Here is a 115,274-nt window from a genome sequence, read left to right on the forward strand (position 1 = left end):
CGTGAATGGTCGTCCAGTAAAGTCAGGGGATGGCATCTGCCTTCTTGCGTCGGGAAATGCCCTTTGAAATCCATCTGCCAAAGATTGTTGGGCGCCTCGTGTTCAAACCTCAGCTTTGCCTCTTGCTCCTTCGTAGTCGGCTGAATCAGCCCGTGCCGGTGCAGGACATTGGTAACGGTGCTGGGAGCAATCTGCTTTTTCAAGAGGCTGCTGATCGTGCGCCCACCCCATGCTGGATGGTCTTGTCTGAGCGCTATGACCTGCGCTTCCAGGGCCGGCGTGGTCAGCTTGGGGCTGGTAGCCGGTTTTCGGGATTTATCTTGCAGCCCTGAATGGCCGAGCGTCGCGTAGCGGTTAAGCCACTTGTAAGCCGTCTGCGGACTGATACCGAACCGTCGGCATAGTTCTCGTTTGTTGCTGCCGGGTTGCCCTGCTAAGGCAACAAACTCTTCTTTCAGGCTCATGGTATCTCTCGTGTCCCAGGGCATGATGGCTTTCCGGCGAAATTGGCTCGCCGAAAAGTGTCCACCATGTCCCCGCACACCCGTCAACCATGTGTCCGGTCCATACAGAAGAGCGCCAAAAGTAACCAAAAACGCTTTGCCCCACCACTCGGCACCTCGCTCAGGCTCGGTGTGCCCGCAATCCGACATTGATTTGGGGGGCCGCCGCCACGCGCCATCCATGGCGCAGGGCGGCTAAACCGGCATCCCTGCCGGTTTACCCCCCAAATCAATATCGGATTGCGGCCAGCGTGGTTTAACGGGGCGCTTGAGATCAAGATCAAGATCAAGATCAAGAGCGAGAGCGAGAGCGAGAGCGAGAGCGGCTCGCTTCGCATCGTGAATACGTTTGCGCGACTTGGACAGGGGGGGCAATCAGTCAGCGATCGACAATCGATTGCTGTGTGCAGCTTTACTGCCAGGCCGGATTCATGGTTGATGGTGGCAGCCACGGTCAAGACTGGCGGCACACAGCGTCAAGACATCTGCCGCTCGGAAGGGACTTAATAGCACCTGAGCGGAACAGAGCCTCCCGTCGGCTCTGCAGCGAGTTTTCTTTCACTTTTCCAGGCTGCGCCATGATCAATATTGAAACGCCTACCTATTATTCGGCGACCAAGAAATACAACCTCAGCTTCCCCACACTCGAGCAGGACGTGGAAGCGGATGTCGTGGTGATTGGCGGTGGTTTTTCGGGGATCAATACCGCACTCGAACTCGCCGAAAAAGGCATCACCAATATCGTGGTGCTGGAAGCCCGCTACCTGGGCTTCGGCGGCACGGGCCGCAACGGTGGCCAGATCATGGCGGGGATCGGCCACGACCTGGAGAAAATCAAGCAGCAGGTGGGCGAGCAAGGGCTGCGCGAGATCTTTGAAATCAGCGAGCTAGGTGCTGGCATCATCAAGGATCGCATCGCCAAGTACTCGATCGACGCAGACTTCTGCCACGGCTATGGCTATATGGGCTTCAACGCCCGCCAGGAAAAAACCCTGCGCGCCTGGGAGAAGGACTTCAAGTCGATCAATACCCAGGACGAAATCCGCTTTATGGCGGGGTCCGAGGTCAAGCAGATCATCGGTTCCGACGCTTACAGCAGCGCGCTGTTGCACATGGGCGGCGGGCATGTTCACTCACTGAATCTGTTGCTGGGCGAAGCCAAGGCGCTGGTCGGACACGGCGTGCGTATCTATGAACACAGCCCGGCCCTGGAAGTCAGCTATGGCGAGCGCATCACCGTGCGCACAGGCCGGGGCTCGGTGAAAGCCTCCAAATTGTTGTGGGCCTGCGACAGCTTCCTCAACAAACTGGAACCCGAGCTGCACAAGACCACCCTAAACACCTACGCCTTCCAGTTGATGACCGAACCGCTGTCGGACGAGATGATCCGCCGAATCAGCCCGATACGCGGCGCCTACAGCGACATTCGACCGGTGATCGACTACTACCGGGTCACCAACGAAAACCGCCTGCTGTTTGGTGCCGCCACGCCTTTTGTCGAGCACATTCCGCTGGACCTCAAAGCCTGGAACCGCAACCTGATGCTGAAGATTTTCCCGTACCTCAAGGACGTGAAAATCGACCTGGCGTGGGGCGGGCCGATGGCGACCGGGGCCAACTTGTTCCCGCAGATCGGCACGCTCAGCGGGCGCCCCAATGCCTTTTATGTGCAGGGCTACGCGGGCTTCGGGGTCACCCCGAGCCACATCATCTGCAAGGTATTGGCCGAAGGCATGAGCGAAGGCTCTTCGCGCTACGACCTGATCAGCTCGGTCAAGCATGCGCAGATTCTGGGCAAGGACCACATACGCCCGTTGCTGCTGACAGCCGGCAAAAGCCTTCATCAACTATCAGGCTATTTCAACGGTCGCCGTTGAGCCTGATGCCCGTCAGTCAAGGAGGAACACTGTAACTGTGGCAAGCGGACTTACTGTGGCGAACGGGCTTGTTGTGGCGAGCGGGCTTGCCCCGCGTTGGGGCGCGTAGCGGCCCTAAAACCAGTCTCCCGGTTCCACCAGGAGAAATGCGGCGGCCTTATTGGGGCTGCTTCGCAGCCCAACGCGGGGCAAGCCCGCTCGCCACAACAAGCTCGCTCGCCACAGGTGACTGTTTGCCCGTTCTATCTCTTGACTGGCATTAGCCGTTAAGCCCCCTTTTTCATTCACAGGAGAACCGCCATGCCCGTTACCACCCTCAAGAAAGATGTCCAACTGTCGGACCTGGATGCCTGGGGCACGGTTGCCGACCTGGGCTCCGAGATCCTCGAAGGTGAGGTCAAGGCCTTTGGCAAAATGACCTTCGGTGCCCCCACCGACCCCGTCAGCAGCGCCTATTTCGGCACCACCCAAGGCAAGTTCCGGATGACCTACCCGTTCGCCGAGCAAGCCACGGTGGTCACCGGCGAAGTGGTCTTGACCGACGAAAGCACCGGCCAGAGCACCCGCTACAAGGCCGGCGACAGCTGGTTCGTGACCAAGGGCACGCCGGTGCTGTGGGAGGTGGTGAGCGAGAGTTTTGTGAAGCACTATTTCGCGGTAGCCTGATCGCCCCCCTCTGCCGGCTTCGGCCGGCAGCGTTTCTTCCAACCAGGTGACCGACCATGCACGCCATCCCCGCTCAGGAAGTCGCCGGCCATTGCCTGAAGGCGTTCACTCAACTGGTGCCCGCCAGCCAGGCAGCGTTCTATTGCGTCGACCGCCAGTTGCAAGCGCATGATTTCAGGCTGCAAGGCATGAGCGGTGAGATGCATCGCGACTACCTCGACAACTACCGCCAATTCGACCCGTTGCAACCGCGCAATTGCCTGTCCAGCGGGCTGGCGGTGGTACCGCTGGTTTTCGCCATGGCCCGCCAGCCGCTACGTGACAGCCGCCGCTATCAAGACTTCCTGCAACGCTACGGCGTGGTCGATGTGGTGGAGATCGTCGCCCATCGCGCCGACCAGCCTCAGGCGGCTATCTCCTTGCTGCGCACGGCGGAGCAAGGGGTGTTCACCACCGACCAACTGACTCAGCTCAACGCCTTGCAGGCCTTGTTGCAAATGGCGGTGGCCAATATGCAACCCTGCGACGATGCACTGGCCGGGCTCACGCCCAAGGAGCGCCAGATTGCCTGGTTGTTGCGTCAGGGCGCGAGCAACAAGCAACTGGCCCTGGAGCTGGATGTCGGCCTGCCCACCATCAAGACCCACCTGATCCACCTGTTCCGCAAGACGGGCGTCAGCAGCCGTACCGAACTGGTCGCCGCGCTGTTTCTCTAAAACAGCCTCAACCCTTCGGTTGATAGGCGAGCCTCGCGCGCCACCCCATGATCCGGGTTGTTTATTCCATCAACCGGAGTCATGCAATGGCCACACTATCCAACTGGATCACCGTAGGCGCCCTCGCCGACGGTTTTGCCCCCGACGCATTTATCCTGCCCAACCTTGCCGACCTCAGCGGCAGGACCTTCACGCTGAACTTCGCCAACGGCTGGCAGATCGAACATCGTTTTGACACCGAGGCCCTGCACTGGAACGCCGCCGACGGTCATTCCAGCGGCTCGGCCGTGTACCGCGCCACGTCCGTGCGCCCCGGCCTGTATCTGGTCGATTTCATCAAGCACGAAGCCGCTCAGGCCTGGTCGATCAGCCTGGTGCTGGATACCACCACGTCGTCGTTCACCGCCGTGATCGGCCGCCTGCCGGACCGCGCGCAAACCGAAGAAGGTTTGTACAGTCGCGCCCTGGCCGGCAAGGCCCTGACCTCGGTTGAAGTGGAGTTCCTGCACGGCAGCCTGGATCAGCCCTGGCAGGCAGGCCTGTGCCCCCACGGGCCCACCCAGGAACTGACGGGCTTGCGCAACCTGTATCGCTATAGCCCCAGCGAAGTGTACGAACACGTCTATCTGAACGATCAGTTCTATGCCTGGCAGTGCCTCAAGGGCGTCGAGCAAGGCCTGTGCGATACCGACCGCTGCCACGCCTACAAGATTGCCGATCAACTGTACCTGTTCGTCTGGCGCGAAAAGATCATTCCGACCCTCGGCCTGGTGTTGATCGACCTGCAACAGCACCGCAGCGACGGCAAGATCTTCGGGTATGCCGGTGCGTCCTTCGACGCCCTGTCCAATTTCCCGGTCAGTTCCTACTGCCAGGTCCTGAACCGCACGGAGTATCCCGATGCCTGATCCACGTACCGTCGTCATCACCGGTGCCGGCACGGGCATCGGTGCCGCCTGCGCCCGCCTGTACGCCGCCGAAGGTGCCAACCTGGTGTTGATCGGCCGTCGGCGCGCGCTCCTGGAGCAGGTTGCGCAGACAACCGGAGGCCTGATCCTGGTGGGCGATGCCGCCTGCCCAGACACCTGGGAGGGGTTTATCGCGCAGATTCAAGCCCACTACGGTCGCCTCGATGTGCTGCTGGCCTGCGCCGGCGGGCATGGCCTGGGCAGCGCCACCGAGACCCGCCCGTCGAGTTGGGAAGCCGCGTTGCGCAGCAACCTGGACAGCGCGTTCTACAGCGCCCGGGCCTGCCTGCCGCTGCTGATCGCCAGTGCCGGCAACATCGTTCTCCTCGGCTCCCTCGCCTCGTTGGCCGCCGGCCCCGACGTGTGCGGCTACACCACCGCCAAGCACGCACTGCTCGGGCTCAATCGCTCCCTGGCCCGCGACTACGGGCCACGTGGGGTGCGCGTCAACGCGGTGTGCCCAGGCTGGGTCACCACACCGATGGCTGACGAAGAAATGCAGCCATTGATGAATTTCCATGGCGAAACACTGCAACAAGCCTACGCACGCGTATGTGCCGATGTGCCGTTGCGGCGCCCGGCCAGCGCAGAAGAAATCGCCAGGGTATGCCGCTTCCTGGCCGGCCCCGACGCCTCGATCATCACCGGTGCGAGCGTCGTCGCCGATGGCGGTTCGAGCATTGTCGATGTACCGACGCTGGCCTATGCCCGCCTGGAGCACACACATGCATGAAGCATTGGATTTCAGCGCAAAGACGGTACTGGTGACCGGTGGGGCGCAGGGTATCGGCCGCGCCATCGTCGAAGCGTTCGCCTGGCGTGGCGCGCGGGTGATGATCGCCGACCTGCGCGTCACGCAAGCCCAGGCGCTGGCCGCAGAGCTGACGGCACACGCGTGCCGAGTCGAGGCCACAGGCGTTGATATGGCCGATGCGGCAGCGGTGTTCGAGTTGGTTGGGGAGATAGAACGACGCTGGGGACGCCTGGATATCCTGGTGCACAACGCCGGCTACTTTCCGTTGACAGCGTTCGCGCAGATCACCCCGTCCATGCTGGAACGCACACTGGCAGTCAATCTTTCGGCGCTGTTCTGGTTGACTCAGGCAGCCCTGCCCATGTTTCAGCGCCAAGGGGGTGGCTGCGTGCTGGTCACTTCATCGGTCACCGGGCCAAGGGTCGCCTACCCAGGGCTCAGCCATTACGCAGCCTCAAAGGCCGGGGTGAATGGTTTCATTCGCAACGCCGCACTGGAACTGGCCACCTACCAGGTGCGCGTCAACGGTGTCGAGCCGGGGATGATCGCCACGCCGGCCATGGACAACCTTGGCGACGCGCAGGTCAACGCCGACATCACCGGCCGAGTCCCACTGGGACGGCTCGGCGCCCCTCAGGATATTGCCGGGGCCATGCTGTTCCTGGCGTCTGACCTGGCGGCTTACATCACCGGGCAAACCCTGGTGGTGGATGGGGGCTCTACGTTGCCTGAAGTGAAATGAAACAGCGTTTGCCGAACAACTCAAGGCAGTGATGAACGCCGACCAGTGGATCCAATAGCTTAAAAAATGATCGATAATCGCCCGATAAAAAGCGATTCAAGATTGACTCTCCATTCGAGCACTCATTTAATGGATCCATTAAATAAGAATAATCACTCGCCTGGAGAGTCGCCATGTACCCCAAGAACACTTGGTATGTTGCCTGCACCCCCGATGAAATCGCGCAAAAGCCGTTGGGTCGACAGATCTGCGGTGAAAAAATGGTGTTTTATCGTGGGCTGGAAGGCGCCGTCGTGGCGGTCGAGGACTTCTGCCCCCATCGCGGTGCGCCGCTCTCGCTGGGCTATGTGGAAAACGGCAATCTGGTCTGCGGCTACCACGGCCTGGTCATGGGCGGCGATGGCAAGACCGTGGAAATGCCCGGCCAGCGGGTGCGCGGCTTTCCCTGCAACAAGACGTTCGCCGCCGTCGAACGCTACGGCTTCATCTGGGTGTGGCCCGGCGATCAGGCCCAGGCCGATCCGGCACTGATCCATCATCTGGAATGGGCGGTGAGTGATGAATGGGCCTATGGCGGCGGGCTGTTCGATATCCAGTGCGACTACCGCCTGATGATCGACAACCTGATGGACCTGACCCACGAAACCTACGTCCACGCCTCCAGCATCGGCCAGAAGGAAATCGACGAAGCGCCACCTGTCACCACGGTCGAAGGCGACGAAGTGGTCACCGCGCGGCATATGGAAAACATCATGGCCCCGCCGTTCTGGCGCATGGCCCTGCGCGGCAATAACCTGGCCGATGACGTGCCGGTGGACCGCTGGCAGATCTGCCGCTTCACCCCACCCAGCCATGTGCTCATCGAAGTCGGCGTGGCCCACGCCGGCAAGGGCGGCTACCACGCCGCGCCCGAGCACAAGGCGGCAAGCATCGTGGTCGACTTCATCACCCCGCAAACCGAGACCTCCATCTGGTATTTCTGGGGCATGGCGCGCAACTTCAACCCCCACGATGAAGCACTGACCGCCAGTATTCGCGAAGGCCAGGGCAAGATTTTCAGCGAAGACCTGGAGATGCTTGAACGCCAGCAACAGAACCTGCTGGCCCACCCGACGCGCAACCTGCTCAAACTGAATATCGATGCCGGCGGCGTGCAGTCACGCAAGATCCTGGAGCGACTGATCGCCAGGGAACGCGCCCTCGAACCGCAACTGATCGCCACGACCACCGCCTGAACGGCACAACCCCTTGCGAGGACTGAAGATGATCGATGTGGTGGTGGTATCGCGCAACAACGAAGCCCAGGATATTTGCAGCTACGAACTGGCCAGCGTCGACGGCAAACCGCTGCCGGCCTTCAGTGCCGGCGCGCATATCGACGTGCACCTGCCGGATGGACAGGTGCGCCAGTATTCGCTGTGCAATCACCCTGAAGAACGCCATCGCTACCTGATCGGTGTGCTCAAGGACCCGGCTTCCCGGGGCGGCTCGCGCAGCCTGCACGAACAGGTGCACGAGGGCACACACCTGACCATCAGCGAACCACGCAACCTGTTTCCCCTGGCCCACGACGCGCGGCGCAGCCTGCTGTTTGCCGGTGGCATCGGCATCACCCCGATCCTGTGCATGGCCGAGCGCCTGGCTCACGCGGGTGCCGACTTCGAATTGCATTATTGTGCCCGCGCCGAAGACCGCGCGGCGTTTGTGCAGCGTCTGAAAACATCGCCATTTGCCGAGCGGGTGTTCCTGCATTTCGATGAGCAGCCCCACACGGCCTTGAATGCCGCCCAGGTACTGGCAGCGCCCGAAGCCAACGTCCACCTGTATGTGTGCGGCCCCGGCGGTTTTATGCAGCATGTGCTCGACAGCGCTCGGGCCCAGGGCTGGCAGGAGGCATGCCTGCACCGCGAATACTTCACCGCGGCGCCGGTGGACAGCAGCCTCGACGGGGGCTTTTCGGTGAAAGTCGCCAGCAGCGGCCAGGTCTTCGAAATCCCGGCCGACAAGACGGTGGTCCAGGTCCTGGAAAGCCACGGTATCGAGATTGCCGTGTCGTGCGAACAAGGCATTTGCGGCACCTGCCTGACCCGCGTGCTGGAAGGCATACCGGAACACCGCGACCTGTTCCTCACCGAGCAGGAACAGGCGTTGAATGATCAGTTCACGCCCTGCTGCTCACGCGCGAAGACCGCGCTGCTGGTGCTCGATATCTGACAGGTGTCACGACGCGGGCAAAATCACCTTCATGCGCGCGTCGGCGGTGGCCGAGCTGAAGATCTCGGCATAGCGCAAGGTCGCATTGGCGTGCTCGCGCATGATGGCTTCGGCCCGCGCGCCCTGGCGATTGACCAGGGCATCAAAGACCGAGTGGTGTTGCATGTGGGCATAGTTGAAGCGCCGGTATTCGCGGGCCATGTCCTCGCGATCCACCGCCAGCGCGGTCACCGACGCGAAAGGCAGGTGATCGTTGCGTGCCAGGGCGTCGGCGATCGCCGGGTTATGGCTGCCTTCGACGATGACGTGGTGAAAGCGCATGTTCAGGTCGTGATAGACCTCCAGGTCGTCTTCAGTCACGTAGCCCTTGTCGAACAGTTGGTCGCCTTCCACCAGGCAGCGCTCCAGTGTCGCGCGCGCCGCAGCAGATAAACCGCGCTCGGCGGTTTGACGCGCCGCCAGGCCCTCAAGCACGCCACGCACTTCGACGGCGCCGGCAATGTCGTCCGGGCTGACCGAACGGACCTGATACCCACGCCCGCCGAACGGCACCAGCAACCCTTCCTGTTCGAGGGTACGAAACGCCATGCGCACGGGCATGCGCGACACACCGAACCGCTGCGCCGTGGGAATCTCCATCAGGCGCTCCCCCGCCGCCAACTCCCCGCTGGCGATCATCTTGCGCAGTGCAACCAGCACCAATTGACCGGGTTTACTCATCCAGGCAACTTCCAGAAAACGTGAGTCGCCATAGTACCGCAAGCGCCCGGCGCCGTCAGACGAACGCCAGCGCTGCGCGCGCGCCGTCGATTGCCCCGAGGTGCTGCGCCAAACGCGACGGCAGGTAATCGAAAAAGAACCCGGCGCTTTGCAGCTTGGCGGCTCGCAATGGATCGTCTTCGGGCAGTGCCCTGGAGACCCGTGCGGCCCGCGCCCAGGCAAAGGCCAGCAGCGCCACGCCACATAACTGGAGAAAGTCCGGCGCGGCCCGATAGGGGTACTCGCTGTCATCCAGCGCTCGTTCACCGATGGCCTCGACCACACTCGCCAACGCGTCACACAGGCTGCCCAGTGCCTGGGCAAAACCGGCACACTCGCCGCACTCCCCGCCCTGCGCGGCTTCCGTGCGCAACTCGGCCAGCAGCAGGCCGAAGGCGCGGCCCTCATCCGCCAGCACCTTGCGCAGCAGCAGGTCATTGGCCTGGATCTCGTTGCTGCCCTCATAGATCATCGCGATGCGGCTGTCGCGCAGGGTTTGCTCGATGGCGAACTCGGTGACGTAGCCGTAACCGCCGAACACCTGCAGCGCATGGCTGGCCTGGCGAAAGCCCTGTTCGGTGAAAAACGCCTTGATGATCGGCGTCAGCAACGGCGCCAACTGGGCGGCCGACGAGTGCGGGTCATGCTCGGCCTGATCAAGCAGGTGCGCGGCCCAATAGCCAATCGCGCGCATCCCCTCGCTGGTGGCGCGCAACTCCAGCAACACGCGGCGCATGGCCGGGTGATAACGGATCGGATCAGCCGCCTGGGCCGCCACTTCTTCCGGCCTTGACGGCGCGCGCATCTGCACGCGTTCGGCGGCGTATTGCCGGGCGTTCTGCCAAGCGGCCTCGACATGCCCCAGGCCTTGCAGGCCCACATGCAGGCGCGCCGAGTTCATCATCACGAACATCGCCGCCAGGCCGCGATTGACGTCGCCGATCAGCCAGCCTTGGGCGGCGTCGAACACCAGGGAGCAGGTGGCACTGCCCTTGATGCCCATCTTGTGTTCGATGCCATCGCAGTGCACGCCATTGGCCTGGCCATCGTCCAGTTGCTTGGGCACCAGGAACAGCGAAATCCCTCGACTGCCCGGCGGCGCATCGGGCAGGCGCGCCAGCACCAGGTGCAGGATATTGGCCGTGAGGTCGTGCTCGCCGCCGGAGATAAACAGCTTGCTGCCGCTGAGGCGATAACTGCCATCTGCCTGGGGTTCAGCACGACAGCGCAGCAAGCCGACATCGCTGCCGGCCTGGGGCTCGGTCAGGCACATGGTGGGCAAGGCCTGGCCACTGACAATGTCGGGCAGGTAGCGCGCCTGCAACCACGGAGCAGCGTGGGCCTTGAGGCACAGGTAGGCGCCATGGGCGATCCCGGTGTACATGGCCCAGGCATGGTTGCTGGCGTAGAGCATCTCTTGCAGCGCCGCGTCGAGCAATTGCGGCAAGCCCTGCCCGCCCTGCTCCTCGGCACACGCCAGCGCCGGCCATCCGCCCTCGACATAGGCGCGATAGGCCGCGACGAAGCCGTCCGGGGTGCTGACCTGGCCCGCCTGCCAGCGGCAGCCCTGGCGATCACCGTGGCCGTTCAACGGCGCCAGCACGCCCTGGCTGAAGCGTGCCGCCTCCTCCAGCACTTGTACCGCCAGCGGCAGATCCAGGGCCGCGAACGCCGGGTTGCGCTGCCAGGTATCGGGCGCCTGCAACCAGTGTTCAAGGACAAATTGCATATCGCGCAGGGGCGCCTCATAGCTCCACATCGGGACACCTCATCGACAAAAAAAGAATCGCGCACTCAAGCGCGATAGGTAGGGTTCTCGATCAGCAACGCCATGCCCTGCCCGCCGCCCACACACGCCGAGGCAATCCCGTAGCGCAGGTTGTGCTGGCGCAGTTGCCGGGCCAGGGTCATCACCAGGCGCAGGCCGGTGGCGGCCAGTGGATGCCCCAGCGCAAGCGAGCCGCCCTGGACGTTGAGGCGGGTGCTGTCCAGCTCCAGTTCATGGGCCACCGCCAGTACTTGGGCGGCCTGGGCTTCGTTGATCTCGAAGCGGTCGATGTCGCCCAGGTTCAACCCGCTGCGTTGCAGCAACAGGCGGATCGCCGGTGCCGGGCCGATGCCCATGAACTCGGGGGCCACACCGACCACCGCGCTGGCCAGCAGCCGGGCCAGGGGCGGATGCGTACAGGCCGAGGCGCGCCCCACCAGCGCCGCCGCCGCGCCATCGACCACCGCGCAACTGTTGCCGGCGGTTTGCACGCCGTCTGGATGCACGGTGCGCAAGCGCGCCAGGGCCGCAAGGTCGGTGGGTCGTGGGTGGCTGTCGACGCTGACGGCACCGGCCCAGCGCGCGAGGCTGATGCCCCTGGGCTGGTACCCCTCAAGCTCGAACACCTGGTTGTCGACCGTGACGATTTCTTCCGCCCAGGCGCCGTCACGTTGCGCCTGCAAGGCACGCTGATGGCTGTCGCAGGCGTGACGGTCCACGGCCTCGCGGCTCAGGCCATAACGGCGCGCCAGGTTGTCGGCGGTGGCGATCATGTCCAGGCCCGGGGCCGGGTCGTACAGGGCCTCCCAGAGGAAATCCTTGAATTGCACCTCGCCACCGAGACGAAACCCATCCCGGTGGGTGTAGGCCGCAATCGGGTTGCGCGACATGGACTCACTGGCCACGCACAACGCCAGTTGCACCTCGTCGCGCAGTTGTTCAGCGGCCTGGCGCAACAGCTCGAAACCGGTGGCGCAGATGCGCTGCACCCCCAGTGCCGGGACCGCTTGCGCCACACCGCTGTACAAGCCGATATGCCGTGGCAGCAAGTAGGCATCGAAGCTGGCCTGGGCCATGGAGCCGGCCAGTACGCTGTCCACTGCCAAGGGGTCGATGCCGGCGCGGGCCAGCACTTCACGGCCGACCTTGATCCCAAGGTCGATGGGCGACACCTGGGACAGTGCTCCGCCCAGGTCCACCCATGGCGTGCGCACTGCCTCGAAAATCGCCACGTCGGCAAACGCCGAGTACTGCCCGACGCGGTTCAAGGCTGGCGCTCGGCGCGCAGGATCGACGCGTCTTCACCGCGATACAACGCCTCGACCTTGGCCGCGCGCCATTGCAGTACCGCACGCTGGTTGATCGAGCCTTTGTCGGTGATTTCCCCACGGTCGATGGACGCGGGCTCGTCGAGCAGGGCAATCCATTCCAGGCGACTGGCATTGCCGGTGGCCTCGCGGTTGAGGCGCTGCAGCCACTCGCCGAACCACTGGCGCACCGGCGCGCTGGCGAGCACTTCGGCGTCGCTGGCGGCCGCGTCCAGCCCCGCCAGCCGACGGCACTCGTAGAGCCGGGGGAATACCAGGGCGCCCAGGCATTCGCGGTCCGGCGCCGCAACCACCAGGTCCTGCACCAAGGGCGAGCCTTCGAGTACCGCGCGATTGCGCAACGGACCGACGCTGACAAACACCCCGGAGGACAGCTTGAAATCCTCGGCAATTCGCCCGTCGAACATCAGCCCCAGTTGCGGCTGATTCGGGTCGGCCAGCTTGATTGCATCCCCCGAGCAATAAAAACCCTGCTGGTCGAAGACCTCGGCGGTTTGCTGGGGGGCGCGCCAGTACCCCGGCATGATGTGCGGCCCGCGAAAGCGCCCTTCGAACTTGCCGTCCACCGGCACCAGGCGTACCTCGCAGCCCGGCGCGGGCAAACCGATATAACCGGCCATGGACAGTGGCCCGGTGGTGAAGGTGCAGGATGGTGCGGCTTCGGTCATGCCCAGCCCGGCCATCATGCGGATGCGTTCACCACAGTGCAGCTCGGCCACGCGGTCAAGGCGGTCCCAGACACTTTGCGAAAGGCCGGCGGCAGCGAAGAAAAACAGTTTCATGCGCGCAAAAAAACGCTCGCGCAACTCGGCGTCCTGTTCCAGGGCGTTGACCAGTTCTTCCCAACCCTTGGGCACCGTCAAATAGGCCGTGGGCGAAACCTCCTTGAGGTTGCGCAGGGTCTCAGCAAAGCCCTGGGCCGTGGGCTTGCCATCATCGAGGTAAAAGGTGCCGCCGTTGTAGAGCACAATGCCGACGTTGTGGCTGCCGCCGAACGTGTGGTTCCACGGCAGCCAGTCCACCAGCACTGGCGGTTCTTCGCCGAACACTGGAAAGGTCTGCAACAGCATTTGCTGGTTGGCACAGAGCATGCGCTGGGTGGTAATCACCGCCTTGGGCAATTTGGTCGAGCCCGAGGTGAACAGGAACTTGGCGATGCTGTCGGGGCCGGTGGCCTGGAACGCCGCGTCGGCTTCGGCGCCGCCCGGCGTTTGCAGCAGGCTGGCGAAGCTGACCTGAGTGCGTCCAGGCACATGGCCGCGCACGCTGATCAGCGGGGTCTCGGCCGGCAAGACGGCGTCGATGGCGCGCTGGTAAGCCGCCGCGTCGCTGACGAACACCAGCCCTGGCTGCAGCAAGCCACAGACATGGCGCAGCTTGGCGAAATCCTGGGACAGCAACGAATAGGCCGGCGATACCGGGCAGTAGGGAATACCGGCGTACATCGCGCCGAGCGCCACCTGCAAATGCTCGATGTCGTTGCCCGACAACAGTGCCAACGGTTTATCCGCCGAGAGCCCATAGTTCAACAGGCCCTGGGCAATCGCGCGCACGCTGTCGAGCATTTCCCGGTAGCTGACCCGGCGCCAATCAGCGCCGGCCTGGCGCGCCGCGATAAATGTCTGCTCGGGGCGCACTTGGGCCCAATGCACCAGGCGATCGAGCAGGCGCGCTGGCAACTCGGCCAGGGGCTCCAGGGAGCGCATATGCAGCACGCCGTGTTCTTCAGTGACCGCCACCGGTGCGTGGCCGATGGAGACCTCGCGGTAGCGCGGTGCGGGCTGGGGTTGCGGTCTGAATTCGGAACTCACAAGGGTGTCCTCCAGCAAGGCGGATCAAAGCCGCCTCGTTATTGTTATGTCGCGACGCCTGCTCAGATCGGGTAATGCCGCGGCCCGTTCTGCAAGGTCACCCAGCGCAATTGCGTGAAGTGCTCGATCGAGGCCTTGCCGCCAAAGCTGCCGTAGCCGCTGGATTTGACGCCACCGAACGGCATCTGCGCCTCGTCATGCACGGTCGGGCCGTTGATATGGCAAATGCCCGACTCGACCCGTTGCGCCAGGGCTAGTGCACGCCCGGTGTCACGGCTGAAGATCGCCGCCGAAAGGCCGAACTCGGAATCGTTGGCCAGGCGCAGCAAGGCTTCATCACCGTCACCGCGCAGCAGCACCGCCACCGGGCCGAAGGATTCTTCGCGGTACAAGCGCATGTGTTCGGTAACGCCATCGATCAGGGTCGGCTGCAGGATGCTGCCCTCCAGCTGACCGCCCGTCACCAGGCGTGCGCCCTTGGCCAGGGCATCGTCGATCAGCGCCTTGATGCGTGTGCCGGCGCTGGCGTCCACCAGCGAACCCAGTACCGAATCCGGCGCAGCGGGGTCACCTGCGCGCAGGGTCGCGACCTTGGCCGCCAGCTTGGCGGTGAACGCATCGGCGACCTTGGCATCGACAATCAGGCGTTCGGTGGACATGCAAATCTGGCCCTGGTTGAAATAAGCCCCAAAGGCCGCCGCCGCGACCGCAGCGTCGAGGTCGGCGTCGTCGAGCACCAGCAACGGCGCCTTGCCACCCAACTCCAGCAAGGCCGGCTTGAGGTGACGCGCCGAGAGCTCGCCGACAATCCGCCCCACATGGGTCGAGCCGGTAAAGTTGACCCGGCGCACGGCCGGGTTGGCGATCAGCCGCGCGACAATCGCCGCGGCATCCGCCGGGGCATTGCTGATGACGTTGACCACGCCGTCACCCAGGCCGGCATCCTGCAACACCTGGCCGATCAGGCGGTGCACCGCCGGGCTCAGCTCCGAGGCCTTGAGCACCACGGTATTGCCGCAGGCCAGCGGCATGGCGATGGCACGGGTGGCGAGGATCACCGGGGCATTCCACGGCGCAATGCCCAGCACCACGCCGCACGGCTGACGCAAGGCCATGGCGAAGCTGCCGGGCACATCGGAAGGGATCACCTCACCGGTGATCTGGGTGGTCATCGACGCGGCTTCGCGCAGCATGTTGGCCGCCAGGCGCACGTTGAAGCCATACCAGTTGGCCATGGCGCCGGTCTCGCCGGCGGCGGCAATGAATTCGGCGCTGCGCGCCTGCAATTGCTCGGCAGCCTTGAGCAAGCGTGTGCGGCGTTCGTTGGGCGCCAGCGCCGCCCACGCGGGGAACGCGGCGTGAGCGGCCGCTACGGCGGCATCGGCATCTTCCAGGGTCGCGGCGGCAACCCGCGAGACCACTTCACCGGTCACCGGGTTGCGGCGTTCGAAGGTTCGACCGTCACGGGCGGGGCACGCCTGGCCGCCGATCAACAGGGGCACGTCCAGCATGGTGATTCCTCTTTATTGTCTTTATCGGGAATACGTTCAAGCAGGGTACAACGGCGCGGCCAGGTGGCCGCGCCCTTCAGCGTTTATACGCCTGCAGGCCAGGCTTGATGCTCTTGTCGTCAAGGAACTGCTTCATGCCCTGCTCGCGGCCACCTTCGGTGTCGAGCAGGCGCGACTGATCGAGCTTGGCGTAGAGGTAATCCTCGTTCTGCTCCCAGGTCAGTTCGCGGCAGCGCTTGAAGCCATGCTTGGCGGCACGCAGCACCACCGGGTTTTTCTCCAGCAGGTTGCGCGCCAGCTCAATGGTCACTTCGCGCAGTTGGGCCAGGGGCACGCTTTCGTTGACCAGGCCCATTTCGGCGGCTTTCTGCCCGCCAAACGTCTTGCCGGTCATGATGTAGTACAGCGATTGGCGATGGCCCACGGTGTCGGCCATGGCTTTGCTCACCAGGTTGCCCGGCGGGATACCCCAGTTGATTTCCGAGAGGCCGAAAGTGGCTTCGTCGGCGCAGATCGCCAGGTCGCAGGCCACCAGTGGGCTGAAGCCGCCACCGAAGCACCAGCCATTGACCATGGCGATGGTGGGCTTGGCGTACATGCGCAGCAATTTCCATTGCCATTGCGAGGCTTCGCGGCGGATTTTCTCCTGGAGGATTTCCGGGCCGGCGTCCACCTCGCGAAAGTACTCCTTGAGGTCCATGCCAGCGGTCCAGGCTTCGCCGGCACCGGTCAACACCAGCACGCCGGCGGCAGGGTCCTGCTCGAGGGTTTCCAGCACGTCGATCATTTCCCGGTTCAGGGTCGGGCTCATGGCGTTGCGCTTTTCCGGACGATTGAGAATGACCCAGGCAATGCCTTCTTCGATCTCAACCTTGACGGTGGTCCAACGGCCTTCGTAATTGCTCATGGCGGTACGCTCTTGTTCTGGGTTTGAAGATGATTCGAAATTAAACCGCAAATATAGTTATGTCAATTAACTATTAATCCGCATAACCAATATTTTTCCGCTGTAAAACCTACGCTGTGCGGGCGTTATGAAAAGCCGGCATAGCCATGGCGCTCCAACCTCGGCAAACTAGATAGCCTTCTTAACCTCCACCTTCTGAGGATTGCACTGTTAATGGCCAAGCCTTCCAACCTCGCCGACGCCAGCCAGGCCCTGCCTGATCCCAACGAGGCACGCGTGCCAATGGATTCGGCCCTGGACGACCTGATCGGTTACGCCATGCGTCGCGCCCAGCTCAAGTTGTTCCAGAACCTGATTGGCCGTCTTTCCGACCACGACCTGCGCCCCGCCCAGTTCTCGGCCCTGGCGATCATCGAGCAGAACCCTGGCCTGATGCAGGCCGACCTGGCTCGCGCCCTGGCCATCGAGCCGCCCCAGGTGGTGCCGTTGCTGAACAAGCTGGAAAGCCGTGCGCTCGCGGTGCGAGTGCGTTGCAAGCCGGACAAGCGTTCCTACGGGATCTTCCTCAGCAAGACCGGCGAAACCCTGCTCAAGGAGCTCAAGGACATTGCCGCCCAGAGCGACCTCGACGCCACGGCCGCCCTCGACGGCCAGGAACGTGAAGAGCTGCTGCGCTTGCTGAAGAAGGTCTATCAGGACTGACCGGCTTACCAGAGCGCCACGGTGTAGAGCACCAGGAACCGGGTCTGGTTTTCATCGCGAAAGGCCGCGCCGCCTGGGAAGTCATTGCGGTAGATCGACTTGCGCGCCATCAACCCGACGTTCTTCAGCGGGCCGCTCTGGATCACGTAGCCCAGCTCCATCTGGAACTCGCGCTCCTTGCGATCCTCGGCGTTGAACGCTGCCAGTTCGATGTTGTCGCCACGCACATACCGCAGCCGGCTCTTCAGCCCAGGCAGGCCGGATGCCGCGAAGTCATAGTCGTAGATCGCTTGCCACGTGCGCTCCTTGGCATTGAGAAAGTCCGAACTCATGGTCAGCTCACTCATGCCCATCAGCTCGGTGCCGGAGATATAGGGCGTGGCCGTCTGCCCACTGGAATGCATGTAGCCCAGGCTGAATCGGTGACCGCCCAGGCGGTAGCCGAATAACGCCGAGAGGTTGCGGTTATCCACGTTGCCCGCCTTGGCGCTGCCGTCCTCGCGACTGAAGAAACTACGCAGGTCGCTGGTGAGCACGCCATCGCCCACGGGCAGATTGTGCAGCAGCGCCAGGGTGTCCTGCTGGTAGAGGTCCGCGATTTGCGAGTGATAGACGCGCAGGCTGAGGTCTTTGTTGACCTGGTAATCACCGCCCACGTACGCCAGGTGCGAGGTGGTGGCGGTGGGGTTGAAACGCCGGTTGGGCGAGGCGATGGTCATGGCCTGGTAGTCGGTGGAATCGCGCTTGTTGATGCGGTCGATGTAGCCGGTATTGAGGGTCAGGCCATCGATGTCCTTGGAGCTCAAGGTGGTGCCGCGAAAGGTTTGCGGCAACAGGCGCGAGGGGCTGGCAAAGGCGAACGGCAGGAAGATCGATACGTCGCCGGTCTTTACGGTGGTTTGTGCAAACCGCAACTTGGCGGTCGGTGCCAGGCGCGAGTATTCATCGGCGGCACGCTTGTCACTGGCCGACACCGGCAACAACTCGGTGCCGCTGCGGTCCGGCGACGAGTCGAGCTTGACCCCCATCAGACCGCGGACATCCAGGCCAAAACCCAGCGGGCCTGGGGTATATCCCGACTCCAGGTTGACGATAAATGCCTGGGCCCATTCCCGCGCGGCGGTCTTCGCACCGTCGTCCTTGTAGTCGCGGTCCAGGTAGTAATTGCGCAGGGTCAACGTGCCGTGGCTGTCGTCGACAAAGCCTGCCGCCCAAAGCGGGGTGGGCAGCACGCTCAAGGCCAGCAACGCCATGAGCAGGCACGCAGGGTTGTTCGGCACACGGGCGACGGCTACAGCGTCTTCCATAGGGAGTTCTGGCATGTTCGTTGTCCATTTTTTGTTGTTGTTTTTGGGGTGGCACAGGCTCGGCCCACTGGGCTTGGCGAACAAAGAATGGAAACAGCCGACGCTGCTCGTCAACTGCGAATGACCGATAATCGAACATTAATAAAGATATCTATTTTTAAGTCGAGCACAGATACGAACCACAACTACCTGTATTTAAAGTACTTATTTATTTATTTTGGCAATTTTCATCCGCCATTCATTTTTTAGTTATCTTTGTTATCTTAATCACCAGCAGCCATTCGTGCTTGCCACCACAACAAAAACAATGAGGTTTGCCCATGGACAGTCCATCGCGTCGTTCGACGCTGACTATCGCGTTGTGCTTTATCGTTGCGCTGATCGAGGGGTTCGATCTGCAGGCCGCCGGAACCGCTGCCGCAGGATTGCGCCAGAGTTTTGCCCTGGACCCGAAGATGCTCGGCTGGGTATTCAGCATCGGGATCATTGGCCTGCTGCCGGGGGCGTTCTTCGGTGGTTGGGTCGCTGACCGCATCGGGCGCAAGAAAATCCTGGTGATCGCCGTGCTGCTGTTCGGCCTGTTCTCCCTGAGCACTGCGTTTGTGGAAAGCTACCCGAACCTGCTGTTGGTGCGTTTTCTCACCGGCCTGGGGCTGGGCGCCGCGCTGCCCAACCTGATCGCGCTGTGCGCCGAAGCGGTCAGCGAACGCAACCGTGGTACCGCCATCAGCGTCATGTACTGCGGCGTACCGTTGGGGGGCGCATTGGCGGCCGTGGTGGCGATGTTTTCCAGTGAACACTGGCAGACCACCTTCATCATCGGCGGCCTGGCCCCCTTGCTCGCCGTGCCGTTGATGATCCTGTTGCTGCCTGAATCCACCGCCTTTCGCCAACAGCGCGACAACACCCCCGGCGCCCGCCCCTCCACCGGCCAGGCGCTGTTCGGCGAAGGTCGCGCCCGCACCACACTGGCCTTGTGGCTCAGCTACTTCTTCACCCTGACCGTGATGTACATGCTGCTGAACTGGCTGCCGTCGCTGTTGCTGGAGCAAGGTTTCAGCAAACCCCAGGCGGGCATTGTGCAGATGCTCTTCAATATCGGCGGCGCCCTGGGTTCGCTGCTCGGTGGCGTGCTGCTGGACCGGTGCAACGCCGTCAAAGTGGTGCTGTCCGTGTATGCCGGGTTGCTGGCGGCGTTGGCAGGGGTCGGGTTGTCGGTGGGCATCGTGCCCATGGCCATTGCCGGGTTTGCCGCCGGCCTGTTCGTCATGGCCGCGCAGTTGGTGCTGTACGCGTCGGCACCGCCCTCCTACCCCACCTCGGTGCGTGCCACCGGTGTCGGTGCAGCGGTGGCCGTCGGCCGCCTGGGTTCGGTAGCCGGGCCGCTGGCGGCCGGGCAACTGCTCGCCGCTGGCGCCGGCACCGCCGGGGTACTGCTGGCGACCTCCCCCGGCGTAGTGATCGCCGCACTGACCATCATCAGTGTGATGGTGCGTACGGCGCCACTGAACCTGCCCACCCCGGCAGCGGCCGGGCACACCAAGGCCTAGAACTTGTGCAGCCAGTTGAGCACCAGCTTGTTGCCCTGCGTACGGTTCTCAGCCTGCTGCTCGAAGTAAGCGTTCACCGATAGCACGTTCTCCTTGTTGAAGGCATAGACCAGGCCTGGGCCCACGGCCCAGACCTTCTCCCGACGCCCGCTCACGGCGTGCCCATCGACCTTGGTGTCGGTGATCTGCTTCAACCAGTAGCCGTTCACCCCCACGCTCAGTTGCTGGCTCAAGGCATATTGCAGCGTCAGGTTGGCATGCAACGCCTGGCCGGCCTGGGTATCGGAAACATCCCCAAAGCCGGCCTGCGGGTCATCATTCTTGCCATTCCACAGGTACATGAAACGCCCGCTCGCCGACCACTGCGGGTTGAACCAGTACGTCGCCGCGTAATACGGGTTGAATGACCAGAAATTGCTGCCGGGGTTGATCGAGCGCTTGCGGTCATAGGCCCCCACCGGCACCGAGATATCGGCTTCGACACGTTGGGTCAGCAGTGGGCTGCCATCGGCGCGGCTCAGGGTCGGCAGTTGCAGGAAGGGCCCCACAATCACATCACCAAAGCCAGCCCGCGAACTCAGCGCCGCATTGTTCAACCCATCGTCGACATCCACGTGGGCCAGGGAGGTGTTGATCAGGGTGAACCCCGGCATCGCACCATTGGCCAGGGGTTGGCCGAGGTAGATGATCTGGGTGGTAGGCGCCACCACCTCCAGGTCCTGCTTGGGCAATGCCAGCTTGTGGCCGTTGGCATCATTGAAGCGGCTGGCCCGGGAGTACGTCAGGTATTCCTCCAGGTACCAGCCCGGGCCGGCCGGCGCAGGTGAGCCGTCGTAGAAACTGGTGCTGCCCAGGTTGAGTCCGGGCAAATCGTAAGCGTGTGCAGTCGATGTCAGTGCGACAAAAGTCATGGCCGCAACCGCCCGCAAGATAGGCTTGAGCATCTTGTATGTCCTGTATTTTTGTTGTTGTTCAAGACCCCCGGCACGGTGGATCCGCACCGGGGTTTACCGCCGTTGCAACCTTTACACGTAGGTCGCCGCCAACCCACCATCCACCGGCAGGTTGACCCCGTTGACCCAGCGCGCAGCGTCCGAGCAGAGGAAGGCGATCACCGCGGCCACCTCATCGGCCAGGGCCGGGCGGGTCATGCGCTGGTTGTCCGCGGCCACCCGCTCCGGCCCGAGCATGCTGACGAAATCGCCGAGAATCGGGGTGAACACCGGCCCCGGCGCGACGCAGTTGATACGTACCGAGTGATCGCGAAACCAGCCTTGGGATTGCTGGAAGCTCCACACGATCAGCGCTTCCTTGAAGTACTGGTAACAGCTGGCCTGCTCCACCGGATTGGCCGCCAGCCACTGCTGCCCGGCCTCGAAGCTGTGCGTCGCGGCCAGGGCCTTGTGCAGTTCCAGGCGTTGCGGCCATTGCGCACCGAGGACCGAGGCGACATTGACGATGCTGCCGCCCGCCGGCATGCGTGGCAGCAGCGTTTGGGTGAGATGCCGCAACCCCAGGTAATTGACCTCGGCCACCGTTTGCACCGGCGCCGTACCGGGCACGCCGGCGATGTTGCACAGCCCATCGACGCGCGCCGGCAGGCGCGCCACCAGCGCATCGATGCTGGCCGGATCGCCCAGGTCGGCCTGGAAGAAGCCATCCAGGGTCAGTTGCGGTGCATGGCGATCGACACCGATCACCGTCGCCCCCTGGAAACGCGCGAGCCGTGCCAGCTCGGCGCCAATGCCGGAAGCGACACCGGTGACGATCAAGGTTTTGTTGTGCAGGTTCATGTTCAAGCCCTCTTGTTTTTGTATAGGCATGCGTGTTTCAACCCCATGGGCCGGGGCTCAGAAGGGATAGGTCGGCGGCGTATTTTTCACCGTGACCCATTGCCACTGGCTGTACTCGTCCCAGTCGGCCGGCCCGCCCACGCTGCCGCCATTGCCGGAGGCACCGCGCCCACCGAAAGGGTTGATGCATTCGTCGGCCACGGTCTGGTCGTTGATGTGCAGCAGGCCGCAGTCGAGCCGCTCGCCGATGGCCATGGCGCGCCCGACCGACGGCGAGATGATGGCCGCCGAGAGGCCGTACTCGGTGCGGTTGGCCAGTTCGATGGCCTCCTCGTCGGTGGTAAAACTGACGACCGTCGCCACCGGGCCGAAAATTTCATCCTCGAAGGCGCGCATGCCTGGACGCACACCACTGAGTACGGTGGGCTGGTAGAACAACCGGTCGTATTCGCCGCCCGCCTCCAACCGCGCGCCGGCCTGCAGGCTGTCGCTGACAATCTCGTGTACGCGCTGCAATTGCCGTTGGTTGATCAACGGACCAAGTGCGGCTTCACCTCGCGCGGCATTGCCCACGGTCAGCGCCCGGGCCTTGTCCACCAACTTGCGCGTGAGGCGTTCGGCGATGGATTCATGGGCGAGAATCAAGCCGGTCGCCATGCAGATCTGCCCCTGGTGCAGCCAGGCGCCCCAGGCTGCGTTGCTCGCGGCCAGGTCCAGATCAGCGTCTTCAAGAACGATCAGGGGGTTTTTGCCGCCCAGTTCCAGCGCGACCTTTTTCAGGTGCCGCCCGGCCACCTCGGCGACTTTGCGCCCGGCCGCCGTGGAACCGGTGAACGCGATCATCCGCACATTCGGGTCGCGACACAGCGCTTCACCCGCCGGCGCGGCACCGGGCAATACGTGCAACAGCCCCTTGGGCAAACCCGCCTCTTCAAACAGCCGGGCGATGATAAAACCACCGCTGACCGGCGTCTGTGGATCCGGCTTGAGCACCACCGCATTCCCCGCAGCCAGGGCCGGCGCCACCGAGCGCAGCGACAGCACCAGGGGGAAATTGAACGGTGAAATCACCCCGACCACGCCATGGGGCTGACGCCGGGCGTACGACAGGCGACCGGCCGCACTGGGCAGCACCAGCCCATGGGGTTGGGACAATAGCCCCGCCGCCTGATGCAGCAGCACAATGGCCTCGCGCACCTCGTGTTCGCCCTTGAACAGCGCGCCGCCGGTTTCCCGCGCGACGTACAGCGCCAGTTCGGCAAAGGCCTGCTGAGCCAGGTCCGCCGCCTTGCGAAACACCTCGGCGCGTTCCCGTGGGCCGAGGGCGGCCCAGGCCGGCTGCGCCAGGGCCGCACTCCGGCAAGCGATGGCGATATCGGCTGGGTTGGCCATGGCGCACTGCATCAACGGCTCGCCGGTGGCCGGTTCGATCACCGCGCTCACGGCTCCCGAAGCGGGTCTCCAATCGCCGTTGAACAGGCATTCGGACTCAAGGGCCCGCTGTAGAAAATGGGTGGTTTCAGACACTGACATGGCAACTCCCGGTTCTTGTAATTGTCATCGCCTGCACACGGTGCAAACGCCGCATCAAGCCTTGAGCAAAGGCTGTGCCGCTTGCACACCGCGGCGCTGACATAACGCGCCGAAGGCTCTGGACCAAGGGTTGCCACGCACGGCCCATGGACACCCCGCAGCGCGGCGGTAAAAACCAGGCCGCTGGCACTTGTTCAATTGATAAGGTTATGTTTAATAACTATCTTCGCAGTTGCTCATATCGTTCACTCGCTTTGCAGGGGCATAACAATGACTAATCCCCACAGCGCGCTGCCCGACGACCGGGTGGCCACCGCGTCTTACCATCCGAGGGGCGATAGCCGCCAACTCAGCGACAGCAGTTCACCGACGCCGGCGGAACTGACCGACTGCCTGTTCTTTTCTCCCGAAGACGGGCGGATCTGGCTCAACGATCAACGTATGTTGTTGCTGCACAGCTCGTCGTTTGGTGCCCTGCGCAGGGAGGTCATCGAGCGCCTGGGGCTGGAACAGGCGCGCGGCCTGTTCACCCGTGCCGGCTACGCGTCCGGTGCGCGGGATGCCCGGCTGATCCGCGAACGCTGGCCACAGGCGGATGCCGCTGCCGTGTTTCGCGCCGGCACACATCTGCACACCCTGGAAGGCATGACCAAGGTCGAGCCCCTGCACTTCAAGTTCGACGCCGACTCAGGCTTCTACGAAGGCGAATTTCTCTGGCACCACTCGTGCGAAGCCGACGAACATGTAGGTGCCTATGGCATCGGTCAGGATCCGGTGTGCTGGACAGAAACGGGCTATGCCATCGGTTTCGTCAGTGGCCTTTTTGGGCAAATGGTGATTTTCCGCGAAGTGGAGTGCCGCGGCATGGGCCACCGAAGTTGCCGGGTGATCGGCAAGACGGCCGAGCAATGGGGCGACGTCGAGCAGGACCTGCGCTACCTGAATGTGTCCCAGACCGTCAGCCGCCCCGCCGCCGCCCCTACGCTCGATAGCGCAATGGGCAACCGTGCCAGCGGCAGCCAGCCACCGCCGTTGGTGGGCGCCAGTGCCGCGTTCAATGCCGCGATGCAGGCCCTGCAGCGCGTCGCGCTGACGCCCGCCACCGTGCTGATCAGCGGTGAGTCAGGGGTGGGTAAGGAGATGTTCGCACGCCAGTTGCACCAGCTCAGCTGTCGCCGTGACAGCCCGTTCGTGGCGCTCAATTGCGCGGCCATCCCGGATAACCTGATCGAAGCCGAACTCTTCGGTGTCGAACGTGGGGCGTATACCGGCGCGACACACTCACGTCCCGGACGTTTCGAGCGAGCCCAGGGCGGGACACTGTTTCTGGATGAAATCACCAGCCTCAGCCTGACCGGGCAAAGCAAACTGCTGCGGGCCTTGCAGGAGCGCGAGATCGAACGGGTCGGCGGCGTGCGCGGCATCAAGGTGGATGTGCGGGTGGTCGCCGCTACCAACCTGGACCTGCGCAAAGCCGTCGCTGACGGCACGTTTCGCGAAGACCTGTTCTACCGGCTGAATGTCTACCCCATCGCCCTGCAGCCCCTGCGGGAACGCCGCGACGACATCCCGCTGTTGATCAACGCGTTCCTGACGCGCTTCTGCCAGGAATATGCGCGCACCCCCGTGGGCCTGACCATGCGCGCCCTGAAGGTGTTGCTGCGCTACGACTTCGCGGGCAATGTGCGCGAGCTGCAAAACCTGATCGAGCGCGGCCTGATCGCCAGTAACGAAGGCCAGGCCATCGACCTGGTGCACCTGTTTCGCAACGAACCAATGCCGGCCGATCCCTACGGCCTGGACGATCACGGCAGCCTGTCAAACACCGGGCAAGTGCCCCGCCCTGCACTGTTGGATACGCTTGGCCAACTGGAACAGGGGTTTTCCATCGAGGGCCTGGAATCGCGCCTGATCAATGAGGCGCTGCAACAGAACTCAGGCAACCTGGCCGCTGCGGCCAGGCTCGTGGGACTGAGCCGGGCGCAATTTGCCTACCGCCTGAAGAAACATCGGCGGCAGGCGCCTTGAATGGCAATTAGAGCTTTAAAAGCTTTACCCAATTAAGTATTTTGCAGGGATACCGGGCCGACAAGCGCCTGGTGCCCCTCTTTTTACTCGTGACAAGGACCTCCCGTGAGCGGACTGCGTGAACGTCAGAAAGCCGAACGCCGGCAAGCCATTAGCAAGGCGGCGATCGAACTGTTCGAGCGCCAGGGTTTCCAGAACACCACCATCGAACAGATCGCCAGCCAGGCCGGGGTGTCGCCGCCCACGGTGTTCAAGTACTTCGGCAACAAGCAGGAAATCATCCTGGAAATCCTGCACCACGCCGATCAACGCGCCATCACTGACACGCGCAGCCTGATCCGGGAAATAGAGGATCCGGTCGAGGCGCTGTGCTACCTGGAACGGCTGCTGACGGGTTATGCCTTGGAAGTCATGCACCCCAGCCTGTGGCGCGAACTGCTGCCATTGATCCTGTTCGGTGGCAGCAATGAACTGCCCGAAGGTTATCGGGCCATGAACGATGCGCTCAGGGCCGAAATCAGCGAGCTGCTGCGCGAACTGCAACGGGCCGGCAAGCTGCGCCCGCAACTCGATGTGGAGTTGGCCGCGTTCCTGCTGAACGACTATTCGCACCTGCAACTGTTCCGGCTGGTGAACCAGGAACACCCGGATATCGACGCGCACTCTACCCAGGTCCGGCGTATCACCGAGTTGCTGTTCTACGGAATGCAGGCCTGAAAGCTTTCAGGGTCGGGGCTCAGTAAAAGCGATAGCAACGAATCACCACCTGGTCGGCGCCCGGGTAATGCACCAGGCCGATAAAACTTGAACGGGTAAGCCAGTCCAGCCGCCCCTTGGGCACCTGGAACACCGGCGTGCAGGTGCAGCGGTACTCCGTCTCAGGAATCGGCCATTGGCCGTCGCGCTCCAACTGGCGCCCATACTCGGTCATGCTCAGCACCCCCAGGTTACGGATGTTGATCACCTCACCTTCGTCGGTCCTCAAGCTATAGCGGGCATCCAGTTGACCGACGCCATCCGGGCGCAAAAGAAAGCAATCTTCTCCGCCCACCAGGACCTGGCCGCTGATGCCGACCCCGTCGAAATCCCCGCCCACAATCGGGTAATTGCAGCGCAGGCCTTCAATGCTGTCGCCCAGCATCACACCCGGCCCTATCGCGACGCGAAGGGTCAGCACCCGCTGCAAGTTGGGGGCAATGTCCATCCGTTCAGTCATGGCAAGCTCCAAGCCCGGCGCGCACGCACCGGGCCACACTGATCAGCGGTTGCTCTTGATGGCGGTCCAGGTGCGGGTACGGATGCGTTCCACCGCAGCCGGGATCGGCTCCAGGGCGAACAGGGTCTTGCGCGCGGGCTCCGGCACATACATGTTGGGGTTGTTACGGATGCTGGCGTCCACCAGCGCGGTGGCGTCCTTGTTCGGGTTGGGATAGCCGATTTTGTTGCTGATGCGCGCAATCACGTCCGGGCGCAGGATGTAATTGATGAACACATGAGCCTCTGCAAGGTCGGGCGCGTTGGCCGGGATCATCATCACATCCGACCACATCGGCGCGCCTTCCCTCGGCAATGCCATTTCGACCTTGACGCCCTTGCCAGCGGCATCCGCCAATTGCTTGGCCAGCGCGACACCGCCGGACCAGCCCACGCCCACACAGATATCACCGTTGGCCAGGTCCATGCCGTAGCGCGACGAGTTGAAGTAGGTGATGTAAGGGCGAATCTTCATCATTGCGGCCTGAGCCTGCACATAGTCCTCGCGCTTCTGGCTATTGGGGTCGAGGCCCTTGTAGTGCAAGGCAATCGGCAGGATCTCGTTGCCGGCGTCGAGGAAGCCGACCCCGCAGCTGGCGAGCTTGGCGAGGTTTTCTTCGTTGAAGATGATGTCCCAACTGTTCATCTGCACGTCGGGGCCCAGGGCTTTGCGCACCTTGTCGACGTTGTAGCCGATCAATGTGGTGCCCCACAGGTAAGGCGCGGCGTAGCGGTTGCCGTTGTCACCCACCGCTTCCAGGGATTGCATGAACTGCGGGTCCAGGTGCTGCCAGTTCGGCAACTGCTTGCGGTCCAGTGGCTGCACCGCTCCGGCGGTGATCAAGTGCCCCAGGTTGGCGGTGCCGGGGAACACCACGTCATACCCGGAGTTGCCCGTCAGCAGCTTGGACTCCATGGTTTCGGAACTGTCGAACACATCGTAAATCGGACGAATGCCGGTTTCGTCCTGGAAGCTCTTGAGCACTTCGGGCGGCAGGTATTCGATCCAATTGTAGATCCGTACCGTCCGCTCTTCAGCCAGGCAAAAACCACTGATCAGCAACGAAGTGACAGTGCCCAGCAAGGTATTACGCAAAAACCTGTTCATGATCCAAACACTCCAGCGCGGCCACGATGGCTCGCGGCACTTAATAGCGATAGGTGAAATACAGTTCCAGCGCACTGAACGTCTGGTCATCGCCGAATACCTGTTTGGCGGCGGCCAGTGGCTTGACCCAGTTGTAGGACAGCGACGTATAGAACGACGGCGTGGGCGTCCAGTCGAGGAAAACCACACTTTCGTCAGCAAAGCGCCGATCGCTGACCGGTGCGCCCATGTAGTTTTTCTCGTCCAGCCAGAACTGGTAGTGAATCGCGCCGAGGGTCAGGGTTTCGTTGAGGTGGGTCTTGAGGGAGAACTGCTGGACGTTTTCGTTGCTGTTGAACAGCAGGTAGTTGCCGACCACGTCCCCGACCAGCCAGGTGCTCCAGTCGACGAAGCCTTTACTCAGCGAATCCCAGGCTTTCTGCCGGTTGTCGGTGAGGTTGTCGTCGCCGGAAAAGCTCGCGTAACGGTAGCCGAGGATCGGCGTCAGCGGCACGGTGCTGAAGGCGTAGTCGGCCTGGGCGTACCAGGCGTTGGCATCGTAGTCGACCCCCTCGCCGCTGCCGCGCTCCAGCGCGTACTCGGCATTCAGCGTCAGCGCCTGTACGCCGGGCACCTTGGCGTTGAGCGCCCGCAGGTTGTACACCTGCATGCCGTCCCGACGGCGCGGGAGCGTGCTGCCCCTGGGGCCAAGGGCATTGACCTTCATGGCCATGGCGCCGAGCGTCACCTGGTCATCGAGGTTGTAATCGAGGTTGACGCCGGTCATGCGGAAATCGCCCAAGTCATCATCGGTGCGCAAGGTGAAGGCCTGGGACTTCAGCGCGCCATGATCCCAGGCGAGGATCGCCGAATCCTTGAACGCGGTTCGCGGGCCGAGCCAGTAGGCGCCATCCTTGTATTGGTCGAGGTTACCGTCCATGACGATGAACCCGGTACCGATCATGTAGTTCTGGCGGCCGGCGGTGAACTTCCATTCGCCGGCGCGAAAACCGCCGTAGAGTTCTTCGGCAGCGACCTTGCCGTCGGAGCTGCGGCTGAAGCCCCCCGCATCGCCATCGCCAAACGTGCTCGCGCCCACCAGGGAACCGCCCGCCAGCAGGCTGAAATCCGGTTGCAGCGCATACTCGAGTTTGACCCCGGGTTTTACGTAGACCTCTTGCCAGTTGATCCTGGCGCCGCCGTTTTTGCCGTTGCGCGCATCGACCTGGCCGCTGCCGAAGTTGACGCCACGGGTAAACAGCGTCGCCCCGCCCACCGTGAGATTGACTTCACCCTTGAGATCGCCGTCCTCAAAGGTGTAGCCCGCCAACGCGACATGACTGGTCAGGGGTAAGCCGAGCGCTAACAGCGCTCGGGAAAAACGCTTGGTGAAAACCATAAGAAGCTCCTGTGGAATTATTGTTGTTACAGGGCAGTCAATGGCGACGCAGAGCGCCGCCAACACCTGGGCAAGCCAGGTGAATAGAACGCAAAACTCTTATTTTTTAGGCGTGGGTCAGTGACTCAGTTGCGCGGCGATCGCGCGCAGCATGCGCACGCTGTCGTTATCGAACGGGCTGACCGCATCGGTGAGCGACGATTGCTTGACGATCACCACGCCGGACGGCTTGTCGATAAACAGGTATTGGCCGTGGATGCCCCCAGCCATCAGGGCTTGGCTGTGGTCGTTGAACACGTACCACTGGCTGCGATAGGACGCACCCGGCGTCCAGCTCGAGAACTCGGCATTTTGCGCGTAGACCGCAGGATCAGCGCCGGCGGCGATACGGGCCACGGTCTCGGGCGACAGCAGCTCAACGCCGTCCTGGCGACCGTCGTTGGCCAGCAGGCGGCCGAAACGTGCCATGTCTCTCAAGGTTGCACTGAAGCCCGCCCCGGCAACGTTACGGCCCCAGGGATCGGCCATGAAATAACCGTCGCGGTCGCATCCCAGGCGAGCCCAGATCTCTTCCAGCATCTGACTGCAGGCCTTGCCCGAGGCACGTTCCATGACCCATGCCAAGGCTTCGGTGGTTGCGGTCACGTAATGGAAAAAACCACCGTGGCTGCCGCGCTTCTTGAGAGACGGCAAGTACTGGTACAACGAGTCGAACTGGGCGTACTGCGCCGGTGCCGGTTGAAAGCCGCAGGCATAACCATACTGCGAGCTCTCAGAGCTGGGGTCGTCATACACCTCGCTGTAGTCGATGCCCACCGCCATATCGAACAACTGACGCACCGTGGCATCGCCAAACGCACTGCCCACCAGCTCAGGCACGTAGTACGCGACGGACAGCTCGGGCTTGAGCGTGCCGTTGGAAACCAGCTGTTCACCAAGGGTGCCGATCAGCGACTTGGTCACCGAGAACATGATGTGCCGGTCATCCGCACGCTGGCCGTTGAAGTAGCGCTCGAACAACACCGTGTCGCCCTGCAGCACCAGAAAGGCGTCGGTCTGGCTGGCGACAAGGTGTTCGATAACACTGATGCTCAACCCGCATTCGCTGTCGAAACACAGCTGATCCAGCGCGTTGGGCGCTTCCTTGAGCTGACCGGCAGGCCCTGGACCCGCCGCCACATCGATGGTGGGACGCAGCCGCGCCAGATGACGGAAGCCCCACTGGCTGAAGGGTGCGCGCATCCAGTTGTGCCACGTGACTCGGTGTTTGGGTTCGGCGGGGAAGCCCTGCATCAGCTGGGGGGTGATGCGATTGGCCGAGGGCGACTCAGTGGCCTCGATGTAAAGAGTCGCAAGAAAAGACGGGGGTGTATGACTCATCGGGATAACCCTGAAGATGACTCTGCATGAAAGCAGATGCAGGGAAATAATTACCCGATATTTTATTTTAGTCAATAAAACTTTTTATCAAGAAACGCTAATTCCACCGCCTTTGAATCCCAGCGGATTGCCGGCTGCGGAGGATGCCGCTGCCGGGCAATCTGGGCCGAAAGCCCGTGCCATAGGAAAGCCTCGACGACCCGCTACGAGTCGCCGTGACATGCTCAGACGAGGGCTGCGCCAGGCGGTTACCACACGGCAATATGGGAGTCCGCCCGCGGTTCAGTGCCTGCGCAGAGCACCCCGCTGACCGGGTCGCGCAGGATGATTTGCCCACGCCCGTAGTCGGTCAGGTCGCTGGCGATCTGCACGTCATGCCCACGCCGGGCCAGGGCATTGGCCAGGTCACGGGAGGCGCCCTGCTCGATGCCGACCTTCATGTCGCCCAGCCATTGCCAGCGTGGCGCATCCAGCGCGGCCTGGGGGTTGAGGCCGAAGTCCACCAGGTTCATCACCATCTGCACGTGGCCCTGGGGCTGCATATAGCCGCCCATCACGCCGAACGGGCCAAGGGCTTGGCCATCCTTGGTGAGGAAGCCGGGGATGATGGTGTGGAAGGTTTTCTTGCCCGCGGCCAGGCAGTTGGCGTGGGTCGGGTCGAGGCTGAATTCCTGCCCACGGTTCTGCAGCGCAATGCCACTGTCGGGCAGCACCACGCCGGAGCCGAAGCCGTGGTAGTTGCTCTGGATGAACGAGACCATATTGCCTTCAGCGTCCGCCGTGGCCAGGTACACCGTGCCGCTGGCGTGCGGGTCACCGGGTTTGGGCGGCTGTGCCTGTTCGCCGATCTGCGCGCGGCGGCGCGTGCTGTAGTCGTCGCTGAGCAGGTCGGCGACTGCCACGCGCATATGCAGAGGGTCGGTGATGTAGTGCAGGCCGTCGCTGTAGGCGAGCTTCATCGCCTCGAGCTGGCGGTGCCAGGTCTGTTGGCTGTCGCGGTGATCAAAGGTGAAGCCTTCGAGGATTTTCAGCGCCATCAGCGCCACCATGCCCTGGCCGCTCGGTGGGATTTCCCACACGTCCACGCCACGGTAGTTGATGTGGATCGGGTCCACCCACTGCGCGCGGTAATCCTTGAGATCACTGGCGCGCAAGTAGCCACCGCTGGCCCGCGAATGGGCATCCAGGCGTGCGGCCAGGGCGCCGCGATACAGGCTTTCGCAACGGCTGGTGGCGAGTTCTTCCAGGGTGCGCGCCTGGGCCGGGTTGCGGAAGATCTCCCCTGCCCGAGGCGCGCGGCCGTCGATCAGGAAGGTATCGAACCAGGCGTCCAGCACCGGGTCGCGATGGGGGGTGAATTCATCCAGCGCGATCTGCCATTGATGGGCAACCACCGGCGACAGCGGGAAACCATCACGCGCCAGGCTGATGGCCGGTTGCAGCAGCTCGGCAAACGGCAGCTTGCCGAAGCGTTGCGACAGCTCCGCCCAGGCCGACGGGCAGCCGGGCACGGTGACCGGGGTCCAGCCGTACAGCGGCATCCGATCGTGCCCCGCGGCCTTGACCGCGTCGATACTCAAGGCGGCCGGCGCGTGGCCGTTGCCGTTCAGGCCGTGCAACTGGCCCTTGCACCACACCAAGGCAAAGGCATCGCCGCCCAGGCCGCAGCCGGTGGGCTCCACCACCGTGAGCGCCGCCGCCGTGGCAATCGCCGCGTCGATGGCATTGCCGCCCTTTTGCATGATCTCGATACCCGCCTGGGCGGCCAGGGGCTGGGATGCGGCGACCATGCCGCGACGCGCGAACACGCACTGGCGTTGCGATGGATAGGGGTACTCGTGAGCAGAAAATTTCAACATGGCAAAGGCTCTTCGATTTATTGGCCGGATTTGATCCGGTTCCATTCCCGGGTCATCAGGCGCTGGATGTTTTCCGGCAGGTCGGCGGAGACAAAGGTGTGGCTGATGACGTCATCGCCGGGGTAGATCCCCGGGTTACCGCTGACCTTGGAGTCCATCAGCGGCGTGGCGTCCTTGTTCGGGTTGGCGTAGCCGACGTAGTCGCTGATCGGCGCGATCACGTCGGGACGCAGCAGGTAGTTGATCAGGGCGTGGGCATTGGCTGTGTTACCGGCGTCCTTGGGAATCGCCAGCATGTCGAACCACAGGTTCACGCCTTCCTTGGGCATCAGGTAGCGGATGTCGATGTTTTTACCGGCGTCCTTGGCCCGGCTCTGAGCCTGCATCACGTCGCCGGAATAACCGACGGCCACGCAGATATCGCCGTTGGCCAGGTCAGCGGTGTATTTCGACGAGTTGAAGTAGGTCACCGACGGCCGCAGCGCCATCAGGCGTTTGGAGGCTTGCTTGTAGTCGTCGGGCTTGACGCTGTTGGGGTCCAGGCCCAGGTAGAGCATGACCTGGGGAATGATCTTCACCGGCGCATCGAGGAAGGCCACGCCGCAACTTTTCAGCTTGGCCAGGTTGCCAGGCTCGAAGACCATCGACCACGAGTCCAGCACCACGTCCTTGCCCAGCACGGCGCGCACTTTTTCTGCGTTGTAGCCGATGCCCACGGTGCCCCACATATACGGCACGGCGTAGCGGTTGCCGGGGTCGGCGGCTTCCAGGCGTTGCATCAGGCGCGGGTCGAGGTGCTTCCAGTTATCCAGCAGCGCGCGTTGCAGCGGCTGGTAGGCGCCGGCGCGAATCTGCTTGGACAGGAACTGGCTGGACGGCACGACCACGTCATACCCCGAGTGCCCGGAAAGCAACTTGGCTTCGAGCATTTCGTTGGTGTCGAAAATGTCGTACTGCACCTTGATGCCGCTGTCTTTCTCGAAGTTCTTCACGGTGTCGGGGCCGATGTAATCGGACCAGTTATAGACCTTCACCACCGACTCGGCGGCCTGGGTCACGGGGACAAGGGCGGCACAGCACAGAGCCGCAAACAAACGTGATAAACGCATGGTGATTTTCCTTGCAAGGGTCATAACACGCGGCTGAGAAAGGCCCGGGTACGCGGGTGGCTGGGGTGGCTGAAAATCTGCTCCGGCGGGCCTTGTTCGATGAGTTCTCCCTGATCGAGCACCACCACACGGTCGGCCACTTCACGGGCAAAGCCCATTTCATGGGTGACCACCACCATGGTCATGCCCTCTTCGGCCAGCGTCTTCATGACCTGCAGGACTTCGCCGACGGTTTCCGGGTCGAGGGCGCTGGTGGGTTCGTCGAACAGCATGGCCTGGGGTTTCATTGCCAGGGCACGGGCAATCGCGACCCGTTGCTGCTGGCCACCGGAAAGCATCGATGGGTAATGGCTGGCCTTGTCCGCCAGCCCGACCCGTGCCAGCAAGCCATGGGCCTGTTCCAGCGCCTCGGCACGCGGTACGCCGAGCACCTGGATCGGGGCTTCGATGATGTTTTCCAGGGCAGTCATATGGGGGAACAGGTTGAAGCGCTGGAACACCATGCCGATGTCGCGACGTTGCCGGGCGATGTTGCGCTCCGAATCGCGCACCAGGCTGCCGTCGCTGCACTCGCGATAACCCATGGCGCGGCCGTTGACGCGGATGCGTCCAGCCTGGATGTCTTCCAGCAGGTTGATGCAGCGGATAAAAGTGGTCTTGCCGGAACCGGAGGCGCCAATCAGCACCACCACCTCGCCGCGTCGCACCTGCAGCGAAATCCCCTTGAGAATCTGCAGCGTGCCAAACGATTTGTGGATATCCAGGGCTTCGATGATCAGTTCTTCACTTTGGTGCGCCATGGTTAACGTCCCCTCAGCAATTTCAGGGTGCTGCGGCCGAACATGCGGCTGGATGCCGGCGGCGGTGCGGCAGGCCGATCGGACTGGCTGAAACGCGTCTCCAGCCAGCGCTGGAAAAAGCCCCACAGGGTCGTCAGCGTCAAGAAGTAGAGCGCGACCACCAGGTACAGCTCGAATACACGAAAGGTCGCCGAGGTGATCATCTGGGTACTGAGCAGCAACTCTTGCACGCCAATCACACTGACCAGGGTGGTGTTCTTGAGCATCACATTGAACTCGTTGCCCAGCGGCGGCACGATCACCCGGAACGCCTGAGGCAACACGATGCGGCGCATCAGCTTGGCGAACGGCATGCCCAGGGAGCGCCCGGCTTCATACTGGCCCTTGTCCACCGCACCGATGCCGGCGCGGATGATCTCGGCCATGTACGCTCCTTCATTGAGACCCAGGGCAATGATCGCCGCCTGGATATTGCCGGGCACGACCAGGCCGAACAGCGCAATGTCCTCAAAGCGGAAGATGCCGCCCGCCGCCAAGGCCGTGTAGAGAAAGACGATCTGCACCAGCAACGGCGTACCGCGCATCAACCACACATAAAAACGCACCGGCAGGTGCAACAGCGGGTTTTTCGACAAGCGCAGCAGCGCGGCCGCCAGCCCCAGGACACAACCGAGCGCCATCGCCAGCACGCTGATCAGGCAGGTCAGCCAGAGCCCGGTGAGGTACACCCCGCTCGGCTGCAACAGGTACTGCCAGAACACATCCCAATTGAAATTCATCGCTGGCAAACCTCAGTCGAGTGTGTCGCTGCTGACATGCCATTTGTTCAGCAATTGCCCATAGCTGCCGTCACTGCGCATATCACTGATCACCTGCTGCACGGCGGCGGTCAGTTGCGGGTCATCCTTGCGAATCCCCAGGCCGGTGAGGATGCGACTGAAGGCCGGTACGCCTTCCTGGAACAGCTCCGGCGCCATCGCCGCGTAGTAACCGGCGGTCTCCACGGTGGTGCCGTAGGCGTCGACCTGGTTGATGCGCAGCGCCTGGAATGCATCGGTGTCGGTGTTGTAGACCACCAGCTTCATCGGTGGCTTGCCGGCCTTGGCCAGGCTTTCATTCTGGGTATCGAGCAGGGTCTTGATGGTGGAGCCGTTGAGCACGGCCACTTTGTGCCCGGACAAGTCATCCAGCGCCTTGATGCCCTTGGGGTTGCCCTTGGGGACCACCACCGACTGGCTGGAATACATGTAGTTGACGATGTCGATGACCTGCCGCCGCTCAGGCTTGTCGAACAGCTGGTCGACGATCATGTCGCACTGCTGGGCGAGCAGCGCCGGGACCAGCCCGGAGAACGGAATCACCCGCCACTGCACCGGCTTGTCACCCAGGCGCTTGGCAATTTCCAGGCCCAGGTCGACGGTGAGCCCGCGCGGTTTCTGGTTTTCGTCGAAGGACACCAGGGGCGGTGAATCCATCCCCGAGCAATACGTGAGCTTATCGACTTTCTGCAGGCGCTCCGGCACCTGGGGCGCGGCAAACGCCCCTTGCGTGCAGAGACCCAGGGTTACAGCCACCAGCAAGGCGCGGCGTTTATGCATGACCAGACACTCCAGTTCGTTGAACAACGGGGGCAGGACTCAATGTCAAAACACAGTCGGGCTTGGGCCCGCTTCTATTTTTCCGATTGCAGGAATTGAATCAGCGCCGGCACGGTGCCTTCGATGTGTTCGCGCACCACCGCTTCGGCACGGGCGGCATCCCCGGCACGAATGGCATCGAGGATCACCGCGTGCTCCTGGCGTGCGCTGAGCGGTTTGTCACCGTGCTGCAACCACAACCGCATGGGCGCCTCGACCAGCGAGTACAGCGCCGAGATCTGCTTCATCAAGCGCGGACGCCCGCTGAGGCTGCAGAGCAATTCATGGAAGGCACGGTGGCGGCTGACCCACTCGGCGCTGTCGTCGCGGTAATCGTCCATCTCGTCCAGCAGGCGCTCCAGCGCCGCCAGTTGGCGTTCGCCGATACGGCTGGTGGCAACGCGCACCGCCAGGCCTTCGAGGGCGCTGCGCATTTCAAACACTTCGTGCAATTCATCGATATCCACGCCGCTGACGACCGCGCCACGGTTGGGCCGCAGGGTCACCAGGCCCTGCGCGTCCAGGCGGCGAAAAGCCTCGCGTACCGGCATGCGGCTCATCCCGAGCTCGGTGGCAATGTCCTCTGCAATCAGGCGATCACCCTTGCGATAACGGCCGTTGCAAATGGCATTGAGCAGAAAACTGTAGGCCTCCTCCTCGGCGGTGAGGGGCTGGCGGTCAACGTAGGCGGGGGCAAATTGCATCGGGCAGCACCTTTTGAATTTTTGTATCCAATTATCCACGAATACAAAAAAGCAGGATGCGTGCCAATTCTCAGGTTACGCGTCAAGTGATTGATTCGGCAGCAATCGCCAGAATGCCCGCGTCAGGCGGGCATATGAGGTCAAGGCACAGTGCTACCAAATAGCTCAAGGGGTGCGCCGTTAATGGGCACAACTGCAAGCGCAGTAACACTCGAGTCGCAGCAGCGGCGCCGTTGCTGCGCGTCGTGAGTCCGGGTGGTGTCGGGACCGCGGCCAACTCGCCCCGCGCGTCCCGCGTACCGGCCCCCGTCAAAAATCGACGGTAGCCGAGAGTTGCAAAGTGCGCGGATACCCTGGCGAAAATGCACCATAGGAGGCCACGCCAGACCAATACTCACGGTCGAATACGTTCTGTACCGTGGCGCGGAAAGTCGTCGGCCGCCCTTCGATTTTGGTGGCATAGCGCGCGCCTGCATCAATACGGGTCCAGGCATCCAGCGTTTGGGTGTTGGCCTGGTTGACGTACTGGCTGTCGGTATAGATCGCACCGCCGGTGAGGGTAAAACCTTCCAGCCACGGGGTGTCATATTCTGCCCATAGGTTGGCCTGGATATCCGGCACTCCCACCGGTTTATTGCCGCGGTTGGCGGCAGTGGCCGAATCCGTCAACTCACCCTCCAGGAAGGTCACACCGCCCATCAAGCGCGTGCCCGGCGCCACCTCACCGAACACGCTCAGCTCGACGCCACGGTTACGCTGTTCTGCCTGTACCGAGAACAGATTGTTAGCGCCTACCTCTCCGCTGGGCTTTTCTATCTGGAACAGTGCCAGGGTGGTCATGAAGGTAGCGTGCTCGTACTTCACGCCAATCTCGTGCTGCTTGGACTTATAGGGTGCGAAGGTTTCCCCGGAGTTGTCCGCCGTGCCTGGGGCAATGTCGCCTTTGCTCAAGCCTTCCACGTAGTTGTAGTAGAAAGACACATCGTCCCACGGTTTGACCACCACGCCGACCAAAGGCGTAGTGGCATTGTCTTTATAGCGGGAGCTGACGGCGCCGGCAGCATTGTAGTTGCGCGACTCGATGTATTGTCGGCGCACGCCCAAGGTCAGTTGGAAGCGATCATCCAGAAAGCCCAGGGTGTCGGTCAGCGCCACGCCGGACAACTCCGACTCGGAGATGCGCAGCACCTTCGGGGTGCTGATGTACTGCTTGGGTGTGTCCACCGGATGGTAAATATTCGAGCGAATGTCCGTGCCGTTAGTGATGCCCCGCGAGAGTTCATCCTGGTAACGGGTGGCCATCAACGTGGTGATATGGGTCACCGGGCCCGTGGCAAACAGCCCGCGGATCCCCATATCCGCGGTGGAACGATCAACATTGAATTTGTAGTAGCCAGGTATATTACTGGTGTCGCCGGCATCATTGAGGATACGTGGCACCTGGTCGGACATGCGTTTCACATCCGAGCGCCCCCCACCCGCATGGGCGAACACCGTGAGTGAATCGCTCAAGTCATATTCACCGCCCAGCAAAGCCGACTGCTCCTTGGTGTCTGACCAACCCCACTTTTGCGGCAGGCTTGTACGGCCGTCTGGGGCCGAAGGCACCTGCACACCGGGTGCGACGGTGAAGGGGCGCGAGGCGCCTTCAAAGCCCTCTTTCTGGCTGATGTAGTCGAGATTCAGGCGCAACCGCTCACCGCGGTAATCCAGGGCAATCGCACCGATCCCTACGTCGCGACTCTGGTTGTCAACGGCCGTATCCCCGCCTTGAAGGCTGCCGTTGAAACGTACGCCAAACTGGTTTTCTTCACCAAACCGGCGACTGATATCCAAGTGCCCGCCCACTTGGGAGTCCGAGGCGTAACTGCCGGTAAAACGAGTCAGGTCCTCCTCCAGCGGCCGCTTAGGCACGATATTGATGACACCACCAACCCCACTGTTGGGGGAGATGCCATACATCAAGGCGCCCGGCCCCTTGAGCACTTCGATGCGCTCGGCGTATTCGGTAAACGCCCGATAGTTAGGCGCTACGCCATAAACGCCGTCGTAGGCCAGTTCACCCAAGTTGCCTTCGCCGATGGCAAAGCCGCGAATGAAGAACGAGTCGACGATCCCGCCCGTCTGCCCCGTCGAGCGCACCGAGGGGTCGCGCTCCAGGGCATCGGCAGCGGTCACGGTTTGCAGGTCAGCGAGGGTTTTGGCGGTGTAGCTGGTGACGTTGAAAGGCGTGTCCATCACGTCTTTGTTACCCATCATGCCCAGGCGTGCACCACGCGCCACCTGCCCGCCGGCGAGCACCTCGGGCAACGCTGTCGGGCCGTTGTAGCGGCCGTCGATCGTGGTGGTGTCGAGGGTCAGGGGGGGCGTATCGGCCTCCGTGGCGACAGGCGCTTGCGTCTCAGCCCAGGCATTGGCGCCCGCGGCGACCATGACGAAATTCAACAGGGCGGTCCGAATGGCAAGGGTTAACACGCGTTCACCGCTGGGTCGACTGACAACAGGCATGACAAGAGGATCCTTTCAACGAGGGAAATAGGAATTACTCTTAATGCCAGTCGACATGGGAAAAAGTATCATCCCCGCCTGTTTTTTTTGAAAACCCAGCGAACGCAGCCTGCTGATCCGCAATGTTGGCGATAGCCGAACATGCGCTCCGCTACTGCAAGAGCGCGGTTACACCTGACAACCGCCTGTGCGGCCTGGCATCCTCCTCGCGGTACATGTCGACGCTATCGCGCCGCTGCACATGCATTGGATGCAGGACGCCAACTACCGTAGACAACACCCCCTGACTAACCCGTTCGCAGCTGTTCAACCACCGAGGCCGTCTCATGTCCCAAACCGGTGTTATCCAGGGTTCGAGTGTGAGAATCCTCATTTATCTTCTGTTCGCGATCCAACTGGTCTCCATGGGCGCGATGGAAATGAGCGGGCCGTTCTGGCCCGTGCACCTGCGTGGGCTGGCCTCTTCGGAGTCGGTGTTCAGCTTCGCCAGCATCGCCGTGTACGTCGGGCCGATGCTGGGCATCATGGTGACCAGTGCGTTCTGGGGGCGTGTCGGTGATCGACACGGGCATAAATTGATGATGATCCGCGCACTCGCAGGGTTGTCCTTGACCCAGCTCGGGTTGGCGTTTTCCACTGATATCTGGGTCATCCTGGTCCTGCGTTTCCTGCAAGGTGCGTTTGCCGGCTATATCGCCCCTGCGCAAGCGTATGGGGTCAGTATCGAAGCGCCGTCACGGCGGGCCCGGCTGTTTGCGATTTTGCAGATATCGACGAATGTCGGCTCATTGCTGGGCGCGGTCGTTGGCGGCTTGATCCTCGATTACGCGACGTTCTTCTGGATCAATATCGTCGCCTCTGCACTCTGTGCCGTGTGTACCCTGATAGCCGCCGTGACCTTGCCGAACGTTCCCCCAGTGCCCAAAAAACCGGCGGCGACTTCCGCCCCGCCTGCCTCGGGCACCAGCAGGGTATGGCGCGACTTTCCGCAGTTGTCTCTGCTGTGCGTCATGGGGATTCTGCTGCTGGCGCGCATGCTGCCCCAGACCTCGTTCTCGCTGTATGTCAGCGCGACATTCGAGGTCAGTCACTCAGTGGTTGGCCTGTGCTATGGCCTGCTGGCACTGGGCTTCATCCTCTCGGCGAGCGCCTGGTCGCGCTACTTTGAGCACCGGTCTCAAGCACAAACGCTACAGCGCATCACCTACATCGTCGTCGGTTGTATCGGGTTAACCGCCGTGGCGGGATTTACGCGCAATCCCGGCATATTTGTCGTCGCCTACTTTGTTTGGGGGGTACTGCTGGGCGCGACCACCCCCGTGCTGATGGCGTTGATCTCGAAAACCGCCGACAACTCGCGCCAAGGCTACGTATTGGGTATCGCCCAAAGTACCGCGCAATTCGCTTCGATTGCCGGCATCTCCATCGGTGGCTTGCTCAACCAGGTCTACGGCCTGCAATACACCTATCTTTTCGTGTGCCTGGCCTATGCGGTAGCGCTGATGCCGATGCTGGCGTTGCGGTACAGATCGGCGGCCACGCGCTCCAGCCGTGTTGCAGACAGCAACTGAACAAGGAACTGCATGCGTGCCGACACACCCGCTGTCGAACACCTGATCCATTTCAACAACACCGGCGCGGCGCTGATGCGTGACGCTTCACGCTACAGCACCGAAGCTGAAATCGATGGGTTGATTGACGCCTTGACGCGCCTGCCATGCGCCGGATTGACCGAAGATGATCGCGCTTGCGTTCCAGTCGCTTAGTCAACTAGCATTGGGAATACTTCTCAATAACATAAAACCTGCCGCCATGAGCGAAACCCTCTCCGCGAACCACCCCAACCGTCTGCGCGCAATCGAGGCCCTGTACAGCGGGCACCACGGCTGGCTGTATGCCACGCTGAAGAGAAAGCTGGGTAACGCCATGGATGCGGCGGATTTGGCGCAGGACACCTTCACCCGGATCCTGGCATCACAGGTCACGGTGATTGACCAGCCACGGGCGTACTTGAGCTGCGTGGCCAAGGGTATCCTGATCAACTGGTACCAGCGCAAGGCACTGGAACGCGCCTACCTGGAAGCACTGGCGAACGTGCCCGCCCACGAAGCGCCGTCGCCCGAGACGCACTTTCTGGTGCTGGAAACCCTGCACGAAATCGACGCCATGCTCGATACCCTGGCGCCGCAGGTCAAACGCGCATTCCTGCTGTCGCAGATCAACGGCCTCAAGTACGACGACATCGCCGAGCAACTGGGTGTATCGCTGATCACCGTCAAGCGCTACATGAAACAGGCTTTCGTACAATGCCTGATGCTGGTGGAGTGAATGCTCGGTCTGCGCAAGGAGCCGCCGCTGGACCCGCAGGTACTCGAAGAAGCCGCCGAGTGGCTGATGCGCTTGAGCGAGCGCGAACTGACGGACCACGAACGCGCCGAATGGGAACGCTGGAAGATCAGCACCCCCGAGCGTAACCGCGCGTGGTCACGGGCAACATTGCTGCAGAGCAAGTTCGGCGGTTTACCACCCTCCCTGGCGATGTCGGCCCTCGATCGACCGAACAGCCCGGAACGCCGCGCCCTGCTGGGCAAACTGGCGCTCCTGTTGGCGGCGGTGCCGGTGAGTTGGGGCGGTTGGAAGCTGGCACAATCGCAGCAATGGTCAGCGGGCTACCGCACCGATGTTGGCCAGCGTCGCGAACTTACCCTGGCCGATGGTTCGCACCTCACCCTGAACACCGATACCGCCATCGACGTCGTGTTCGACGACCGCCAACGGCTTATTCACTTGCGCGAAGGCGAAATCCTGGTGCAAACCGCGGTCGACACGACCCCCCTGCCCCGGCCGTTCCTGATCAGCACCCGCCAAGGCCGCATGCAAGCCCTGGGCACGCGTTTTACTGTACGTGAGTCAAGCCCGCGCACTCACCTGGCGGTACTCGATGGCGCGGTAAAAGTGACGCTGGCCGATAACAGCCAGGCGGCCCCGCTGATCGTCAATGCCGGGCAGCGTATCGACTTTTCCGCGCAGACGTTTGGTTCGCTGACGCAGGCTGACCGCTACGCCGGTTCATGGGCCCAAGGCATGTTGATGGCCGACAGGATGCGCCTGGCCGACTTCGTCGCTGAACTGGCGCGCTACCGCCGAGGCTTCATACGCTGCGATCCGGCCATTGCCGACCTGCGCGTTTCCGGCGCTTTCCCGATCAGCGATACCGATCGCACCTTGAATATGCTGGTGCAGACTTACCCCGTGCTGGTGACCGGGCATTTGCGCGGTTATTGGGTGACCTTGTCTCCCGCCTGACCGTGCGCAAAATAAACGGTGGCCGGGTGATACTTTTTCCACTCTCGGCTGGCAAAGGTAGGAACAGCCTTTTTCTCTTGTCCTTTGGGTCATCCTTTCATGCTCCTAGCACGGCCCCTGCGTCCGGCCCGTCCGTTCAAACCCATGGTCCACGGCGCAGTACTCAGCGTGCTGCTGGCCTGGTCCGTGTGCGCGCTGGCTTCAGCGGCGGTGCCGGTGCAATTGGATTCGGTCGCGGTGCGTGCTTACCACATTGCCCCAGGCCCGCTCGGTGCAACGCTCTCGAACTTTGCCGTGGACGCCGGCATTGCCCTGTCATTCGAACCGTCGATCACGCGAGGCCTGACCAGCCCTGAGCTGAGCGGCACCTATTCGACACAGGCAGCCGTCACCCGCCTGCTGGACGGCAGTGGCCTGGCGATGGTGTTGCGCAGCGACGGCAGCTACACCCTGGTCCAACGCACGGTCACGTTGTCGGCCACCACCGTGACGGCCCCGGAAAAACCCGGCAGCAGCAGCCTGCCACCCGTGTACTCGGGTGGCCAGGTGGCCACCGGCGGGCGCCTCGGCTTACTCGGCAATACGGACGTGATGGACGCCCCCTTCAGCGTCAGCACCTATACCGCAGCCCTGATAAAGGACCAGCAAGCAACAACCGTGGGTGATGTGCTCGAACGCGACTCCTCGGTTCGCGCTACCGGCCAGGCAGGCGGGATTGTCGACTCCTTCTTCATCCGTGGTTTTCCAGTGGGCGAAGGCAACCTCGGCGAACTCGCGTTCGATGGGGTGTACGGCGTGGCCTCCAATTACCGCGTATTTACCGACTACGCCGAGCGCATCGAGGTGGTCAAGGGCCCCGGCGCCCTGCTCTACGGCATGTCGCCCAACAGCGCTGTCGGCGGCGTCATCAACGTAGTGCCCAAGCGTTCCCTGGACGAGGACCTGACGCGAGTGACCGCCAGTTACGCCCAGGACTTTCAACTCGGCACTCACCTCGACGTGAGCCGGCGGTTTGGCGAAGATCGGCGATTCGGGGTGCGCGTCAATGGGCGTCTACAAGCAGGTGATACCGCGATCGATGAGCAATCGCGGGATGTCGGGGTCGGTGCCATCGCCTTGGATTACCAGGGTGATCGCCTGCGTACCACCTTGGACCTGATCACCCAAAAGGAACAATTCGACGCGGCCTCACGCCCGTTCCTGATTGCAGACGGTGTGCCGATTCCCCCTGCCGCCAACGGGCGTACCAACGTGAGCCAGGCGTGGGGCTGGTCGAAAACCCTGGATGAATCGGCACTGCTGGGCGGCGAATATGACCTCAGCGACGCACTGACCCTGTTCGGCCATGCCGGCGGTGGGAAGTCTGATGTGGCACGCCTGTCCGACCAGACCCCGACCATCATCAACAGCGCCGGCGACACCTCGTCGACGCCCGGCTACTACAAGTTCAAGGTACGACGCTACACGGTCGACGTCGGTGCCCGACTGCGTTTCGACACTGGGCCGATCAGCCACAGCAGCACGCTGCAAGTCACCCGCTACCGCGATGAATTGTCGCGCGGCATCATTTCCAGCACGCCCATCCTGTCGAACATTTACCAGCCGATCGAGCGCCCCAAGGTTGACATCGCAACGCCAGCGACGCCGAAAGTCTCGGCAACCGAATTGTCCGGGGTGGCTGTTGCCGACACCTTGTCGATACTCGACCAACGCGTCCAAGTCACTGCGGGCCTGCGCAAGCAGAGCATTCGCTCCAACAACTACAACACCGCCGGCGCCGTAACCACCGCTTACGACGACGGCAAGACTACGCCGCTGTTCGGGCTGGTTGTACGGCCCTGGGAGCGGGTGTCGTTCTATTACAACTACCTCGAAGGCTTGAGCAAGGGCGATATCGCCCCGGCCACGGCCTCGAACGCAGGCCAGGTCTTTGCCCCCTACGTCTCACGCCAGCATGAAGTCGGGGTCAAACTCGACTACGGCACGGTCATGTCCACCCTTGCGTTGTTCCAGATTACGAAACCTAGCGGCGAGCTGTCAGGCGGTGCCTTTTCGGTCCAAGGCGAACAGCGCAATCGTGGACTGGAACTGAATGTCTCCGGCGAGGCCGGCCCAGGTACGCGCCTGCTCGGCGGCGTGACCCTGCTGGACGCACAACTGACCGAAACAGGCGTGGCGGCCAACAGAGGCAACAAGCCGATTGGCGTGCCCAATGTCCAGGCCAACCTCTGGGCCGAATGGGATGTGCCGCGGGTCGAGGGGCTGACGCTGACCAGCGGAGCCTTGTACACCGCCAGCCAATACGTGAACCAGGCCAACACGCAGGCGCTGGATCCGTGGACACGCTTCGACGTCGGTGCGCGCTACAGCACCCGCATCGCCCAGCGCCCGACGATATTGCGCGTCACCGTCCAGAACGTGTTCGACCGCGAGTATTGGTCGGGCGTGGCCTCCTATGGCGCGTTCTCTCAAGGTTCACCACGTACCGTTCTACTGTCGACCTCGGTCGATTTCTGAAACCTTCGGTGCCGTTCGGCAAGTTGAATCGCCCCCCGGCCCGGCCACAGCAAAGGCTCTAACCATGGGTACCATTGTTCGACGCAGCTACGCCATTGCCGCGCTGCTATTCGCTGGATTGGCAGGCTGGTCACTGGCTTCAACAGCGGCCGAGCCGGATACAGCGCGCAGCACCGTCACCGATTTGCTCGGGCGCGAGGTCAAGGTGCACCTGCCGGTCAGGCGAGTCATTCTCGGTGAGGGCCGCCAGTTGTACCTGGTCGCCGCGTTGGATACGCAAAACCCCATTGAACGCATCGTCGGCTGGCGCAAGGATTTGATCCAGTCCGACCCTGACACCTATGGCGCTTATCTGCGTAAGTTTCCCGCCATCGCCAAAATCCCCACGTTTGGCGGTTTCGAAGAGGGTACCTTCGACATCGAGCAGGCCATCTCCCTGCATCCCGATGTGATCATCCTCAACATCGAGGCACAGCACGCCACCGAGGATGCCCGCTACATCGAGAAACTCGACGCCTTGGGGATTCCCGTGGTGTACGTCGACTTTCGCAACCACCCCATGCAGAACACCGAGCCCACCATGCGCCTGTTCGGCCAGCTGTTTGGCAAAGAAGCGCGCGCCGAAGCGTTCATCGATTTTCGCAACCAGCAGATCCGCCGCGTCACCGACGTCATCAAAGCGCAGCACCCTTCGCGCCCGCGCGTGTTCATCGAGCGCATAGGCGGCTACACCGAAGATTGTTGCCTGAGTTTCGGCAATGAAAACTTTGGTCTTTTCGTCGACATGGCCGGCGGTGACAACATTGCCAGGAACATCATCCCCAGCACCTTCGGCCAGTTGAACCCCGAGCAGGTGATCGTCGCCAACCCGCAACACGTGGTGGTCACCAGCGCGAATTGGGAGGCCTTTGCTCCCGGTGGCCGTTGGGTCGGTGTCGGCCCCGGTGCCGACATGGCACAGGCCCGGCGCAAGCTGGCGTGGTATACCCAGCGTCCGGCCTATGCCGGGATCAAGGCGCAGGATGACCAGGTATTCCACGCCATCTGGCATCAGTTCTACAACAGCCCTTATCAATTTGTGGCCATCCAGCAATTGGCCAAATGGTTTCATCCGACACTGTTTACCGACCTGGACCCTGACGCTTCATTTCGCGAGTTGCACGAGCGATTCCTGCCAGTGCCCTATGAGCCGGGTTACTTCGTGAGCCTCAAGCCATGACGGCGGTGATCCAGCGCGACACCTACAGGCGCCTGGTCCTGCGCAAACGCCTGATCCTCGGCGCCCTGGCCCTGCTGTTGATGGGCAGCGTGCTACTCGACCTGGCCCTGGGCCCGGCGAGCTACAGCTTCAGCGACGTCCTGGGCGCGCTGATCGCGCCGGACAGTGCCCCCGCGCAGATTCGCGTAGTGATGTGGGATATCCGCCTGCCGATCGCCCTGATGGCGGTGGCGGTGGGCGCGGCGTTGTCATTGGCCGGGGCCCAGATGCAGACCATCCTCAACAACCCGCTGGCCAGCCCCTTCACCCTGGGCATTTCTGCCGCCGCCAGTTTTGGCGCGGCCATGGGGCTGGCGTTTGGTGTGGCACTGTTTCCATTGGCCGCGCAGTACATGGTGCCGCTGAACGCGTTCATCATGGCCATGCTCTCGGCGTTGCTGATTCACTTCCTGAGCATGCGTCGCGGGGTCACCGCGGAAACCATCGTGCTGCTGGGTATCGCCCTGGTGTTCACGTTTAACGCGTTATTGGCCCTGGTGCAGTTTTTCGCCACCGAACAAGCCGTGGCAGCCGTGGTGTTCTGGACCATGGGCAGCTTGACCAAAGCCACCTGGCCGAAACTTGGGGTGATCTGCCTGGTGATCGTGATCACCCTGCCGATCTTTGCCAAACGCGCCTGGGCCCTGACCGCGCTGCGACTGGGCGACGATAAGGCCGCCAGTTTCGGGATCAATGTACGCAGCCTGCGCTTTCAAACGTTGATCATGGTCAGCCTGCTCGCCTCGTTCCCAGTGGCCTTTGTTGGCACCATCGGCTTTATCGGGCTGGTCGGCCCGCATATTGCGCGGATGTTGATCGGCGAGGATCAGCGCTTCTTCCTGCCGGCCTCACTGCTGACCGGCGCACTGATTCTGTCCGCCAGTTCGGTGGTGAGCAAAACCCTGATCCCGGGCGCGATCTTCCCGATCGGGGTCGTCACGTCATTGATCGGCGTGCCGTTCTTCATATCTCTGATCCTCAGCGGGAAGAAAAACGCATGGTGAAGATTCAGTTGCAAGACCTGGGTGCCCGCTATGGCCAGCGCACGATTATCCGTGGCGTTACCACTGCCGCGTTCACCGGCGGCCAGGTAGTGGCGGTGGTGGGGCCCAATGCGGCGGGCAAGTCCACCCTGTTCAAACGCATGGCCGGGCTGATCGACGGGCCTGGCCAGGTGATCCTGCAGGACTCGAAAAAGGGCCAGCAAGGCATCTGCTACATGCCCCAGGGCTTGAATGCCAGTGCGCGGTTGACGGTCTACGAATCGGTGCTCCTGGCCCGCAAGCAACTGTCGCCGCAATGGACCGTCCACGATGACGAGCTGAAGCGGGTGGACGAGATGCTCGACGCCCTTGGCATCAGCGACTTGTCCTTTCAAAACCTGGGCGAACTCAGTGGGGGCCAACAGCAACTGGTGTCCATCGCCCAGACATTGGTGCGCGAACCGGAAATCCTGTTGATGGACGAACCCACCAGCGCCCTCGATATGCATCGCCAGGTGCAAGTGCTGAAATTCATGGGCGCCTTGACCCGTAAACAGCAGGTCATTGTGTTTATCGCCCTGCATGACCTGAACCAGGCTTTGCACTTTGCCGATCAGGTATTGGTGATTGCCGACGGCACCGCCCAGGGCAGCGGCGCGAGTCATGAGGTGATCACCGAACGCATGCTGCGCGAGGTGTACCAGGTTGAAGCGCGGATCGAGCAGTGCAGTCGGGGACAACGACATATTTTGATCGACGGTATTACGTGAAGGCGTACCCAACGCAAGCCACGGGTTCAGCCACGCACCTATCATCGACCAGCCAGATGCGCCGATTCAGTGTTCATCCCTTATTCTGCTGGGCATCAAGGGGGACATCGAGGATGAAGGTTGCGCCTTGTCCAGCCCCGTCGCTGCGCACGGTCAAGCTGCCACCCATTTCCTGCGCAGCGAGCGCGCAGCTGTGCAGGCCGAAACCGTGACCGTCCTGGCGCGTCGTGAAGCCATGGGAAAAGATGCGCACCAGATGCTCTGGCGTAATCCCGTTGCCGTTATCGGCCACCGTGATACGCAATACTGGCCCGTGCGCAACAGAGGCGTTGAACGTGATGGCCGGGCTGCGATCGATCACGCCGTCCAACGCCTGCTTGGCATTCCTGATCAGGTTCATCAGGATCAGCAGCACCCGGTGCCGGTCCAGCGACAGCAGGGGCAAGTCGGCAATCTCCTTGACCACCGTCACCTCCTGACGCCCCCGTGGTCCGGCACTCATGCGCAAGGCGTCATCGATTAATTCCGAGATCGCTATTGTCTCGACGACACTGACGGCAACGGCATAGGACTGCTGGGCTGCGACAATGGTTTTGATGTGGTCAATGCCCTTGGTGAGTTGCCCGAGTTCTTCGATGATGCCCTGTTGCTCTGCCGTCACCACTGTCGCCAGCTTGAGCAGGTAGTCGGGCAGCATCTTCCCTTTGTTGTCTCGGGTGAGGAAATCGCTCAGGTCATGGACGTGTTCGTTCATCAGCTGAGCCACCTTGCCCAGGCCCTGGGCTTTGGAGTTGCGCATCTGGCCGCTGACCAGCTCTGCCGATACGTTCACGCTGTTGAGGACATTGCCGACGTTGTGCAGCACCGTAGTGGCAATTTCGGCCATGCCCGCCTGACGGGATTTTGCGTTCAGTTCGGCTTGCACCTGGCTCATGCGCAGGGCCGCGCGTACGCGAGCCTTGAGCTCCAGCGGCGAGAAGGGTTTGGCGATATAGTCATCGGCGCCACTCTCCAGCCCGGAGACGCAGGCCTCGCTGCCGCCGCGGGCGGTCAACAGGATCACGGGCAGATGAGCGAAGCCGGCGCTGGCTTTGATTCTGGCGGTCAGGCCAAAGCCGTCGAGCTTGGGCATCATCACGTCCGAGAGAACGACATCGATGGGTCGACGCTGCAGTATTGCCCAGGCCTGTTCTCCATCGGCTGCGGTGGCGACAATGTAGTCGTCGCGCAAAAGTTCGTTGAGGTAGCTGAGCATTTCCGGGTTGTCGTCGACCACCAGTACTTTGGATCGCAAGGCGTGTTCCGGGTGGGGCTCGTCGTCTGCGACTTGCGTCGACGCCGGGTCGCCGCGACTGCCTTGGCGGCCGTCGTCGAAACGCAGGTAGCGCTGCTCGGTGGTGCTCGGTGCTGACCGCTCGTGCATCCTATTGCTGGCGTCGATCGGCACGATGCTTTGCTCGGCCCCCAGCGGAAGTCGCACAAAGAAGCATGAGCCGCGTCCAGGCTCGCTGTTGACGCCAACTTCGCCCCCCATCCGTTCGGCCAGATACTTGACCAGGGCCAGACCAATGCCTGTGCCGCTGTAATGGCGCGTGGCGGAATTGTCGATCTGGGAAAAACGCTGGAACAACAACGGCAGTTTGTCAGGCGCAATGCCAATCCCCGAGTCTTGCACCGCGAGTTCAAATCGCTCGCCATCAATCGGCGTCACGGCCACGTGCACGGTGCCGCCAGCGGACGTGAACTTGATAGCATTGCTCACCAGGTTAAGCACGATCTTCTCGAAGTGTCGGGGGTCCAGGAACACCGTGCCGAGCGCGGCGTCGATGCTGCAGGTCAAGGTGCAGCCTTTGCCCTGCGCCACCAGCGCGGCATCCTCGGCCAGCACACCCACCGCCTTGTTCAAGTCAACGGACGTTGGAAACAACTCCACCTTGCCGGCTTCGGCCTTGGAAAAGTCGAGGATCTCATTCACCCGGCTCATCAAGCGCAGCGCATTGCGTTGGGCGCGCTCGACTTGCACACGCCAGTCCGCGGGCGGGGTGGTCACCGCCGAGAGCTGCTCCAGGGGGGCGAGAATCAGGGTCAGGGGGGTGCGCAGTTCGTGACTGACCGTGGCAACGAAATCGCTCTTGGCCCGGTTAGCCGTCTCGGCCTGGTTGCGCGCCTGAATGAGTTCGACGGCCTGCGCCTCCAACACCTCGGTCTGCCGGTGCAGCGTGTCGGTCCGTTCATCGACCATTCTCTCCAAAGAGGCCTGGACCTGCTGTCGTTCGGCTTCGGCCTCGGCCTCCAGCACCCGGATGCGCAAAGCATTCTCCTGGAACACCCGCACCGCACGGGTCATGATCCCAATCTCATCGCCGCGCCCGGCGCTGGCGATCTCGGCGCTCAGGTCACCGGCAGCGAGCCGGCGCATGACCGAGGCCAGGGCAACGATGGGCTGCGCAACAAACCGCGAGGTGCTCCAGGCGATGGCACCGGCCAGCAGAATGGCGACGGCGCCCGCGATGATCGTCGCGAGCATGCCGCGATCCTTGTGGACCAAGGCGTCTGAACGCGCTTGGCCAGCGAAGCGCGCAACCAACAGGCCTGCGCTGCGGGCCTCGTTGCGAACTTGGTCGCGCGCGTCACTCAAGGCATTGCTCGCCTGATGGAACCTGGCGAATGCGGCCCGGTAGCCGGCGATCTGATCGCTGACCGTCTGGGGCGTAGCGTCGGTCTGCGGCCCTACCGATGAAGGGAGAACGCGCGCGAGACGGGAGAGTTCATCGAGGATGGCATCGACAGCGCTGGCGACCTCGGCCGAGGGTGCGAGGCGAAACGACAACGTCTGCGCCTCCAGGGTGGCCACACGCTCGGCGAAACGCTTGGACAATGCGGCCGCATTTTGCAGCAAACCGGTGGCGGCCTGAATGTCGCTGGCTTCGTGGGCAACGTGCTCCTCCACTTCACCCAGCATGACTTCGAGGCGTTCGGCCACATCCCCAACGGTGCCGAGATGCCGCAAAGCCTCGCCACCGCGAAGCTTGGGCGCCGCGCCAAGCTGCTCGACCGCCAGGCAGGCGGCAGCGACCGCCGTCGCCAACTGCCCCAGGGTCTCCACCTCCTGCGGCGCTCCCATCAACTCGCGCAATTGCTCGACCACGGGCGGCAATGCCGCGCAGGCACTGCTCGCCGCAGTGGCGGCCGCCCCATCACCGGTCACCAGCACCTTGGCCACATTGGCGGTGATGATCCGTTCGCCGTTGCGCAGGATATCCAGGATACGGTGGGCACTCTCAATATTGCTCACCCGCGCCTGGTGGTCAGTGGCGCGGGCACCAAGCGTCTTCAGCCCATCGGCGATGCCCTGTTCGACGACGATCGTCGCCTCTCGCATTCGCTCGTAGTGGGCGGTCATGTTCTCCGTTTCGCCATCCATGGTCAGGGTCGCCGCCCGCAAGGCGGCGATCGCCCCGGCGAGCCGTTCCAGGCTGCCCTTGAGCGATTGCGCTTCTGCCACCGGAATGGCGGCAAGGCCGGTGATAGCCGTCGCCACCATGCCTTCGGCCTGGGACAAGCTTTCCTGATCGCGGGTGGCAATGAAGTTTTCCACCCGCCCGGTGGCGCCGTTGACCGAGGCCAGAATTTCTGCGGAATGGCTGGCGGAATCCACCGCACGCACCATGCCTCGCAGGCCGTAGAGGTTCACCAGCGATACCGCCAGCATCAAGAACACCAGTGCGGCAACTGCCAGGCCAATCCTGACGGCAATGGGCCTGGCCGTGGCCGATTTGAATGTCAACATCGGGGCTTCGCCTCCTCGCCCGCCGCTACTGTTTCGTCACCTCCGGCAGCGGCGCTGGCGACACCGTGTTGTTGATGGCAGCGTCGATCATCGCCGCAACGGAAGCCTGGCTGTAGAAAGGATTGGCGGCGCCGCCCACCGGCATAGTGGCGAGCCAGGCGTCCAAGTCTTTTGCATCGATACGCACCAGCGGCACCTCGACGAACTTCGGCACCTGCTTGCCCGCCAGGATCTGCTGGGCTACCCAGAAACCCACCTGAGAGACGCTCGGGGAGGCAGAGACAGAGACGGTCTCGTAGCCATTGGCATCGCGCTCCTGTTTCCACAGGGCGAGCTCGTCCTGACGGTTGCCCATCACGATGATCGGCAACGGACGGCCCGCCGCCTTGAACGCCATGGCCGCCCCATAACCGTCGCCCCCCTGAGTCGCCACGGCATCAATGTTGGGTAGCGATAGCAGCGCCAGCGCCACCTCCTTGCGGGCCACGGAAGCCGTCCAGTTCCCGTACACGGTCTTGGCGAATCTCAGGCCCGGATAGTCGCTGGCGGCCTTGCGAATGCCGTCGCTGATGTTTTTATCGGTGGCATCGCCGGCAATGCCACGGATCTCCAGCAACGTTCCGTTGCCCTTCAGGTGCTCGGCGATGTAATCCATTTCCACACGGCCCATGGCAGACCAGTTGTAATCCACGGTATACACGCATTGCTCGGTGACCAGGCTGGCCATGACCACCACCACGATGCCGGCGTTGCAGGCATCGCGGATCACCCCATTGAGGGCCGTGTCAGACGCGGCCAGGATGACGATGGCATTGACGCCCTTGACGATCATGTCCTGGATATGGGCCGCCTGTTCCGACGCCGAGTTATTGGCGCTGACCACCGGAGCCTCCCGGATCAAGCCATCCTTCTGCGCCTGGACCGCCATCGCCTGCCAATTGCTCACCATCACCTTGCGGAAATCGCTGCCCGCGTAGGAGTTGCTGAAGGCAATGCTATAGCTTGCGGTAGGGCCACCGGCGATGCCGCCGTCGGCAGCCTGGGCTGGATTGGCGGCAACCATTGCCAGCCCGGTCACGCAGCCGGCGAGGTGCCATAAGATTTTGTGGATGGGTTGAGTGTTCATACTGCTCTCCATCTTCTTAGGATTTACCCACAGCAATCCACCTGCACTTGCCGACAGCCTGGATCGACTGATTGATTTGGTTGATCTGGTTGGAGAAGCCACCCGGCGGAATGGAGATTGACAGTCATCATAGTATCAAAGTGCCCGCTTCGCCCGCGGCCATAGAGAATTTCAACCAATGCTTGCATGAGCCCGCGCCCCACCAACTAGACCGACGCCACGCCAAACACCGCATCGGATAGATCCCCCAGCGAAACGGCTACGGACGAGACGCTCTCGACGCCCTCCCCTGCAGTCGACGCACGAAATACCGTGACCGTTGCGAATTTCGCAATAAACAGCTTTTTATCCGCACATTCATAGCCGCTTCACTCGTGGGCAAGCCAGTACATTAGACCTCCATGGTCCCGCAGAGCGACCGACAACAAAAACGACAGCTCGCCCAAGAAATCTGCCAACCATTCGGAGTCTTTCCATGAGCACATTGCGCACTACAGCTTTCAAACTCGCGAGCCTGGCCCTGTTCATCGGTGGCGCTACCCAGGCCATGGCCGAGGACATCACATTCGTTTCCCAGGGCGGTGCCTACCAGGACGCCCAGAGCAAGGCGATTCTCGAGCCGGCCGCGAAAAAACTCGGCTTGACGCTCAAGCAGGACAGTTCACCGAAGGCTTATCCGATCATCAAGACCCAGGTCGAGAGCGGCAAAGTCACCTGGGATGTGGTCGACCTGCCCACCGGTGATTGCATCCGAGGCGAGGCCGAAGGCCTGTTCGAGAAGCTCGACCTGTCGCTGGTTCCCAACGCCGCGCAGATACCCGACAGCCTCAAGGACGACTACAGCGTCGGCTACATCAGTTACTCCACGGTGCTGGCGTATCGCACGGACGCCTTCAAGGGCGACAACGTACCCAAGACCTGGGCCGATTTTTGGAACACCAAGAAGTTTCCAGGCCAACGTTCCCTGCGCAACTTGCCGCGCCCGACCCTGGAAATCGCGTTGTTGGCAGACGGCGTGCCGGTGGACAAGCTCTACCCACTGGACGTTGATCGCGCCTTCAAGAAGCTCGAACAGATCAAGCCCGACATTGCCACCTGGTGGACATCCGGCGGGCAGTCGGCGCAGCTGATCAGCGACGGTGAAGTGGACATGATCCAGGCCTGGAATGGCCGCATCACCGCCGTGCAGGCCGCCGGGGCGCCGGTGGCCTTCGATTACAACCAGGGCGTGCTGGAAACCAACTCACTGTGCGTACTCAAGGGTTCCCCGCACAAGGTGGCGGCGATGAAGTTCGTCAACGAAGCCATCGATGCGCAGCTCCAGGCGGCACTGCCGATGATCATCGACTACGGCCCGTTGAATCCCGAGGCATTCAAGACCGGCGTGATCCCGGCCGAGCGTGAAGCCAAGCTGCCGTCCGCCCCCGAGAACATCTCCCGCCAGGCCCTGCTCTCGGCGCAATGGTGGGCCTCGCAGGACGGGGTCAAGGCTGAAGAGCGCTGGCTGGCCTTCGTCCAGAAAAAATAACCGCCGATTGATGCTGCGCCGCGGGCCAGACGCCTCGGCGCAGGACATGCCGTCTGCCTCCCCGATTTCGACATAAAGCACTTCGGCACCGGCCAATTCCACCCGCTTCGTTCGTTGGCATCCCGGTACATTAGACCTGAGGGTCCCGCAGAGTGAGCTATGCAGACAACTCGCGCTCGCCCTACGTACCTGCCCACCATTGGGAGTTCCCTACATGACACTATCCGAGCACCGCACCTTGCAGTCCGTGAGGACGATTGCCGCCAGCACTGTCCGCCAGCGCTGGATTCCCTCCAGCCCCCTGCAGTGACGAGAGGTCTTTATGTCAAACGCCTATCTCGCCAAATCCATGCCCGACTCCAGCGACCAGCCCCAACCGCCGTTGAGCAGCGAACAGGCCCTGGCCCGCGAAGAGCGCAAGGAACACACCTCGATGCTGTTGCTACTCACCCCCGCGCTGGTGATAGTGGTGGTGCTGCTGATCATGCCCCTGTGCTGGCTGGCCTTGCAGTCGGTCCAGACCGAGGAAGGGTTTTCCCTGGCCAACTACGTCCGGATTTTCCAGGAAACCATCTACTGGGACACCTTCGCCCTGACCTTCAAGATCAGCTTCATGGTGACCATCCTGTCGGTCGTGATGGGTTTCCCCATCGCCTACGCCGCCTCGCGCCTGCAGGGTCTCTGGGCCAACCTCATCCTGATCTGCGTGATCCTGCCGTTCTGGACCAGCGTATTGGTGCGTGCCTATGCCTGGCTGGTGCTGCTGCAACGCCGCGGGCTGGTCAACCAGACGCTGATGGACCTGGGGATCATCGACCAGCCCCTGACACTGATGCACAACACCACCGGCACGGTGATCGGCACCCTGCACGTGATGTTGCCCTTCATGGTCCTGCCGCTGTATTCGGTGATGAAGAAGATTCCCCAGGACCTCATGCAAGCGTCGGAAAGCCTGGGCGCAAAACCCTTCTACACCTTCCGCCGCGTGTTCCTGCCAATGGCGGCGCCCGGGATCATGGCCGGTTCGATCCTGGTCTTCGTCATTTGCCTGGGCTTCTTCATCACCCCTGAATTGCTCGGTGGCGGTCGCACGATCCTGGTGTCGATGCTGGTGCAACGCAACGTCGAGCTGTACCACGCCTGGGGCGCCGCCAGTGCGGTCGGCCTGGTGCTGCTGTTCGTGGTGTTCCTGATTTTCTGGGGCATCAATCGCTTCATTCCCATCGAACGCATTCTGGGAGCTCGCTAAATGAACCTGCTTGCCAACCTGCGTCACCTGCGCCTGTCCCACGTGCTGTTCACCGTGGTGGTCGCGGCGATCCTGCTGTACCTGATCATCCCGGTGTTGATCGTGGTGCCCATGTCGTTCTCCGAAGCACGCTTCCTGCAGTTCCCGCCCAAACAATGGTCTTTCCATTGGTACGAGGCGTTCTTCAACAGTGTGGAGTGGATGTCAGCGGCACGGGTCAGCCTGATCACGGCATTCTTCACCATGGCAATCAGCCTGCCGATCGGCATGGCGGCCGCCTACGCCATCAACAACTCGAGCCTGAAGGTGGTGCGTACGTTGCAGATCATTCTGCTGCTGCCGATGATGGTGCCGATCATCCTGATCGCCGCCGGCGTGTTCTTCGTGTATGCCCGGGTCGGCCTGATCAGCACGCTGACCGGGCTGGTGCTGGCGCACATCATGCTCGCCCTGCCCTATGTGATCATCGCGCTGCTGGCCGGCCTGCGTAATTTCGACATGTCGCAGGAAATGGTGGCACGCAGCCTGGGCATGAACCGCTTCCGCGCGTTCATGGCCGTGACCCTGCCGCAGATCAAGCCGAGCGTGGTGTCGGCCACGCTGTTCGCCTTCATCACCTCGCTGGATGAAACCGTGGTGGCCTTGTTCATCTCCGGTGGCGACAACCAGACGCTGACCAAGCGCATGTTCACGGCGCTGCGCGACGAGATCGACCCGACCATTGCCGCGATCAGTTCGATCCTGATCCTGGCCTCCCTGATCCTGGTGCTGATCGCCGGGCGCAACAAGCACTGATCCTTCCTCAAAAACGCCTTTGCCCGCGTGGGCGGTGTGCTGGACATCATCAATGTCCGCGCGGCACCGCCCACGCGGGCAAAGGCGTTTCCGGGGCTTTGTTCCTTACCCGCCGATCACACGACCCAGGCAATTTCCAGCCCCAGCACAGCCTGCCGTCACGCGCCTCATTTCAGCATCTATCACCCGTGCGCAGGCGTATCTCGGCATCGGCCACTGGACGGGGCTTTTTACAATGGGCCCATCGTTCGCACCCTCAAGGCCCTGATCATGTTGAAAAACCAACTGCGTGACCCTTCCCTGCTTGTCGAACGCGCCTACGTCAACGGCGCCTGGATCGAGGCCGATGACGGCGCGACGATCGACGTGACCAACCCCACCGATGGCAGCGTGATTGCCCGGGTGCCGGCGTTGCAGGCCGCTGAAACCCGCCGCGCGATCGAGGCCGCGCGAGCGCGCTTCGTCGCCTGGCGCGAAGTGCCTGCCGCCGAACGCGCGCGCTATCTGGAGGTGTGGTTTGGCCTGATCATGGAAAACCAGGAAGACCTGGCGCTGATCATGACCACCGAACAAGGTAAACCGCTGACCGAGTCCCGTGGCGAAATCGCCTACGGCGCCAGTTTCGTCAAGTGGTTCGCTGCAGAAGCCCGGCGAGTTTATGGCGACACGATCCCTTCGCCTGCCGCCGACCGGCGCATTCTGGTGCTCAAGCAACCCATCGGCGTCGTCGCGGCCATCACCCCCTGGAACTTCCCGAACGCGATGATCACCCGCAAATGCGCCCCCGCCCTGGCGGCCGGTTGCACGGTATTGGTCAAGCCGTCGGAGATGACCCCGCTGTCGGCCCTGGCACTGGCGGTACTGGCTGAGCGCGCGGGCATCCCGGCCGGCGTGTTCAACGTCCTGACCGGCCTGCCTGCCGGGGTCGGCGGCGAGATGACCGCCAACCCCGATGTGCGCAAACTGTCGTTCACCGGTTCCACCCGGATCGGTCAGTTGCTGATGAGCCAGTGCGCCGCCACCATCAAGCGCCTGAGCCTGGAACTGGGCGGCAACGCGCCGTTCATTGTCTTTGACGACGCCGACCTTGACCTGGCCATCGCCGGCGTCATGCAAAGCAAATTCCGCAATGCCGGCCAGACCTGCGTGTGCGCCAACCGCATCCTGGTGCAGGACGGCATCTACGATCGTTTCGCCGAACGCCTGTGCGCTGCCGTTGCCGAGTTGAAAGTCGGCAACGGCCTGCAAAGCGGTGTCACCATCGGGCCACTGATCAACGCCGCCGCCGTGGACAAGGTGGCACGGCACATCAACGACGCCCTGGAGAAAGGCGCGAGCATCGCCATCGGCGGCGTACCTCAAGGCGAGGGGCTGTATGTGCAGCCGACCGTGCTGCGCGACGCCAACGCCGACATGCTGCTGGCCACGGAAGAAACCTTCGGCCCGGTCGCTCCACTTTTCCGTTTCAAGGATGAGGCCGAGGCACTGACCCTGGCCAATGCCACGCCCTACGGCCTCGGCGCGTACTACTTCACCCAGGACATGCGCCGCGCCTGGCGTATGGGCGAACGCCTGGAGTTCGGCATGGTCGGGCTCAACACCGGGATCATTTCCATGGAGGTGGCGCCCTTCGGTGGCATGAAGCAATCGGGCACCGGCCGCGAAGGTTCCAAGTATGGCCTGGACGAGTTTCTCGAGGTAAAGGCCTGGCACATCGGCGGCCTGGACTGATTGAGGCGGGCATAAAGCAGCCTGTGGTCCCCCACTCGCACCGGACAGCAGATCATGTTGGTCCGGCCCCCCAAAACGGCACGAACCAGGCCCATGCCTGTGTTCAGATAACCAGCAGGCTTATCGGGCAATCCCTGGTTCTACAGAGGACGACGCTTCATGAATTTCACTGAAGGTTTTGAATCGGTCAGCGTTAACAAGGTGTGCAAGCACTACGGCAACCTCAAGGCTTTGAACAACGTGGACCTCAAGGTCGAAGCCGGGGAATTCATGTCATTGCTGGGCCCGTCCGGTTCAGGCAAAACCACCTTGTTGAGCATTCTGGGTGGTTTTATCAGGGTCAGTTCCGGCAGCATTTTATTCGGCGAACGCGACGTCACTCTGATGCCGCCGCACAAACGCGAAATCGGCGTGGTATTTCAGAACTACGCGCTGTTCCCGCACATGACTGTCGGCGAAAACGTGGCCTTTCCACTGCGTGCCCGTGGCGAAAGCGCCAGCAAAAGCCGCGACCGGGTCAAGAGCGCCCTGGCGACCGTGGAACTGACGGGCTACGAAGACCGCAACATCGCGGCGCTGTCTGGCGGGCAGCGCCAGCGCGTGGCCCTGGCCCGCGCCATCGTCTTCGAACCCAAGCTGATCCTGATGGATGAGCCCCTGTCGGCCCTGGACAAGCAACTGCGCGAAATCATGCAGATCGAGCTGCGAGCCCTGCACAAGCGCCTGGGCGCCACCATGATCTACGTGACCCACGATCAGCGCGAAGCCCTGACCATGAGCGACCGTATCGCAATCATGCGCGGCGGCCAGCTGGTACAGGTCGACACACCGCGCCGCCTGCACGATCACCCGGCCGACGATTTCGTCGCCAGCTTCATCGGCGAGAGCACCCTGGTGCCGCTGCAACGCAGTGCGGACAACGGCTTGACCCTGGGCAGCACAGCACTGCGCACCACCCGTCCGGTGCCGGCATCGGGCGATGTGTTCCTGGCCCTGCAATCGGAAAAACTGCTGCTGGACAACAACAGCTCGGGGCCGGAATGGAACCGTCTGCGTGGCCGCGTGGCAGACATCGTTTTCCAGGGCGAAAGCCTGAAGGTGTTCGTCGACCTCGAAGGTGGGCCAACGGTCAGCCTGCGCCAACCCAGCCATCACGAAGGCAACCTCAGCCTGCCGCCCATCGGCGCCCCCATGATGATGCGCCTGCATCCGGAAGACACCATCGTCGTGCCACGCGCCGGGGTTTGATTCAGCCAGAACCTATCGGCCCATGGCAGCACGGTTTGCCGGCGTCAACCATTCAAGGTCCCGCCGACAAATCGCACGGCCATGGGCCGATGTCGTTTCTGGCGCAAACGATACCCTGCGCCCTGCGCAGCGAAATATTTCGTCACACCCCTGCAAAACAGTCGATCACAGCGCGCGGCACCCCAAGTTCAGCGCTTGTGGTTCCGGGCAATCCTTATCCTGATGACATCACCCGCCACCTTCGGCGTTCACGGAGATCGAGATGAATTCTGCACTGACTGAAAACCAACGCCTGCTGGCCCTGCGCGAACAGCATGTACCGCGTGGTATCGCCACCGCCCACCCGGTGGTCGCGGCGCGCGCGCAGGGCGCCGAACTGTGGGATGTCGATGGCAAGCGTTACCTGGACTTCGTCGGCGGCATCGGCGTGCTCAACGTCGGCCATAACCATCCGAAGGTGGTCGAGGCAGTGCGTCGGCAGGTCGGCGAGATCTCCCATGCCAGCTTCCAGGTGGTGGCCTACGAAAACTACATTCAGGTCGCCGCGCGCCTGAACAAACTGATCGGCGGCGACGCCCACTACAAAAGCGTGCTGTTCACGTCCGGTGCCGAAGCCGTCGAAAACGCGGTGAAGATCGCCCGTGGCTACACCAATCGCACCGCGGTTATTTCCTTCCGCGGTGGCTTCCACGGCCGTACCCTGCTGGGCGTGACCCTGACCGGCATGAGCCAGCCCTACAAGCAGAACTTCGGCCCCTTCCCCGCCGAGATCTATCACGCCACCTACCCCAACGCCTATCGCGGCGTCAGCAGCGATGATGCGCTGGCCGAGCTGGACGAGCTGTTCGCCACCGACGTGGCGCCGGACCGTGTCGCCGCGATCATCATCGAACCGGTCCAGGGCGATGGCGGCTTCCTTGCGGCCCCCAAAGAATTCCTGCAAGCCCTGCGCGCCCGCTGCACCCAGCACGGCATCGTGCTGATCCTCGATGAGATCCAGGCGGGCTTCGGCCGTACCGGCACGATGTTCGGCTTCCAGCATGCCGACATCCAGCCCGACCTGGTGACCGTCGCCAAGAGCCTGGCCGGCGGCATGCCACTGTCTGGCGTGGTCGGTCGCGCCGAGATAATGGACGCACCGACGCCGGGCGGCCTGGGCGGCACCTATGGTGGCAACGCAGTAGCTTGTGCTGCGGCACTGGCCGTGCTGGACCTGTTCGAAGAGCAGGATCTGCTGGCACAGGGCGAGACACTGGCAGCCCAACTGCATGACGGGTTGCTGGCCTTGCAGAAACGTTACCCGAGAATCGGTGACGTGCGCGGCCTGGGCTTCATGCAGGCGATCGAAATGATCGCCGACGATGCCGCCCGTAGCCCCGATGCAGCACTGGCGCAAAAGGTCATCGATGAAGCCCGAAACGCCGGTTTGCTGGTGATCAAGTGCGGTGTACATCGCAACGTAGTGCGTTTCCTCGCGCCGCTGGTGACCACTCCAGAGCAAGTGGCAGAAGCCTTGCAGATGCTCGACAAAGCGTTGGCCGCCTGCTGAGTGCAGTAACGGTAACACCCGGCCCGACCTGTCCCGGCAGTGTCGGGCCCTGGGCTGAATCATGATGGAACCGGCATGGCCTACTCAGGAGCAAGTCATGAGAGTCACCCAATACAAGGCGTTGGGCTTGTCATTCAGCACGTTGGTTGACCGCGAACGGGGCATCCTCGAAGGCCTGCGACCGCTGGCAGTGCAAAGTGAATCCAGCGCCAGTGATGCGCAGCTACTCAGTACTTACCGACAGGTGGCGCAAGAGCTTGCCAGCCGTGCACCGCAGATCAGCGCAGCGGCTTTCCACGGCCAGCTCTACCATCGTGTGGCGCAACATTTGCAAACCATTCCGGGCTGGGATGAAAGTGTGGCATTCAGTAGCTCTTCATCCTGGTGGCCGATTTTCGAAGACGCCCCCGGTGCCCTCCAGTACCTGGGCAAGTTCTACCGTTTGATACTGATTGCCCCACCCCAGGGTATCGATGTACTTGCCCTGGCCCGTCGCTTGCCGGTCGAATTCGATGCGATCATTGAACCCAGCGACGAGGATTGGCACAACAGCCTGGAGAGCGAGTTGCATCGCCTGGGGCTGGAGCGATCGGAACTATTACCGGTGCGCAGCACGGAAAGCGATGACCCGTGGAACGAGCGGGTGGATTTTCCGGTTTGCACACTACGGCGCGGCCATGACCAGCCGTGGAACCATTCGCCTCAGGCAATGGACGGCAAGCGCTGTGAATACGCCAGCCTCGCTGACTTGGCCCATGCCCATCAAAAGGCATTGCACACCTGAGTACGACGGCCCTGATTTGACATTGCGAGGACTGATCAATGGACGCTGCAACCAAGCTCGACCGTATCGACATCAACATCCTGGTCCAATTGCAGAAGGACGGGCGCATGACCAACGTCAGCCTCGCCGAAGCCGTTGGACTGTCGCCCAGCCCTTGCCTGCAACGTGTCAAACGCCTGGAGGCCGCCGGGTACATCAGCGGCTATGAAGCCCACGTCAATCTGGCCAAGTTCGCCAACTCGGTGACCGTGTTCACCGAAATGACCCTCTCGGATCACAAGCGTGCCGACTTCGTGAAGTTCGAATCGAGCATCCGCAACATCGACGAAGTGCTCGAGTGCCACTTGATCAGCGGCGGCTACGACTACCTGGTGCGCTTCCTGTGCAGCAGCATCCAGCACTATCAGGAGCTGATGGAATCGATCCTCGACAAGGAAATCGGCATCGAGAAGTACTTCAGCTACATCGTGATCAAATCGCCGGTGGTCAAGAGCACCGTGCCGTTGCGCAGCCTGGTTCGGGCGGTCTAAAAAAACCTGCAGCGGTGCGGCTGGCCGTACCGTTGGCCAGCGCACCGCTGCAGGTCGGATGGATCCTGCCGGCCCTTTGCCGAACTCACGACAAGATGCAGAACACCTTGCGCACGGTCTCTTCGCTGACCCACGCATTGGTGGCGCCCTGGGGCACGATCACCGTTTCTCCCGCCCGCACATGATGGCTGTCGCCCTGTTCAGCCCGCAACGTCACCGAGCCTTCAAGGATAAACATCAGCTCGCTGTAACCCGGCTCGACCTGCTTGCGCGCGTACGCCTCGCATTGCCACAGCCCGACACGCAGGTTGCCGGCGCTGAACAGGGTTTCGCTCCAGGCCTTGGGCGTCGCGGTCAACAGCACACTGGCTGCCGGCGGACTCGCCGGTGCAAGCGCCTGGGACAGGTCGATCCTGATCGGAAGGCGGGGCATTTGCGTGGAGGCTGAAAGCCCCGGAAACACCATGAACAGCCGGCGCAATTGCCCGTGATGGTGCCAACGCACACGGAGTCCACGAGGCACGACGAAGCAATCCCCTGCCGTCAGTTGCAGGTCAAAACCCTCACCCTGCAAACGCAGTTCTCCGGCTTCAACCACACCCAGTTCAACCCAGGGAAACGCCTCGATCAACAGGTTCGCACCGGTGCTGACACTACTGCCTGCGGCATAGCCCTGCACGGGGTCGTGGAAGTTGATGACACGCCCGGCCGCCAGCGGATCGCCCTGCAGGGCGAATGCGGCGCAGGGCAATTGACGATCAGTGTAGGGGTGGGAGTAATGCAGAATCGGTGGCATACCTTAACGCTCGCTCATCGGCCGATGATGTCTAGAAATTGCTGCCAGCCCGCCGCCAGGCGAACGCCCGGCGCGCGGAAGGCATGCAGAGGAATGGGGTTGAAATGCTCGCCTGCGAGCAAACCGAGTTCGACCTTCTCGCCCGCCGTCATGGCGGCCAGTTGCTTGCCCATCCAGGTCGACATCGCGACCCCGCCACCGTTGTAGCCAATGGCGTAGTAGCTGCGTTCATCGAGCTGGCCGGCATGGGGAAGATAATCCAGGGTCATGGCCACCAGGCCCGACCAGCGATAAGCAATAGGCTGGTCGCGCAGGATCGGGAAAACGTCGCCCATGCTGCGCTGCAAAGCATCGAAGGCGCTTTGTGAATCGCCTTTGCCGAACGCTCCCCGCCCACCAAAAATCAAGCGATCACCGATAACGCGGAACCAGCGCAACATGCGCTTGGTGTCACCACACACCTGCCCACCCGGCATGATTGTGGCAAGGATGTGCGGTGGCAGTGACGCAGTGGCGATGATCGCGCTGCGGAAAGGAATCAAGCGTCGGTGCAGCGTATCGGTGGCGCGGGTCTGGTCGGAATAACCATTGGTAGCGTAGATCACTTGCTTGGCACTGACCCGCCCTTGCGGCGTCTGCACGATCACCCGGTCGCCTTCGCGACGGACCTGCTCGGCCGGGCTGTTGATGAACATTTTCACGCTATGGCCGGCCAAGTGGCGGGCCATGCCGCGCGCGTAGTTCAAAGGGTGGATACCGCCGGCCTTGGGGGTCAGCAGGCCGCCGGCGAAGATCGTCGAGCCGGTCATTTCCCGCACCTGGTCGGCCGAGATCATCCGTGATGACGTACCGCCGGTTTCACGCTTGATCCAGTTCGCGGTGGACTCCAGCGCGCCCAGCGCGTGGACATTGTGCGCCGCCGCGACGTGCCCGCCCAGATGCAGCTCGGCCCCGGTCAGGCCAAGGGTTTCAACCATCTCCACCAGGCTGTCCACCGCGGCATAACCGGTGTGGTACATCTGCAACGCAGTGTCACGACCAAAGCGCGCCATGAGCGTGGGAAAGCCCACCCGGAACTTCGGTGACACCACACCGCCGTTACGTCCGCTCGCGCCCCAGGCCAGGGTATTGGCTTCGACGATGAGGGGCTCGCGACCACTGCGGGCAATGTGATGGGCTGCCGAGAGGCCGGTGTAACCCGCACCAATGATCACCACGTCGCACTGCCGCTCGCCTTCCAGGGATTGCAGCGCAGGTGCCGGTTGGGCGGTGGCCGCCCATAAGCTCTGAACAGTCATGCCAGCCTCTCGACTCAATAAGGATTGGCGCTCACGGCCAAGGCCCAAGCGCCGAGGGGATCAACCCAGCTCTTTCTCGACCGCGTCGGCCAATTGCGCCAGCGAAGTGAAGTGGTAATGCGGCTCGGTGCGTTCCGACTCGAGGGTGCCGCCGGTGCCTTTCTGGGCAAAACGACGCTCGATCCAGCAGGTCTGATAACCCAGGCGCATGGCCACGCCGATGTCGTGGTACTGACTCTGGGCAACGTGCAGGATGTTCTCGAACAGAATGCCCTGGGTCGCCAGCACACCACGGGTGTAGGCAAAGAACTGCGGATCGGGTTTCTCGAAGCGCACATCGTCGACGGTGACCCGTACGTCGAACGGCTGGTCGAGGGTTTCGGCCATGTAGTTCAGCGCCCAGATCTGCGAGTTGGTGGTGGCCACCAGCTTGAAGTGCTTGCGCAGGCGCTTGAGCGCTTCGACAGAATCAGGGAAGGCCGGGAAGTTCTTCACCGCCTGCGCCAGGCCCTTGGCATAGTCGTCGTTGTCCGGCAGCCCCAACTTGGACGCGATGACGTGGTAGCAACGCTCCAGGTCATCCGGCCACCAGCCCGAATCAGTCGAGGCACGGGCCTCGCGATAAGCTTTGAGGATGTCGTCGTCGCTGCGGGCCTTGCCCGCTTCACCCGCGACTTCGCGTACATGGGCCAGGATTCCGGCTTCGAAATCGATCAGGGTACCGACAACGTCGAACGTCAGGGCTTTGAACTGCTTGAAAGACATAGGGCGCTCCGCAAGAAAAGTCGTAAGGGTGAAGCTGACTGGACAGGCCCATTATCTGCCCGCATTCTCGCGAAATATTTTGTTTTGCCCTACCCCTGAGGCATAACCTACTGTTTTTTTACTCGGCGTGCCGCACCTGTGCTCAATGGCTCGATTCCAGGACGGCAAGCAGCCCCAGATGAGGGTAAAGCGCGTCGATCCTGAGCATGTCCTCACGCATCTCCTCGATGATCCAGTCACGCACGCTTTCCACGATCGGGCGCACTGGACGATTGGCCGGAACGACCAGGCAGCAACGCCGGGAGTTGACCCGAAAAGAGTCCGTCGCCGGCACCAGCTCGCCTTTGCATAAGGAGTTCGACACCACGTTCAACCATCCCAGCGCCATGCCCTGGCCCAACAAGGCGGCCTGTACCACCACGGCATAATCGGAGAACACCAGCGCGTTGTCGGCGCGTCCCGGCGTTTCAAAAGCGGCGGCCCAGCCGCGGTCCTGGTTGTCCATGCTGATCAGCGTCGGCACCTGTTTTTTAGCCTTGCCCTGAACGACATCCGCCAGGTACTGGGCGTTGCACACAGGCAGGGTAATTTCTGGAATAACCAGTTTATCCGTGGCCTTCAGGCTGCCCGCATCGAGGTAACGCATGCCCAGATCGACGTCCACCAAGGGGCCGCCGATCCTACCGGACATCAATTGATAGCGCATGTCGACAGTGGGGAATCGCTGGCTGAAACGACTCATGCGCGGCATCAGCCAATGGGTGGTGAACGCCGTCGACACCGACAGCGTCACGGTCTCGATGCCCGTCGCCCGTGCCTCGATTTCACTGATTGCCGACTCGATGGTACTGAAGCCTTCCTGCACGCGGCGGTACAAAATGCTGCCGCTTTCCGTCAGCCTCGCCCCACCATGAACACGCTCGAAAAGCTGCACGCCAAGGTGCTCTTCCAGGCGCGACAACATGCGACTCACGGCCGGTTGGCTGACGCACAGCTCATCCGCCGCCCGAGTGAAGCTGCCACATCGAGCGGCCGCCTCGAAGACGAACAATGAGCTGGAACTGGGAACCTTGCGACGTAGATTAGACATGACCTGAGTTTATGCCTGGCACAACTATTAGTAAATTGTCCCGAACAAAATACCCCGCCTATTCTGGTGAGCGGCTGCGTAAGGCGACCCACGGATATTCGGCGCGGCACTCCTCTCCCTCACGAGACCCTTCCCTGCTATGAAAAACACCTTGAAGTTTTACATCGATGGCCGCTGGGTAGAGCCTCACAGCTTCGATCGCCTGCCCGTGATCAACCCTGCCACCGAGCAGGCATTCTGCGAAATCGCCATGGGAGACCTGAACGACGTCGAGTCTGCCGTCATGGCCGCCCGGCGCGCTTTTCCAGGGTTCTCGCGCACGTCACCCGCGCAGCGCAAACAACTGCTGCAACGGATTCTGGATGTCTTCATGGCGCGCTACGATGAAATCGCTGACGCCATCGTCCAGGAAGTCGGTGCCCCGAAAGCCTTGTCCCACGCCTGGCAAGCCGGGATCGGCAAACGTCACCTGGAGCAACTGCTGCGCACCCTCGACACGTTCGAGTTCCAGAAATCCCGTGGCACCACATTGATTACCCACGAGCCTGTGGGTGTGGTGGCGCTGATCACACCCTGGAACTGGCCGATCAATCAGATCGTCTGCAAGGTCGCGCCGGCCCTCGCCGCCGGCTGCACCATGGTCCTCAAGCCGAGTGAAATCGCACCGATCAATGCCTTGCTGTTCGCTGAGGTCATGCATGAGGCCGGCGTGCCGGCGGGCGTTTTCAACCTGATCAACGGCGACGGCCCGACGGTGGGTGCTGCCCTGTCTGCACACCCACACGTGGACATGGTTTCGTTTACCGGTTCGACCCGCGCAGGGACGGAAATCGCGCGCCTGGCCGCACCGACCGTCAAGCGTGTGCATCAGGAATTGGGCGGAAAATCGGCCAACATCTTGCTCGACGATGTCGACCTGCAAGCGGCAGTGACCAACGGCGTAGACAGTTGCTTTGGCAATAGCGGGCAATCCTGCAATGCGCCTACGCGCATGCTGGTGCCCGTCGCGCTGCACGACCAGGCCGTGGACATCGCCCGTCGCGCCGCGCAAAAACATATCGTTGGCGCGCCCGATGAGGACGCCACGACCATGGGCCCGGTGATCAGTCAACGCCAATACGACAGCATCCAGCGAATGCTTGCCATCGGCATCGACGAAGGTGCACAACTGGTGTGCGGCGGTCCAGGTCGCCCCGATCACCTGCCCCAGGGTTACTACGTACAGCCGACGATCTTCGCCCAGGTCACCCAGGATATGACCATCGCCCGCGAAGAAATTTTCGGACCGGTGCTGGTCATCCAGGCCTACGAGGATGAAGCGCACGCAGTCCGCATGGCTAACGACAGCGTGTTCGGGCTGGCGGCTTACGTTCAATCGACGGACCAGGCGCGGGCCCGCGACGTTGCCCTGCAGATGCGTGCCGGCAGTGTGTACATCAACTATCCGAGTTGGGATTCCGGCGCGCCGTTTGGTGGCTACAAGCAATCGGGCAACGGCCGTGAGTACGCCGAATGGGGGCTGGAGGCGTTTCTGGAAGTGAAGGGAATTGTCGGTTGGGGAGCTTGATGCCCCCGCCCTGACAGGCTCGCCGGCCAGGTGATGGCTACAGTCGAGCCGCCACCGTGGCCACACTGCCTGACATTTTCGCCTCAGTCTTGATCAGATCGGCCATGCGCTCGGTGATCATCAGGGTCGGGACGTTGGTATTGGCGCAGGGAATCGAAGGCATCAGCGAAGCGTCACACACCCGCAACCCGGCGACACCGATCACGCGGCCATCACCGGTGGTGACTGCCAGCGGATCATCGGCGCGCCCCATGCGGCAAGTGCCTGACGGGTGCCAGGTGCCACCGACATTGCGCTGCACGAACTCGGTCAGGGCCTGGTCATCGGCGAGCAGCTTTTTCAGGGTGACCCCCTGAGTCACCAGGCCCTGAATCAGCAAGCCCCGCAACGGCCCAGCGATATCCAGCAACACGCTCAAGGCGCCGCGTTGCAGTGCATTGAACCAGCCCGGCATTGCGACCCTGGCCACTCGTGGTGAGTAACTCGATGGAAACACCACACTGCATTCCCGGTTCAAGGCGGGCGCCGACAAGGTCTGGGCGCCGAAGCGCAATGCCTGCTTCAGACGTTCGAGGTCGCGGCCATCGCTGAGCATGTCGAAGCGTACGTGCGGTTCGTCATGGGGATCGCTGGATGTCAGGCGCAGATGACCACGGGAATAGGATTTGTTGACCCAGAAAAACATCGTGCCCAGTCGATAACCGATTGAATGCCAGCCTGATCGAGAAAGGATTGCGCCATGCATATCACACGGCACCGTGTCATCCAGCCCGGATGAAAAACGCACGATGGCCTGCTCATGGTGCTCTTCGGGAAACGCCGTGCGGCCTTCGCGATTGAGCAGCGCAGACACCGCAATCGAAGGATGCTCCATCAGGTTGGCCCCCACCCCTGGCCGGTCCACCACCGGGGCAATGCCCAGAGAAGCCAGGTCGTCCGCCGGACCAATCCCACTGCGTAGCAACACCGCAGGGCTGTGGATCGCACCGGCACAGACGATGACTTCACGCGCCCGCAAGGACTCGACGACGCCATGACTGTCGATAATCCTGGCGCCTGTCGCACGACCGGCCTCAATCAACACCCGATCCACCACGCAGCGGGTGCGCAGGTTCAGGTTCTGGCGTTTGCGCACCTCATCGGTCAGATAACACACCGACGTCGGGATTCGCTCGCCCTGCTCGCTGACGCCAATGGCACCCACGAACACGCCCTCCTCCCAGAGCCCATTCTGATCGGCCTTGTGCTCGAGGCCACGCCCGCCCAGGACCTTCATCACACCTTTGACGAAAGGCGAAAGGCGCTCCGATGGCGTACGCCGGATCCTGACCGGGCCGTCGCGGCCATGCAGCGCCTGGTCCTGCGGCCCGCAAAAGTCGGTGTCGTTTTCCAGCTTGCGAAAGTACGGCAGGCAGGTGTTCCAGCTCCAGCCTTCGGCCCCCAGCGCCTGCCATTCGTCATAGTCGGCGGGCGCACCACGGTTGGTCATCAGGGCGTTGATCGCCGAGCCCCCACCGAGGATCCGCGCCTGCTCATAGCGCCGGGTGGTACCGGCACGCTGGCCCATCAACGCGGTCAGGCGCTGCCAGATATTGCTGACATCCAGATAGGCGCGCCCCGGGTAACGGCTACGTATCTCGGCGGGCATCGTGTGCAGGGAAATATCGCGCCCCGCCTCGATCAGACACACCTGTTTGTCGGGGTCCTCCGAGAGCCGGGCGGCCAGCACGCAGCCGGCCGAACCACCGCCCAGAATCAAATAATCGATCATGCCGACACCTTACTGAACGAATTTGAGCCAGCGATCCTTGGCGGCAATCCCTTCAGCGGAGGCCCACCACTCTTCCGACATCAGCGCTTGCCTGGCCGCGTTATCCGGCGAGCTTGGCAGTTCCTTGGCCCGCTCGGGGGTAATTTTCCCCGTGGCGAACGCCGCCGGGTTACCTGGACCGTAGTCAATGTAGAGCGGCAGGTTGGCTTGCAATTCAGGCGATACCGCTTCGTTGAGGAACTTCACAGCCGCCGCATAGTTGGGGGCATTTTTCAGGATGCACAACTGGGTGTTTTGCAGCAGGCCGTCGTTGTAGGTGAAGGCCACGTCCGGATTACTCTTTTGCACGGCGCTGGCTCGACCGTTCCAGATCATCAGCATGTCGACTTCGCCATCGGCGAGCAATTGCGCCGACTGACCACCCGAGGTCCACCACACGGCAATGTTCGGCTTGATCTGCTCGAGACGCTTGTAGGCGCGGTCGACATCCAGCGGGTAAAGCTTGTCACGGGGCACGCCGTCAGACAGCAGCGCCGCCTCCAGGGTGCTCATCGGATCGTTACGCAAGGCACGCACGCCGGGGAAGTTCTTCACGTCCCAGAATTCGGCCCAGGTCTGCGGCACTTTCTTCAGGTTTTTCTTGTTGTAGCCAATGACCGACGAATAGAACTCGTAGGCCACCGAATATGGAGTGCGGTAGGCCGCCGGCATGTTCTGTACGTTCGGCAGCTTGCTCAGGTCCAGCGGTTCGATAAGCCCTTCCTTGCCACCGCGCAGGCAGTTGGAGGGTGGTGTATCGATCACATCCCAGACCGGTTTTTTCGCTTCGCCCTGGGCCTTGACCATCGGCCAGGCGTCGGGGGCGCTGTCCTGCTTGATGGTAATGTTCAGCAGTTTGGCTGCCGGATCCAGAATGGCCTTCGTCTGGGCCTCCTGGTAAGCACCGCCTTGGGAGACAAAGGTGATTTCCGCGGCCACGGCGGGCATCGCGCACGCCACCGAAAGACTCAACAGGGAAATGACGGAACCGAACGCTTGAGCAACAGACAAGGTTTTCATGGCAAATCATCCTGGACGTAGATTAATTCGGCAGCGTTAAAACCTCGACTGAACACCCTGCACCCACGTGCTTTGCTCAGGTTTGATTTTATTGTTCGACCGAGCGGGACATTTCGACGTTACAAGAGCATGACAGCAGAGGGCAATGCACGAATAGTCAGAGATGTCATAACCTCAGATCATGCTTATTTCTACAGGCACCTGCCCTCGTTCGCGCGGGCCACTCGCCTACTTGAGCGCCGCGAACGGCAAGCGTCTGGCCAGCTCCTGCGCGAGGTAACGGGCGAACACCGAGATGCGTTGCGGAGTATGCCGGCGATGCTGATAGACCACGAAGATATCGGCCCTGGGCGCCTGGTAATCGCTCAGAACCGCCCGCAGGCGCCCGCTTTCAAGGTGATCCTGAACATTCCAGCGAGAACGCAGGATCAGTCCATGCCCGTCCAGGGCCAGGCGTAACGCAACTTCTCCATCGTTGCTCGACAGCGTTCCGCTGACCTTGTGCGAGTAATCCTGGCCATCCTTGCTGAAACGCCAGATCGCGTAATCACTGCCGAACTGACGCAGCACGATGCAGTTATGCCGGACCAGATCCTCCACCCCTGACAGAGCAGGCATAGCTTCAAGGTATTGCGGGGAAGCACAGAGAATGCGCGGGTTTTCCAGCAGGCGCATAGCGATCAGTCGCGAATCGGGTGGCTCGCCCATGCACACGCTCATGTCGAACTGGTCATCCAGCAAGCTCGAAGGCTGGCTGGACAACTCCAGGGAAAGCTCCAACTCCGGGTGCAATCGGGCAAAGCTGGAGACCACCGGTGCCAGGTGTTGTCGACCGAAACCCAGGGTGCCGTTGATCCGCAAGCGTCCCTGCAACGTCGGCTGTCGGCGATTGAGCGCACTCTCCAGCTCTTCCAGTTGCCGCAGGATCGGCCGTCCTCCTTCCAGGTACAAGGTCCCTTCCGGAGTCAGCGACAGTCGTCGGGTGGTGCGCTGCAGCAACTGCACGCCCAGACGCGCTTCAAGCTGGCTCAAGCGTTTGCTCACCGCTGGCAACGACAGGCCGAGGTGCCGCGCCACTTCGGTGAGACTGCCGCGTGTCGCCACCTGCTGGAAGAAACTCAAGTCATCGATCATCGCCATGATTCTTTCCTTAAAACTAAGAATGGCTTTCGCTCAAGGCTAATTATTAATACAGGGCCACTGCATACACTGGCAATCAGTCCACATCAATCCCAGGAGTCGAACCCATGAGCAAAGCCCAGTACAAAATCGCGGTGATCCCCGGCGACGGCATCGGCAAGGAAGTCATGCCCGAAGGCGTGCGCGTACTCGACGCCGTGGCGACCAAACACGACCTGGAACTGCAATGGGACTGGTTCGATTTCGCCAGCGCCGATTACTACCTGGCCCACGGCAAAATGATGCCCGACGACTGGTTCGACATTCTCAAAGACTACGACGCGATCTATTTCGGTGCGGTGGGCTGGCCAGACGTCGTGCCTGATCACATTTCCCTGTGGGATTCGCTGCTGCAGTTCCGTCGTGAGTTCGACCAATACGTCAACCTGCGCCCGTGCCGCCTGATGCCGGGGGTAAAGGCGCCGCTGGCCAATCGCGCGCCCGGCGACATCGACTTCTGGGTCGTACGGGAAAACACCGAAGGCGAATACTCCAGCGTCGGCGGCAAGATGTTTCCCGGCACCGACCGGGAAATCGTCTTACAGGAGACCGTCATGACCCGCGTCGGCGTCGACCGCATTCTCAAGTTCGCCTACGACCTGGCCCTGAGCCGCCCGAAGAAACACCTCACCTCCGCCACCAAGTCCAACGGCATCGCGATCACCATGCCGTACTGGGATGAGCGCGTCGTCGAGATGGGCAAGAAATTTCCTGAGGTAAAGGTCGACAAGTACCACATCGACATCCTCACCGCGAACTTCGTCCTGCATCCGGACTGGTTCGATGTGGTGGTCGCCAGCAATCTGTTCGGTGACATCCTTTCCGATCTCGGCCCCGCCTGCACAGGCACCATCGGTATCGCGCCGTCAGCCAACATCAACCCGGAGCGTAACTTCCCGAGCCTGTTCGAGCCGGTGCACGGCTCAGCGCCGGACATCGCCGGCAAAGGCATCGCCAACCCGATCGGACAGATCTGGTGTGGCGCGATGATGCTCGAACATCTGGGCCACCCGCAGGCGGGCGCAGCGGTGCTGGCTGCCATCGAAACCGTACTGGCGATGGGGCCGGATAATGCACCATTGACGGCCGATATTGGCGGCAAGGGCAACACCGAAGCCTTGGGCAAGGCCATCGCCGCTGCGGTCTGAACCGGCAAATAACGCGCAATCTTCCGTTCACGGCCCGTGATACGGGAGATTGTTGCGTGTGACTTTGGCATCGTCTGAACACCTTGCCAGCGCTTGCGAGAGACACCATGACCCTGCTATTCAAAGTCGACGAGGCCCGTGGCCGCGCCTGGAAATCGCTGTTCGAAACACACGCGCCGGACATCGACGTGCGCTTCTGGCCGGACATTGGCGACCCGTCGCAAGTACGCTACTTTGCCGCCTGGCAACCGCCACGACAGCTGCATGAACGCTTCCCGAACCTGCAAGTGATCTTCGCCACCTCGGCGGGAGTCGATCAATTCGACCTCGGCGAGCTGCCAGAGCCTATCAAGGTCGTCCGCATGCTCGACCCCGGCATTGCCCAAGGCATCGTCGAGTACGCCTGCTTCGCCGTGTTGAGCCTGCACCGACAGATCCCTCTGTACCTGCATCAACAACAGGCCGGGCGCTGGCAAGACCACTTCCTGACCCCGGCAGCGCAACGTCGGATCGGCGTCATGGGCCTGGGTAATCTGGGCGTTGCGGTGCTGCAGAGCCTGCGTGCGTTCAACTTCCAGTTGCATGGCTGGGCGCGCTCGCAGAAGAGTATCGACGGTGTGCAATGCCATGCCGGCGACGACCAGCTCGAGTCCTTTCTCAGCCAGTGCGACATTCTGATCTGCCTACTGCCACTGACCGACGACACTCGCGACATACTAAACGCGAGGACGCTGGCCGCACTGCCAAAGGGTGCCAGCCTGATCAACCTGGGCCGGGGCGGTCATCTCAAGGAAGACGATCTACTTCAAGCGCTGGATAGCGGACAACTGAGCCACGCCATTCTCGACGTGCTCAACGAAGAACCGCCGTCGCCGGATCATCGGTTCTGGCAGCACCCACATGTCTGGCTGACGCCGCACGTTGGCGCAATGACGGCACCGCAGAGCGCGTTCGAGGTATTGCTGGCCAATATCAGGCGTCATCAGGTCGGCAAGCCCATGCAAGGCTTGATCAAGCGCGATCATGGCTACTGAGGCTCCGCACAGTACGTCCGGCCAAGTCACCTTCTGAACTCCAGCACTAAGGCCGACGGTGTCCGCGAGCGGCTCCAGTGATCCGCATCGATGCCATTTGGCTCGCCACCGAGCCGATGGAAATGCGCGCCGACACCCACCCAAGGCTCGTCAAGCATGCTATTGCGCGATACCTCCTAGCGGAAACGCTGATTGGTTCGCCAGTCCGTTCTGGTTATATATTTTATTGCTGAATAAAGTAACGCCCGAACATCGCGCATAACAAATATGCATTAAATATTCAGGACACTACATTCATTTAAAATCAGTCCAATAAACGCGAGAGCTCTCATGATTAAAATGCTAGCCGCCGTACGCCGAAAACCTGGAATGACCCATGCTGAGTTTTTGGAATATATAGAGCATCAGCACGGAAAAATCGCTCGAGCCAAACCATTGAGTGTCAAACGATACGTACAAAACCATATCATCGACGGCGCGTTCGGAATAGACTCCGATGTGACCTATACAAGAAATTTTCACCGAGACTCCATCACGGAGTTATTTTTTGATGATATGCCCGGTTTGATTCACACGTTCAGCGATCCCTATACCCAACAAACCGTAGGGCCTGATGCAAAAAACTTCGCGGACCTGTCTAACCAGGCCGCTCAGTTGATGGATGAAGTCGAAACCGTCCCTGCAAGTGCAGGGTCCCTCCACAGCAAAGTGATGATTTTTTTGAAAAAGAATCCAACGGTGTCTTTGGATTCGTTTTTCAGCGCATGGGATTCGGCGCACGAGGCAATCATCAGCCGACACCCAGACTTTCAAAGTGCACTCCGCCGACATGTTCGTTCCAGATACCTGCCCGAAGGTGACAGGGTAACCGCCTATTTCGGACCCGACATAACGGTATATGAAGGCGCTTGCAGCATGTGGTTTGAAAATGAAAGCGCTCTTTCCAGTTTTCGTCAGTATCAGCGCGCACTGTTCCAACAGCTTTCTGACGAAGGGATTGTGGTGTCAGCGGAGTCTTTTTTCGTATATGTCAAAGAGGTGGTGATTATGGGCCTGAACCGGTAAACACTTAATCAACCGAACTGTGCTCAACCGCGCGTCAACGCGGACTCAAGCCGCTGAGTCCGCGTCCTGTGCCGCACACCCAAGACATGAGTGATGGGCACCAGAACAGCGACTCATTTATCAGATGGGCTCGGCCAACATCGCAGTAGACTCGCGCATGATCTGAGCATGCTCGTCCTTGTCACCCCCACTTTTTTCTATCTCGCACAGCCGCGCGGAGTTTTCGACCACGAGCTGGCAACGCTCCCAACGCCGCGCTTCGAACCGGTTCAGGGCAGTCTGTAGATCGGCGCTGGCGAGCAACTCTTCGGCGAGCACGATGGCGCTCTCAATACCAATTCCAGCCCCGGAAGCCAGATGTGGCGTGGTGGCATGCACCGTGTCCCCAATCATCACCATGCGGCCTTTATGCCAGGGCAACGGCACCAATAGATTGGCCAGCGGACGATAGTCGATATTGGCGCCCGGCTCATACAATTGAGGCACCAGCGCCTGCAGGATCGGGGCGGGGAACTCACCCAGCAGCCGCGCCATTTCACCTGGCCAACTGGCCGGATCGATCCACTCGGAAAACTCGCGGCTTTCCATGAGGAACATGTACATGTGCGTTTCGGAAATCGGATTGACGCCAACCTTGGTGCGTCCGAGCCAGTGACTGGGCCGCACGATTTCCGGCGGACGCCTCAGTACAGCACGCCAGACACTCTGGTGAATGGGTTTCGGCGCAGGCGCTTCGGGGAAAAACGCCTTTCGTATCTGCGAATGCACACCATCGGCGGCAATGACCAGGTCATAGCGCCCAGAGGTGCCGTCGGTGAAAGACACTTCAAGGTCATCCGCGTGCTCGATGATGCCGTCGAACGTGATGCCGAGGCGCACATGGGTGCCTACTGCCCGTGTCTTGTCGGCAAAAATACGAGCCAGCACCGGGCGCAGAATGCCGCCGCCACAAGGAATCGCTTTATCACTGAGCGGAGGTCGAAGCGCCAACTGCACAATCAGGTCGCCTGCCGGTGAAAACACATCGAAATTGGTCGACAGATACCCTTCCGCGGCCACCTGTTCAAGAATCCCAACGGTATCAAGCGCTCGTAGCGTGGGCCCACTCAGGGTAATTCCCGCCCCTAGAGGGCACCACAAAGGATCTATTTCGACCAGGTCAACTTCCACACCCTGGCGGGCGAGCTGGATAGCCGCGGTCATACCGGAGAACCCTCCTCCGATCACCAGGACCTTATTGACTGCTGCAATCATCACGCTCTCCTAATTATTCTTATTCACCCGGCTGACAGTGCATGGCACACCGACGAGCGTTGCGGCGTCGTCGAGCCAATGCTGCAGAGTCATGAGTTTCCGACGGAAAATGTCAGATCAACGACGAGACTATCGAATTGGTTATCTGCGCTGAAATCGCTTTGCACAATCCGAGGTATCGCTTCAGCTGATGGGTCTTGGCGTTGCGACAAAACCAGGTGTTATCCGCGTGCCTACGGATAAATAAAAAAGCCGATTGATTGCAGTTCATTCGAACCGCAATCAATCGGCCTTCAACGACACGGATTCACACGCTTTCCAAGCCATCCCAGCAGAGGTATTTAACTTCAAGAAATTCGTCGATCCCAAGGTGCGATCCCTCGCGCCCAAGACCGCTCTGCTTGACGCCGCCGAAGGGCGCGACCTCATTCGAAATCAGACCACAGTTGATGCCCACCATGCCCGATTCGATACGAGCGGCGTTGCGCCAGATGCGTGCCGCATCACGGCTGAACAGATAGGCCGCCAAGCCAAACTCGCTGTCGTTGGCCATCGCAATGGCTTCGTCATCGCGGTCGAAACGCAACAGCGGCATGACCGGGCCGAAGATCTCTTCACGAGCGATCCGCATCCCATGGGTCACATCGGCCAGCAGGGTGGGCTGGAAGAAACCTCCTCCCAGCACGTGGGGCTTGCCGCCGGACAGCAGTCGAGCCCCTTGCGCCAGCGCATCATCAACCAGGGCCTGGGACTTTCGTAGCGCCGCGTCATCGATCAACGGCCCGACCTGTACACCCGGTTCCAGGCCATTGCCCACCTTCAGGCGTGCCATGCGCTCGACGATGCGTTCGGCCAGTGCATCATAAATCCCTGACTGCACCAGCACCCGGTTGGCACCGATGCACGACTGCCCGCCATTGCGAAACTTGGCCAACATCACCCCGTCAGCGGCGGCATCCAGATCAGCATCGTCGAAGACAATGAACGGGGCGTTGCCGCCCAACTCCATGGAGCATTTCTTCACCGTCTGCGCCGCTTGCGCGAGCAACAGGCGGCCCACTTCGGTGGAGCCCGTGAAAGTGAGCTTGCGTACCAACGGGTTGGCCGTGAGCTCACCGGCAATGTCGCGGGTGTCGTTACCCGTGATCACACTGAAAACACCGGCCGGCACACCCGCGCGTTGCGCGAGTTCGGCCAGCGCCAGTGCGGTCAGGGGCGTCTGACTGGCCGGTTTCACGACCATCGTGCAGCCGGCCGCGAGGGCCGGGGCGGCCTTGCGCGTAATCATGGCAGCGGGAAAGTTCCAAGGCGTGATCGCGGCGCACACCCCGATGGGTTCGCGCAGTACAACGATGCGCTGAGTGTCCTTTACGCCGGGGATCATTTCGCCGCGAACCCGCGTGGCTTCCTCGCCAAACCAGCGCACAAAAGACGCCGCGTAATCGACTTCGCCGCGCGCCTCCTCCAGGGGCTTGCCCTCCTCCAGGGTAATCAGCGTGGCAATATCCTCCCGATGTTCAACCATCAACTCATACCAACGGCGCAACACCTCGCCACGGCGTTTGGCCGTCAGGCGCCGCCACGGCCCAAAGGCCTCCTGCGCCGCGTCGATGGCGTGCCGGACTTCAGTTTCGCGACAGCGTGGCAACTCGGCCAGCACCGTTTGATCCACCGGATTACGCAGCGTGTAACGACCGTGTGGCGTCTCGGTCAACCAGTCTCCAGCGATGTAGGCTCCGGTACGCCACAGTGTCGGGTCCTTAAGTAAATGCTTCACGGTGCAACCCTCCTGATCAGCACGGGTGACGCCCGATCATGAAGGCGGCATCAGGGTCCGAAGTCACTGGCAGCCCCGACGCGACCAACCCTTGACGCAGAGACTTCATGAAGCGATCCGGCACACGCATCGCCGGGGCGCGGAGTGGGCCGCCGTTGAAGCCGGCGAGCCAGTCCTGGTATTTCCACATCGTGCGGTTGAGCACACCGGTGCCGCCGGCATAGCTTTGCGCAGCGGCGCCGTTGGCGCTGCGTGCCGGATTGACCTTCCAGTACAGTTCCATCGCTTCTTCGAAACGCCCCGTGCGGGCCAGCTCGAAAGCTTTCGGGTAGTAGTCGCTCATCCAGGCGGTGTTGCTGGTGCCGGAAAACTGCAGCTTCATCAGGCTCATCAAGGGGATCGCATCGCCTTCGATCGGGCAACTGATCACCACTTGGTCACGGAAGTGGTGGTACATCTCGCAAATGCCCGCCGGCAATGGGAACCCTTGCTCGGACTTGATCGCGGCGATATTCGGGCAATCGGCCAGCAGGCGACGGACCAATTCCAATGACATCCCCGCCGGATGCACGCGCTCAAAGCCCCAGAGCGGTATCGGGAAGAGCATGACGGCAAGGTCCGTCGCGTCGCAGAATGCCTTGGTGTAGTCGTAGATTTCCTGCTCGCTGGTCGGCCAGAACTGTGGCGGATAGGACAGCAGGACGATGTCAGCACCGGCATTCTCGGCGAGCTTCACCGCCTCGATATTCTCGGCAAGCGTGCCAAAAGCCGCGTGGAAGAACAGGATCAGGCTTTTCCCCGACTCACGCGCCCAAGCGGTGAATTGCGCGTTTTCCTGGGCAGAGATGGCCAGCTCGCTGCACAGCAACGTGGCGCTGTAGCCCAGCCCGACCGTATGTTCGATGTCGTGGCGTATGCCACGCTCATTGAGGCGCTTCAGATCAGCACTGAAGCTTGGGAGGGTGACAGCCGAGCAGCCCACCAGGTTTTCACGCGCCCAGGCACGGGCATCCGCTTTGTTGTAAGTCGCCATGATGATTTTCCTTCGGACAGTGGAGGGGTTATTTCGAGACAGGGACAATGCTGGCAGGCAACTCGATGCCGAGGCCTTGTTGCCGGGCGCGCTCGTACAGCACTTGCGCAATGACAACGTCTTGCAAGGCCGAGCCCACCGATTTGTAGAGAACGATGTCGCTGTCGTTCTGGCGCGGGATGACACGCCCTGCCACCAGGTCCGACAGCGCGACCAATTTGTCGGCGACATAGACACCGGCAGTGATCGCCGCAATGGCATCCCCCGTATCGTGGAGTACCTCTTGCGGCATATCCGCGACGATGCACACGGCTCGCTCCATCGTGACCGGGTCAACTTCCCGTTGTTCAGGCAAGGTCGAACCCAACGATACGATTGTGGTACCCGGGCCAATCCACGCGCCTTGCAGTACTGGAGACTCGTCACGGCTGCGGGCGGCACAGATCACCACATCACAGTCCTGCACGGCCTCTTGCGCGCTGCCCACCGCGTGAATATCCAGCCCCGGCCTGAAGCTGTCGGCAAACCGTTCGCGGCTCGCAGGCGTTGGACTGAACACGCGAACATGGGCGACATCGCGCACGGATTTGAGGCAATCCAAGGCGCCACGCGCCTCGAACCCCGCGCCAATCACACCCACCCGCAGCGCACGCTGGGGCGCCAGCAAATCCACCGCCAGGGCGGCGGTTGCGGCGGTGCGCAATCCGGTTACCCGATTACCGTCGATCAAGGCACTGAGCGCCATGGTTTGTTGGTTGAACAATGCGATCAAGTAGCTGGCGCAGCGCGCCCGCATGGAAGCCGCGATCAACTTGCAGCCCATATGGCCGCCAGTCGGTGGTACGGCGGTCAAACTGCGCAGCCAGATCCCATCGCCCCGCGCCATCGACCGGGGCGGCACCATGGCATCCGAGGTAGGGCTGGCATAGGCCTGGGCGAGCGCCGCGACGGCGGCGCTCCAGTCGGCGAGCGAGGCCACATCGGCATCGCTGAGAAAAAGCGTCGGGGCAACGACGTGGTGCTGTTGGGCGTGATGCATAGCGCTAACCTCGCAATCGAGTATCAGTCGGTGATTGACTGACACCCTACGAGGCACATCCCCCACCGAATACTGCTGGGGATCGAAAGCAGCTATCGCTCAAATCGATGGCATCGCCAGGCTGCCGATCAAGCGTCGCACTTCACGGGAGGCACGGGTCAAGGGGCGACGTGGTGACTCGACCAGTACCACAAAGCGCTCGAGAAGCGGCTCGACGATACGTGACGAACTCAGTCGCGGGTCCAGAGAGCCCGGTAGCACAGAGGCGATCGCATAGCCGCCACCCGCGGCGACGACTTCATATTGGAGCTGCACGGAGTCGGCTTCGACGGCAACGCATAATTCCACGCCTTGCTCGGTGGCCAGATGGTCGAGCCTGGCCCTCAACAGATGCGGTCGCCCAGGCACGACCAATGGCAACCTCGATAGATTTTTTAATGCAATATCTCGCTTGACGAACAGCGGATCGGCGGCCGGTCCTACCAGGTGCAACGGCAGCCTGGCCACAAGATGGGCCTGCCCGATGCTTGCCTCGCTCTCGCGCAGCACCAGCGCCATATCCAGACGACCATCGTGCAACTGCTCTTCGAGTTGAGCGCTCGCGCCCTCGATCAGGTGCAACCTCACACCGGGCATCTGGGCGCGTACCGCAGAAAAAAGCGTCCCGGCAAACCGACGCACCGCAGACGGCAACATGCCCACGACCACCTCCCCCACCGGCTTTCCCCGCAGGTTGCGAATGTCATCGGCAAGGCCTTCAGCGTCCGCAAGAAGATCCGATATGCACGGCAGCAGTTGCTCCCCAAATTCGGTCAGGACCACCCCGCGCCCCGTGCGATGAAACAGGCGCTCGCCACATTGCGACTCGAGCAAGGCAATATTGCGACTCACCATGGACTGCGGCATATCCAGCAGTACCGCGGCTTTGCTGAGACTTCCAGCCGCCACGACACGCACGAACAAGGTCCAGCGAGGATCGATGATGGTCAGCGCTGTTGCCGGATAGTGCGAGCCATTGCCCGGTACATCGGCACTCTGAAGGTCCTTCATGGCCTCAACTCTTGGCGAGCCTGCTGCAGGTACTCGCGACTGTCCTGAAGATGCAGGCGCATGGCCGCGCGCGCGTATTCAGCGTCCTGGTTGAGGATCGCCTGATAGATCTGTTCATGCTCGCTTTGCATGCGCTGTTCATAGTGCAACGGCTCATCATGAAACAAACGCGCAGAATCCAATCGACTGCGCGGAATGATGATCACGCCCAGGTTGGCCAGTGTGTTGGCGATGTAGTGATTACCTGACGCCTGGGCAATGCTCAGATGGAACTGAAAATCCAACGCCGCCCTGTCATTGACACTGACGGCTGGCTGTCCGAGTTGATCGAGAAGCCCCCGCAACCCGGCCAACTGATCCGGACGACGTCGCTGGGCGCACAGCCCGGCAGCTTCCACCTCAAGACCGATTCGAAACTCCATGATCGCCAGCGAATCATCGAGGATGCCGAGGGTAGCCGGGTCGATGAATGCCCCCAGCGACAGGGCGCTGCCGCGCACAAACGTGCCGATCCCGTGGCGTGTCTCAACCATTCCAGCAGCCTGTAGACGCGACATGGCCTCGCGCACCACGGTCCTGCTGACCCCATGCTCAAGCATGAGGGCCGACTCGGTGGGCAACTGTTCACCGCCCCGCAGTCGCCCCTCCAGAATCTGCCCTGACAGCAGCGCCTCCAGCCCCTGGGACAGGCTGCTGCGTTTTTTTCCTGCGGCCGCCGGCACGTTCACGCCTCGAAAATCGCTACGGCACGGACGAAACCGGCCGACGCGTGCCGGATCTTGTAGGGGAAGCAGGACACCTGGAAACCATGGGCCGGCAGGCACTCCAGGTTGGCCAGTTTCTCCATCTGGCCGTAGCCGATGTCACGCCCGGCCTTGTGCCCTTCCCAGATGATCGAGGCATCGCCCGTGGCCGCGAAGCGTTCGCGTGTGTACTTGAACGGCGCATCCCAGCTCCAGGCATCGGTGCCGACCACACGCACACCGCGCTCAAGCAAATACAACGTAGCCTCGCGGCCCATACCGACCCCGGCATCCAGATACCCTGGCTGACCGAACAGCGCGCCGGCGCGGGTGTTGACCAGGACAATGTCCAACGGCTGCAGCACGTGGTCGATGCGCGCCAGCTCCGCCTGCACTTCGGCGGCGCTGACCACATGGCCATCGGGCAAATGACGGAAATCCAGCTTCACGCCGGGTTGCAGGCACCAGTCCAACGGCAACTCGTCGATGCCGAAAGCCGGCTTGCCACCGTCGGTGGTCGAGGCATAGTGCCAGGGGGCATCCATATGCGTACCGCTGTGCGTGGTGATCTGCAGGCGCTCAGCCGCCCAGGACTCGTCGCCAGGCAGTTGCGCCTTGGACAGGCCGGGAAACATCGCGGCCATCTCCGGCCAGCCTTGCTGATGGTCCATGTAGTCGATTTTCGGCAGCAACGGCGGTGGATCGGTGTAGGGGTTGTTGTCCAGGGTAACGGACAGGTCCACCAGGCGGCGTTTAGTTGATTGCATGTTCGCTCACTCCAAGTGCCACCCGCCCACGCGCACGACGCGCCGGGGCAGCAGCATTCAAACTGTTTCGTATCAAGGCGGCAGCCGAGCCGTCATGGCGAAAGCCAAGGGCACGGGCCAGAGGGGTTTTCATGGCCGGGAAGTTGCCAAACAACGCTTGCAGCCCGGCATCCGGTGCGAAGCTGATCAGCGCACGGCGTTCCTGGCCATAGGCAGCGGCCAGGGCATCGATGACCTGGGCAATGGACAGGCGTAGCAGCGGGAGTTGCCAGACGCGTGATTCGCCAAGCTCGGCGGCCGGCAGTTCGGCGGCCCGCAACAGGTTATCCACGCAACACCGCACCGACATCCACCAGGCCTGCGCCTGCGGTGAAACCGGGCAGCAATACGGCTGACCTTCGGCGAAGGCATGCAGCAGGTCGCTCATGAACGCCGAGCGCAGCCCGTTGGGTTCACGTGGACGGGCAACGATGCCGGGCAGGCGTACGGCACGGCCGTCCACCTCGCCTCGTCGGGCCAGGTCGTTGAGCGCCATTTCCACCATCGCCTTGTGCGCACCGTAACTCAACTGCGGGTGTGGCACGGCGCGCTCATCGAGGCGCGCCGGCAAGTCGCCGCCGTACACCGCCACGCTGCTGGCATACACCAGCACCGGCGCGCCAGGCTGCGCGCGCAACTGGTCAAGCAACTCCAGGCTTGCCAGCAGGTTGACCTGATAGCCCAGTGAATAATGCTGCTCGGCCGCTCCCCCGGGGATGCTGACCAGGTGAAAAACCACATCAATGCCATCGGCCAGGGCGCGACGCAATAACGCGGCATCGGTCACACTGCCGCAATGCCGACGCAGGCGTTTATCGTCAGCAAACCCCACCAACTCTTTATCCAGCAGGATCAACGCGCTGATCGAGCGGCCTTGCCATTCATTCGCCTGGAGCAATCGGTTGACCAGCGCCCGGCCGACAAAACCATTGGCCCCGGTAATCATCACGCGCATGGGAGGCCTCCGTGCACGACACGTTGGTCTATCGCCCCGAAGACCGACTGCCCGCGCAGGTCGAGAACTTCCATGCGCACGCGATCACCGAAGCGCATGAAGGACGTCTGCGGCGCCCCTTGCTCGATCATCTCGACGGCACGACGTTCGGCGATGCAGGCCGCGCCAACCGTGGGGTCGGCATTGGAAACCGTGCCAGAACCGATCACGCAGCCGGCCCTGAGGCGCCGGGTCAGCGCCGCATGGGCGATCAACTGATGAAAGCCGAAATGCATGGCGCCACCGTGGGCATGCCCGAACCACTGGCCATTCCATTCGACCCTCAGTGGCAAATGCACACGCCCGTCCCGCCAGGCCTCGCCCAACTCGTCGGGGGTGATCGCCACCGGGGCAAAACTTGACGAGGATTTGGCCTGGATAAACCCGAAGCCGGTCTTCATTTCACGGGGGGCCAGCGCACGCAAGCTGACGTCGTTGACTTGCACAATCAGCCGAATATGGTCGGCGGCGTCTTGCGCCGAGCAGCCCATGGGCACCTCATCGACCACCACCGCGAATTCACCTTCAAAGTCGATACCGTGGCTTTCACTGGGCAGCACGATGTCGTCGTGGGCCCCCAGGAAATCATCGCCACAGCCCTGATACATCAAGGGTGTGTGTTCAACACCTTCGATCGGATCCAGCGCGAACGCTTTCTGCATGCGCTCGCCATGACTGAGGAAGGACGAGGCATCCAGCCATTGCCAGGCACGTGGCAAGGGTGCGGCAGCGTGCTGCGGATCGAAGGCGAAGGCGCCGGCCAGGGTGCCTTCATTCAAGGCGTCGTAGCGCGCGCGTAACGCGGTTTCGACGCTCGACCATTGTTCAATGGCAACCTGCAACGTCGCCGCAATATCGCTGGCATCGGCCGCCCAGGCGAGGTCGCGCGACACCACCAGCAGGCGACCGTCGCGGCTATCATTCTTGAAGGTACTGAGCTTCATGCCTGGCCTCCTTGCAGTTCGGGCGCGAAGCGGCCATCCAGCAGCACAAACAACATGCGTGCCATCTGCTCGGTGCGATTGCTCCAGGCGTGGTTGGTACCTCGCTGCACGACGATGTCACCGCGCTTGAGATGCACCTCCTCGCCATCGAGCACCAACCAGACCTCCCCCTCCGTGACCACGCCGTAATCGAGGGTTTCGGTGCGGTGCATCAGCTTGTGTTTGGAATCTGCCTGCCCCGTGCCGGCATGGGCCTGGCCAATTTCGGCGAAGGCCGCCGCGGCATCCTCGGCGCTGACTTGGTTCTGTACGCTGTCGGGCGGGATATCCACCACACGGATAACGCTGCCCAGCGGCGCCGGACTCAACTGAAGCGGCTTGCGGGTGGGGTCCTCGCCATTGTCGAGTAAGGCCGGGCTGGCGCCACTGTTCCAGATCTCATGGAATACCGTACCGGGCACGGCCTTGAGCGGGAAGCTGTTGGGTGTCGGTCCGCTGAGCGCGACCACCGCCTGGCCGTGGGCATCGTGCCCGGTGACCACGCGTTTGAAACCTGGAAGTTGTTGCATGTTCGACTCCTCAATCAGTTGGCAAAACACCGCAGCGGGTAGAGATGGATGAATGGAAAACCTTAAAGATCGAGCACCAGCCGGGCGCTCCTGGCACGCGAGCAACACGGTGTGAACTGGTCGTTGCGGGCCCGCTCGGCATCGGTCAAGAACATGTCGCGATGCTCCGGTTCGCCTTCCAGCACGCGCGTGATGCAGGTGCCACAGATGCCCTGCTCGCAAGACAAAGGGATGTCGATGCCGGCCTCCAGCAGCACCTGGGCAACGCTGAGCGTGGCCGGCACTTGGAAACACTGTCCGGTGCTGGCCAGTTGCACTTCGAACCCGCCTGCCTCACTCGCCGGGGCAGCAGTAGCGGTAAAGTACTCACGGTGCAGTTGCGTTTCGGCCCAGCCCTGCGCACGCGCAGTGCCGAGCACATGCTCCATGAAGCCATTGGGGCCACAGACGTACAGATGACGGTCACGGGTCGGCGCGGACAAAACCCCAGCGCTGTCCAGGCGCTGGCTAGCCTCGCCATCGTCCACATGAATGTGCACGCCATCGGCGAACGCCGAATGGCGCAGGTACTCGATAAAGGCCATGCGCCCGACCGAGCGACCGCAATAGTGCAACTCGAAAGGCGCGCCGATCCGCGCCAGGCGCTCGGCCATGCAGAGGATCGGTGTAATGCCGATGCCGCCCGCGAACAGCACGCTGTACCCGGCCCCATGCTCCAGCGGGAACAGGTTGCGTGGCTCGCTGATCCGCAGCCGGCTGCCTTCGTGCACTTGCTCGTGCATGGCCTGGGAACCGCCACGAGACGCAGGGTCGAGCAACACGCCCAGCAGGTAGCGGTGGCGGTCTTCCGGGTGATTGCACAGCGAGTACTGGCGCACCAGGCCATTGGGCAGGTGCACATCGATATGCGAGCCGGCACTGAAAGCCGGCAGCAGGGAATCCTCGGCCGGGGCCAGTTCAAAGCTGTAGATGCCTTCGGCTTCGCGACGCTTGCGGGTCACCACGACATCGATCATCTCGGGGCACTCACTGGCTGCTCAGCGGCAATCAAGCGACGCAGAACACGTCGGCAACGCACGGCCCCGGCATCGACTGGCAGCAACACAGGGTTAAGACCCAGCAGTTCAACCTCGCCGATCTGGCGCTGTTGAGCCTCGACCATGGGCTTGTCTTCACCGGCGAAAATCCCGATCAACATGTCCTGGATGAAGGTGTTCAACTGCGCATTGTCCTGCTCGAAACTGCGTGTGTTGGCGAAGAAGTAATGGGTGTTCGTCGCGTCCTGCGGCGTCATCAGATGCAGGTTCCAGGTCACGGGCCCCTCTTCCCTGGGGCGGCCGGGCGGCGTGGCGCCACTGCCCAGCAGCATCAGGCCGGGGGCGTGCCAGATGACTTCGGCCCAGACGTCTGCCCGGCTCGGGTCTTCCAGATGAGCGCCGAAAGCCGGTGGGGGGACATCGTCTGGCGCCCACCAACTGATGCGCACGCGGTCGTTGGGCAACTCCTCGATGGTCGCGCGCGTGCGTGACAACGCCCCGCCACCCAGCGTATCGGGGTGCAGGAAATCAACGTGGCTCAGGTCCATGATGTTGTCGGACAGCAACTCGTAGTGCGCGCGGGTTGGCAAATACCCATGCCCCTTGGCATGGGGTGGGGCCTGTTCGAGGAAGGAAAAATCAGGGATCTGCGCCTCGTTGGCCAGGCTCGAATCGCCAGGCCAGACCCAGATCGCCCCATGCCGCTCGACGACCGCGAACGCGCGAACGCAGGCGGCCTTGGGGACGGTCCCATCGCCATGGGGGTTGTACGTACATTGGCCACTGCCATCGAAACGCAAGCCGTGGTACGGACACTGGACGCTATCGCCGACAACCTTGCCCATGTGCAGCGGGGCAAAACGGTGTGGGCAACGATCGGCGAGCGCCTGGATCACACCCTGGCTATTGCGAAAGAACACGATGGGTTGCTCGACGATGGTCCTGCCAAGCATCCCACCTTGCGTCAGCTCGTCTGCCCATCCAGCGATGTACCAGGTGTTGAGCAAATAACTCATGATGATCTCCTCATTGTTCTTGTTTTCATGAAATGTCGAATAGACAGATCAGCGATCAGGCTCTGCGACGACCGCGCCGGCAAAAGCGGCCCCGCTGCCTCGCAACCGAAGGCAGGCCAGGGCCACCACAAGTTGAAGCCCTGCGATGATTCCCAGTGCGGCAGGCAAGGCGCCGATCACCCCGCCGGTGATCGCCAGCACCACCAGTGGGCTGGCGAACTCACCGGCAAAGAACAGCGCCGTGAAGCCGCCGGCCGCGCGGCCGCGCTGCTGGAAGTCGACCTGGCTCATGATCCAGGTGAGCAGGGTCGGCATCATCAGGCCGATGCCCAAGCCGTTGATCAGCACGGCGACCACCACCAGCCCATGACGGTCGGCCACCGCCAGCAACCCGCCGCCGATAGCGGCCGCGAAGAAAGCCAGGAGCATCTGCCGAGGCGCCGGGACACCACGCAACAGACGGAAACTCAAGGCGCCGACCAGTACGCCGAACTGACTGGCGCCCATGGTCAGGCCGATCTGCTGCGACCCTTCGACATGCAGCAGGTTGAGCAGATAACTGACTTGTACCGGCACGATGAACAGGCTCAAGCCAGCCAGGAATGCCAGGGCATACAAGGGGGCCAGGGCGCGCCAGGGGAATGCCCTGTCCGCCGTGGTTGCCGCGGTAACGGCCTGCGCGCGCGGCTCCCACAGCAACCAGGCCATCAGCGGCAGGAACACCAGCCCCAGCCCATACAGGGCAAACGGCGTGCGCCAACCGTGCTCGCCGAGCACACCGCCGACGGCAATGAAGATCGCCGCCGACAGCGAGGTCGCAACCATTTGCAGCGCGAATATGCGTTCACGCCGCGCGCCGCTGTAGTAGTCCCCCATCATCGTGGTGCAACAGGTCATGATCGCCGCCTCGGCCACACCGATGCCGGCGCGGCTGATCACGATGACCTGCAGCGACTCCAGCCATAGCGGCAGCACACCACAAACCGTGTAGAGCACCATCGCACCGATCAGCAACGGCTTGCGCCCCAATCGGTCGGCGATGATCCCGGCGACGGGGGCCAACAGCGCAATCATCAACGCCGGCAGCGTCAGGGCGATGGGCACCAGCACCGCGACACCTGGCGTGTCGGCAAAGTGTTCCTGCATACGCGGCAGGATGGGAGCCAGCAGCACCGCACCGAGCACCGGCAGGCAACTGCCGAGCAAGAGCAACAAGGACTGCGGCAGCCGCGCCTGGCGTTCAACGTTCATCACGCACCTCCGCTGATTGGGTCGCGCAGAACGCCATGCCGAAGGCGCTCAGGCCGGCGATAAGGTCAAGCCATAGAGGCTGTCGGAACAGATACATACGAGGCATCGCAACGTCCTTTCTTGTTGTTATGGCGCGACCGGATTAGCCGCCACAGAGACTGTCTTCTTGCACGATGAGTGCTGTTCCCTGGTCCTCTGCTCGGCGGTGACAGGCGTCAGCGCCGCAGTGACCAGGCAGTGGGGCTCATCCGCGACTGTGTGCCCAACCGGTTCCTTGCTCACACGCTTGCTCGGCAACAGGAAGTGAGCCAGGGCCGGCAGCAGAACCAGGGCACCGACCATGTTCCAGACGAACATGAAGGCCAGCAGCACCCCCATGTCAGCCTGGAACTTGATCGGCGAAAACATCCAGGTGGCCACGCCGATCGCCAGGGTCACCCCGGTCAGCATCACCACCTTGCCGGTGGACAGCAGTGCCCGGTAATACGCCTGCGACAGGCTTGTGCCCTGGCGCATATGCCCAAGCAGGATGCTCATCACGTACAGCGCGTAGTCAACGCCGATGCCCACGCCGAGGGCGATCACCGGCAGGGTCGCGACCTTGACGCCGATGTTCAGCCAGACCATCAGCGCCTCACAGAGTACCGAGGTGAGCATCAGCGGAATGACCGCGCAAATCGTGGCGCGCCAGGAGCGGAAGGTGACCAGGCACAACAGGATCACCGCACCGTAGACCCAGAACAGCATTTCGCGGTTGGCCTGTTTGACGACAATGTTGGTCGCCGCCTCGATCCCGGCATTGCCGGCAGCCAGGAGGAACTGGACCTCGTCGGTATTGTTCGCCGCGGCGAATTGCTCGACGTGATCCACCAGGCGGCTGAGGGTTTGCGCCTTGTGGTCGGAGAGGTAGACGTACAGCGTCAGCAGGCTGCAGTCTTCGTTGTAGAGCCCGCGTGGTGCCCCGGCGGTGACCATGTTGAGCATCGCCTGGTTGTTCTGCAGCTCATACCACTTCGGGCTGCCTTCGCTGAGGCCGACCAGCATGCGGCGGTTGAGCATCGCCAGGGAATTGGTCGAATCGACACCCGGCAACGTGCGCAACTGCCAGTCGAGGGCATCGACCTTGTTCAGGATGTCATAGCGCGAACAGGCGCTGGCGGGGGTCTTGATCATGACCGCGAACAGATCGCTACTGGCGCCGTAATGCCGGGTCAGAAACGCATCATCCTGGTTGTAGCGCGAATCGGCCCGCAGCTCGGGCGCGCCGGCATCCAGATCACCGACCTTCAATTGCAGGCTGACGATGAAGCCGAGCGTCGCCAGCGCCAGGCTCAGGGCGATGCACAACGCCGCCCAGCGCCGCTGGGTGAACAGGTCGAGGAAACGCCAGAACCCGTGGCGATGCTGACCGGCCTGTTCAGCGTGCTCGCTTTTCAGGCTCAATCGCGCCGCACGGCGGCTGACCCCAACGTAGGAGAGCAATATGGGTAGCAAGATCAAATTGGTGAAGATCAACACCGCCACGCCGATGCTGGCGATCATCGCCAGGTCCTGGATCACCTGGATCTTGATGATCATCAGCACCGCGAAACCGACCGCATCACAAAGCAGCGCGGTGAGCCCGGCAAGAAACAGGCGGCGGAACGTGAAGCGTGCGGCGACCACCCGGTGCATGCCGCGCCCGATGTCCTGCATGATGCCGTTCATCTTTTGCGCCCCATGGCTCATGCCAATGGCAAACACCAGGAACGGCACCAGCACCGAATAGGGGTCCAGTTGATAATTCAGTAACGGCAGCAAGCCAAGCTGCCAGACCACCGCCACCAGCGAGCAGAACACCACCAGCAAGGTGCTGCGAATGCAGCGGGTGTACCAATAAAGCACGACCGTGGTGATCAGGATCGCCACGGCGAAGAAGATCAGGATCTGCCGCAGGCCGGCAATCAAGTCACCGACTTTCTTGGCAAACCCGGTGATGCGAATGTCGATGCTGTCGCTCTGGTATTGGCTACGCAACGCCTCCAGCTGTTGCGACAGCTGGGTGTAGTCCAACGCACGGCCATCCGGGGTGCGCTGTAACAGCGGCACTTGAATGATGCTCGATGCCTGGTCGAACGCCACCAACTGGCCGAGCTCATTGGACAGCTGCACATTGCGCCGCAACGCCGCAAGGCTCGCGGCGCCGCCATCGTATTTATCCGGAATGACCGGCCCACCCTCCAGGCCCGCTTCGGTCACTGCCACCCAGCGCGTGGCCGGCGTCCACAGCGACTTCATGTACGCACGGTCGACACCGGGCAGCAGGTAGATCTTGTCGCTCAACGCTTGCAGGGTCTTGAGGTAGGCACTGTCGTAGATATCGCCCCGCTTGTTGACCACGGCGATGCGCACCGCATTACCCAGCCCGCTCAGCTCCTTCTGGTGCTCAAGGTAGTTGGCGATATAAGGCTGATGGGTGGGGATCATTTTTTCAAAACTGGCATTGAGCTCGACACGACTGGACTGCCAACCCAGCACCAACGTGGTCGCCAGACACAGCAACAACACCCACAGGCGATGGTTGAACAGGGCTCGTTCGAGCACCGAGCCAGAACGCGGATCGAAGTCTTCGAACGCATTGGCTGGGGACTGGGGGAAATTACCAGGAGACGTCATAACCTCACTCCGAAGCGGCAGTGGCTGGCTGCGCAAGACGCTGCAGCCCGGTGAAACCAGCAACGATCAGGCTGCCATCGGCGGCCTCGATCACACTTGAAACAGGCTTACCCAAGGGGTTGCCCAGTGGCAGCAGCGCCGCCCCGGTCTGCTCGCTGTTGCGAAACAGCGTGCCGCCCTGGTTGACCAGCAGCAGCTGGCCGTCGGCCAGGCGGATGGAGTCGTTGAAGGAGATGGGTATGGGAACTGACAAGCGCTGGAAACTTGCGCCGGCATCGTGGGAGACAAAGGCATTGCCCTTCAGGCCGGCGACCACCAGTGCGCCATCGGCGCGGCTCTGCAGGGTGAAGAAACTGCCTTCGTAGGGGCTGTCCAACTGACTGAACGACAGCCCGTCGTCGTCCGAGCGCGCCAGGTAACCCTGCTCGCCAGCCAGGAACCAATGCGTGCCCTGCCGACTGATGGCGTACAAGTGCAAGCCGTTCGGGTTGGCGATACGCCCCATGAGCGACTGCCAGGTGGCGCCACCATCGGTGGTCAGCAGCGCCAAACCGTAGGCACCGACGATCAACCCGCGGCGGGCATCGACAAATTCCAGTGCCAGGAACGGTTTGTCTGGACCATCGGCGACAAGACGCTCGGCATTTTGTATCCGTACCAGTGCGGCATCCGGGTCGCTAGCCGTGGCCTGGTCCGCCTTGGCGGCGTCCAGTTCCAGCTGCGCCACGCGCACGCCGTCGAGCTGCAACGTCCAGTGCTCGCCACCATCCAGCGTCGCCAGCACCACGCCCGCGTGGCCGACCGCCCAGCCCTTTTGTGCATCAACGAAGCGTACCGCCGTCAGGCTGACCGAGACCGGCACCGACGCCTGGCGCCAGGTTTGTCCATTGTCGTCGGAGAGCAGTACCAGGCCACGCTCGCCTACGGCCACCAGGCGTGTACCGGCACGCGCCAGGTCGATCAATACGCTGTTCTGCGCAGCCGGTACCCGCATGGCCGGGGTATTGAGCGGCACGCCCACCGCAGCCTGCCCCGCCAGGCACTGGCTCGTGACGAAGGGCAAATACAGGGCCAGGAGCAAAGCACCCGCCTGACTGATTCTGTTCATAACCTACCTCGGACAAACACTCGTACCCCAAGGACACGCCGACAGGCATGCCCTTCACGCTCGGTTCAGGTTTAACGCACGCCGCGCCCGGCCATCGCCGCAGGCGAGAACTCCGAGGCCTTGTAGCGATCAACCGCGCGATACTGATCCGGCAATCCGGCGTAGACGTTCTGGATAAACCACGCCCCCGAAGTCAGGTCATAAAAACCCGAAGACAGTTGCACCAGGCCAGGCAGGTCGGGCAGTACGGACGGCAGGGACCAGAGGGTCTTGGCCAGTTGACCGCTGGCATCCCAACGGTCACCGAGCAGGGCTTGCCAGGTGTCTTCGTCGAGGTAGTAGCGGCCTTTGGGCAGTTGGTGACGCTTGCCGGCGGCCAACGTCGACTCGACGACCCAGACGCGGTGCAACTCCCAACGCACGTAGTCAGGATTCAGATGGTGCTTGGCGAACAGGTCTTGCGGCTGGGCGGCGGCCTGCACCTTGTTGGTGTTGTAGGGAACATACATTTCCTGCTTGCCCACCAGTTTCCAGTCGAACCGGTCCGTGCGCCCGCCCCACACGCTCAGCTCGTCGAACGACATGACGCCAGCGGTGGACGGCGTCGGTGTATCGCAGCAGGCGTTGGGCAACGTGCGCACCCGGCGCTGGCCGCTCAGATAGACATGGGCCTGGGATTTGTCGCCGTTGATGTTCTCACGCCCCAGGATCTGTTCGCCGGCACGAATCGCCGGGCCGAGATTGACGAAGCGCACCAGCCAGTAGTCGCCTGAGAAGTTTTCAGGGCCACCTTCCTGGAAGTAGTAAGGCATTTCCTGGGTCAACAAGCCGTCGCTGGTCATCACCTGGTTGCCGTCGGCCGTCATCAGATAGTGGCGGAAATGCCCCGCCACCGAGGTGCCGCGCCAGTTCAGCAGGTGGTTCCAGATGGCTTCGGTACCGTTCTGTGGAATCGGAAACGGGATCCCGCCATAGGCACCGTCGGGGATCAGGCCGGCGCTGCTGTTGACCAGTTTGGCGCGGGTCGCATTCTTGAAGGTGTTGTCATACACCCACTGCGGCGCGGCCGCCGTGCGCCGGGTCGGATAGACATCGATGCGATAGGTGTCCGGGAAGCGCTTGAACAGTTCCTTGGTGCCGTCGCTGAGCTTGTCGGCGTACTTGGCCACGTTTTGCGCGGTGATGCTGTACAAGGGTTTGTCCGCGGCAAACGGATCGCTGCGCTTGCCCCCCGGAACGTAGGCCGGATCGACCTTGGTGTAGCCGCCGTCCCAGGCGGGAATGCTGCCATCGGCATTGCCTGCTTTCTCGGCACCAAAGGGCGTCAGGGTCTTGCCCAGTGCGGCGGCTTGTTCGGCGCTGGCGGCCAGCGTCATCGGCGCGGCAACAGCCAGCAGGGTCAAGCACAAGGCCTTTAGAGTGAACTGAATGGTCATGCGCGAATCCTCTTAGAACGTGGTCTTGACGGAGAAGGCCAGGTAATCCCGGTCCTTCAACGACTGCTTGTAAGTGAACTGGCTGGGGGCGTTGAGGCTGGTGTCCTCGGGACCGTAGTAGTGCGTGTAGGTCAGCCCCACGGTCACTTGGTCCAGGTAGGTGGCGGAGACGCCGATGTTCATGTCCCCTCCTCTATCGGGACCAAACCCGCTGATCACCGCCGACTTGCCCATGGGGAAATAGCTGATACCCAGCGGCACGCTGATATCGATGCCGGGGAAGAACTGGCGATAGGTGGGCGTGTACACCAGCTTCAAGCCCAGGCCATCGTCGGTGGCGTTGGGGTCGAGGGCTGCGCGGTTCCGGGTCACGGCCAGCAGGCGGTTCCAGGCCACTTCCCCTGTCAGGTTGGCTTCATTGGAAACGAAGGAAGGGCCCAGCGATGCCAGGACGTTGAGGTTGACATGGGCCGTCCGGCCAACCGCGTACAAGGCGTTATCGTTGTTGTCCGCCTCAACGCCCGGCAGGACGGTCTGGGCGTTGGACACCAGCGGCATGTTCCAGCGCATCGAAGCCTCGCCGGCAAAGCTGTACTCGTCCATGGAGGTCGCGAAACTGGCGCCCAGGACACGGATATCTTCCGGGTAGACCCAGGAATACTCGCCGATTTGCCCCGTACTGAAGTTCGGCCCGGTGGCATTCGGTTTCAAATACAACGTGGGGGTTTTCTCGTGATACTGCAGCGCGTACAGGCCGTAATCCGTCGTCCCGGTGTTGAACTTGAGCTGCAGGCCGCCCTGGCCGGAGTCCCTGGCTTTCTTATCCTTGCCATGGAAAAAAGCCGCCGGGCTATTGGCATTACCGCCAAGGACATCCGGGAACGGCCCGCCCGTGATCAGCCGTTCATTGCCCTCGCCGATGGTATCGCTGGTGGAGAAATAACTGCCGGCGCCCGGCAAGCGGGTGGCCTCCCACTCCAGTTGGTAGAAGGCGCCCAATGACACACTGTCGGTCAGTTGGTAGGCGGTCGAGAGCTGATTGACCGGCCGGGTGATTTCCTTGAACTGAGTGTTGGGCACCGATTGCGCCTTGACCACGTCCACCGGCGCCATGGCACCTGCGATGCCGTTACTACCGAAGAACAGGCTCTCGCCCCAGATAAGGCCGTGGCGCCCCGCGCGAACCGATAAGGCACGGTCGGCCAGGGTACCGTTCCAGTAGACAAAGGCATCCAGCAGTTCGCCATCGCCACCATGCAGATGACGCGTGTCACTGGTGAACTCGTCGAAGCCCACCGAACGCTGGTTGGCACTGGCCGCGTCGTGGTTGTCGTTGCGTTCCTGGTAAACGGTGTCGTACCAGGCTGCACCGCTCACACGCGCGCCGAAGTCGCGATAACCGATGTCCAGTTCGGAAAGGATATCCAGGCGATCGGAAATCAGCCCCTTTTTGAAGTTGTGATCGCCGTCGTTCTGGTTCAGCGCCGTCTGCCCCTCGCTGAGCTTGCTGCTGGGGTCCTTCAGGCGCCAGGCCGCGCTGTACTTGAGCGTATTGTCCCAACGCAAGCTGAGATCGGGATTGCCGGTATCGATCTGAAATGCCTGGGCGGCCGTGGCGCCGAGTCCCAGGCTGGCCGCAAGGGTCAGGGTGAAGGGGACGCGCCGCGACGCAGCGATCTTACGAGTAGCCATCGAAGTAACCCTCTTTATTGTTTTTGTATGTCAGTTCTTCAGGTGAAACAGCGCCCACGGACGAACCGGGCCAAGCCTGCACAGGCATAAAGCATCCGTGGGAGCGCGAATTCGGTCTTGCCGGGCCTTAGATGGGCTCTGCCGTGACTTCGAGCATCCGCCTGACCAGGCCGATCCGGTCGAAGCCGCTGTCGTGGGTCATTTCCTTGTCACCGGCCAGCACCGAGCTTTCGCTGATGAATTTGCAGCGCTCATATCGGCGCGCCATGAAGCGTTCGAGCTGCTGTTCGACGCTGCCGTCGGCGACCAGCTCTTCGCCGAGCACCACGGCATCTTCAATGGCCATGCCAGCGCCCTGGCCCAGGTGCGGCGTCGTGGCATGCACCGCGTCGCCAATCAGCACGACACGGCCGCGGTACCAGGGCTCGCTGACGAACACCACCTCCAGCGGCTTGTAGACCACCTGGTCGCTGTCGAGGATCTGCTCGCGCAGTTCACCGATCAGCCCGGTGAAACCGTTCAGGCGCTGGCGCATCTGGGTCGCCAGCGTGGCGGCATCCATCCTCGGGTTGGCGGGTTCATGAGAGGTGACGAACAGGTACATCTGGTCGCGTCCCAGCGGCACCAGCCCGGCATTGCCGGCGGGGCCTTGGAAGGTCGCCAGGTGATCGATTCCAGCCGCGCGTGGGAAGTTGTAGCGCCACACCGACTGGCCGGTGAAACGCGGCCGGTACTGCTCACCGAACAGCAAACCGCGTATTCGCGAGTACAGGCCATCGGCGCCTACCACCAGGTCGTAACAATCGCGACTGCCATCGGTGAGCAGCACATCAACGCCCTCGTCCACCTGCTCCAGGCTTTGCACGCTCAGGCCCAGGCGAATCGAAGCACCCAGGGCAATCGTGGTTTCGCTGAGGACTTGATGCAGGGCCAGGCGCGAGATGCCGACGTTGGCCGGATACTCGGGGCCCGCCAGGCGTTGGCCGGGAATTCGCGCCAGCTGTTCACCGGCCGTGGTATTGATGGTCACATCCTCGAACGCGTAGGCAGCGTCCAGGTAACCGTCCAACACACCCAACTTGGCCATCTCACGCACAACATTGCTCTGCTGGATGATGCCGACACCGTAGACTGTCCACTGCGTCTTGAGCTCGACCAGGTCGACTTCGATAGCCTGGCGACGCAACGCGATTGCGGCGCACAATCCACCGATACCACCACCGACGATAAGCACCTTTTTCACTGCGTTCATGCTTGTCTCACTCTTATTCTTGTTATTCACGCAAGCGTTCTGCCGGAGCGATCCGAAGCCTCACTACCGGCTGTTTCTGCACGCATTCGCTAGCGCGTTGTGCTCACTTTCTCGGCAAAGCAGGCGTTTGACTAATCGCATGTAGGGATACGATGTATCAGCAACCGCGATACGTTGACTCAGGTGCACACGCCTCCAATTGACCCGCTTCAAGCACCAGCCAATCGGCCTGCGCCTGCCATTTCAAAGCCGTCAGGTGCTCGCCCAGACACGGCCCGTAGACGCACAGGCCACTGTCCGGAAGGAAGCGGGCACCGTGGGCGTAACAGACAATCTGGCTGCCATCGACGCTGAGAAAACGGTCCTTGCGGTACTCCAGGCGCACCTCCAGGTGCGGGCAGCTGTTGCGATAAACCCGCACCTCGCCGCCATGGCGCAGCGCAAACACGCTGTCCTTTCCCGAGCCCAGGGGATCGAACCCGCGGGCCTGCCCTTCGAGCAGTTCATCCAGGCGACATAGCGCAATCACGTCGTGACTCATGGACGAAATCCGCACTCAGGCCTGCTTGGGCGGCGGGCCGCTGGGGAACCATTTTTCCCGGGACGTGAACAGGAACAACTGCGAGTTATCCGCCGACAACGGCGCCTGGCGCGCTTGCCAGGCGTCATCGTGCTTGTCCATGTCGGCGTCGTATTCGATGTGGCAGCCCAGCGGGCTGTTGAAGTACCAGAACCAGTTGGAGCCGAAGAGGTGACGGCCCGGCCCCCAGAAGCTGGTCCAGCCTTGCTGTTCGAAACGGCGCCCGGCCAGCAGCACTTCCGTGCCGCTGCCCATGTGAAAGGTGAAGTGCTCGCAACCCTTCATGTGCGGTGGCGTCTGGATCATGAACAGGCAATGGTGGTCATCGGAACCGGCTGGACGCATGAACGGGCCGGCGCCCACGAAGGTGTCGGTGGTCGTGAAGCCCAGGCGTTTGTAAAAGGCCTCGGCCTTGGCCGCATCCGGCACGAAATACACCACGTGGGAAAGGGTGCGTGGCAGGGCCTGCATGTCGGGGGTGATGCCCGGTTGGTTGACCGGACGCTGGGGAACATGGCCCGGCGCATTGGTCAGGTCGGCTGGCGCGCTGTAGGGGCGCCGTACACTGATCTGGAAACCCAGGGCAAACCCCATATCGTCCACACTGTGCACCGAACCATCGGCGCCACGGGTCACCAGGCGATCGCGCCCCAACTCATCGGCGATGGCCTCAAGATCAGCGACGCTGGCCACGCCATAAATGGTTTCACGAATCGAGGGCGCAGGCCCGATGGCCGCCGGCAGACGGGCATCGTCAGCACGACGGATAATCACGGCCGTGCCGTCGAGGGCTTCAAAACGGCCGCCCTCGCTGTCGACATCGACAGGTTGCAGGCCATAGTCACGCAGGCAATGGGTACAGGCTTGAATGTCGTCGACGCCAAAAATCAAGGCATCAAGGCCAATGATGTTCATTGTTACCACTCCATTTGAATTATTCAGCACACGGGCCGGACAGCAATGCCTGGCAGTGCGCTGCTGATGCTGGTTGTGGAGTCGATAGAGCGTCACGGCCAACCGACTGTGGGCCGATACTGAAGTGGCAAAAACGTACTGACTAATCGCTTGTCGGGATGCGACCTATCGGCAAACGCAATACCTGGTCGCGCAGCACCCAATGACGGGGAAAAACCCAAAGACACAGGCCGACGCCCCTCGTCAGGGGGCTTGACGGCGCGATAGGAAGGCCGGAAGGTATTTACAAAATAAATACAAGAATCGAGACCGCCATGCGTTTTAACCACTTGGATCTCAACCTCCTGGTGGCGCTGGATGTGTTACTGGAAGAGCAGAACATCACACGCGCCGCCGAACGCCTGCACATGACCCAATCCGCCACCAGCGGCGTACTGGGCAGGCTGCGCCTCTACTTCGAAGACGAACTGCTGGCGCAGGTCGGGCGCAAGATGCAACCCACGCCCTACGCCCGCGAACTGGCGGCGCCCGTGCGCCAGGTACTGCTGACGATCCAGTCCTCGATCACCGCCAAACCGGTGTTCGACCCCGCCACCAGCAAGCGCCATTTTCGCCTGATCACGTCGGACTATCTGATCAGCGTTCTGTTTGCCCGGGTGATCCAGAAGATCTCCCTGGAAGCCCCGCACATTACCTTCGAACTGCTGGGCCCTGGCGACGCCTCCACCGAGCTGCTGATGCGTGGCGAGGCCGACATGATGATCGTGCCCGAGCGCTACCTGATCGAAGGTCACCCATCGCAACTGCTGTTCGAAGAAGAGCATGTTTGCGTGGTGTGGGACGGCAACACCCAAGTGGGCGACAGCATCACCCTCGATCAGTACATCGAGATGGGGCATGTCTCGGTGATTTTCGGCCGCAACCGGCAGTTGAGCGTCGAAGAATGGCTGATGAGCCAGTACGGTTTCACGCGGCGCATGGAAGTGGTGACCCACGACTTCAACACCTTGCCGCAGTTGATCGTCGGCACCCAACGCGTGGCCACCATGCTCCAGCGCATGGCCAGGCTCTATGCCGACTACCTGCCGCTGCGCATCGTGCAACCCCCGGTGAAGATCCCGGTGATGCGTGAGTTCATGCTATGGCACCGGACCATGGAGGGGGATCCGATGCACCGTTGGCTGCGGGCGAAGATCAGTCAAATCATCAACGAGTTGGAGCAGTAGTGGCTGCTTGAAGGGCGAGTAGAGACCCTCGGGTCGACGGCGCGCATACGTTCTATCTGCGTTCGCAATACCTCCCATCCTGACTCGCGATTAGCCAAACAATGGGCCTCCCCTTAGCCTGCTTCGAACCGCCAGGTCCGGCGATCACCGCTCAAGACCTGGCCGTCTGCCTTTGCTTGCACAAGGACAATTACCCTCATGTTTCGCTACTTCCCGACCAACTACGTATGGAATCTCTCCGTCGATCTGGCCATTGAAATGGGCGCCCGCATCGGCGAAATCGAAGAGATGTGTGCGCCACTGCAAGAAGCCGCCAAGCAGCCGGATGCCGCCGGCAGCAAGGCCTTCCGTGAAACCTGGGCGAACATGGCCGACAAGCTGTGCGGCCTGGCTGAAGAAGACGAAGCCAAAGGCCGAATGTTGTCAGCCGGCGAAAAATACAACCGCGCCGCCACCTATTACCTGAGCTGCGAACGCCTGCAGGCCCATGGTGCTCCTGGCCGCACGCAGCTGTACCAACGCTTTCTGCACACCTTCCAACGCGGTATCGAGCTGGCGCGAGAAAACTGCGAGCGCGTTGAGATCCCTTACGAAGGCAAACACCTTTCCGGTCTGCTGGTTCGTGCCGAAGGCGTCAGCGGCCCGGCGCCGATTCTGGTGCAGGTCAATGGACTGGATTCCACCAAAGAAATGAAATACCGCGTCGGCCTGCCCGCCTGGCTGGCCAAACGTGGCGTGTCGTCATTGATCATCGACCAACCCGGCACGGGCGAAGCACTGCGCCTGCATCACCTGACGGCGCGTTTCGACAGCGAGCATTGGGCCAGCCGCGTGGTGGACTGGCTGGAAACCCGCGACGACATCGACGCCAAACGTATTGGCCTGGAAGGCGTATCCCTCGGCGGCTATTACTGCCCGCGCGCGGTCGCCTTCGAACCGCGCTTCGCTTGCGGCGTAGTGTGGGGTGCCAACCATGACTGGCGTGATGTGCAGAAGCGTCGCATGGAAAAGGAAGGCAGTTTCCCGGTGCCGCATTACTGGTCGCATGTGTCGTGGGTATGGGGCGCCAAGGATACGGACGAATTCATGACCATCGCAGAGAACGTCCATCTGGACGGCATCCTGGATCGCATCAAGGTGCCCTTCCTGGTCACCCACGGTGAAAAGGACTCGCAGATTCCGCTTAAGTGGGCACACCGAACCTATGAGCAGTTGGTAAACAGTCCAAAACGCGAGCTGAAAATTTTCACCGAACGCGAAGGGGGTGTGCAGCATTCAAGTTTTGATAACAGCATCAATGCCGGTCAGTACATTGCCGACTGGGTGGCTGAAGTGCTCGGTGGTCATACCGCATGATGGGGGTCAAACGTACCAGGCCCTCGGCAAGTGTCGGCCTTGCCTGAAACTACAACTGCACGACTCGGCGATGTTATGCACAACGGGCCCGAGTCCTGTATTCAAATGTTCCAAGTGGGGCAAAGGCACAAAAAAAAAGCCACTCAGATGAGTGGCTTTTTTTAAATTTTGGAGCGGGAAACGAGACTATAATCTAGCTCATAACTCTTTGATTGTAAAGAGTTTTCCACAACCACCTTGTCGGTAGCGGACGCAATTATGGACTTGTTTCGATGACTAGGCAACCCCCTACGGTATTTTTTTCAAGACGACCTTGGCCATCTTCCAGATGCTGGATTGCCCTCCCCATTTGCCACGTCGCAGGCGTGGGAACTCTCCTCCTTTCTAGCGGTCCGCCTCTCTACCCAGCCCGCGCTGCCCAGCAGCGTCCCCACCAGGGGACCACCTTCGGTGCGCCGACAAGATTCCGATATCGGGAGCCAGATAATCTATCGTGGGCGAGGATGGTCAAGGTGGCTAACGTCGAGGTTCGACTCATTACCACCTTCAGGCCCTATGGAGCACAACAGCACAGTAAGGAGGCTGGTTTATGAGGATGCGGCACCTTCGCTACTTTTTGGTCGTTGCTGAGGAACTGAGTTTCTCGCGAGCAGCTGCCAGAGTCCATATCGAACCATCCCCCCTTTCACGAGCCATCAAGGAACTTGAAGCAGAGCTAGGGGCTCGCCTGTTCCAGCGTGCCAGCGGACGCATCCGACTGACGTGGGCAGGTGAGGTTTTCCGGGAGGAGGCTCATCGGATGCTCACCTTCATGGAGGGCGCGCGGAGTCGCGTACATGCTGCCGCGCGAGGATACCGGGGTCGGCTGCGTATTGGTCTGATAGACAGACTTGCACAACCCCAACTTATCGAATTACTGGCGCGATGCCGTGAAGAAGAGCCGCTCACCGAGGTAAAAATCATCGAAATGACCGCAAAGGAGATGCCCAGAGCTCTGGGCAACGATCAGATCGATGCAGCCTTTACAGTACATATCGAACTTGGTGACGGATTCGTCAACGAAGTGGTTTGGACCGATCGCCCCGTCATCGCCATCCCCAAAAATCATCCCCTCCTTTCCTTTGAAAAAATCCCGCCTAATGAACTCGCCCGACACGCATTGATTCTTTACCACCCCGAGTTGTGCCCCGGTGTATACGATGCCATTCGTAATAGTTTTTACGAGTACAGATTGCCTTGGCCGGCAATAGCCGAATACGTCTCAGGACATGAGTCCATGATGATGTTGGTAGCTGCAGGTTATGGCATTGGCTTGGGTCTGGAATCTCAAGTTACCCTCTACAATCATCCAGGCGTAATCATCCGCCCCTTTACTGACGAAGTATCCAGCACAGAGACTTTTATTACCACGCTAAATAAGTCACCCTCGGAAGAGTTAAGCAGATTTATTGGCCGTGCGTTACAAGTCGGCTAATTATTTGCCGCTTAATAGTCAACCCTCGGAACTATTGGTATGACCTCAGCCTAAAATCTGGGGCCATTTTTCGTCACTGAGCTGACTTGAAAGGTCAGCTCGTCATAGAGTAAATACCAGATCGTAGAAGGCCAGCTAGACGATTGGCCGCCACAATGATACCAAGCGCCTGATAAAAGCTGCTCTATCTCTGCATGACATTTTTCGTCTTTTTCATGAAGAAAAGACAAAAACAAACCAACCGGTTTACTACGCAGAACACCTCTATTCTTTTTTCATATTGATTACCTCCAAGACTCCACCAATAGTGCAACTCCTGTGGGTCGGTTTGACGGTGTACACCATAAATCAGTCCGAACTCGGAACAGCCAAATGCCATTCCGATGAATACGGTGGTCAGCACGATCCGTTTGTTTGATGCACTCATGGAGTGACGCTCATCTACTACGTGTCACGCCTTACGAGTGCTGCAAAGCATAAAGGAGTGACCACCATGTCCACTGAGCACACCGCTGTTGCGGAGCGCCGTATCCTTCGCCGCGCCGAAGTTGAAGCCAAAACAGGCTTCAAGCGCGCACACATCTACGGCTTGATGAAAGCCGGCAAGTTCCCGAAAGCGCTACGCCTGGGTATTCGCGCCGTCGGCTGGGATTCCGCCGAAGTTGACGCCTGGATCACCGAACGTCTCAAAGAGCGCGTTTGACGCCGCTCCATTACGGACAAGGAGCGGGCCATGCAAGTGATCGCCATCATTTCGACGAAGGGCGGAGTCGGTAAAACCACCGTCGCCGCCAACCTGGGAGGCTTTGTCGCTGACGCAGGTCAGCGGGTGCTGCTGATCGATCTCGACGTGCAGCCCACGTTGTCGTCCTACTACGAACTCACCCACCGCGCCGCCGGCGGCATCTACGAGCTGCTGGCATTCAATGAGCAAGCACTGCCACAGCTGGTATCGCACACGACCGTCACGGGTCTGGATGTGGTGCTGTCCAACGACGAACATCAGCAACTGGGCACACTGCTTCTGCATGCTGCAGACGGGCGTTTGCGCCTGCGCAACCTGCTGCCACTGTTCCGACCGCACTACGACCTGTTGCTGATCGATACACAAGGCGCACGCAGCGTCATGCTGGAAATGGCCATGCTCGCCGCAGACATGGCCGTCTCCCCGATCACTCCGGAAATCCTGGCTGCTCGGGAACTGCAGCGAGGCACGCTGCAGCTTATCGATGCAATCGCTCCCTACCGCTACTTGGGCATCCAGCCTCCACCACTGCATTTGCTGCTCAATCGCGTGCCCGCCATCTCGTCGAACGCCAAGCTGGTTCAGCAGACGCTACGGCTGATTTTCCGTGAGCACCACGAAGTCCAGATCCTGCGCACCGAGATACCCGCCATCGAGGCCTTTCCTCGCGCCGCCACATCGAGCCAACCAGTACACAGGGTTGAGTACCGACGCCCGACCGGGCGTCAGGCACCGGCAGCCCTGGAGACCATGCGTGTCCTCGCAAACGAGCTTTTTCCGCAATGGCAGGAGCAGTTTGCCGGCGTGACCGGCCGAATTGGTAGGAGGCCCTCAAATGTCGAGCGCTTTTGAGCTCTGCCGCGGTCACAAGCGGCTACTGCCGCTGATTGAATTCGCCTTGCGTGAGGGCTGGAAAGTCCACCGCACGCCCGGAGGGCATCTGAAGTTCGTGAAGTCTGGCCTGCCGCCGATCTTCACCAGCTCAACGGCGAGCGATCACCGGGCAAGCCAAAACGCCTGGGCGCGCCTTCGCCGGGCCGAACGGAGCCAGCCGGGAGACCGGAATGGCTAATGTCACTCCCCAGGAAATGGCCGGCAAGCTAATGGCCGAGGGGTTCTCCCGTTCGGGTCCTACCGCACAGGTGTTGAGCGACCCCGTTACCGACACCCCGATGGTTGTCACACTCGACGATCTGCGTCCCTATGAGCTCGATCCACGCTTGACGCGCAATCCGCTCTACGACGACATAAAAGCCTCCATCCGTGAGCGTGGCCTCGATGCTCCGCCACCGATCACCCGCCGCCCCGGAGCCGACCATTTCATTATTCGTAACGGCGGCAATACCCGCCTAGCAATCCTGCGTGAGTTGTGGTCCGAAACGAAGGAGGAGCAATTCTTCCGCATCTACTGTTTGTTCCGTCCTTGGCCCGAGCGCGGCGAAATCATCGCGCTGACCGGGCACCTGGCGGAAAACGAGCTGCACGGCGGCCTGACATTCATCGAGCGCGCCCTCGGTGTCGAGAAGGCCAGGGAACTGTACGAACTCGAAAGCGGCAAGCAGCTGTCGCAGTCGGAACTTGCCCGCCGCCTCAGCGCCGATGGCTACCCGGTTCCGCAGTCCCACATCAGTCGTATGCAAGACACCGTACGCTACCTGCTGCCCACCATTCCCAACGTGTTGTACAACGGCTTGGGGAGGCATCAAGTCGAGCGGTTGGCGGTATTGCGCAAGGCCGCCGAACTGACCTGGGAAAAATATGCGTGCGGAAAGGAGTTGGTCACCGACTTCGAGACGCTATTCCACGACGTCCTCGCACCATTCGATGGACAGCCAGGCTCTTTTTCTGGCGGCCGGGTTCAAGACGAACTGATCGGTCAGATGTCGGAGCTGCTCGGTATCGACTACAACGTGCTGGAGCTTGACGTCGACAGCACCGAGCACCGCCAGCGCGCGGTAAACAGCACACCACTGCCGCCAGTCGAAGCCGCGACCGTCATCAAAACCGACAGTGCATCCACTCCCCCGCCGGACGCCGCTCGCGACCATGGCACTGCAGCAGATACTTCGGGAACCGCACCTAACGCCCCCACCCTACCGCCATCACCAGTACAGACTCGAGAGCCAGTCGCGTCCCCCGATGAGGGGGATAACGAAGTACGCCTGCAGGGGCACATCGTCTCACCTGCCGACAACACCGAGCGGTTGCAAGCAATCCAGAAAATGGTCGCTGAACACACTGGCGAGCCTCTACCCACCTTCACGGACAACGTGCTGCAGGCGATTCCCGTGCAGGCCGGTGGACTGTTCCCGATCAGCGACGTCTGGTACATCGAACCGGGACTGGATTCGCCAGATCGGCTGCGCATCCACATTGCACAATTCGCGCAGGAGATCGCCGAGGAAGCCCTACTGGTCGACCACATCGAAGCGGTCATGGCCGGTATAGGTTTCACCTGCACGCTCCCCCACCAGGACACGCCGCTACCCACGTTCGGCCGCATGGTGTTGGCGTTGTTGCGCGCATTGAGTATCCATTACACCGCCGCCCCCGATCAGGGTGATCTTCGGATGGGCGACAGCCTCGGGGCACTGCTGTTGGGAACCGACGTCAGGGACGCAGAAGCCCTACCCCGCCTGAGCGATAACGGCTTTGTCAAGCTGTTCCGTCTGGTCCGGCTGGCACGCCGGCTGTTGGATCTGGAGGCCAATCCAGATGAGACCAACCACTGAAACAGGCCGGAGGGAACCATGTCGGCACCTCATCCACTCAATCAGGCTGTCGTCGCACAGGCTCTGCACGATCTGCGCAATGGCCAACTTCGCCGTTGCCAGTCGATGGGTTTCAGCGAGCGGGAACTGGACGTACTGAAGCAACCCGCACTGGTGAGCCTGCTGGCCAATGCCCAAGTGCCGTGGTGCTCTGTAACAGTGAACACAGACGTCCTCTGGCGCTTGGTCGGCCAGATGAACGACATCGAGCAGGAGATCGCCATTGTCGATCGCATGTTGCGCCTGGGGGCCAGTACCGAGATGGTCAGCAAGTTCTACGGCCTGACCCATCAGGAAGTCGCCCTGCGCCGCGACATCATTAAACTGCCTAAGCGCCGGGGGCGGCATCCAGTTCTGAATGAAGAACAGGAGATAACCCTGTGGAAGCAGTGGAAGTCCGGCATTACGGAGCGCGGCATCGCGCTGGATGACGACAGCACGATGCTGGAGCTGACGATGGATCTGGCCGAAGCCTTGTCGTTGCCCATGTCCGTGATATGGGCTGCGATAGGAAGCTGGATCGACCAAGGCCTGGTGTAAGGCCATGGTCTCGCCGACAGGCCCCGTCTCTCTTTCAACGCTGCTCGACAACGCCCTACGGCACCTGCCCTCCACCAAGGACAGCAATCCGGCCGGCGATGGGTTCATCTACAGCGGCAATCGCCATGAAAGCGTGCCTCGCGCGCTGTTTCTCGACCGTCGTCTGACGCCACTGGAACGCAACGCCTGGCAGGTGTTTCGACTCCTGCTCAACGACGATGGGGTCACGGCGTTCCCGACTTACGATCAGCTCCGCCCCTACCTTGCATCGACGCCCTGCGCCGAGCAGGCATCACACGAAACCGTGGCACGCGCACTGACACTGTTGCGCCTGACCCGCTGGCTCAGCCTCGTGCGCCGCCGGCGCGACCCCAAGACCGGGCGCATCAAAGGCAACCTCTACGTCCTGCACGACGAACCGCTCAGCCCCTACGAAGCCATGCAGCTCGACCCGGAATACCTGGGGCTGGTGAGCCACGCGCTCAACCACGCCAGCAAAGCGATTCAGCGGGTGGGCTACCACGCCATTCAGGAACTCGGCGAAGACCCGATGCTCAGCGGCCGTGTACTGCCGACGCGCCTGCAGGTGCTGGCGCAGCGCATGGCCCAGGGCGGTATTTCCGCAGGCGAAAGTTATCCACAGGAGCAGTCCGTCCACGAATCCGAAGTAGGCCCTGATGCCCTTCTTCGGAATGGTGAACCGCCGTCTTCGGATTCCGAAGTGGGCGTGGAAGCCAGCAAAACCGGCCTTCTTCGGAATCCGAAGCAAGACCGTACTGTAAGTAATCGTATAAATCGTACAGTACCGCGCGCGCGAGAACTCCAGGGCCTGCGAATGCCTGAACGCTTCCTTGCGTTGCGGGAGGAACAACAGGCCGGCGCGCTGGTGGCCCTGCAACAGGTCGAGGCTGGGCAGCGCCAGGCCGTGCTCGACGAATGGGCCTCGCGCTGTCGCAGCAGCGAGGTGCGTAAACCTGCCGGCTATCTGTTCGGCATCATCCAGGCCGCTATTCGCGGCGAGTTCAAAGCATGGGCTGGACAAGGGCAGAGCAATGCCGTTGCCAGCGCCCCACCTCCCGCGTCCCCTTCTCGACCGGCGAACCCCGAAGTCGTCCAGGCACACCTTGCCCATCTGCACGCCCTGCTGAACCAGAAATAACGGCAGAAGGAAACGTCCCTGGAACACCTTGGCACTATCCCCAGGGGATAGTTGCTACAGGCAGCCTTCCGCTCGCCAAACCCGGCTGGCATCGAGTGCGGGTTGTTGACTGACCGCCTTCCTTCCGCTGCCCAAGCTGGCGACTCGTTCCCCATACCGCGAGTCGCCCTCATGGCCAACGACGAAAAACCACTGCAGCTCAATCTCGGGACACTGCGCAGTGCAATGGCACTGACGCTGCACACCCACCACGCATCCAGGATTTGGCATGGCCGCGCCGCCAGCGACGGGAAACCCGGCATCGTTGGCCTGAACGGCTTCATCGCCATCGCCAACAAAATCAAGCGCGGCTCCGAGCAAGACGATCCCTACTCCGACTGGTGGATGCTGAGAATTGAAGAAAAGCTGATGCAGACCAAGGATACGTTGCAGGCCTTGCGCGAACAGGTCGACCAGGCGCTGGCCGACGTGCCACCAGCGCTGTCGCTGGGCGAGAACATGAACGTGCAGCCTGTGAGGCTCCCGTTGTTCGTGAACGCGCAGCTCGGGTTCCTGGCAGTGTATCTGCTGGCCGACTACGACGACCTTGCGCGGAAGTTGATCCTCGCGCATCACACCGCCCTCATCGATCGCGGCACGCTCGAGCGCTGGCTCAACGAAGGGGCTCACTCACTGCGCAGCCTGTTCTCGCTGGCACAGCAGTTTCGCTACTCGGGCTGCACCAGGGACGATTTCGCTGCCAAGAATGCCGCAGCCAGGGCGGCCATCGAGAAACTCGGCGAACTGCCGCAGGACGTGCTCGAAGGCACCCTGCGCTCCCGCTATGCGCCCCCCATTATCCGGCGCTCGACACTGGCCGTGTCAGCAAACCAGGAAGCAGAGGATGCCAGCGCCGGCGACTTCCCGGTAGCGGACGTCGATGATCCGGTGGCTGCGGCAGGTGACGAGGACGCGCCAACATGACGACCACCTCGACCTCTGCGACAGCTCGTCGCTTTCACCCCTTGGAACGGGCTGACTTCCAGAAACTGGAACAGGCAGCCTCTCTAAAAGGCCTTTTACGTCCCTTTCCTTTTAAAGGTAAGGGGGCTCTTACTGAATGGGCCAGCCAGTGCCACACACTTCGCGACGATCTCATCGAGCTGGCACAGCGGCGCGTCCTGACGCAGGCGAACGCTTACCCCTTCCGCCTGCTGCCCGTTGAACTGGCACAGCAGACGACTGGCGCAGGAACCGTGTTTCTGCGCTGGCGCAGGCCCGACCGATCGGCAATGGGCGTGGCGCTGTGGCAAGAACTGATCACCAGCCCTGCGACCCCCGACACGCTGATCGACGACCTCTATGCGCTGGAGGTCCAGCGCATCGTCCTGAACATGCAAATCAGCCTCCTCCACACACTGGGCCGCCAAGCCCAGGCCTGCGCCAACAAAGTCGCCCTGGCCGAATCGAGCTACCTGCAGCGCGTCAGCAAACACGCAGCACCCACCGGCACCACCCACCCCGAGGAATCATTATGAGCACGCACTTCACAGGCGAAGGCAACATCGGCTCTGCGCCAGAATTCAGGGAGTTTCCGAACGGCAATGACGAGCCGCGGCGGCTGCTGCGCCTCAACGTGTATTTCGACAACCCCGTTCCCACCAAGGACGGATTCGAGGATCGCGGCGGCTATTGGGCTCCCGTGGAACTGTGGCACCGCGAGGCCGAGCACTGGCAGTCGTTGTATCAGAAAGGCATGCGGGTGCTGGTGGAGGGGCGCACCGTCCGCGATGAGTGGGAAGACGCCGACGAGAACGAGCGTGAGACATTCAAGATCGAGGCTCGGCGCGTCGGCATCCTGCCTTACCGGCTCGAAGCCGTGAAGCTGAGCCCGAAACAAGCTGGCGAACCGCCAGAAGCTACGGGCTGAACCCAGCAACAGACTCCAGTGGAACTATCCCCCGGGGATAGTTCCACTGAGTTCCAGAGCACCCAACGTGTGCAAATGGTCACGCTAGGGCCGGAAGCCGTGATAGCTCTCCTTCGAATCAGCATACTGTTGCGCACCTGCCCTTTTGGAGCTTGCGCATGGTCGGCCAGAGAACCCGCTATTCCCTCGCACAATTCCTCGCACTGCAGGACGTCTCGGTAGCCATAGTGCTGCTGGGAAAATACGGCGTACAGGATCACTACCTGTACCCAGGCCAGTTACTCATCGGACTGGCGCAGACCCTGGCGGGACTAGACGACAGAATTACTCTGCTGATCTTGCAGGAAATCGTCGGCACACAGGGCAACCTGCGCGCGGCCGTCACGCCGAAGACCCGATTCGACGAGCGTATGCATGACCTCACCCAGTGCCTGCTCCTGGATGGCTATATCGTCCAGGACAAGCGGTTGTTGCAGACGGATCCGTCGATCACCGATGCGCCCCCGGTGGATGACGACCTGATCATTGCCCTGCGGAATTCAGGCGCGCCCACGCGTGAAGCCATAATCACCAAGATCAACGATCTCGGCCGAGGCGTTCCGCGCCTCGCCGCCCGACTACAACGTCGCGCTGACCAACGCCCGGATCGCCTTGGAAACGCTGGCGGCCGATGTCGCCGCGGATGTCGCCTCCCAGCAAGCATCAAACGCCAGCTACAACCCAGCGAAATGGGGTGAGGTGATCGCCTTCCTGAGCAGCAGCGGCGAGATCACCATGGAAGAGGAAAAAGGCCTTGCCGGTGTGTTCGGTTTCCTCAGCCCGGGTGCCCACCGGCCTATCGGCATTCCACAGAGCCAGATGACCCGGCTCGGTCGTTCCCTCGCCCTCAATCTGTGTTGGTTCCTGCTGCACAACCGGCTGGCCCGGCGAACGACCTGAGACGTTCAGCCGTCAGGCCACCGCCTGTTGCGCCTTATCGCACTCCCTGGCGTGCCAGACAGCGTATAGCGTCTCTACCGGAACCTCTCCAGACTGGTAGGCGTAGAATTTCGCCGTCACCCTGCGCGGCTGTTCGCGCCAGCTCGTCGACTCCTCCTCAGGCGTCCAGTACCGGTAGGTCAGCGCACGCCTGATGAAACGTTCCCCGATGTCGTCCTCGATGTCCTTGTGGTTCGACATCAGGTGCATGCCGTGAGGACTGGGAAAGGCTACCGCGGCCAAGCCGTTATCCCTGGCGATGCCGATGGCGACATCGAAGTAGGCGTCCACGATGGAGGACACCGCGTGCGAAGCCAGGAACCCGCCCACCGGGTTGATCGCACGGATGACCAGCGTGTCCCTGTCCGCATCCAATGCCGGAATCCGCTCGAAATAGAGCAACGCCATTCCCGCCAGGCGCTTCTCGCCAGGGGCGAACACCAGCAAGTGCGCATGCCTCTCCTCCTGCCACATGTCGGTGTTGGCGCGAGTACAGAGGCAGGCGGCCTCCTTGGCGAAGAAGGCCGCCGGGGACTTGGAGACGAGAGCCTGCAGCTGGGTATGCACGCCTTCCATGCCTTGCGGCTTGAAGCGATTCTTCTGCCGTGCGGCCCAGCGCAGATATACCCTCAGCACCACCTGACGCGCTGTCGCCAGGGCCTGGCGCAGGTCATCCTTCGCCGTGGCGCAACCGACACTGTCACGCGTTGCCAGCCGGGACGCCAGAGTACCTGCTGCGGCATCGTCCAGGCCCTCGACGAAATCGGCCTCGAGTGCGTCCAGCGCATCGGTCAGCTGAACGTCGAACAGGGTATGCAGGGACTCGACCTGCTGATAGGCGAGCGAACCGGCTTCGGCCATCGCCGCTATGGCCTGGTTGCCCTGGTCGAGCCAGGCGCGCACGTTCGAGTCCGCTCCGGCAATAGCCAGCAGCAGCCCGAGGTGCGACCTCAGCGACCAGACATCGGCGGCGTGATCCAGCAGCGGCTTCGCGCCAAGGGGCCGGCAGACCGCGTACATGTCCTGCAAGTGCTCCGCGGAAAAGCGCGCGGCGAACAGCAGTGCCTCCGACAGTGCGCGCAGATCTCGCGGCTCCATCAAGCCCTCCAGCCGCAACTCAGCCCGCAGCCACTGCATTGGATAACGGGTTCCAGCGACAAGACCGGCCACGTCTCGTTCACGGCCAATCACCTGGCGCCAATGGTTGCGAATCGTGTGTGGCGTGGTGCGATACACGATGGCGATCAAGTCCGCCTCCAGATCGCTCAGGATCGCCTTGCTTGGACCACCGCCGGCAAGCAGGTCTCCCAGCAGCGGCACCAGGGCCGCGATCCTCTGCCGCAACTGCTGCACTGGCTCGTCGATATGCTCGATCAGGCTCCCCAACAGCAGACCGTCGCTCGCCACCAACATGTCCCGCAAGCGAGGAACCAACGCAGCGCCCAGCTCCTTGCGCAGGGCGCGGCTAGCCTCGTGGTAGGCCTCCCTGGTCGCCTCGTCGGTGCGGAACGGGAACGCCCCGAGGGTGGAGGTGATGTGTTCGCCAATATGCCGGTCTACAACGTCCTGGTTGCCCTCCAGCAGGGTGAAACTCCTGCGCTCGAAAGCATCGTCCAGAAGCACCCGGTGGAGCCCGTCGAGCTCGTACCAGAAACGCAGCCCCTTGATACCCTCCACGCCATGGTAGTACCAGTTGCACAGTGCCGGTAGATCCCTTACACCACGTTCCTCGCGTACATAGCGCAGCAGCGAGGCTCCGAGCGGGGCCAGCTCCACGGTCTGCTGCAAATGGGTGAAGGTGCGCAGTTCACCGGCCTGCAGCAGGTAATCAAAGCTCTCGATATAGCCGCCGCTGCCGGCCCTTGCCACCCAGCCGGCAACAGCCGCCGACGTCTCCCCGGCGCCACAGGCGTCGGCGATGCCCAGCCAGCGATGGAGCATATCGGCGCCGAGCCGCTGGTAGCAGTTCTGGAACGCCAGAACATGCTCCGCACCGCCATAGCCATGCTCCACCAGCACCCGCAGAAAGGCTTGTAGATCACGCTCCGACAGCAGGTAGTCCTTGGCCTTGGCCAACTCGGCGAACGTGAACGAGTGGGGGCTGGCCAGCAGCCGCTGCAGCGCCGCCACGGGCAACGACACGTCGTCCCGAGCACTCACCTCGAGCATCAGCGACTGGCAGACCTCCAGCGCATCGATATCGGCACCGGCGGCGCGTAGCGCCAGTGCGAACTCGCGGCTGGGTAGCCGCCCGCCCTCGAGCAAGCGGCTGAACCTGGCCAAGTCGGCCGCTACGCGCAGCCCCAGCACATCGTACAGGAACGCCCACCGTTCGGGCTTCGCCAGCAGCAACTGCCTGCCCGATGTCTCGAGCAGTGTGGAAAGCTCATCCCCCTCTAGCCCGAGCACCGCCAACGTGGCGGACAGGCGCTGCGGATCGAAGGCATTCATCGGGTGCTTGACCAGGGGCACGATGGCAGCCGGAACCACGCCAGCATCGAGCAGCAGCTGAACGACCTGGCGGAATTTACCCACGTCATGGCGATCCGGCTGGTGATCGCCATAGTGCCAGTCGTTACGCGACGGTAACTGTTCCAGATCCTCCACCGAGCGGATCGCGCCCAGTTCCACCAGGGCGAACAGGAGTACCCCATCGATCCTTCGGCCGTGCTGGGCCCTGGCGACACGATCCATCTCGTCCATCTGGCGTACGCCCAGTCGATAGCAGGCTTGCATCCAGCCAACATCCACGAAGCTCATGTTGCGCAACGACTCGAATGAGCGGGGCGGTTGCAGCCTGCGCAAGGCGAAATCGAGGGAAGGGCTGAAATGGTGCTGGCCTGGAATCGTCCGGTCGACCTGCAGGGCGTACACCAGAGCACGCCCTTCGTGGGTGCCAACCGCCTGAAGCTGCGCGCGGGCCCTACGCACCGTAAGTCCGAGGGGCAAACATAGCATCAGGCATTGCCCCCACTTCTCCGCGCTCGTGGGCAATAGCTGGATCTCATCCGGTATGCGCAACGCCCTACGCAACAGCGGCTCTACCACAGAATCCTGCATCAGCATTCGCTCACCGTGGAACTCCAGGTGCTCACGAAATGCCGTGACCTGCAGGCGCAGCCGCTGCAGTGGATGGTGGGCCTCATATGAGTAGTGCCTCTGCGACTGCCGTGGTTCCAAGTTCTCTATGATGCGTCGACGAAACTCTCGATAGGTGTTGCGCGCACTGGCGGATGGTTCTCTCAATCTTCCCCCCTTGTGATTCTGGCTGGTGATGGAAACATGCTGGCGTATCGCCATAAGTAGAGGCTGACACAGGCACTGCCTCCATACAAACCAAAACAGGTGCATGTTTTTCCCCCTGCCTCGAGCACTGATCCAACACCTGACACCACATCACGAAAGCGCCATCTCCGCGTTGTTTGCGGCAATGCTCGGCCACATTGGGAATCCTGCTCGGCAACCGATGAGTCATCACGTTGCCGGGAGGGCATCATGCGCGTGTTCCTCTGCGAGAAACCGTCCCAGGGCAAAGATATCGCCCGCGTCCTGGGTGCCGGCCAGCGCGGTAGCGGCTGTTACAGCGGAGCGGGTTCCGTCGTGACCTGGTGCATTGGTCACCTGGTCGAAGCAGTGCAACCGGAAGCCTACGGCGAGCAGTACAAGCGCTGGTCCATCGAGCAGCTTCCCATCATTCCCGAGCGCTGGCGCGTCGAGCCGAAGGCCGCAACCGCCGCTCAGTTCAAGATCGTCAAGCAGATCATCGGCCAGGCCTCCGAACTGGTGATCGCAACCGATGCGGATCGCGAAGGCGAGATGATTGCTCGCGAGATCATCGACCTGTGCGGCTATCGCGGGCCAATTCAACGGCTGTGGCTGTCGGCGCTCAACGACGCGAGCATCCGCAAGGCACTCGGCGCGTTGAAGCCCTCGGCCGAGACGCTGCCGCTGTACTACTCGGCACTCGCTCGCAGCCGTGCTGACTGGCTCATCGGTATGAATCTGAGCCGCCTGTTCACCCTGCTCGGGCGTCAGGCTGGTTACGACGGTGTGCTTTCGGTCGGCCGGGTGCAAACGCCGACGCTGGCTCTGGTGGTCACCCGCGACCGCGAGATATCGCGCTTCGTGTCGGTGCCGTTCTGGACCGTCAAGATTGCATTGTCAGCGGGTGGGCAACCCTTCCTCGCCAACTGGATCGCACCGGATGGCTGCACCGACGACACCGGCCGCTGCCTGCAGCAGGCGGTATCGCAACAAGCTGCCGATCGCATGCGCGTTGCCGGCAGCGCCCAAGTGGTCTCAGTCGAAACAGAGCGTGTGCGCGAAGGCCCACCGCTGCCGTTCGACCTCGGCACTCTGCAGGAAGTGTGTTCGCGCCAGTTGGGCCTCGACGTGCAGGAAACGCTCGACATTGCGCAGGCCCTCTACGAGACGCACAAGGCGACGACATATCCGCGCTCTGACTCTGGCTACCTGCCCGAAAGCATGCTCGCCGAGGTGCCGGCCGTACTCGCCGCCGTGCTCGCCACTGATCCCAGCCTGCGCCCATTGCTCGATCAGCTCGACCGTACTCAGCGCTCACGCGCCTGGAACGACGGCAAAGTCTCGGCCCACCACGGCATCATTCCAACCCTGGAGCCGGCCAACCTGTCAGCCATGAGCGACAATGAGCTGGCGGTCTATAAGCTGATCCGCGCGCACTACCTCGCGCAGTTCCTGCCGCATCACGAGTTCGACCGCACCACCGCGCAGCTGCTGTGCAGCGGTCAGAATCTGCAAGGGATGGTCTGAAGTAGCCATGTATTTCCCCGGCATACCACCTAGCGCAACTTTTAAACTCGCCAAATGATCAAAA

The 115,274-nt window shown here is 61.9% G+C and carries 99 protein-coding genes and 4 pseudogenes; 48 read left to right on the forward strand and 55 right to left on the reverse strand.

Annotated features, from left to right (window positions below):
• A partial coding sequence (locus AC1Q6I_RS15580; protein WP_492618399.1) for a helix-turn-helix domain-containing protein occupies positions 1–488 on the reverse strand: 488 nt, incomplete at its 3' end.
• A 593-nt stretch (positions 489–1,081) separates the two neighbouring features.
• Between AC1Q6I_RS15580 and AC1Q6I_RS15585 the strand changes: the two genes are divergently transcribed.
• From AC1Q6I_RS15585 to AC1Q6I_RS15620, 8 genes are all read left to right on the forward strand, one after another.
• Positions 1,082–2,380, forward strand: a complete 1,299-nt coding sequence (locus tag AC1Q6I_RS15585; RefSeq protein WP_024074628.1) for an NAD(P)/FAD-dependent oxidoreductase — start codon at positions 1,082–1,084, stop codon at positions 2,378–2,380.
• 300 nt (positions 2,381–2,680) lie between these two features.
• The gene (locus tag AC1Q6I_RS15590; protein ID WP_024074627.1) at positions 2,681–3,046 is read left to right on the forward strand and encodes a cupin domain-containing protein; all 366 of its coding nucleotides are present in this window, start codon (positions 2,681–2,683) and stop codon (positions 3,044–3,046) included.
• Between the two features lie 56 nt (positions 3,047–3,102).
• Positions 3,103–3,762, forward strand: coding sequence for a response regulator transcription factor (locus AC1Q6I_RS15595; protein ID WP_102623781.1), 660 nt, complete (start codon positions 3,103–3,105; stop codon positions 3,760–3,762).
• Between the two features lie 86 nt (positions 3,763–3,848).
• Complete coding sequence (locus AC1Q6I_RS15600) at positions 3,849–4,670, forward strand: molybdenum cofactor biosynthesis F family protein (RefSeq protein WP_102623780.1); 822 nt, start codon at positions 3,849–3,851, stop codon at positions 4,668–4,670.
• On the forward strand, positions 4,663–5,463 hold the full coding sequence (locus AC1Q6I_RS15605) for an SDR family NAD(P)-dependent oxidoreductase (protein ID WP_024074624.1): 801 nt from the start codon (positions 4,663–4,665) through the stop codon (positions 5,461–5,463). Before AC1Q6I_RS15600 ends, AC1Q6I_RS15605 begins: the two co-directional genes overlap by 8 nt.
• Positions 5,456–6,226: an SDR family oxidoreductase gene (locus AC1Q6I_RS15610; protein WP_024074623.1), complete on the forward strand. Its 771-nt coding sequence runs from the start codon at positions 5,456–5,458 to the stop codon at positions 6,224–6,226. The genes AC1Q6I_RS15605 and AC1Q6I_RS15610 overlap by 8 nt, the downstream gene beginning before the upstream one ends.
• Before the next feature lie 173 nt (positions 6,227–6,399).
• On the forward strand, positions 6,400–7,461 hold the full coding sequence (locus AC1Q6I_RS15615; protein WP_102623779.1) for a Rieske 2Fe-2S domain-containing protein: 1,062 nt from the start codon (positions 6,400–6,402) through the stop codon (positions 7,459–7,461).
• A gap of 28 nt (positions 7,462–7,489) precedes the next feature.
• Positions 7,490–8,440 carry a PDR/VanB family oxidoreductase gene (locus AC1Q6I_RS15620; RefSeq protein ID WP_102623778.1) on the forward strand — a complete coding sequence of 317 codons (951 nt, stop codon included), beginning with the start codon at positions 7,490–7,492 and terminating at the stop codon, positions 8,438–8,440.
• Between the two features lie 6 nt (positions 8,441–8,446).
• Here AC1Q6I_RS15620 and AC1Q6I_RS15625 read toward each other — a convergent pair whose 3' ends face one another.
• The 6 genes from AC1Q6I_RS15625 to AC1Q6I_RS15650 form a co-directional block, all read right to left on the reverse strand.
• Positions 8,447–9,160 (reverse strand): GntR family transcriptional regulator, encoded by a 714-nt coding sequence (locus AC1Q6I_RS15625; protein WP_024074620.1) that lies wholly within the window; start codon positions 9,158–9,160, stop codon positions 8,447–8,449.
• Positions 9,161–9,215: 55 nt separating this feature from the next.
• Positions 9,216–10,958 (reverse strand): acyl-CoA dehydrogenase, encoded by a 1,743-nt coding sequence (locus AC1Q6I_RS15630; RefSeq protein WP_102623777.1) that lies wholly within the window; start codon positions 10,956–10,958, stop codon positions 9,216–9,218.
• 35 nt (positions 10,959–10,993) lie between these two features.
• A complete protein-coding gene (locus AC1Q6I_RS15635) occupies positions 10,994–12,235 on the reverse strand; it encodes a thiolase family protein (RefSeq protein WP_024074618.1) in 1,242 nt (413 codons plus the stop codon).
• Complete coding sequence (locus AC1Q6I_RS15640) at positions 12,232–14,106, reverse strand: feruloyl-CoA synthase (RefSeq protein WP_024074617.1); 1,875 nt, start codon at positions 14,104–14,106, stop codon at positions 12,232–12,234. Before AC1Q6I_RS15640 ends, AC1Q6I_RS15635 begins: the two co-directional genes overlap by 4 nt.
• Before the next feature lie 62 nt (positions 14,107–14,168).
• Positions 14,169–15,617, reverse strand: coding sequence for an aldehyde dehydrogenase (locus AC1Q6I_RS15645; protein WP_024074616.1), 1,449 nt, complete (start codon positions 15,615–15,617; stop codon positions 14,169–14,171).
• Between the two features lie 76 nt (positions 15,618–15,693).
• Positions 15,694–16,524: a p-hydroxycinnamoyl CoA hydratase/lyase gene (locus AC1Q6I_RS15650; RefSeq protein WP_010567568.1), complete on the reverse strand. Its 831-nt coding sequence runs from the start codon at positions 16,522–16,524 to the stop codon at positions 15,694–15,696.
• Between the two features lie 213 nt (positions 16,525–16,737).
• On the opposite strand from AC1Q6I_RS15650, the gene AC1Q6I_RS15655 reads away from it, so the two are divergent.
• Entirely contained in the window at positions 16,738–17,226 is a 489-nt protein-coding gene (locus AC1Q6I_RS15655) for a MarR family winged helix-turn-helix transcriptional regulator (protein WP_024074615.1), read from the forward strand.
• Positions 17,227–17,231: 5 nt separating this feature from the next.
• Here AC1Q6I_RS15655 and AC1Q6I_RS15660 read toward each other — a convergent pair whose 3' ends face one another.
• Positions 17,232–18,548, reverse strand: a complete 1,317-nt coding sequence (locus AC1Q6I_RS15660) for an OprD family porin (protein ID WP_081329207.1) — start codon at positions 18,546–18,548, stop codon at positions 17,232–17,234.
• A 305-nt stretch (positions 18,549–18,853) separates the two neighbouring features.
• Here AC1Q6I_RS15660 and mhpT point away from each other — a divergent pair, with 305 nt between their 5' ends.
• The gene (gene mhpT, locus AC1Q6I_RS15665) at positions 18,854–20,083 is read left to right on the forward strand and encodes a 3-(3-hydroxy-phenyl)propionate transporter MhpT (RefSeq protein WP_102623776.1); all 1,230 of its coding nucleotides are present in this window, start codon (positions 18,854–18,856) and stop codon (positions 20,081–20,083) included.
• On the opposite strand, the gene AC1Q6I_RS15670 is transcribed toward mhpT, so the two are convergent.
• The 3 genes from AC1Q6I_RS15670 to AC1Q6I_RS15680 form a co-directional block, all read right to left on the reverse strand.
• Positions 20,080–21,027: a SphA family protein gene (locus AC1Q6I_RS15670; RefSeq protein WP_069076180.1), complete on the reverse strand. Its 948-nt coding sequence runs from the start codon at positions 21,025–21,027 to the stop codon at positions 20,080–20,082. The two genes, mhpT and AC1Q6I_RS15670, sit on opposite strands and share 4 nt — an antisense overlap.
• Before the next feature lie 81 nt (positions 21,028–21,108).
• Positions 21,109–21,876: a coniferyl-alcohol dehydrogenase gene (locus tag AC1Q6I_RS15675; protein ID WP_102623775.1), complete on the reverse strand. Its 768-nt coding sequence runs from the start codon at positions 21,874–21,876 to the stop codon at positions 21,109–21,111.
• A gap of 57 nt (positions 21,877–21,933) precedes the next feature.
• Complete coding sequence (locus AC1Q6I_RS15680) at positions 21,934–23,409, reverse strand: benzaldehyde dehydrogenase (protein WP_102623774.1); 1,476 nt, start codon at positions 23,407–23,409, stop codon at positions 21,934–21,936.
• A 270-nt stretch (positions 23,410–23,679) separates the two neighbouring features.
• Between AC1Q6I_RS15680 and AC1Q6I_RS15685 the strand changes: the two genes are divergently transcribed.
• Both AC1Q6I_RS15685 and AC1Q6I_RS15690 read left to right on the forward strand, forming a co-directional pair.
• On the forward strand, positions 23,680–25,437 hold the full coding sequence (locus tag AC1Q6I_RS15685) for a sigma-54-dependent Fis family transcriptional regulator (protein WP_102623773.1): 1,758 nt from the start codon (positions 23,680–23,682) through the stop codon (positions 25,435–25,437).
• Positions 25,438–25,542: 105 nt separating this feature from the next.
• Positions 25,543–26,154: a TetR/AcrR family transcriptional regulator gene (locus AC1Q6I_RS15690; RefSeq protein ID WP_069076183.1), complete on the forward strand. Its 612-nt coding sequence runs from the start codon at positions 25,543–25,545 to the stop codon at positions 26,152–26,154.
• A 19-nt stretch (positions 26,155–26,173) separates the two neighbouring features.
• Here AC1Q6I_RS15690 and AC1Q6I_RS15695 read toward each other — a convergent pair whose 3' ends face one another.
• From AC1Q6I_RS15695 to AC1Q6I_RS15745, 11 genes are all read right to left on the reverse strand, one after another.
• Positions 26,174–26,653, reverse strand: a complete 480-nt coding sequence (locus AC1Q6I_RS15695) for a DUF3237 domain-containing protein (RefSeq protein WP_069076184.1) — start codon at positions 26,651–26,653, stop codon at positions 26,174–26,176.
• Positions 26,654–26,695: 42 nt separating this feature from the next.
• Complete coding sequence (locus AC1Q6I_RS15700; protein ID WP_069076185.1) at positions 26,696–27,799, reverse strand: polyamine ABC transporter substrate-binding protein; 1,104 nt, start codon at positions 27,797–27,799, stop codon at positions 26,696–26,698.
• A gap of 40 nt (positions 27,800–27,839) precedes the next feature.
• Positions 27,840–29,177 (reverse strand): alginate export family protein, encoded by a 1,338-nt coding sequence (locus AC1Q6I_RS15705; protein ID WP_041160894.1) that lies wholly within the window; start codon positions 29,175–29,177, stop codon positions 27,840–27,842.
• A 117-nt stretch (positions 29,178–29,294) separates the two neighbouring features.
• On the reverse strand, positions 29,295–30,557 hold the full coding sequence (locus tag AC1Q6I_RS15710; RefSeq protein ID WP_024074603.1) for a serine hydrolase domain-containing protein: 1,263 nt from the start codon (positions 30,555–30,557) through the stop codon (positions 29,295–29,297).
• Between the two features lie 248 nt (positions 30,558–30,805).
• The gene (locus tag AC1Q6I_RS15715; protein ID WP_069076188.1) at positions 30,806–32,416 is read right to left on the reverse strand and encodes a gamma-glutamyltransferase family protein; all 1,611 of its coding nucleotides are present in this window, start codon (positions 32,414–32,416) and stop codon (positions 30,806–30,808) included.
• 17 nt (positions 32,417–32,433) lie between these two features.
• Positions 32,434–33,525: a polyamine ABC transporter substrate-binding protein gene (locus AC1Q6I_RS15720; protein ID WP_102623772.1), complete on the reverse strand. Its 1,092-nt coding sequence runs from the start codon at positions 33,523–33,525 to the stop codon at positions 32,434–32,436.
• 20 nt (positions 33,526–33,545) lie between these two features.
• The gene (locus tag AC1Q6I_RS15725; protein WP_102623771.1) at positions 33,546–34,325 is read right to left on the reverse strand and encodes an amino acid ABC transporter ATP-binding protein; all 780 of its coding nucleotides are present in this window, start codon (positions 34,323–34,325) and stop codon (positions 33,546–33,548) included.
• Between the two features lie 2 nt (positions 34,326–34,327).
• Positions 34,328–35,104: an amino acid ABC transporter permease gene (locus AC1Q6I_RS15730; protein WP_024074599.1), complete on the reverse strand. Its 777-nt coding sequence runs from the start codon at positions 35,102–35,104 to the stop codon at positions 34,328–34,330.
• Between the two features lie 12 nt (positions 35,105–35,116).
• A complete protein-coding gene (locus tag AC1Q6I_RS15735; RefSeq protein WP_024074598.1) occupies positions 35,117–35,923 on the reverse strand; it encodes an ABC transporter substrate-binding protein in 807 nt (268 codons plus the stop codon).
• 74 nt (positions 35,924–35,997) lie between these two features.
• Entirely contained in the window at positions 35,998–36,666 is a 669-nt protein-coding gene (locus AC1Q6I_RS15740) for a GntR family transcriptional regulator (RefSeq protein WP_102623770.1), read from the reverse strand.
• A 309-nt stretch (positions 36,667–36,975) separates the two neighbouring features.
• Positions 36,976–39,174, reverse strand: a complete 2,199-nt coding sequence (locus tag AC1Q6I_RS15745) for a TonB-dependent receptor (protein ID WP_102623769.1) — start codon at positions 39,172–39,174, stop codon at positions 36,976–36,978.
• 326 nt (positions 39,175–39,500) lie between these two features.
• On the opposite strand from AC1Q6I_RS15745, the gene AC1Q6I_RS15750 reads away from it, so the two are divergent.
• From AC1Q6I_RS15750 to AC1Q6I_RS15785, 8 genes are all read left to right on the forward strand, one after another.
• Positions 39,501–40,745, forward strand: coding sequence for an MFS transporter (locus tag AC1Q6I_RS15750; protein ID WP_102623768.1), 1,245 nt, complete (start codon positions 39,501–39,503; stop codon positions 40,743–40,745).
• Between the two features lie 12 nt (positions 40,746–40,757).
• Positions 40,758–40,940 (forward strand): hypothetical protein, encoded by a 183-nt coding sequence (locus AC1Q6I_RS15755; RefSeq protein WP_024074594.1) that lies wholly within the window; start codon positions 40,758–40,760, stop codon positions 40,938–40,940.
• A gap of 46 nt (positions 40,941–40,986) precedes the next feature.
• Positions 40,987–41,502: a sigma-70 family RNA polymerase sigma factor gene (locus AC1Q6I_RS15760; RefSeq protein WP_024074593.1), complete on the forward strand. Its 516-nt coding sequence runs from the start codon at positions 40,987–40,989 to the stop codon at positions 41,500–41,502.
• Positions 41,503–42,480, forward strand: a complete 978-nt coding sequence (locus AC1Q6I_RS15765; protein WP_102623767.1) for a FecR domain-containing protein — start codon at positions 41,503–41,505, stop codon at positions 42,478–42,480.
• A 144-nt stretch (positions 42,481–42,624) separates the two neighbouring features.
• The gene (locus AC1Q6I_RS15770; RefSeq protein WP_371858338.1) at positions 42,625–44,997 is read left to right on the forward strand and encodes a TonB-dependent siderophore receptor; all 2,373 of its coding nucleotides are present in this window, start codon (positions 42,625–42,627) and stop codon (positions 44,995–44,997) included.
• A 64-nt stretch (positions 44,998–45,061) separates the two neighbouring features.
• The gene (locus AC1Q6I_RS15775) at positions 45,062–46,216 is read left to right on the forward strand and encodes an ABC transporter substrate-binding protein (RefSeq protein WP_102623765.1); all 1,155 of its coding nucleotides are present in this window, start codon (positions 45,062–45,064) and stop codon (positions 46,214–46,216) included.
• Positions 46,213–47,259, forward strand: a complete 1,047-nt coding sequence (locus AC1Q6I_RS15780) for a FecCD family ABC transporter permease (protein ID WP_024074589.1) — start codon at positions 46,213–46,215, stop codon at positions 47,257–47,259. The genes AC1Q6I_RS15775 and AC1Q6I_RS15780 overlap by 4 nt, the downstream gene beginning before the upstream one ends.
• Positions 47,253–48,008: an ABC transporter ATP-binding protein gene (locus tag AC1Q6I_RS15785; RefSeq protein ID WP_069076194.1), complete on the forward strand. Its 756-nt coding sequence runs from the start codon at positions 47,253–47,255 to the stop codon at positions 48,006–48,008. Before AC1Q6I_RS15780 ends, AC1Q6I_RS15785 begins: the two co-directional genes overlap by 7 nt.
• A 73-nt stretch (positions 48,009–48,081) precedes the next feature.
• Here AC1Q6I_RS15785 and AC1Q6I_RS15790 read toward each other — a convergent pair whose 3' ends face one another.
• From AC1Q6I_RS15790 to AC1Q6I_RS15805, 4 genes and pseudogenes are all read right to left on the reverse strand, one after another.
• Complete coding sequence (locus AC1Q6I_RS15790; protein ID WP_404940811.1) at positions 48,082–48,942, reverse strand: sensor histidine kinase; 861 nt, start codon at positions 48,940–48,942, stop codon at positions 48,082–48,084.
• Positions 48,943–49,431, reverse strand: a pseudogene (locus AC1Q6I_RS15795) (response regulator transcription factor); the annotation flags it as partial.
• A 54-nt stretch (positions 49,432–49,485) separates the two neighbouring features.
• A pseudogene (locus AC1Q6I_RS15800) lies at positions 49,486–51,798 on the reverse strand (sensor histidine kinase); the annotation flags it as partial.
• Between the two features lie 25 nt (positions 51,799–51,823).
• Positions 51,824–52,924, reverse strand: coding sequence for an ABC transporter substrate-binding protein (locus AC1Q6I_RS15805; RefSeq protein WP_102623763.1), 1,101 nt, complete (start codon positions 52,922–52,924; stop codon positions 51,824–51,826).
• 475 nt (positions 52,925–53,399) lie between these two features.
• On the opposite strand from AC1Q6I_RS15805, the gene AC1Q6I_RS15810 reads away from it, so the two are divergent.
• The 8 genes from AC1Q6I_RS15810 to AC1Q6I_RS15845 all read left to right on the forward strand — a co-directional run bounded on the left by AC1Q6I_RS15810 (position 53,400) and on the right by AC1Q6I_RS15845 (position 62,338).
• A complete protein-coding gene (locus AC1Q6I_RS15810) occupies positions 53,400–54,452 on the forward strand; it encodes an ABC transporter substrate-binding protein (protein WP_024074585.1) in 1,053 nt (350 codons plus the stop codon).
• A gap of 322 nt (positions 54,453–54,774) precedes the next feature.
• Positions 54,775–55,701, forward strand: a complete 927-nt coding sequence (locus AC1Q6I_RS15815; RefSeq protein ID WP_024074584.1) for an ABC transporter permease — start codon at positions 54,775–54,777, stop codon at positions 55,699–55,701.
• Positions 55,702–56,496, forward strand: coding sequence for an ABC transporter permease (locus AC1Q6I_RS15820; RefSeq protein WP_024074583.1), 795 nt, complete (start codon positions 55,702–55,704; stop codon positions 56,494–56,496). It abuts the gene before it with no gap.
• Positions 56,497–56,766: 270 nt separating this feature from the next.
• Positions 56,767–58,227 (forward strand): NAD-dependent succinate-semialdehyde dehydrogenase, encoded by a 1,461-nt coding sequence (locus AC1Q6I_RS15825; protein WP_102623762.1) that lies wholly within the window; start codon positions 56,767–56,769, stop codon positions 58,225–58,227.
• Positions 58,228–58,386: 159 nt separating this feature from the next.
• Positions 58,387–59,475 (forward strand): ABC transporter ATP-binding protein, encoded by a 1,089-nt coding sequence (locus tag AC1Q6I_RS15830; RefSeq protein ID WP_024074581.1) that lies wholly within the window; start codon positions 58,387–58,389, stop codon positions 59,473–59,475.
• Positions 59,476–59,737: 262 nt separating this feature from the next.
• Positions 59,738–61,024 (forward strand): 4-aminobutyrate--2-oxoglutarate transaminase, encoded by a 1,287-nt coding sequence (gene gabT, locus AC1Q6I_RS15835; RefSeq protein ID WP_024074580.1) that lies wholly within the window; start codon positions 59,738–59,740, stop codon positions 61,022–61,024.
• A gap of 97 nt (positions 61,025–61,121) precedes the next feature.
• Positions 61,122–61,808, forward strand: coding sequence for a hypothetical protein (locus AC1Q6I_RS15840; protein WP_024074579.1), 687 nt, complete (start codon positions 61,122–61,124; stop codon positions 61,806–61,808).
• A gap of 38 nt (positions 61,809–61,846) precedes the next feature.
• A complete protein-coding gene (locus AC1Q6I_RS15845; RefSeq protein WP_024074578.1) occupies positions 61,847–62,338 on the forward strand; it encodes an Lrp/AsnC family transcriptional regulator in 492 nt (163 codons plus the stop codon).
• Between the two features lie 85 nt (positions 62,339–62,423).
• Here AC1Q6I_RS15845 and AC1Q6I_RS15850 read toward each other — a convergent pair whose 3' ends face one another.
• The 4 genes from AC1Q6I_RS15850 to AC1Q6I_RS15865 form a co-directional block, all read right to left on the reverse strand.
• A complete protein-coding gene (locus AC1Q6I_RS15850) occupies positions 62,424–63,134 on the reverse strand; it encodes a cupin domain-containing protein (protein ID WP_024074576.1) in 711 nt (236 codons plus the stop codon).
• A gap of 14 nt (positions 63,135–63,148) precedes the next feature.
• On the reverse strand, positions 63,149–64,432 hold the full coding sequence (locus AC1Q6I_RS15855) for an NAD(P)/FAD-dependent oxidoreductase (RefSeq protein ID WP_173903806.1): 1,284 nt from the start codon (positions 64,430–64,432) through the stop codon (positions 63,149–63,151).
• 60 nt (positions 64,433–64,492) lie between these two features.
• Positions 64,493–65,197 (reverse strand): HAD-IA family hydrolase, encoded by a 705-nt coding sequence (locus AC1Q6I_RS15860; RefSeq protein ID WP_024074574.1) that lies wholly within the window; start codon positions 65,195–65,197, stop codon positions 64,493–64,495.
• A 142-nt stretch (positions 65,198–65,339) separates the two neighbouring features.
• Positions 65,340–66,287 (reverse strand): LysR family transcriptional regulator, encoded by a 948-nt coding sequence (locus tag AC1Q6I_RS15865; RefSeq protein ID WP_102623761.1) that lies wholly within the window; start codon positions 66,285–66,287, stop codon positions 65,340–65,342.
• Positions 66,288–66,426: 139 nt separating this feature from the next.
• Here AC1Q6I_RS15865 and AC1Q6I_RS15870 point away from each other — a divergent pair, with 139 nt between their 5' ends.
• Positions 66,427–67,854 (forward strand): aldehyde dehydrogenase family protein, encoded by a 1,428-nt coding sequence (locus AC1Q6I_RS15870; protein WP_102623760.1) that lies wholly within the window; start codon positions 66,427–66,429, stop codon positions 67,852–67,854.
• A 37-nt stretch (positions 67,855–67,891) separates the two neighbouring features.
• Here the strand turns inward: AC1Q6I_RS15870 and AC1Q6I_RS15875 are convergent, their stop codons facing one another.
• From AC1Q6I_RS15875 to AC1Q6I_RS15885, 3 genes are all read right to left on the reverse strand, one after another.
• A complete protein-coding gene (locus AC1Q6I_RS15875) occupies positions 67,892–69,625 on the reverse strand; it encodes a GMC family oxidoreductase (RefSeq protein WP_102623759.1) in 1,734 nt (577 codons plus the stop codon).
• A 9-nt stretch (positions 69,626–69,634) separates the two neighbouring features.
• Positions 69,635–70,684, reverse strand: coding sequence for an ABC transporter substrate-binding protein (locus AC1Q6I_RS15880; protein ID WP_024074570.1), 1,050 nt, complete (start codon positions 70,682–70,684; stop codon positions 69,635–69,637).
• 228 nt (positions 70,685–70,912) lie between these two features.
• Positions 70,913–71,824 (reverse strand): LysR family transcriptional regulator, encoded by a 912-nt coding sequence (locus AC1Q6I_RS15885; RefSeq protein ID WP_069076199.1) that lies wholly within the window; start codon positions 71,822–71,824, stop codon positions 70,913–70,915.
• Positions 71,825–71,931: 107 nt separating this feature from the next.
• Here AC1Q6I_RS15885 and AC1Q6I_RS15890 point away from each other — a divergent pair, with 107 nt between their 5' ends.
• The 3 genes from AC1Q6I_RS15890 to AC1Q6I_RS15900 all read left to right on the forward strand — a co-directional run bounded on the left by AC1Q6I_RS15890 (position 71,932) and on the right by AC1Q6I_RS15900 (position 75,110).
• Positions 71,932–73,011: a tartrate dehydrogenase gene (locus AC1Q6I_RS15890; protein WP_069076200.1), complete on the forward strand. Its 1,080-nt coding sequence runs from the start codon at positions 71,932–71,934 to the stop codon at positions 73,009–73,011.
• Positions 73,012–73,118: 107 nt separating this feature from the next.
• The gene (locus tag AC1Q6I_RS15895; protein WP_024074567.1) at positions 73,119–74,045 is read left to right on the forward strand and encodes a 2-hydroxyacid dehydrogenase; all 927 of its coding nucleotides are present in this window, start codon (positions 73,119–73,121) and stop codon (positions 74,043–74,045) included.
• Between the two features lie 330 nt (positions 74,046–74,375).
• On the forward strand, positions 74,376–75,110 hold the full coding sequence (locus AC1Q6I_RS15900; RefSeq protein WP_102623758.1) for an EthD domain-containing protein: 735 nt from the start codon (positions 74,376–74,378) through the stop codon (positions 75,108–75,110).
• Positions 75,111–75,230: 120 nt separating this feature from the next.
• Here the strand turns inward: AC1Q6I_RS15900 and AC1Q6I_RS15905 are convergent, their stop codons facing one another.
• The 20 genes from AC1Q6I_RS15905 to AC1Q6I_RS16000 all read right to left on the reverse strand — a co-directional run bounded on the left by AC1Q6I_RS15905 (position 75,231) and on the right by AC1Q6I_RS16000 (position 98,261).
• Complete coding sequence (locus tag AC1Q6I_RS15905; protein WP_102623757.1) at positions 75,231–76,364, reverse strand: FAD-dependent oxidoreductase; 1,134 nt, start codon at positions 76,362–76,364, stop codon at positions 75,231–75,233.
• Positions 76,365–76,671: 307 nt separating this feature from the next.
• The gene (locus tag AC1Q6I_RS15910) at positions 76,672–78,141 is read right to left on the reverse strand and encodes an NAD-dependent succinate-semialdehyde dehydrogenase (RefSeq protein ID WP_102623756.1); all 1,470 of its coding nucleotides are present in this window, start codon (positions 78,139–78,141) and stop codon (positions 76,672–76,674) included.
• A gap of 16 nt (positions 78,142–78,157) precedes the next feature.
• A complete protein-coding gene (locus AC1Q6I_RS15915; protein ID WP_024074563.1) occupies positions 78,158–79,174 on the reverse strand; it encodes a dihydrodipicolinate synthase family protein in 1,017 nt (338 codons plus the stop codon).
• A 28-nt stretch (positions 79,175–79,202) separates the two neighbouring features.
• Entirely contained in the window at positions 79,203–80,213 is a 1,011-nt protein-coding gene (locus AC1Q6I_RS15920; RefSeq protein ID WP_102623755.1) for an ornithine cyclodeaminase family protein, read from the reverse strand.
• Between the two features lie 99 nt (positions 80,214–80,312).
• Positions 80,313–81,263 (reverse strand): LysR family transcriptional regulator, encoded by a 951-nt coding sequence (locus AC1Q6I_RS15925; protein ID WP_024074561.1) that lies wholly within the window; start codon positions 81,261–81,263, stop codon positions 80,313–80,315.
• A complete protein-coding gene (locus tag AC1Q6I_RS15930) occupies positions 81,260–81,991 on the reverse strand; it encodes a FadR/GntR family transcriptional regulator (RefSeq protein ID WP_102623754.1) in 732 nt (243 codons plus the stop codon). The genes AC1Q6I_RS15925 and AC1Q6I_RS15930 overlap by 4 nt, the downstream gene beginning before the upstream one ends.
• Positions 81,988–82,773, reverse strand: a complete 786-nt coding sequence (locus AC1Q6I_RS15935) for a cyclase family protein (RefSeq protein WP_024074559.1) — start codon at positions 82,771–82,773, stop codon at positions 81,988–81,990. The genes AC1Q6I_RS15930 and AC1Q6I_RS15935 overlap by 4 nt, the downstream gene beginning before the upstream one ends.
• Complete coding sequence (locus tag AC1Q6I_RS15940) at positions 82,760–83,767, reverse strand: NAD-dependent epimerase/dehydratase family protein (RefSeq protein ID WP_024074558.1); 1,008 nt, start codon at positions 83,765–83,767, stop codon at positions 82,760–82,762. The genes AC1Q6I_RS15935 and AC1Q6I_RS15940 overlap by 14 nt, the downstream gene beginning before the upstream one ends.
• Positions 83,758–84,750, reverse strand: coding sequence for a fumarylacetoacetate hydrolase family protein (locus tag AC1Q6I_RS15945; protein WP_102623753.1), 993 nt, complete (start codon positions 84,748–84,750; stop codon positions 83,758–83,760). The genes AC1Q6I_RS15940 and AC1Q6I_RS15945 overlap by 10 nt, the downstream gene beginning before the upstream one ends.
• Positions 84,747–85,319, reverse strand: a complete 573-nt coding sequence (locus tag AC1Q6I_RS15950) for a cupin domain-containing protein (RefSeq protein ID WP_102623752.1) — start codon at positions 85,317–85,319, stop codon at positions 84,747–84,749. The genes AC1Q6I_RS15945 and AC1Q6I_RS15950 overlap by 4 nt, the downstream gene beginning before the upstream one ends.
• 62 nt (positions 85,320–85,381) lie before the next feature.
• The gene (locus AC1Q6I_RS15955) at positions 85,382–86,335 is read right to left on the reverse strand and encodes a PDR/VanB family oxidoreductase (RefSeq protein WP_102623751.1); all 954 of its coding nucleotides are present in this window, start codon (positions 86,333–86,335) and stop codon (positions 85,382–85,384) included.
• Positions 86,332–87,372 carry a Rieske 2Fe-2S domain-containing protein gene (locus tag AC1Q6I_RS15960; RefSeq protein ID WP_024074554.1) on the reverse strand — a complete coding sequence of 347 codons (1,041 nt, stop codon included), beginning with the start codon at positions 87,370–87,372 and terminating at the stop codon, positions 86,332–86,334. Before AC1Q6I_RS15960 ends, AC1Q6I_RS15955 begins: the two co-directional genes overlap by 4 nt.
• A 48-nt stretch (positions 87,373–87,420) precedes the next feature.
• Positions 87,421–88,623 carry an MFS transporter gene (locus tag AC1Q6I_RS15965; protein WP_024074553.1) on the reverse strand — a complete coding sequence of 401 codons (1,203 nt, stop codon included), beginning with the start codon at positions 88,621–88,623 and terminating at the stop codon, positions 87,421–87,423.
• 126 nt (positions 88,624–88,749) lie between these two features.
• Positions 88,750–91,278, reverse strand: coding sequence for an efflux RND transporter permease subunit (locus tag AC1Q6I_RS15970; protein WP_024074551.1), 2,529 nt, complete (start codon positions 91,276–91,278; stop codon positions 88,750–88,752).
• A gap of 4 nt (positions 91,279–91,282) precedes the next feature.
• Positions 91,283–92,386 (reverse strand): WD40/YVTN/BNR-like repeat-containing protein, encoded by a 1,104-nt coding sequence (locus AC1Q6I_RS15975; protein WP_024074550.1) that lies wholly within the window; start codon positions 92,384–92,386, stop codon positions 91,283–91,285.
• A gap of 71 nt (positions 92,387–92,457) precedes the next feature.
• Positions 92,458–93,822 (reverse strand): DUF1329 domain-containing protein, encoded by a 1,365-nt coding sequence (locus AC1Q6I_RS15980; protein WP_102623750.1) that lies wholly within the window; start codon positions 93,820–93,822, stop codon positions 92,458–92,460.
• A gap of 12 nt (positions 93,823–93,834) precedes the next feature.
• Entirely contained in the window at positions 93,835–95,514 is a 1,680-nt protein-coding gene (locus AC1Q6I_RS15985; RefSeq protein ID WP_102623749.1) for a DUF1302 domain-containing protein, read from the reverse strand.
• Positions 95,515–95,641: 127 nt separating this feature from the next.
• Positions 95,642–96,766 (reverse strand): FAD-dependent oxidoreductase, encoded by a 1,125-nt coding sequence (locus AC1Q6I_RS15990; RefSeq protein ID WP_024074547.1) that lies wholly within the window; start codon positions 96,764–96,766, stop codon positions 95,642–95,644.
• 157 nt (positions 96,767–96,923) lie between these two features.
• Entirely contained in the window at positions 96,924–97,307 is a 384-nt protein-coding gene (locus tag AC1Q6I_RS15995) for a Rieske (2Fe-2S) protein (protein WP_102623748.1), read from the reverse strand.
• A gap of 15 nt (positions 97,308–97,322) precedes the next feature.
• Positions 97,323–98,261: a VOC family protein gene (locus AC1Q6I_RS16000; RefSeq protein WP_102623747.1), complete on the reverse strand. Its 939-nt coding sequence runs from the start codon at positions 98,259–98,261 to the stop codon at positions 97,323–97,325.
• A gap of 314 nt (positions 98,262–98,575) precedes the next feature.
• Between AC1Q6I_RS16000 and AC1Q6I_RS16005 the strand changes: the two genes are divergently transcribed.
• The 4 genes and pseudogenes from AC1Q6I_RS16005 (at position 98,576) to AC1Q6I_RS16020 (ending at position 102,317) form a co-directional block, all read left to right on the forward strand.
• Complete coding sequence (locus AC1Q6I_RS16005; RefSeq protein ID WP_024074544.1) at positions 98,576–99,487, forward strand: LysR family transcriptional regulator; 912 nt, start codon at positions 98,576–98,578, stop codon at positions 99,485–99,487.
• Between the two features lie 198 nt (positions 99,488–99,685).
• Positions 99,686–100,843, forward strand: a complete 1,158-nt coding sequence (locus tag AC1Q6I_RS16010; RefSeq protein WP_024074543.1) for an alpha/beta hydrolase family protein — start codon at positions 99,686–99,688, stop codon at positions 100,841–100,843.
• A 595-nt stretch (positions 100,844–101,438) separates the two neighbouring features.
• Positions 101,439–101,606 (forward strand): annotated as a pseudogene (locus AC1Q6I_RS16015) (helix-turn-helix domain-containing protein); the annotation flags it as partial.
• Positions 101,607–101,642: 36 nt separating this feature from the next.
• Positions 101,643–102,317, forward strand: a complete 675-nt coding sequence (locus AC1Q6I_RS16020) for a LysR family substrate-binding domain-containing protein (protein ID WP_256581214.1) — start codon at positions 101,643–101,645, stop codon at positions 102,315–102,317.
• Between the two features lie 184 nt (positions 102,318–102,501).
• Here the strand turns inward: AC1Q6I_RS16020 and AC1Q6I_RS16025 are convergent, their stop codons facing one another.
• A complete protein-coding gene (locus tag AC1Q6I_RS16025; protein ID WP_146015742.1) occupies positions 102,502–102,744 on the reverse strand; it encodes a hypothetical protein in 243 nt (80 codons plus the stop codon).
• Between the two features lie 66 nt (positions 102,745–102,810).
• Here AC1Q6I_RS16025 and AC1Q6I_RS16030 point away from each other — a divergent pair, with 66 nt between their 5' ends.
• From AC1Q6I_RS16030 to AC1Q6I_RS16080, 11 genes are all read left to right on the forward strand, one after another.
• Positions 102,811–103,020: an AlpA family transcriptional regulator gene (locus tag AC1Q6I_RS16030; RefSeq protein ID WP_102623745.1), complete on the forward strand. Its 210-nt coding sequence runs from the start codon at positions 102,811–102,813 to the stop codon at positions 103,018–103,020.
• 30 nt (positions 103,021–103,050) lie between these two features.
• Positions 103,051–103,914 carry a ParA family protein gene (locus AC1Q6I_RS16035; RefSeq protein ID WP_102623744.1) on the forward strand — a complete coding sequence of 288 codons (864 nt, stop codon included), beginning with the start codon at positions 103,051–103,053 and terminating at the stop codon, positions 103,912–103,914.
• Positions 103,898–104,134, forward strand: a complete 237-nt coding sequence (locus AC1Q6I_RS16040) for a hypothetical protein (protein WP_102623743.1) — start codon at positions 103,898–103,900, stop codon at positions 104,132–104,134. Before AC1Q6I_RS16035 ends, AC1Q6I_RS16040 begins: the two co-directional genes overlap by 17 nt.
• Entirely contained in the window at positions 104,127–105,794 is a 1,668-nt protein-coding gene (locus AC1Q6I_RS16045) for a ParB family protein (protein WP_102623742.1), read from the forward strand. Before AC1Q6I_RS16040 ends, AC1Q6I_RS16045 begins: the two co-directional genes overlap by 8 nt.
• Before the next feature lie 18 nt (positions 105,795–105,812).
• Positions 105,813–106,373 (forward strand): DUF2857 domain-containing protein, encoded by a 561-nt coding sequence (locus tag AC1Q6I_RS16050; protein WP_102623741.1) that lies wholly within the window; start codon positions 105,813–105,815, stop codon positions 106,371–106,373.
• Between the two features lie 4 nt (positions 106,374–106,377).
• Positions 106,378–107,532 (forward strand): STY4528 family pathogenicity island replication protein, encoded by a 1,155-nt coding sequence (locus AC1Q6I_RS16055; RefSeq protein WP_102623740.1) that lies wholly within the window; start codon positions 106,378–106,380, stop codon positions 107,530–107,532.
• Between the two features lie 171 nt (positions 107,533–107,703).
• Positions 107,704–108,495, forward strand: coding sequence for a PFL_4669 family integrating conjugative element protein (locus AC1Q6I_RS16060; protein ID WP_102623739.1), 792 nt, complete (start codon positions 107,704–107,706; stop codon positions 108,493–108,495).
• Entirely contained in the window at positions 108,492–109,049 is a 558-nt protein-coding gene (locus AC1Q6I_RS16065) for a DUF3158 family protein (RefSeq protein ID WP_102623738.1), read from the forward strand. Before AC1Q6I_RS16060 ends, AC1Q6I_RS16065 begins: the two co-directional genes overlap by 4 nt.
• Positions 109,046–109,441, forward strand: coding sequence for a single-stranded DNA-binding protein (locus AC1Q6I_RS16070; RefSeq protein WP_102623737.1), 396 nt, complete (start codon positions 109,046–109,048; stop codon positions 109,439–109,441). The genes AC1Q6I_RS16065 and AC1Q6I_RS16070 overlap by 4 nt, the downstream gene beginning before the upstream one ends.
• A gap of 158 nt (positions 109,442–109,599) precedes the next feature.
• A complete protein-coding gene (locus AC1Q6I_RS16075) occupies positions 109,600–110,178 on the forward strand; it encodes a hypothetical protein (protein WP_207238099.1) in 579 nt (192 codons plus the stop codon).
• A gap of 1 nt (position 110,179) precedes the next feature.
• Entirely contained in the window at positions 110,180–110,380 is a 201-nt protein-coding gene (locus AC1Q6I_RS16080; protein WP_207238100.1) for a hypothetical protein, read from the forward strand.
• 12 nt (positions 110,381–110,392) lie between these two features.
• On the opposite strand, the gene AC1Q6I_RS16085 is transcribed toward AC1Q6I_RS16080, so the two are convergent.
• Positions 110,393–113,293: a hypothetical protein gene (locus AC1Q6I_RS16085; protein WP_102623736.1), complete on the reverse strand. Its 2,901-nt coding sequence runs from the start codon at positions 113,291–113,293 to the stop codon at positions 110,393–110,395.
• A 621-nt stretch (positions 113,294–113,914) separates the two neighbouring features.
• Here AC1Q6I_RS16085 and AC1Q6I_RS16090 point away from each other — a divergent pair.
• Positions 113,915–115,195: pseudogene (locus tag AC1Q6I_RS16090) on the forward strand (DNA topoisomerase III); the annotation flags it as partial.
• Positions 115,196–115,274: the final 79 nt, after the last annotated feature.

It is taken from the genome of Pseudomonas sp. MPR-R2A5, assembly GCF_058793055.1.

Excerpts from the sequence above, each read along its gene's own strand:
- AC1Q6I_RS15885 (WP_069076199.1), bottom strand. The coding sequence starts at position 71,824 with ATGGCGATGATCGATGACTTGAGTTTCTTCCAGCAGGTGGCGACACGC.
- AC1Q6I_RS16050 (WP_102623741.1), top strand. The coding sequence starts at position 105,813 with ATGTCGGCACCTCATCCACTCAATCAGGCTGTCGTCGCACAGGCTCTG.
- AC1Q6I_RS15825 (WP_102623762.1), top strand. The coding sequence starts at position 56,767 with ATGTTGAAAAACCAACTGCGTGACCCTTCCCTGCTTGTCGAACGCGCC.
- AC1Q6I_RS15890 (WP_069076200.1), top strand. The coding sequence starts at position 71,932 with ATGAGCAAAGCCCAGTACAAAATCGCGGTGATCCCCGGCGACGGCATC.
- AC1Q6I_RS15970 (WP_024074551.1), bottom strand. The coding sequence starts at position 91,278 with ATGACGTCTCCTGGTAATTTCCCCCAGTCCCCAGCCAATGCGTTCGAA.
- AC1Q6I_RS15660 (WP_081329207.1), bottom strand. The coding sequence starts at position 18,548 with ATGCCAGAACTCCCTATGGAAGACGCTGTAGCCGTCGCCCGTGTGCCG.
- AC1Q6I_RS15840 (WP_024074579.1), top strand. The coding sequence starts at position 61,122 with ATGAGAGTCACCCAATACAAGGCGTTGGGCTTGTCATTCAGCACGTTG.
- AC1Q6I_RS16035 (WP_102623744.1), top strand. The coding sequence starts at position 103,051 with ATGCAAGTGATCGCCATCATTTCGACGAAGGGCGGAGTCGGTAAAACC.
- AC1Q6I_RS15605 (WP_024074624.1), top strand. The coding sequence starts at position 4,663 with ATGCCTGATCCACGTACCGTCGTCATCACCGGTGCCGGCACGGGCATC.
- AC1Q6I_RS15770 (WP_371858338.1), top strand. The coding sequence starts at position 42,625 with ATGGTCCACGGCGCAGTACTCAGCGTGCTGCTGGCCTGGTCCGTGTGC.
- AC1Q6I_RS16020 (WP_256581214.1), top strand. The coding sequence starts at position 101,643 with ATGCTCACCTTCATGGAGGGCGCGCGGAGTCGCGTACATGCTGCCGCG.
- AC1Q6I_RS15625 (WP_024074620.1), bottom strand. The coding sequence starts at position 9,160 with ATGAGTAAACCCGGTCAATTGGTGCTGGTTGCACTGCGCAAGATGATC.
- AC1Q6I_RS15685 (WP_102623773.1), top strand. The coding sequence starts at position 23,680 with ATGACTAATCCCCACAGCGCGCTGCCCGACGACCGGGTGGCCACCGCG.
- AC1Q6I_RS16060 (WP_102623739.1), top strand. The coding sequence starts at position 107,704 with ATGGCCAACGACGAAAAACCACTGCAGCTCAATCTCGGGACACTGCGC.
- AC1Q6I_RS15680 (WP_102623774.1), bottom strand. The coding sequence starts at position 23,409 with ATGTCAGTGTCTGAAACCACCCATTTTCTACAGCGGGCCCTTGAGTCC.
- AC1Q6I_RS16055 (WP_102623740.1), top strand. The coding sequence starts at position 106,378 with ATGGTCTCGCCGACAGGCCCCGTCTCTCTTTCAACGCTGCTCGACAAC.
- AC1Q6I_RS15705 (WP_041160894.1), bottom strand. The coding sequence starts at position 29,177 with ATGGTTTTCACCAAGCGTTTTTCCCGAGCGCTGTTAGCGCTCGGCTTA.
- AC1Q6I_RS16000 (WP_102623747.1), bottom strand. The coding sequence starts at position 98,261 with ATGAACATCATTGGCCTTGATGCCTTGATTTTTGGCGTCGACGACATT.
- AC1Q6I_RS15805 (WP_102623763.1), bottom strand. The coding sequence starts at position 52,924 with ATGAACACTCAACCCATCCACAAAATCTTATGGCACCTCGCCGGCTGC.
- AC1Q6I_RS15845 (WP_024074578.1), top strand. The coding sequence starts at position 61,847 with ATGGACGCTGCAACCAAGCTCGACCGTATCGACATCAACATCCTGGTC.
- AC1Q6I_RS15790 (WP_404940811.1), bottom strand. The coding sequence starts at position 48,942 with ATGAGCCAGGTGCAAGCCGAACTGAACGCAAAATCCCGTCAGGCGGGC.
- AC1Q6I_RS15855 (WP_173903806.1), bottom strand. The coding sequence starts at position 64,432 with ATGACTGTTCAGAGCTTATGGGCGGCCACCGCCCAACCGGCACCTGCG.
- AC1Q6I_RS15610 (WP_024074623.1), top strand. The coding sequence starts at position 5,456 with ATGCATGAAGCATTGGATTTCAGCGCAAAGACGGTACTGGTGACCGGT.
- AC1Q6I_RS15985 (WP_102623749.1), bottom strand. The coding sequence starts at position 95,514 with ATGGCTACTCGTAAGATCGCTGCGTCGCGGCGCGTCCCCTTCACCCTG.
- AC1Q6I_RS15965 (WP_024074553.1), bottom strand. The coding sequence starts at position 88,623 with ATGAACGTTGAACGCCAGGCGCGGCTGCCGCAGTCCTTGTTGCTCTTG.
- AC1Q6I_RS15915 (WP_024074563.1), bottom strand. The coding sequence starts at position 79,174 with ATGGCGACTTACAACAAAGCGGATGCCCGTGCCTGGGCGCGTGAAAAC.
- AC1Q6I_RS15700 (WP_069076185.1), bottom strand. The coding sequence starts at position 27,799 with ATGAACAGGTTTTTGCGTAATACCTTGCTGGGCACTGTCACTTCGTTG.
- AC1Q6I_RS15830 (WP_024074581.1), top strand. The coding sequence starts at position 58,387 with ATGAATTTCACTGAAGGTTTTGAATCGGTCAGCGTTAACAAGGTGTGC.
- AC1Q6I_RS15900 (WP_102623758.1), top strand. The coding sequence starts at position 74,376 with ATGATTAAAATGCTAGCCGCCGTACGCCGAAAACCTGGAATGACCCAT.
- AC1Q6I_RS15905 (WP_102623757.1), bottom strand. The coding sequence starts at position 76,364 with ATGATTGCAGCAGTCAATAAGGTCCTGGTGATCGGAGGAGGGTTCTCC.
- AC1Q6I_RS16005 (WP_024074544.1), top strand. The coding sequence starts at position 98,576 with ATGCGTTTTAACCACTTGGATCTCAACCTCCTGGTGGCGCTGGATGTG.
- AC1Q6I_RS15760 (WP_024074593.1), top strand. The coding sequence starts at position 40,987 with ATGAGCGAAACCCTCTCCGCGAACCACCCCAACCGTCTGCGCGCAATC.
- AC1Q6I_RS15955 (WP_102623751.1), bottom strand. The coding sequence starts at position 86,335 with ATGATCGATGTCGTGGTGACCCGCAAGCGTCGCGAAGCCGAAGGCATC.
- AC1Q6I_RS15675 (WP_102623775.1), bottom strand. The coding sequence starts at position 21,876 with ATGAACCTGCACAACAAAACCTTGATCGTCACCGGTGTCGCTTCCGGC.
- AC1Q6I_RS15980 (WP_102623750.1), bottom strand. The coding sequence starts at position 93,822 with ATGACCATTCAGTTCACTCTAAAGGCCTTGTGCTTGACCCTGCTGGCT.
- AC1Q6I_RS15775 (WP_102623765.1), top strand. The coding sequence starts at position 45,062 with ATGGGTACCATTGTTCGACGCAGCTACGCCATTGCCGCGCTGCTATTC.
- AC1Q6I_RS15865 (WP_102623761.1), bottom strand. The coding sequence starts at position 66,287 with ATGTCTAATCTACGTCGCAAGGTTCCCAGTTCCAGCTCATTGTTCGTC.
- AC1Q6I_RS15585 (WP_024074628.1), top strand. The coding sequence starts at position 1,082 with ATGATCAATATTGAAACGCCTACCTATTATTCGGCGACCAAGAAATAC.
- AC1Q6I_RS15715 (WP_069076188.1), bottom strand. The coding sequence starts at position 32,416 with ATGTTGAAATTTTCTGCTCACGAGTACCCCTATCCATCGCAACGCCAG.
- AC1Q6I_RS15880 (WP_024074570.1), bottom strand. The coding sequence starts at position 70,684 with ATGAAAACCTTGTCTGTTGCTCAAGCGTTCGGTTCCGTCATTTCCCTG.
- AC1Q6I_RS15945 (WP_102623753.1), bottom strand. The coding sequence starts at position 84,750 with ATGAAGCTCAGTACCTTCAAGAATGATAGCCGCGACGGTCGCCTGCTG.
- AC1Q6I_RS15960 (WP_024074554.1), bottom strand. The coding sequence starts at position 87,372 with ATGAGTTATTTGCTCAACACCTGGTACATCGCTGGATGGGCAGACGAG.
- AC1Q6I_RS15815 (WP_024074584.1), top strand. The coding sequence starts at position 54,775 with ATGTCAAACGCCTATCTCGCCAAATCCATGCCCGACTCCAGCGACCAG.
- AC1Q6I_RS15730 (WP_024074599.1), bottom strand. The coding sequence starts at position 35,104 with ATGAATTTCAATTGGGATGTGTTCTGGCAGTACCTGTTGCAGCCGAGC.
- AC1Q6I_RS15745 (WP_102623769.1), bottom strand. The coding sequence starts at position 39,174 with ATGCCTGTTGTCAGTCGACCCAGCGGTGAACGCGTGTTAACCCTTGCC.
- AC1Q6I_RS15655 (WP_024074615.1), top strand. The coding sequence starts at position 16,738 with ATGGCCAAGCCTTCCAACCTCGCCGACGCCAGCCAGGCCCTGCCTGAT.
- AC1Q6I_RS16010 (WP_024074543.1), top strand. The coding sequence starts at position 99,686 with ATGTTTCGCTACTTCCCGACCAACTACGTATGGAATCTCTCCGTCGAT.
- AC1Q6I_RS15755 (WP_024074594.1), top strand. The coding sequence starts at position 40,758 with ATGCGTGCCGACACACCCGCTGTCGAACACCTGATCCATTTCAACAAC.
- gabT (WP_024074580.1), top strand. The coding sequence starts at position 59,738 with ATGAATTCTGCACTGACTGAAAACCAACGCCTGCTGGCCCTGCGCGAA.
- AC1Q6I_RS16040 (WP_102623743.1), top strand. The coding sequence starts at position 103,898 with ATGTCGAGCGCTTTTGAGCTCTGCCGCGGTCACAAGCGGCTACTGCCG.
- AC1Q6I_RS15895 (WP_024074567.1), top strand. The coding sequence starts at position 73,119 with ATGACCCTGCTATTCAAAGTCGACGAGGCCCGTGGCCGCGCCTGGAAA.
- mhpT (WP_102623776.1), top strand. The coding sequence starts at position 18,854 with ATGGACAGTCCATCGCGTCGTTCGACGCTGACTATCGCGTTGTGCTTT.
- AC1Q6I_RS16065 (WP_102623738.1), top strand. The coding sequence starts at position 108,492 with ATGACGACCACCTCGACCTCTGCGACAGCTCGTCGCTTTCACCCCTTG.
- AC1Q6I_RS15925 (WP_024074561.1), bottom strand. The coding sequence starts at position 81,263 with ATGAAGGACCTTCAGAGTGCCGATGTACCGGGCAATGGCTCGCACTAT.
- AC1Q6I_RS15630 (WP_102623777.1), bottom strand. The coding sequence starts at position 10,958 with ATGTGGAGCTATGAGGCGCCCCTGCGCGATATGCAATTTGTCCTTGAA.
- AC1Q6I_RS15785 (WP_069076194.1), top strand. The coding sequence starts at position 47,253 with ATGGTGAAGATTCAGTTGCAAGACCTGGGTGCCCGCTATGGCCAGCGC.
- AC1Q6I_RS15710 (WP_024074603.1), bottom strand. The coding sequence starts at position 30,557 with ATGAGTCATACACCCCCGTCTTTTCTTGCGACTCTTTACATCGAGGCC.
- AC1Q6I_RS15620 (WP_102623778.1), top strand. The coding sequence starts at position 7,490 with ATGATCGATGTGGTGGTGGTATCGCGCAACAACGAAGCCCAGGATATT.
- AC1Q6I_RS15740 (WP_102623770.1), bottom strand. The coding sequence starts at position 36,666 with ATGCAATTTGCCCCCGCCTACGTTGACCGCCAGCCCCTCACCGCCGAG.
- AC1Q6I_RS15615 (WP_102623779.1), top strand. The coding sequence starts at position 6,400 with ATGTACCCCAAGAACACTTGGTATGTTGCCTGCACCCCCGATGAAATC.
- AC1Q6I_RS16075 (WP_207238099.1), top strand. The coding sequence starts at position 109,600 with ATGGTCGGCCAGAGAACCCGCTATTCCCTCGCACAATTCCTCGCACTG.
- AC1Q6I_RS15765 (WP_102623767.1), top strand. The coding sequence starts at position 41,503 with ATGCTCGGTCTGCGCAAGGAGCCGCCGCTGGACCCGCAGGTACTCGAA.
- AC1Q6I_RS15990 (WP_024074547.1), bottom strand. The coding sequence starts at position 96,766 with ATGAACGCAGTGAAAAAGGTGCTTATCGTCGGTGGTGGTATCGGTGGA.
- AC1Q6I_RS15645 (WP_024074616.1), bottom strand. The coding sequence starts at position 15,617 with ATGCTGGACGTGCCCCTGTTGATCGGCGGCCAGGCGTGCCCCGCCCGT.
- AC1Q6I_RS15695 (WP_069076184.1), bottom strand. The coding sequence starts at position 26,653 with ATGACTGAACGGATGGACATTGCCCCCAACTTGCAGCGGGTGCTGACC.
- AC1Q6I_RS15870 (WP_102623760.1), top strand. The coding sequence starts at position 66,427 with ATGAAAAACACCTTGAAGTTTTACATCGATGGCCGCTGGGTAGAGCCT.
- AC1Q6I_RS15920 (WP_102623755.1), bottom strand. The coding sequence starts at position 80,213 with ATGCATCACGCCCAACAGCACCACGTCGTTGCCCCGACGCTTTTTCTC.
- AC1Q6I_RS15650 (WP_010567568.1), bottom strand. The coding sequence starts at position 16,524 with ATGAGCAATTACGAAGGCCGTTGGACCACCGTCAAGGTTGAGATCGAA.
- AC1Q6I_RS16045 (WP_102623742.1), top strand. The coding sequence starts at position 104,127 with ATGGCTAATGTCACTCCCCAGGAAATGGCCGGCAAGCTAATGGCCGAG.
- AC1Q6I_RS15950 (WP_102623752.1), bottom strand. The coding sequence starts at position 85,319 with ATGCAACAACTTCCAGGTTTCAAACGCGTGGTCACCGGGCACGATGCC.
- AC1Q6I_RS16030 (WP_102623745.1), top strand. The coding sequence starts at position 102,811 with ATGTCCACTGAGCACACCGCTGTTGCGGAGCGCCGTATCCTTCGCCGC.
- AC1Q6I_RS15995 (WP_102623748.1), bottom strand. The coding sequence starts at position 97,307 with ATGAGTCACGACGTGATTGCGCTATGTCGCCTGGATGAACTGCTCGAA.
- AC1Q6I_RS15750 (WP_102623768.1), top strand. The coding sequence starts at position 39,501 with ATGTCCCAAACCGGTGTTATCCAGGGTTCGAGTGTGAGAATCCTCATT.
- AC1Q6I_RS15820 (WP_024074583.1), top strand. The coding sequence starts at position 55,702 with ATGAACCTGCTTGCCAACCTGCGTCACCTGCGCCTGTCCCACGTGCTG.
- AC1Q6I_RS15875 (WP_102623759.1), bottom strand. The coding sequence starts at position 69,625 with ATGATCGATTATTTGATTCTGGGCGGTGGTTCGGCCGGCTGCGTGCTG.
- AC1Q6I_RS15935 (WP_024074559.1), bottom strand. The coding sequence starts at position 82,773 with ATGCAATCAACTAAACGCCGCCTGGTGGACCTGTCCGTTACCCTGGAC.
- AC1Q6I_RS15725 (WP_102623771.1), bottom strand. The coding sequence starts at position 34,325 with ATGGCGCACCAAAGTGAAGAACTGATCATCGAAGCCCTGGATATCCAC.
- AC1Q6I_RS15720 (WP_102623772.1), bottom strand. The coding sequence starts at position 33,525 with ATGCGTTTATCACGTTTGTTTGCGGCTCTGTGCTGTGCCGCCCTTGTC.
- AC1Q6I_RS16025 (WP_146015742.1), bottom strand. The coding sequence starts at position 102,744 with ATGAGTGCATCAAACAAACGGATCGTGCTGACCACCGTATTCATCGGA.
- AC1Q6I_RS15670 (WP_069076180.1), bottom strand. The coding sequence starts at position 21,027 with ATGCTCAAGCCTATCTTGCGGGCGGTTGCGGCCATGACTTTTGTCGCA.
- AC1Q6I_RS15600 (WP_102623780.1), top strand. The coding sequence starts at position 3,849 with ATGGCCACACTATCCAACTGGATCACCGTAGGCGCCCTCGCCGACGGT.
- AC1Q6I_RS15940 (WP_024074558.1), bottom strand. The coding sequence starts at position 83,767 with ATGCGCGTGATGATTACCGGGGCCAATGGTTTTGTCGGCCGGGCGCTG.
- AC1Q6I_RS15860 (WP_024074574.1), bottom strand. The coding sequence starts at position 65,197 with ATGTCTTTCAAGCAGTTCAAAGCCCTGACGTTCGACGTTGTCGGTACC.
- AC1Q6I_RS16070 (WP_102623737.1), top strand. The coding sequence starts at position 109,046 with ATGAGCACGCACTTCACAGGCGAAGGCAACATCGGCTCTGCGCCAGAA.
- AC1Q6I_RS15780 (WP_024074589.1), top strand. The coding sequence starts at position 46,213 with ATGACGGCGGTGATCCAGCGCGACACCTACAGGCGCCTGGTCCTGCGC.
- AC1Q6I_RS15850 (WP_024074576.1), bottom strand. The coding sequence starts at position 63,134 with ATGCCACCGATTCTGCATTACTCCCACCCCTACACTGATCGTCAATTG.
- AC1Q6I_RS15735 (WP_024074598.1), bottom strand. The coding sequence starts at position 35,923 with ATGCATAAACGCCGCGCCTTGCTGGTGGCTGTAACCCTGGGTCTCTGC.
- AC1Q6I_RS15975 (WP_024074550.1), bottom strand. The coding sequence starts at position 92,386 with ATGAACAGAATCAGTCAGGCGGGTGCTTTGCTCCTGGCCCTGTATTTG.
- AC1Q6I_RS15595 (WP_102623781.1), top strand. The coding sequence starts at position 3,103 with ATGCACGCCATCCCCGCTCAGGAAGTCGCCGGCCATTGCCTGAAGGCG.
- AC1Q6I_RS15590 (WP_024074627.1), top strand. The coding sequence starts at position 2,681 with ATGCCCGTTACCACCCTCAAGAAAGATGTCCAACTGTCGGACCTGGAT.
- AC1Q6I_RS15810 (WP_024074585.1), top strand. The coding sequence starts at position 53,400 with ATGAGCACATTGCGCACTACAGCTTTCAAACTCGCGAGCCTGGCCCTG.